The sequence below is a fragment of the Pseudomonas sp. 28 E 9 genome (assembly GCF_900004785.1).
In the GTDB taxonomy this organism is placed as follows: Bacteria; Pseudomonadota; Gammaproteobacteria; order Pseudomonadales; family Pseudomonadaceae; genus Aquipseudomonas; species Aquipseudomonas orientalis_A.
This window is the reverse complement of record NZ_CVTK01000030.1, coordinates 1-111,235: the sequence shown is the minus strand read 5'-3', so window position 1 is coordinate 111,235 and position 111,235 is coordinate 1. Positions and strand designations below refer to the sequence as shown.

Here is a 111,235-nt window from a genome sequence, read left to right as displayed (position 1 = left end):
AACGTCAGTGCTTGGTTTAAAGCCGATCCATAGAAGTAAGTGAGTCTTCCCGCCACTGACGGAGGAAGAGCAGCACTTGCCGTATAGGCGCTGACGCCGCCGAACTGGTTACCTGCCCGTCGCACGAAGGCCGTGGTAGCGAGCTGGTTGGAGTCGTCAAACTGAATTGCCATCGGTGCAGTAGGGGTGCCGGTGAGTGCCGGGTTGGCAAGCGGTGCTTTCAGCGACAGGTAGTAGTTCATGGTCGCGGCGAAGTTGGGGTCGTTCCCCAGCGCTGTGGCCAGCTCGTTCAGTGTATCCAGCGCACCAGGTGCGGCGTTCACCAGCGCGGCCACCGCCGCCGCGACGAAGGCTGTCGTCGCGATTTGAGAGTTGTTCACGGCCAGGGCCGGTGTAGGCGCCGTGGGAACGCCGGTCAACGCTGGCGAGTTCAATGGCGCGCGGCTTGTGTCGGTAGGGTGCCGGTGGTCTTCGCGAGACTTTTTAACCGACACACCTGGTGCCGGTACGCCGTCCATCAATGGCGACAAGCTACCGCGCTCCGCTGCTAACTCCTGCTGAACGAATTCGGCATTGGTGAGCTGGCCGTTAGATGTTCCGACCGGAAGTGTCGGTAGCCCATTCATACGGTGCAGCGCACCGGTTCCCTGGGCAAACCACTCGTAATTACTGACGCAGGTGAATTCCAGCTCACTGCCTGGATACAGCATAAGCGTATCGATCAAGCCGCCGACGCCGCCGATCTGGATGGTGTCGGTCCCGGCCTTCGCCATGGTGATCGGAACGTTGGACACGTTCTGTACGTTGATCGTGGCGCCTACCGGAAGCGCTGCGGCGCTGGGCAAGTTCAGTGTCTGGCCGGCTTCTGTGCCGTAGTAGTAGATCATCTTGCCGGCCTCGGCGGGAACGATGGCGCCACCGGTGTTGCGCGGCGACGTGCCGCTGTAGCCAGTGGTGACATTTTGGAATAGCAGCGGTGTAGTGCCCAATACCAGTGGCGCGTCAGTCACCAGTTTCCAAAGGGTATCCGCCTGTTTTTCACCCAGCTCGACGGTGACGGTCAGCCCTGGGGTGACATCCGCGTTGCTATCGGCGTCCCGCGCTCGCGTCCAGGCGCCGGCGGCGACGAGGTAGATGCCGTTGTCCTTGCCTTGTATCTGGTCTTTGACCAGCACCCGATCACCGACTTGTACCGCTACCCCATCCAGCATTTTTGTACCGGAAAGGGTGATCGGGACGGTGGTTGCAGCACGTACGCTGTTTTTTCCGTCGAGCTTGTCCAGTTCCTCGGCAATGCGGGTGTCGACAAACTCCCGGGTTGCGAGCACTACAGCCGGGTCAATCTTCAACTGAACATTGGCCGTGCTGGTGACGATGATATTCAATCGAACAATTTGGGTTTTGCCGGTGCCTTGGTTCAGCAATGGCTTGAAGCTGGGGGCGCAGTTGGCAACGGCGACCAGATCCCCGTCGACGTCATAAAGGCCAATTTCCCTGATCCACCAGCCGCCGACGTCAGGCGGAATGACCTGCTCTGCTACGATAACGCTGGCGTTTGCCGGGTCCACCTTGACCTGGTTAAGCGGCGCGCGGCGGCGCTCATTGATCAAGCGGGTTTGAGTCCGATTTGGGATCGGCTCGGTGCCGTTGGCGTCGCCCACGCCCATTTGAGCGAATGTCCACGCAACGCCCAGTGCGTCAGCGTTGGCTTGTTTGGCTTCGCCCACGGCCGTGAGGATGGCAAAGAACTGGCTGTTTTGGTCGGTCATGGGTAAACGTCCAGGGTTTCGATTTGATGGTCACGGCCGACATGGCCGAAGGTGCCGGTTACTTCGATGTCGCGAAGGATCGGCGGGTAAATGTCGATTTCGTCGCCTTCGTAAAGGCCTGCTGCAAGGTTCATCACACCAGTGGTGGCAAGCGTGATTGCCAGTCCGGTCAAGTGCCGGGTCACCGGCTTGGCGTCGTCAACCAGCCAAGTGAGTTCCCGATACATCTCTTCGGTAATACCGGTGTCCAACACCCCAACTTTGATGGCGAACGTTCCTGGCACGCCCTCGGGCATGGTTTGCCACCACTCCAGCACCTCGATCAGGTAGCCCAGGGGCTCGACCACCCGACGCAGGGCGCCGATGGTGCCTTTGCGCGAGTGGATGTAGTGGGATGAACGAATGGCTGCGCGTTTCGAAGCCTCTGTCCACTTGCTGTCCCAGCGATCAACCGAGAAAGCCCAGGCCAGATAGGGCAACAGGTCGACGGGGCATTCGTCCGGGTTGCAGAGCTGTCGCAAAGGAATAGGGACGCGCTGGATCTGCGCGAGCGCCTGCGCCGCCTGACGTTCCAGCGGCGTAGCGTTTCCCGGTAGCAGCTGCTGCACACCCATCACTCAACGCCTCGGCCTAATGTGATGCCGGTGCAATAGGGCGCTTGAGCCTTGGTCGCGACGATGTCTACCCAGCCTTCCAGTTCGACTTTTCGCACGCCTTCGACGTGGAGCGCGGCATGCAGAGCCGATTCCGAGACCTCCATGCCCAACCGGCGCCGTTGATGAACGTAGGCCAGCAGCCGCTTTTCTGCAGCAGCCAAGATAGGTTCCGACTCCGGGCCGCTCGACAGCAAATAGAGTTTGGCCTTGACCTGGTAATTCAGGATCTGCGCACCCTGAACGATGAGACGGTCGGCTACCGGCCGGCGGTCATCGTCGCTCAGGTAAGCGTTGACGACGGCAAGCAGCTCGGGTGGCGCCGTGCCATCGCCTAGCAATGACTGAACCGTGACCACGGCGACGGCAGGCGAGGGGCTTTCGGCGGTGGCGTCGGCTACCCGGCCGTCCGCTGCCCTGGCGTGGAAGATGTAGCTGTTGCGCGGGCCTGCGGTACTCAAGCCTTCCCAGGCCATCTGCGCACGTTCGCGCAGGCTGTCATCGCTTTCCATCAACGTAGGGATAGGCGGCACGGCATTGGCTTTGCCTTGCTGAATCACCAGGCGCTTGACGTTGAAGTTGCCGGCCAGCTGTTCCAGGTCAGTGCCTCGCGCGGTGGCGAGCAGGTTGGCAAGCGATGCTTCGTTGACTCGCTGACGCCATACGGTTTCGCGGTAGGTGTTTTCCTGCAGTAGCTTGGTGAGCGGCTCCGACTCTATCTCCAGGCGCGCCGCGATCTGGGCCTGCTCGTCGGCCGGCCAGAGGCTGATCATGTAAGCCTTTCGCTCGGCCAGGATCTGTTCGAAGTCGATCTGCTCGACGATCTGCGGCGGCGGCAGTTGGCTGAGGTCGATGGCGGCGAAACTGTTCATACACTGCCTCCCAGCTGCAGCGGCACGCTGAGGCTCAACGGCTCATTGGTATCCACCACAGTGCCCTCCAGATCGATCGAGGCCTGGCCCTGCATGTTTGCTCCCGCGAACTGCACACGGCTCAGGCTGATGCGGGTTTCCCAGCGCATAAGGGCCATGACCGTGGCTGCATAAACGCGCAAACGGTTGACGTCGTTGAAGGGGTGATCCACCAGCTCGGGCACCAAGCTGCCGTATTCGCGGCGCATTACACGCGTGCCAATGCGGGTGGTCAGAATGTCGGTGATCGCCTGACTGATGTGCTCGCGCTCGCTGATGGCTCCGCCGGTATGTCGGTTCATGATGGGATGGGCACCCCAGATTGATCGCTGCCTTGCTTAACGCCAGAGGTCAGGTGATTTACCAGGCTTACCTTTGCCGCGACGACGTCTTCCGAAACGTCGACTCGGCCGGTGACGGTTTGATTCCCGGTCTGGATGTAGTCGCCTTTGTGTGTGATATCGCCGACCAGGTTGATGCCGCCGGTGCTGATTAGATTGGTGGTGCCACCGTCGGCCAGTGTGGCGTTGAGGTGGTGGGCCACGCTGTCGTACTCGATCACCGTGCCGTCCGCGTAGGTACGACGGTGCAGGCCTTCGCGGTTGCCGTTGGCGGGGATGTGGTCACTGAATACGCCTGTCACGGCTATCCCGTTGGCGAGCTGCCCGGATGGGCTGAGCAGGATCACCTGTTCGCCGATAGTGGGCGGGTCCCATTCACGGTCTGCTCCGGCGCGCCACGCAAGCCAAGGTAGCCAGGCGGTGGTCAGCTTTCCGGTCGTTACCTGCACGCGCGGCGGCTCCATCTGCACGGCGGCGATGACGCCGAAGCGGATGAGGTTTTCGAGCAGGCGGGAGAGGGCGGCGAGATCGTTCATGGCGTCGATGGTGGAACCTCGCGGGCGTGAACGCAGCCTAGATAGCTTGTAAGATGTCCTACTACAAGTGAACAATATTTTTCATGTGCAGAATAAGTAATCACTTCAAGGAGGAATAAGGATGCCTAGTTCGAGATTTTGTGTTTTTTGCGGAAATGTCCCGGAGTCAAAAAATAGAGAGCATGTATTACCTCAATGGCTTCTGGGTTTGACAGGTGATCCTAAGAGAGTCGTGAACTTTGGAGTCGATTATCGAACTGGAAAGACTGTCCGGTTTGCATGGCAGTCTTTGGTTATGCCGGCTTGTGAGGCTTGCAACATTGAGTTTTCGAAACTTGAGTTCAATGTAAAGCCAATTATTGAAAAAATACTTGATAGGGCTGAAGTATCAGTCCCTCAGTATGGTGTTCTTTTAGATTGGCTGGATAAAGTGCGTGTAGGGCTATGGCTGAATTATCATGTTCTTCAGGGTAATCCGATGGATATTGATCCATCTTTTTACATTAAGTCAAGGCTTCGGCAAAAAGATAGATTTTTGGCAGTTTATCCTATAGCTGAAAATAGCAAAGGTCTAAATGCTCACGGGGTTGAGACCTTAGCCTTTCATCGTGAGCCCTCTGCCTTCTGCTTGAGAATTAACAATGTACACATTTTAAATTGCTCTAGTGACTATTTGTTTTCTAGTCGATGCGGGTTTCCTTATCCTACTAATATTAGATTTAATATAGATGGTGAAAATAGAGGAAGAATTCAGCTTGGTGATTTTAAGGCAACTAAGAAAGTTAGGTCTCCTATTTTTCGATTTTCTTTGTTCAAACCCTCGATATATTTGTTTCAACCTATAGTTCAAGTCGGGGTTGATATGGGTGATGGTGCTGGAGAACTGGAATTTGATAGCGGAGTTGTAGAGTATCTTAAAGAAAATACTGATGTAGAAACTGGGTTTAAGGTTGGGAGGATTTTTCGACAGTATCAAGATCGTGTTTTAAAGCTTGATGATGTTAGTGCAGTGGTGGGTTTTGATGAAGTTAAAGGTGCTGATCGCGTTTCTGTAGCACGTATTGTTGCACAAGTTTATGAGCTACAGCTCTACCTACGTACTTTATGTGTGCCAATAGCTGACTCGCAGCAGGAAAGGTCTGATTGGGAGGCTGGTGAAAAATTAATCAGGCTTGAATGCAAGAGAAAAATTAAAAACTGTTTATCGAGTCGCTCCTAACGATTGAGGTTTGAGGCTAGGGATGAGTTATACGGACAAATAGTCGATCAATCCATCGCGGATCAAATCGAGGTCAGCGTCGGTAAAGCCAAGAACCTCTCGCTGATCGTATTGGACCTGAGGTGCGTTACGCTGCGCGCGATCCTTCAACCCGTACTGGTGAACCCTGGCGATGCGGGAGATCCGGCCGGTAAATCCCACCGTCACGGCGTTGCTGGCGCCTCGGGCCTTCATATAGGTCGCGGTACGCAGCTTTTTGAACATCTCAACCTTACGCCGGATACGGCCTTGCTTGCCGCGCAAGTCCCGCTTTTTCCGGGGTGCGAACTTGCTGCCATCCGGGTTTTGCTGCGTCTGCACCCGCTTCTGCTGACTACGTCGCAGGTCTTGAGCGATGGAGCGGGCGAGTTTATTGCGGGCGCCTGGCTGCAGTTGCTCCAGCAGGCCGGACGCCCAGGTCTCAAGCGCTTCCAGCTTATTTGTCATCGGGAAACATCCATTCGCTGGCGTTGCCTTGGGAACCCGGTATCCAATTCGGATCGAGATAACCAGCCACTCGTTGTGGCTCACCCACATGACGGACAATGGTTTTACCTTGCTCATCCGTGCCTACCACCACCCGTTCGGTCAGGCGCAATGTAAGGCCCAGATCCACTTTTTCTTTATCAAGAATGTCGGCTTCGAACTGAATACCGGTCTGCATTTTTTCGTAGTTTTCGAGCAGCTCCGGTTGGTTGATGCTGATCCACCCCAATACGGGCAGCATCACGCTGTCAGGGTGACCCGCGAAGGCGGTCAAGATAATCTGCAGATCGTAGCTGTACTCAAAAGAAAGGGTCGCCGCAGCGGTGCAGCGCACCTTGCCGTTGTCGATGAAGATCAGCAACAGGTCGGGGTTGTGCTTCAAGTCGGCAACGGTGGCCAGCAGGTGAGCGCGCAGGCTTTCGTGCTTGTTCATGGGTGGGCCTGCTGGTGTTTGTAGACCATGTCGACTTGGGCTGCGCACTCGGCCCAGGCGGCTTCGACGCGGTCTTGGTCGGTCAACTGGTTGCCATTAACGAGCGGGCTTGTCGCCGGCAGCTGGCACGGTACCACGGCCGGACAGCCAGTCACGGTAAGCTGCGGCGCCTGTGAGGGCGGGGCGTTCACGCAGCCGGCGAGCAGCGTCAGGGAGAGGCCGAGCAGCCCAGTCGCGTAGTTCGTCGTTTTCACGTTTCAGTTCCTCTATGGTTCGTGCGCGCTTTGCCAGGGCCTGGCGCAGTTGGTCCTGCTGGGCGCGCAGAGCGGACTGGCTTTCGCGTTCCTGCAGCAGGGTGGTGGTGAGAGTGTTGACGGTGGTCAGGTTACGGTTCGCGTCTTCGCGGGCTGTTCTGGCGGCGTCACTTGCCCGCGCGGCTTTGCCCTCGGCGGCGTCTATGCGCTGTTGCTGGCCCCAGATCAGCAGCACCAGGGCACCGAGCAGCGCAATGCCGTACAGAGCCTGGCGCAGGGTGCTCACGCCCGGTACCAGCCGAGTTTGTTCATGGCAGCGGTGTCGAGCTGTTTAATCGGGCCGCGTACGATTACTGCCCTTGCGTTGTTCATCAGCTGGATGCACTCGGCCAGCCGCACCATGTCTTCCTGTTCGGTCGATTCCGGCACCACCAAAAGGTCACCGTCCTGCACCCTGAGTTTTTGAACCGCTTCGAAGTCGATCATGCCGCCACCCCTTTCCCGCACTCGCAGTTGGCGTGCCGCTCGTACGCTCGCTGAAGCTTGGTGTCGTAAAGGTTCCGCAGATAGTCCGGCCCGTTGTAGAGACGGGCGAACTCGGCCCATTTGCGGGCCTTCAGGGCCTTGTGCAGCGTCGGGTCCGTCTCGATGAAGCAGGTGAAGGCGTCGAATTGCTGCGATTCGCCGGCGCTCATTGCTGCCACAAATTCCTTCACGCTGGCGTAGCCAAGACGTTGCCAGTGGTAACCCATGATTTGAAAGGCGCCCCAGGACGCCGATTCCAGTGCGGCCGTGTCGTCGATCTGGCGGGCCATGGCCAGGCGTTGGTGCTCGGCGGTACCGCCGATGTAACCACCGGCCTTCGGGTTGACCAGGGCGGGATTGGTCGCAGCGAGTTCATCGGCGTGACGCTTGATCTGCGCCGGGTCATCACCGTTGTGTCGAACCTTCGCGAGCTGGCGGTACATGACGTGCCGTTCGAACAGGATCACCGGCTTGCCGTTTTCCAGGAAGCCTTTGCCCTTCGATTCCACTTCGTTGACGGCGTAGATAGTCGCCAGCGGCACGCCGAGGCGTTCAGCAGCGGTTATCAGGTCGTGGTTGCGCAGCAGTTGGGCACAGTCGCCGCCTGCCAGGCTGGATTGGGTCTTGGTGCCGGCAACGCCATCGGCTACCAAGCCAACTTTCAACTGGTAGGCGCGTACGGCGATCTCGGTGGCGTCACCGTAGTGGCCGTCCGGCACCAGGTTGGCACCGTACCTGTTGAGGTTCTTTTGCAGAATAAGCACCGCCTGCGAGCGGTCGCCGTGGCGAAGGGTGGTGGTCATGCACTGGGCCTCAACAGGGCGGCGACGTTGCCGCGTGAACGGAAAATCAGGATGCAGAGCAGCACGATGGCTGCGGCCTGGCCGAAGCTCGTCGGCTGACGGTCCAGTAGGATTTCCAGACCGCAGATGCAGAGCACTCCGCCAAACAGGCTTGCCAGCAGGGAGATGCTGCGCCGGTACCGCGCATCCCCTCGGGTGTAACAGGCCAGGCGCAGAGCGCTCAGCAAGTAGGCGATTGCCGCGATCAACTGCACGGCCAGTTCGATGTTCGGCATATCAGGTGCCCCCTCGGATGCGACGCCAGATGTCCCAGATATCCGCCTTTTCCACCCACACCATCAGTTTGATGCTGATCGGGATGACCACCAGGGCACAGAGGAAAGCGCTACCGCCGCTGGTGATGAACGGGATTGCTTGCAAGGCCATGGGGGCGAACAGGTAGCCCACCCCGGCCGATAGGAACAGAGAGCCCAGGCGCTGCCAAACCTTGAGGTCGCGCTTGGTGCTGGTGACCAGCCAAGCGCCGAGGATGGCGCCGAACAGCGCCCCGTCGTCGATGACTGGCGTAACGCTCGCCAGGCCCAAGCCAATGAGCAGGCCGGACACAACGCTGGAAGTCGGATCAGCCATGGTGTGGGTTTCCTTGGTAGCAGTGGGTCAGTCCCATAGGTTCACCATCTGCCGTTGTGGCGCGCTGGTCTGGGCTTCGGGCATGTTGATAACGAGGCCTTGCGGCAGGACGGGACCGTAGTCGGCCAGGCCGGGGTTCGCCTGCAGCACCGCTTCGGTGACGCCTGCGGTTCGGCCGTAATACCGCCAGCACAGGGCGTCGACGGTGTCGTTTTGATTGGCGCGGACGGCGACGGCCATCAGATCAGCTCCACGGTGGTGCGGCTTTTCCTGAGAAAATCACGGATGGCCCAGCGCAGGTCGCGGCGGTAGTCGTCGATGGTGGGGGCGACCTCTTCGGCCTGTTTGTTGCCGGTGTTGGTGGCGCTGTAGTCGCGGTAGCGCTCGCATACTTCGGCACCAGTTGCTGCCTCGATTGCACGACGATAGAGGTGGGCCTGTACTGATACGTCTTTGATGCGATCACCTGGGACCTCTTCCAACGTGGTGTAACCGGCGGCTTGCTGAGCCGTTCGCCAGTCGCTTAACTCGCGGTTGAGGTTGATGGCGGCAGCGATCACGGCGGTTTCCAGACGAGCCGGGGTGACGCTGGAGTCGATGCGCAGGGTGGCGCGCAGGCTATCCAGATCAATCGACGGCCAGAACGGGTCGGTGTTGATGTGGCCGCTGGCGACGGTGCCACTGGCTACAAATGCGCTCATGAGACTGCACTCAAAAATAGGTCGCCGGTGGTCGGGGCTTCACGTTCAGGAGGAGCGGCCTGGCCGATCCGCCCCGAGCCGGCGGGGTGCGTGGGGACGCTCGGTCAGCTGCCAGTGGCAGCGTGTTTTTTCAGGAGGCGTTCGGCGCCGTCCAAATCTTTTTTGCCGCCGCATCCGTCGTGCAACTCGATGGCGCGCTTGAGCAAATCAACGCCCGCCTGGATCTGCCCCGGTTGACCGGGTTCCTCGGCGGTGATGCCATTCAGGGTGGCGCGGCCGGTCGCCAGGAACAGCTTGGCGCGGGCTTGGTCGGGCATGTCCTCGTCTTCGGTCAGCTCTACCGTGCGGTGCAGGATCGCCAAGTCGAAAGAACCATTGGCCTTTTGAGCTTTTAGTGCTGCAGTGGCGATTTCTTCCGCCACCAGGCAACCGGTAGTGCGTTCGAAACGGTCCGGCATGATCAGCTTGTGCTTGAGCACGTAGTCGGCAATGTCCAGGGCGCCTCTGTAGTCCTCGACATCGATGCGCCAGATCATGACGGTAGTCATCACGTCGTCCTGGGCGCCGTTGCCAGCGTGGAGCACACCCTCTACATACGGGATGTACTCAGGCAGCAGTTGCAGTTTGAGTGCGGCCTTGCCTTCGTTGGACTGGATGGCCTTCAAGCGCAAGCGGTCCTGCAGCAGCTGATTCAGTTGGTGCTCGTAGGCGGTGGCACCGGCCATGGATTGCTGTGGTGCCGTTTTAGCTGCCTCCATGGCCGCGCGTGCGCGGCGCTGGTGGGCTTGAGCGATGCTGAGTGCCATGGGGTTAACCCTCGCTGCCGGCTTCTTCGACTGGGGTGATGTTTTCCAGCAGGCAACCAAGGCCGTATTCCTCGACCACATAGGCCTCGTTCGACGATTCGAAGTTGCTGACGCGGTTCCACTCCGGCTCCTCTTTGAGGTAGCGGCGGCGCCCACCGATCTGCCAGTACACCGACAGGTTGGCGAAGGTGGTGATGAGGATGGCGCCTTCCGGCATATACGGCACTTCGTACAGGGGCAGGCCACCGACGCGGCGTTGCGAGATGATCAGATCGCTCGCCAGGGTGTTGGTCGCGTCCTGGTCCTTATTGACCAAGGCCAAGAACTTGTCGTGGACCAGCTCGCGACCAGTCAGCACTACCAGGCCGGGGTTACGGCGATACCAGGGGTCAAGCAGCTGGATGGCGTCGTAGACCAGGGCGTCGATGTTCTTAAAATCACCGGTTTTGCCGATAGTGATCTTGCCGGCGACAGCACCTTCTTTCAGCACTCGGTCAGGCGCGTGAGTGCGGTACTGCTGGAGCCAACCGATGTTGACGTCTTCCAGCAATGGGTGCGCGGTGCGGTCGGTTTGTTCGGCGGCCGAAGTGCCGTAGAAACCGATTTGGATACGGTCGAGCGCCTGACGTTGGGCAATTGCGCTGGCAAGACGAGTTTGGAAGTCAGGGAACTTCGCCCAGGCGTCGAGCTGCTTGTAACTGACGTAGGTGTCAAAGTCGGTCTGCTCAGCCCGGTATTTGTCGCTGGACAGGGTGCCAATGCTGCTGGGCTCACGCTTCTTGACCTTGGTGTTGGTGCGGCTGGCAACGGTGCCGCCGACGCCTAAACCGACCTTCTCGCCTTCCTGTTCGTCGACGCCGATGACGTTGACTTTGGTCAGGAACTCGCTCGATTCCTGAATCTTGGTTTCCAGGCGCTGCTGGATAGTCGGGTCCACGCTGAACGTGGCGGTGGCCGATTCGACGCCGTTGATCTGTGCCACTTGGGCGAGGTAGCCGGTGAAGAGTTTTCGAGTGTCGTTACGCATGGGTGTCTCCGATAGGGGGCTGGGCGGTTGAGGCCGCAGGTCAGAATTCAGCCAGGGCTTGTTTGCCGCCGCCGGTTACCGGTGGGCGCTGGGCTTGGGAGTGGTCTTGTGTGTTGCCGAGGATCGTTTTCAGCTCGACCAGGTCTCTGCTGAGCTGCTCGACCTTGGTGTTCAGTTCACCGGAGAATTTTTTCTCGGCGGCAATTTGATCCGGCAGGTCTTTGACGTGGTCGGCGATCGCTTCGACGGCTTGGCCGATCTGGGCGAACTCTGCATCGTCCTTCGCCTGTTTGCCGCCCAGCAGCGCCTGGACCTTGCTGAAAAGCTGGGCGCTGAGGCTGGGCTTGTCTTCGACTTCCTCAAACCGCAGTTCCGTTTCAACGGCCTCGGTGAACATCGACGTCGCCGAGTAGTGGCGGTCTTTGAATGGGCTGGATTCTGGTTTCTGCGCCGAGAAGGACAGCACGTCGGTGCCCAGACTGGCCGGGGAATCGGTCACAGCCAGGCCGACGATGTACGCCTCGCCCGTATCCGAGAAGCTGTCGTCGATTTCGATGGAGGTGTAAATCTTCTGCTTGGCCTTATTCATAGCGATCAGGTCGGGCGTCGGCTCGACCTGTGCAAACAAGGCCAGCTTCTTTTGACCGTTGATTTCAACTTCTTCGGTCTTGACCGCGAGCACGTCGCCGTAGGCTTTGAACGGGCTGTCTGGCAGCAAACTGCGGAAGTGCTCCAGCCAGATCCGGGCGCCGTAGGTGGATGGGTTGAAGTTTTTCGCCGCTTGTTCCAGCCAACTGCGTTTGATGGTGCGCTTGTCCGAGGTAGCGCCCTCGACGGCGACACGGAACCAATTACTGCGAAATTTCTTCATGCCTGGAATCCTCAATGCGTTGGGCGCTAAGTGCGTTGCAATGAGGGGCATGGTCGTGACGCGCGCGAGTTGCGGCAACGGGACGAGATTGTAGAGGGCGGATCTACAAGGGGCGGCGCTACTGAGTCGCAGGCCAGAGCGGCAGCATCGCGGCCATGACTACGACCGAACTGCTCCCCATCGATCCCAGACGCCAATCCAAGTTCCTCTATTGGATGGGTTGGCGTATCTGCGAGATTGCCGAGGCTACGGGCGAAAAGGAAAAAACGCTACACAGCTGGAAGGCCCGTGACGAGTGGGACCGGGCCGACAACGTTGAGCGGATTGGGGGCGCACTGGAAGCGCGCCTGGTGCAATTGATCCTCAAGGAAGGCAAGAGCGGCGGTGACTTCAAGGAAATTGACCTGCTGCACCGCCAGCTTGAGCGCCAGGCGCGCATTCAGCGTTTTCAGGGCGGCGGTACCGAAACCGAACTCAACCCCAACCTTGCCAAGCGCAACGAAGGGCCGAAGAAAAAGACGCCGAAAAACGACATCAGCGAAGACCAGATCGAGCTGCTGCGCGAAGCGTTCATCGATGGGTGTTTCGACTACCAAAAAGATTGGTACCGGGCGGGAAACCAGCGCACTCGCGTCATCCTCAAAAGCCGGCAGATCGGCGCCACTTACTACTTTGCCCGCGAGGCGTTCATTGACGCGCTGGAGACGGGCCGCAATCAGATCTTCTTATCGGCGTCGAAGAACCAGGCGTACCTGTTTCGCGGGTACATCCAGGCGTTCGCCCGCGAGGTCATTGGTGTCGAGCTGACCGGCGATCCCATTGTTTTGCCCAATGGCGCCGAGCTGTTTTTTCTCGGTACCAATGCGCGCACCGCCCAGGGCTATCACGGCAATTTCTACTTCGACGAATTCTTCTGGACGTTCAAATTCGAAGAGCTGAACAAAGTCGCGTCGGGTATGGCGATGCACAAGAAGTGGCGCAAAACCTACTTCTCGACGCCGTCGACCATGGCTCATGAGGCGTACACGTTCTGGACGGGGGAGCGCTTCAACAAGGGCAAGCCGGCGGCGCAGCACACCAAGGTCGATGTTTCCCATGGCGCGCTCCAGCAAGGGCGATTCTGCGAAGACCGGTTGTGGCGCCAGATCGTCACCATTCTCGACGCGGAGCAGGGCGGTTGCGACCTGTTCGATATTGAGGAGCTGCGCCGCGAGTACAGCCCCGATGCGTTCGCCAACCTGCTGATGTGCGAGTTCGTTGACGACGGTGCGAGCATTTTCCCGCTGACGGTGCTGCAGCCGTGCATGGTCGACAGCTGGGTCGAGTGGGCCGAGGACTACAAGCCCTTTGCCATGCGCCCATTTGGTGATCGCCAGGTTTGGGTGGGCTATGACCCTGCGGAAACCGGCGACTGCTCCGGCCTGGTGGTGGTCGCGCCGCCGCTGGTACCGGGCGGCAAGTTCCGGGTGCTGGAACGTCACCAGTTCCGGGGCATGGACTTCGCGGCCCAGGCCAGCGTAATCAAAGCTGTCTGCGACCGTTACTGGGTGACGTACATCGGGATCGACGTCACCGGGTTGGGCAGCGGCGTGGCGCAGCTGGTGCGCCAGTTCTTCCCCAACGTCACCACCTTCAGCTACTCGCCCGAGGTCAAGACCCGACTGGTGCTGAAGGCTTACGACGTGATTCACCGGGGCCGGCTGGAGTTCGATGCCGGCTGGACCGATATGGCGCAGTCGCTGATGGCGATCCGCAAAACCATCACCGCAGGCGGTCGCCAATTCACCTACACCGCCGGCCGCAACGACAACACCGGCCACGCCGACCTGGCATGGGCGCTCTTTCACGCATTGCACAACGAACCGCTGGAGGGGCAGACCTCTGCCAATACCGGGCGGATGGAGATTTTTTGATGTCGAACCGCCGCAGAAATAACAAGCAATTGGCTCAGGCACCCGGCGTGGTAACACAAGAGTTTATCCCGCGCAGTGACAGCAAGATGGAGGCGTTCAGCTTCGGCGACCCGTCACCCGTACTGAGCGGTCGGGAGGTGTTCGATTATCTGGAGTGCTGGTTTAACGGGCGCTGGTACGAGCCGCCGCTGTCGCTGGACGGTCTGGCACGTTCTGTGGGTTCCAGCGTGCACCTTCACTCGGGGCTGATGTTCAAGCGCAATTTGCTGAGCAAAACCTTCATTCCTCACCGGCTGCTGTCGCGGGCAGCGTTCGAACAGTTCGCCCTGGACTTTCTTTGCCTGGGTAACGGCTATCTGGAAGGGCGACGCTCGATGCTCGGCCCGGTGCGCGAGCTGGTACCGCCGCTGGCGAAGTACATGCGCTCGGGCAAGGACGGCCGGCAGTTCATGGTGCAAGGCTGGAAGGAAGAGCACGAATTTGAACCGGGCACCGTTTTTCATCTGCGGGAGGCGGATCTGCACCAGGAGGTGTACGGCCTGCCCGAATGGATCAGCGCCTTGCAATCAGCCTTACTGAACGAGTCAGCCACGCTGTTTCGTCGCAAGTATTACGAGAACGGCAGCCATGCCGGTTTCATTCTTTATATGACCGACGCCGCGCAGAACGAAGCGGACGTCGACTCCCTACGCAAGGCGCTGAAGGACTCCAAGGGGCCTGGCAACTTCCGCAACCTTTTTGTGTATTCGCCCAACGGCAAAAAAGACGGGCTGCAGATCATCCCTGTCAGCGAAGTGACAGCCAAGGATGAATTCAACTCGATCAAAAATCAGACTCGCGACGACGTGCTGGCCAGCTTGCGTATTCCACCGCAACTGATGGGCATCGTGCCGCAAAACGCGGGTGGGTTTGGATCGATCAGGGAAGCAGCGCAGATCTACGCGGCCAATGAACTGGAGCCGATTCAGGCGCGTATGGCGCAGGTGAATGAATGGCTTGGGGAGGAGGTCGTGCGCTTCAAACCTTATGAAATTCCCGTAGGGGCATAAAAACCCCCTGCGCAGTAAACGAGGCGACGAGCTGGTGCGCTAACACCCGCTCGACGCTGAATCACTCGAACACGCCGAGTGCTCCAACCAAGGCCTCGCCCCACTGCGCAGGGGGTGCGAAGCCTAAGCGAATCCAATTTCCAAAACAAGGATCACTTATGAGCACACCTATTATCCCGTGGATGGGCGGCAAGCGCCGCCTGGCAGATCGTCTGATTCCACTCTTTCCACCCCACGAGTGCTATGTCGAGGTCTTTGCTGGCGGCGCCGCGCTTTACTTCATGCGTCCACAGGCTGCGCCGGTTGAAGTTCTCAACGACATTAACGGCGACCTGGTGACGCTGTACCGTGTCGTGCAGAACCACCTGGAAGAGTTCGTACGCCAGTTCAAGTGGGCGCTCAGCTCAAGGCAGGTGTTCGAATGGCAGAAGATGACCCGGCCGGAAACCCTTACCGATATTCAGCGCGCAGCTCGGTTTTTCTACCTGCAGCACCACGCTTTTGCCGGCAAGGTCAGTGGGCAAACCTTTGGTACCGCAACGACGGGGCCAGCCATCAACCTGCTGAGGATCGAGGAGAACCTGTCTGCAGCTTGGCAGCGCTTGTCCGGTACCTACGTGGAGAATCTCGGGTGGCTTGAATGCGCCGAGCGCTATGACCGGCCACATACCTTCCATTACATGGACCCACCGTATTGGCAGACCGCCGGCTACGGCGTGGACTTCCCCTTCGAAAACTATGAACGGATGGCCGAGTTCATGCGGCGTTGCAAGGGCAAGGTGATGGTGAGCATCAACGATCACCCCGATATCAGGCGGGTGTTTGATGGATTCCACTTCGAAACGGTGGATATTCGATACAGCACGGCCAATCAACGCCAGGCGAAGGCCGAAGTTAGCGGCGAGCTGGTGATCATGAACTGGGAGCCCAACGCCCTCGGCGGACTTTTCTAACTCAAGGGCTGGATCAAACCGGCCTGTTTGTTCTTCACGTTGCCCACAGCGACGTCAACCTTGAACCATTCAAAGGACTCGGACGGCTCGCCCTGGTGCAACACCATCTGTTCGGCACGCTCCTTGGGCGTTGCCGGGTCCAGCCATTCACGGGCCAGGTCCGGGGTCAACACCACGGGCCTTCTGTCGTGAATGTCCACCATGCCGCCGGCACTGTCGGCGGTGATAATCACGAACCCGTCATGCTCGCCTGGCCCCTCATCGGAGTCAGGTAGCTGGCCGATAGATGCACATAGCACCGGCGCGCCGTCCCGTCTACGGATCAGGTAGGGCTGTTTTTTTGGCCCGCCTTCGTCGACCCATTCAAACCAGTTATCTATGGGCGCGATTGCGCGATTCGGCCAGATCGAGCGGAAGAACGGCCCATGAGCGACCTTCTCAACTCGGGCATTGATTGGCGCGGCTCTGTCCTTTGCCCAGTGCGGTCGCCAGCCCCAGCGCACTGGATCGGCGTGCAGCAGATCGCCCTGCAAGTGCAGTAGTGCAACCTGGGTCGTAGGAGCGACGTTATAGCGGTCAAGCGGCATATCCCCTACGGAATTAACCAGCGCGTTAGGCATGCTCAACGCCGCAACGAAGTCGTGGATGCCGCTGTACTGCGAGAGCCTTCCGCACATATTTTTTCCGCCCGTCGGTCCTGGTGAACAGCCGTACCCCGGCCGGTCTCTATCCAATAGACACCTGGGCGGGAGATTCGTCATGACAACCGATATACAGCAGGTTAACGAGATGGAAGCGTGGTTTGCGCTTCTCACTGATGCGGAGTTTGAAGCTGGGTCGCCAGAGTACCGGTATGAAACGCGCCTGGCCTTGGCTGACAGCATGCTTGAGCGCAAGGTGATCGATTGCGGGGAATGGCGGGAGCTGGTCGACGAGGCGGTTTCGGCTTACGCGGATGACGTTGGCTGACCGCCGGATTTAGGGACAAAGCCCTGACCTGAACATTTCAGGCAGTCTTCCCGCAGCCCGAAGTGGTCCAGACAAGCGGTGCACTTGGTGAATTGGGCGCATTGCAGTAGGGGCCTGGCCTTGCGGTAACTTTCAAAATCATGCTCCTCCAAGGCGACCTGGGCGCAATCTACCAGCGCCCGATAGGTGTCCGCGTCGCAGATGATTGGATAAACCTTCCCATTGATAATTTGAGCAGTCTGCACCAAGTCGTACAGCTCACCGGATGGTGCGATCAGCAGCAGCCCCTCTAAAGCCCAGGCTTTATTGCTGTTGCGGAATTCCAGGCGACGGTCACGGTTGGTGGCAACCAGCTTTCCATCAAACCCAGACGCACCTGGGTCAGTTACTGAATAGTACGTGTTGGACATTATCCGCCCAATGCACTCCGATCCGGCTCTGCGCACTACATCGTAGTGTCCACCAAACATGTATTCTTCAGCGTCGGTAGCCAGTTCTTCGACGGCATGCCAATAGGCCGCGTCAGCCAACTCGTCCATTTCCATCTTTTCCATTTGATCAATCACCCCTGCCTCCAGCATGTCGCGGGTTACCCACCGGCACATAGATCTGTGAGCCTCGGGGTTATTCATCCGGCTAAGACCGTCGTCAAGCATCAGACGCCAATTGGCGAGCCAAGCCGTTTTGAGTTCTAAGGGGGTCATGCGATTGACTGCTTATTAATACTGTATGCGCATACAGTAATCGACGTTTGCAACGTACGCGATTTGAGGCGACGAGCTGTAGGCACTGAGGCGGACTGGGGGGAAAAAAGTGAGCGGGGGGAGGATGAAAGTTTGCGCTTCTATGACGTGAAAAAACCCATTCCAACATAGCATTTTGGTGACGGCACGGCAATCGAAAGCAGGGCTTCAACCAGTAAATACGGGGCCTTGACCCGTTGGCCGGCGTGTCGTGGCTCGGCGGCGTCAGGGCACGTCACCGGCCGGATGCGCACGCCCACGGTGCGGGGGTGTGGCGTGCCACAAGTCTGCGGGGGAGTGACGTGCTACACGCGGTCGTTAGGATGGTCTGCACCTGGCGCGCGCCGTCGTCCCCCCACCTCGCCTGCGGGCTAAATGGGTCGTTTTTTCCGCATACCTGCGTACCACTCGCGGCGGCGTAGGCTGGGCGCTTGCTTGGCGTTTCAGAGGGGGCAGAAACCTGCGGAACCCTGCGAAGGTGCGTGTTTTGGCAATGCTTATATGCACGCACACAAAGCTGAATTCAGTAGGTGCCTCGGGAAAAAGGTTAGTTTTTTTTGGGGGGGGGGGTTGTGACTTGGAAGGCCCGTGTTTGTTGGGCTCGAGACCTAACTTCGGTGGGTTAGGTTGGGTTAGGTTAAAGGTTAGTAATTCGTAACTTTTTGTTTTTAAAGGAATTAATATATTTAATATTTAACAGTAATAAAGGTTACGAAATAACCAGATCTAACCAAAAAGCTAACCTTGCCACCCCTTCGAAAACCCGTAATAAACAAGGCCTCCATGAAATCCAGCAAAAAACTAACCTTCCTAACCTCTTTCCCATGGGTCAACATGAAAACGCGAGATGTGCCTTGGGCGAGGCGCTTTTGAAGCTGCTTACTACATTGCGCTGCGCTCACAACTTTTACGTCTACATGCACACGCTTTCACCTACACGGCGTCGAATGGTTGCCATTGGCATTGTTTGTTGGGCTTGAAGCGACATTCACTAACGAAAAGCGCTATAGCGCTACCCAGCGCAGGGGGGCATGACGTTATCGCACAAAGCGTATCCAGGGCGGCGCGCAGGTCGTATAGCGGGAAATGCTCACCGCGCTTGCCGATCAGAAAATGGCGAGCTTATCGGAGTCGAATCTGATTCGACTCAGAACCAAAGCCATCGCACATGTCTCAGATAATTGAACACCCGCGGTGGACTTAAGCAACACAGGAAACCGTTGCCCAGCGGCGCGAGCGATCCTTGGCATAACTCTGGGGGAATGCGGAAATTACCTGGAGGTAGGAGGCAGCTATGGGCAGGTCTTTGAAAAAAATATGCCCGATAAGGCCCATCAGTGCTTGGTAAACGCTTCTAGAGCCTGCTACGCGGAGTCTGAGTTCGGAAGCGTCCACCGAAAAGAGGTCCAAATCTTGATGTTTACTTATTATGCGTGAATATTGCCAATTAATTTAGGCGTGGTCAGCAACAAGCATTCAATCATATTTCTTGTGTTCCTCTTGAGCGAATTGTGGGTACTCAATATAATTGAGGCTATTCATAATTCGGAACACATACCTATCGAGAGAATCTTTCCTGTGGTTGACGCCGTCTTCTAAGAAACTTGTCGCCTTCTGATATAATGGCAAAAATTCAAACAGAATCTTTCGCCTGTAAAACTTCCCTGATGCCTATGTCGACACGTGCGTAAGAATGACCGCGAGTTTTAATAAAGCTTGCTTTGTGACTGCCAGAGCCTTTCTTTACCTCGGGCTTGGGAAGTGCTCTTTCGCAATGTCCTGCTATCGATTCACCTTTGATCTCATCTCCGATATTGACCAAAGAGTTTTTATCTATAGGCAACATTCCTTCCTCAAGCGGCTTGAGAATTGTCACTCTACCAAATATGCTCAGCTTGAACGGATATACAATGCGATTTAGCAAAGCATTCTTTAAGGGGAGAAGTTGATGGTACTTTCGGCATTGAACTTCTATAGATATACCTTCCACAGAAGAACCTATGATCACAGACTTCATTCTTCCTTACCCTCACTCCATAAGCGCATAGCCAAGGAGTCTGCCGCAACGTTCAGTATAGCGCCTTCGATAGCTTCCTCTCCGCAGCCAAACATATTAGCATAATCCATTACAGTATATTCGATACCAGTCAGATTATGTACTCGTTCAATACAGTCTGCTAAATCGCCGGAAGAATAATCAACCTGCGTCTCCGCAAACTCTACCGCGACGCGTTCAAATTCCTCTTCATCAATCTGTTCCATAAGTAGTGCCGCGTAGCTAGAGTTGTAGTCAATGACTTTATGCTGCCAGTTAACGACGCCTTTCAAAACGCTGATGTCTCTAGCTGTATTTAATGCATACTGCGAGAATTTTTGTATTAGTGAGTCTGTTTCAATAATTGAAACTGATGCAAAATTGGACGTCGTGGAACCTTTCACTCTAGCTACAAAGTCGAAGGCGGAATGATCACTTATCGTTGGGTTTACTGTAGTTCTAGTAAGGTCACTCACGTCGAACAATTTAAAATCTTCCATTGTCTTATCCTTAATGAATGTTAGAGTTTAACGTGGTCTTCAAGTCGGGTTGATATGAACTCGTCCAGTGAGCGCATAACTAACTCAACCTCAGTAATGTAAGATTCGTGCGAGCCAAATCGCGGTTTGTTGTTGATGTCAACTTTAAATGAGAATCCAGTTTCTTGCACTTCCAGTTTGCTGAAGTCGATATTTTGAACGTCAACGTGGGTCTTATTAAAGACCCCCCTCCGCATTTCATAAACATCTACTTCGAGGTTTAGATAAAGTTTCTGCTCTGTTTCGAACCCAACTTTAAAGCTGGAGCTTGCCAGGGTGCCATATGCAGGGGTACGCAAAAATTTATCATATATTTTTTTGCTGAGCTCGGTTCTCGGCTCCGTGCGTGGCAAATTAAACGTCACCACTAACCCTAATTCTCCTGTTACCTCTCCAAACTCATAAACTTTTTTTGCTACTTTTAAAACATTTTCTCTAATTACGTCGGTCTGCGTTTTTAGCGGTTTGTCGGCATTCTGAAAACCTAAAACCAGTTGGGCAGAATTTTTACTAATCAGAAATTGTTTGTGAGCGCTTTGAAAAATCAATCTAGGAGCGGATGCATCTAGTTCATCAGGAATATTAGTCTGTTGAGACTGCGACCCAAAGAGCGAGCCAAAAATATTCTCTGCATCTTCTTGCCGGTATCTGACCCGGTCATTGTGCGATGTTGAGGATATAAATATGGCTTGAGATATATAAGCCTTTGTCAGATCAGCCATAACAAACCTTTATAAGAACGAAATATTAGTAGGCCAGGATGTCAAAGCCACAGCCTCAGCAGCTTGGCCCATCCACCTCATTCAACAGATCATTGTACACGACCGCTTCCGCGTCAAACCTAAAATTCCTCACACCCGCGCGGGAAAGGGTGTGCATGTGCCTCATCGGCCAACCCTTCGCATGCTACAGCTGATCCATCATCTGAGTCTTGATGCCAATGCGTAAGGACTTTAGGTTGCCATGTCCTCCCCTTGAAAGGGAATTCTCGCTTGCGGTGCTCTCTGCTTTGCAGACCTACTCTATGGCACCTGTAGTTCGCCGATGTCGAGCGAAGCGGTGAGAATTTTCTCTGATCGCCTCCGACGACTGAGACCGAGACTCGGAGATAAATGGCGGATTGTGGGGGCCAGTGAACCCCCCTAGGGACTTGATGTATCTGACAGGTTCCCGAAGGGCAGTTGCCGCCTGTCTTAAGGGGAGGGCGCGACTGAGTTGAATTAAGGATGGTACAAAAGTGGTACGCAGCGTGTAGATCGGCTCTGTAGAGTAAGGAGTACGTGGCCTACAGGTTTAACTGTTCCAATCCATCATGGGGCGACGGAGAAGCGGCGGGAGAGTGGGGCGGTTTGTAAGGACATGGGAATCTGAGTCAGCGAGGCGAATGGCGCGCAGTTTATCAGGGATGCATCTTGGGTGTTGGGGAGGCGTCATTCGCGACTTTTATTATTTTAGCCGTTTGAAAAGCGCAGGCAAATTATAGAAAACTGGACCTCTTTATCGCTGCGCTTTCAAAAACCGCCCATCGTGATCCGCCACTGGAAGGCGAGCTGAGTCGTACTTCCCAAACAACCTATAACGATTTATCGCGATTTTGTCGTACATCCAATCTCGCAGTGCTGTTGGGATGATTCGCGCAGCCGTTAACCAGCGCCACTGAGCACTCAGGCGCGCCAGAATCTCGAACATCGCCTCGGAACGCACGGACACTCTGCCATTGGAAATGAGCACAATGGTGTTGAATTGGTCCTGCGGCAGCCCCGCCCACTTTAATAGTGTTTGACCTTCCGGTGATTGAACCGCTGCGAGCTGAATTCGATGAGCATGGTCATGGTGAATAATGAACCGTGCCCACCCGTTGCAAAGCTTGCAGGTGCCGTCGAAAAGCACAGCTGTGTCGTCCGGTAGTAGGAGAGGGGCAGGGGATTCGGGTTGGATGGTCATTGGTCTAGCAGTACCTCGAAGATAAAGCATTGCTGGAGGATGTCATTTTGCCATCGCCTTTATAACTTAATGATCTTTAAAATCTCATTGCCTCTGCAACTGTTCAACTAATCTGGTTCAGGGTTGGCAGGATATGACAGGGAACGTTGCCGGGGCACCCCCGTGTCGTTGGCGTTCGCTCTACCTCATAAAGTTGTTCAATTCTCATAATGAAATGAAGCAGGCCCGCACCGGGCATCCTCAATGACGAGGTGAATATGAACGGACTTTTAAGAAATAACGCCCTGGCAACATTGGCATGCGTAGCGCTCCTGTCCATGTCTGGCATTGCACCGGCACAATCCGGTTCCATAGCGTCCAAGGATGCGGCAATCGCGGCTATACCGGGTGGATGTCCAAGGTTTGCCGAAGGCGCGCAAGTGGTGACGCCTCCCGCGCTATACAGTCAGAACGGTGCGCTCGCGGTGAGCTTCTCCTACCAGCAGAGTGTTGATGCGCAGGGGCGTACGCTTTACTGCTTTATGACGCCCAATGGCTTGCAAAATCCTACGTTGCACGTACTGCCCGGTGACAAGCTGACAGTGGTGGTTACCAACAATACGCCTCAAGGCGTTAACCCGATGACGCTCAATCCGCCTAACTGCGGCGCGAAATTCATGAACAGCACATCGGTGAACCTGCACTATCACGGAACCAATACCGCTCCGACGTGCGGCGGGGATGAGGTGATCAAGACCATCATCAATTCCGGTGAAACCTTTACCTACACGCTGGATTTTCCCACCGACGAACCGCCGGGGATGTACTGGTATCACCCTCACGTGCACGGGATTTCCGAGCCGGTGGTTATGGGCGGGGCGACCGGCGCACTGATTGTGGATGGGATCGAGCGTTTTTTTCCGGGAATCGGAGCACTACCGCAACAGATCCTGGTACTGCGTGATCAGCGCCAGCTCAACGACCTCAAAGAGGGTGAGGGGAACTGTGGGGTCGCCGTGCCGTTCCACGACGTCACGGTGAATAATGTGCCGGTCAATTCATACGCAGATAAAAACGGGGTTTCTTTTATCCCTGCCGTACTGCCGGTCTCGGCCGAGCAGGCGCAATTTTGGCGAGTCGCCAATATTTCTGCCGATTCAATACTTGATCTGAGCCTTGTCTACGACAATGTCCCACAGACGCTGAACCTGATCGCCATCGATGGCGTTCCAATCAACTCGCAAGATGGTACTGGCGCAGCCGGTCAGAGCATTGCGGTTAACCATTTCCGTTTGCCGCCCGCGTCGCGCGTTGAGTTTGTGGCAGTTATGCCCGCGGCCACTGTGCAACAAGCCAGGCTGATGACCGCTAACATCAATACGGGCGCCGATGGCGATTGCAATCCGACTCGTCCGTTGATCACGCTTAACACCGTACCCAGCGTTGAGGCAAAAGTCGCCAGCGTGCCTGCGCGGCAGATTTCCGACGCGGCGGGACGCCGCTTCGCTGGGCTGGCGCAAGCCGCTATCGCGGCGCAGCGCAATTTGTATTTTTCCGAAAACGCCGACCAGAGCGAGTTCTACATGACGGTTGACGGTCAGGCGCCCCATGTTTTCAACCCGGACGAGCCGCCGAGCATTACCACCACGCAGGGTTCGGTCGAACAATGGTCCGTGGAGAACCGCAGCACCGAAAACCACGTGTTCCACATCCATCAAATTCATTTTTATGTGCAAGGGCAGAATAACTTCGGCAAAGAGCCGCAGGCGCCGGGGATTGTGGGGCAATACCTGGACACTATCGAGGTGCCGGCCTGGTCTGGGAAAAAGCAGGATCCGTATCCGAGCGTGTCGCTGTTAATGGATTTTCGTGGCGAGGTGGTGGGGGACTTTGTCTTTCACTGCCATCTGCTGGGGCACGAGGATCTGGGGATGATGAGCATCATTCGGGTGAATCCTGCGTCGGGGAAAGTGGCGCAGGTGGGCGGGGCATTGTTGCAGGGAGTGGGAGGTGCGCATCATATGGCGCATTGATGGGTTTAAAGGGGTTAGGCGTAAGCTTGGTTAGGCTTTCGACGCGCACATTGGGTTGAAGATTTAATTTTGGCTATGATAATCGCATGCAGATTACCTATGGCCCCGCCAAAGACACTCGCAACGTTGAAGAACGTGGACTCCTGTTTGCGTTGGCGCGGGACTTGAATGGTCTACGGCCTTGATCTTGGAAGATGATCGATTCGACTGCGGCGCGTGTCGTTATAGAGCGATGGGATACATAGGTGATCGGCTACATGTCGTAGTGTTCACCCCACGGGGGGACGCGGTTCACGTCATCAGCTTTCGTAAAACCAACAAACGGGAGGTCAAAAATTATGACCAAAAACTCCGTCCTGAGAAGGTCGATACAGCGAACTCGGAATGGTCGGCTGAAGACTTTGCTAAGGCCCAAGCCAGCCAGCGAGGTGCCTGTGGGGTTGTTCGGCAAAGCTCAGGCGAAGGAAATGCTCAAACCCAAGCGTGGGCGGCCAAAGTCGATAGCCACTAAAGAGCACGTTAATGTTCGTTTTGATGCTGACGTGCTGGAGCGATTCAGGGCTTCCGGGCCGGGCTGGCAAATGCGAATGAATGCTGCTTTGGCTGACTGGCTTAAGACGCACACGTCAGATGAACTGAAGGCCTAAGGTAATAAGCCGCTGATGAGGCTGCTTTTTTGCTATTTTTTTGGTGTTGTTCAATAGGAATATCGTGAGTTGGAGCTACGCGGTACGAGGTTGGCCGGCGCAATCAATCTACGATGATCAAGGAGCGAGTTGTGAGTAGTTCGGGAGTTCCTGTTATCGATAAAGAACAGTTGATCAGGCTTAGAGATAGGCTCTATAGAGCAATTGATAACAACCGCTCAGACAGGTGGTGTCTTACACTTTGGAGTCGGTTTATCAGAGCTAGAGATGCTCATCAGTGTGTCGTCTGTAATTCTGACGATCGGGTCCAAGCGCATCATGTTTTTAGAAGGACATTGCTTTCGCAGGCGCGATATGAACTAGGCAACGGAATTACGCTGTGTTACGAGTGCCACAAGGTTGCACACGAAGGATTTAACGGCCGGCCGGATATGACGCTGCCGATAGGTGCTCAAGGGGGAGACGACCAAGACGAAATCGCCTTCTACTATCGAAAGCTGCTTGAGTCCTCAGAAGCTTTAGATTTAGAGCACGGTGAGTTTTTTACGTTGAGCGATGAAATGCTTAGATTTTTCGTCCGAGTCCAGGGCTACGAATACCTCCATAAGGCAGTCTTTGCGAATCAAATTACTGGGTTGGTGATGGCCTATGAAATTTGGGTTCGTAGTCCAGAGCAGATGACTTTAGCCATTTTAACGGCAAACCTTCCGGGATATTTTTGACCTCAAGTCTGTTCCATTCTCTATCCACTGCTGTCACTGCCCTCTCTTTGCCGGTCCCTTTTTCGCGGTAGTACGCGATGATCCCAGTGAGCTCCCCCAAATATTAAATGGGTCTATCACTTTTTTCTTTCTTTCGGTTAATGTTTTCCAAATTTGTAGCAAATGAAATTGAGGCTATCCAGACACGCATGCAACAGCTAAACCAGTGAGTTGAGAAAGAAATAATTAAGTTTAAAGGATGTAAGATAATATGTAGGGTGTGAAAAATAAGTAATAAACTCTACTGCCAGAGCTTTATACGGCGAGTGCATATTTTTCATTTTTTAAATAATCTGTTACGTTGTTGACGTATTCTTCTAAAAACGAAAGAACTTTGATCATAGCCTCCTTTAGCTCAGAAGGAGTAGAGTCTTTTCCAACCTCAGAAAATGACTTGTTCCCATGGGCCAACCAGTTTCTGTTATCTTTTACCTTTTTTAGGTCGCGACCATCAGCGATGGTATCAATTCCGTATTTCCTGCATACGGATCTGATACCTTCGGCATCTAAGTTTCCAGACACACCAGCTATAAAGTCTTGGAATGCGGGGCTGGTTTCTGTCCGGCAAAGACAGTAGACCTCATAAACCTTTCTAATCAGAGTATCTCTAGGGGTCGCTGAAATTGACTCTTGGTGAGCGTGCCACCAAATTTCTTGTAGTTTCTCATTGAGATCTAAGAAGGATAGGCCATCATCAGTTATCTTATTGTAAATACTTCTTATGCCCTCGCGGACAGTTGCTTCAACTATGTTGTAAAGAACTAAGTAGAACGACGCTTTTAAAGTGGTTGACTCAAGTGGTGTTATTTTTTGTGTCTCATTGTCATCATTGCTTATGAGCACGTTATCGCCGCTGATGAATGATACGAGCTTAAGGTAGGACTCGATTTCTAATTTTCGTTTGCTGTATTCTTCCATGAAGTGCTTCATTGTACGTCACAGCTCAGTAAGAAATTTTTAACAAAGTCTATTCGGGCGCGAAGCCTCGGTCCTGAGTTGCTTCCGTGTGAAGTTGTAAGTTTTTGAAATTCTTTATCTTCGGTTAATTTTTCGCCGTTAATATATTTAAGCGTTGGGTTTGCCATGAGCGCGAGGTTTGAGCCGATAGCTAGTGCTTCGAAGCGAACCCGAGGAGTCGATGTTGCAGAGCGTGTTTTGGCAAAGCCTCCTTCGAATGAATTTTCTACATATGTCAGCATGCGCTTAAAATTATCCCATAAAACATCTTCATTGTAGTCGCGTTTATTCATTTCAATCAGGTAGTCATTTAGAAAACCTTTCACGCTATGTTTGAATTCTTGGTATTTTTCACTGTATGCAAAATATCTTACGACGAGTTCTTCCCTTTCTCTGCGTGATTTGGAGTTTTCAGACATAGGGCATAGTCTATTGAAGTCATCGTCAGTTGCACATCGCTCTAAGAAGGTCGAAAACTTTCCTGAGTAAGCGCCGCGTCGAATTTCGGACGCTTTCAATTCCTGGCTGCCTGTGTTTATTCTTTCGAACATGTCTAGCCGTACGCTTAGACTTACGGAGGACGGAAGTACTACCATTCTCATGGGGCGGTCTAGAAACTTATTTTGTTGAGCAGCGGGTAAATCCTTAAAGCTGTAGCCCTCTAATAAGTCAAGGCGCTCTAAATTTTTTAGACGATGATCATTGTCGCAAAATTGCTTTAGTGTCTGGATTCTCTGGGCTCCATCAAGTATTTCTACCGTGCCATCTTCGCACTGGACTCCAAACATGAACGGGATGGGAAGTCCCATAAGCACCGACTCAATGAATTTAGACTTTTTCTGATCGGGCCAAGTAAAGTTTCGTTGATATGAGGGAACGAATAGCTTTTTTTCATTGAATCTTTTTACGATAACTTCTACGACATATTCCTTTGTGTCGTAAGCAATCGTCGACTGAAAACTTGAGATTTGGTCGTCGACCATTTCTAAGCTTATTACTGTGGAGTCAAATAGGTCCATTTTATCGTCCCAAAGCGCTTAATATAAAACGTTTAGATAGCGCAGGAGGTACTGCGTTTCCTATCATTTTTTGCAGGCTACTTCTTAAGGTTATACCAGAGTAATCTAGCCAGTCAGGTAGGCCCTGAATTCTTGCAGCCTCATGCGGAGTAATGACTCTCTGCTTCAATGGATGAAGATATCTTCCTTGTCCCATTGAGCCGAAGCCGCTCGTAATGGTTTGAGCAACGCTATCCCAGCTTAGTCGGCCGTACATGGATTTGTAAGAGTGCACTCCTTGATGGCATGGAGGTCGAAGCGAGTTAGGTAAGTCATAACTGTTTGTATCGAAGAGGTATTTAGCTCTATCGATGTTTGCTTTTGTCATCTTGGATGGTGTGTTAAATATGCCGGTTTCTGGTGTGTCCACTATGTCATAGAGTACATCTGAAAGTGTATTTTTTTCATCTGTATATATACCGCTTATGACGCGGTCTAAGTTCTTGTTAAGGCTTCCAAATATTACATGGCGCTTCCTGCTTTGCGGAATGCCGAGGCGCATAAAGTCAATAATTACTTCTCGGGTAGAGTAACCGAACCCTTCCAGCAGGCGCATAGACTGTTTTACGATGCTTTCTTGCGCATGGACTACTGCAGGGACATTCTCAATTAAAAAATATTGTGGTTTGATGATCTGAATAAATCTAATAGTTTTGAGGTATAGGTAGTTTCTAGGGTCGTTTCTACGGCTATGATTGTTTAAATTTGAATGACCCTGGCAAGGTGGTCCGGCAAATAAAAAGTCAATATTCCTGTTATTGGTTGCTAGTTTTTTTTCAAGCTTCGTAGGTTCGTTAGTGAAGTTGTCACTGAGTACATCTGAGATATCACCCGTATGAAAGCTTTCGATATTTTGAGAGAAGTTCTTTATGTAAAAAGAGGAGGCGTCTTTGTCGATATCGCATGCGAAGTTGATCTTTATAGCACTATTGATTTCTTGAGTTGCTTCGATAGCCCCAATGGTCAAACCGCCCATGCCACAGAATAAATCAGCGATGTTGATAGTGCTTCTTACTTTCAAGAAAAATACTCACTTCATTCAAAATAGGGGGGGTATCGCACAGGATGACTTACAGAGTAATTTTTCCATATTGGGCTCTCATACATCCCTCCTACCCCACGCGGGTTAGACTCGTCCTCTAACCACTGTCCTTCACCGAAGATCCCTCAGGCTTCACCTGTGATTCAAGCGTGAAAGCTGAGTGATGTGTAGCTTAGAGGAGGCAAAAGGATACCAATTTACTTTGCATGGAACCCAAATTTATTCCATCTGAATAGCGACCTTTTGGCGTTGTTCGGCAGTTGTAAGGTAAGGGCTTGAGATTGTGATTGTCTATGAAGGCACTGCGGTTTCTGAGCTTGACCTTACGCACCGAAAATGGGCAATGACCGGAGGGGCGTGCTTCACGCTTAGCGGGCGCCGTCGTCCCCCACCTAGCCTGCAGGCTAAACGGGTCGCTTTATCTGCGTCCCTGCGCAACTACCCTCGGCGGCTCAGGCTGGGCGCTTGCTTGGCGTTTTGGAGGGGCAGAAGCCTGGGAAGCCTCCTACACTTTTCTCAGCTTGCCCCTCAGACCACCCCTAGCTAACCTCCTCAAGCCGCTGCCAATCCAGCGGCCGGATGTGGAAGTCCGACCAAGCTGAAGGCGCTCAATCGCCCATAAACACCTACCGGCGTTTTTTTACGTCTGTATGATTGCTTATGGCGGCTGTGCGCGGGGCACTTCGGTGCGCCGGGTCCTTTAGCCCTGGTCTTCCACGCCTGCGTACAGCTGCCACCCCTCATGTGGAAGTGAGATAGGCAGTTCCTTAAACGCTAAAGGAGCTTCGCCATGTACAAGTTCACACCTAATCCGCCTAATGCTTCAAACGCTGCATCCTCTGACCCCAAGCTCCAAGCCGCAGCCCAGAGAGCAATCCATCATCACTTGCCTCCATCCGACGACGCTGCACCCGCCGACCACCCAAGCAAAAACCTATTTCTCGTAAACCCAACCCTCGACCCCGAAACCCTCCTGGCCAACGCCGCCGAAAACCTTGCATCCGCCAACGAAATGGCCGCCACCCTGGCGTTCGACCTCGACGACTCCCAACGTGCCATCGCCCTGGGCATTCAGCAGTTGATCGAGTTGAGTTCGCTGCTCGTTGACCGAGCCCAGGAGCAAGTTGCGCCTGTTAGCAAACCAGTCAAAGCCTGACAACCAACCCCGCCGCCTTACCAAAGGCGGCAACCTGAACCCATCCTGTCCTCCAGCAAAGTTTCATAATTCCTTGCTCCTTTGAGGTCTACGATTCCCCGCAAGAGAGGACCCCAGCGCCTCCAGCCCATAGGGAACTGAAACCATGATCTCGAACCTCGTCAAAGTTGTGATGATCACCGGCACGTTGATGTTGAGTGCTTGTTCATCTTCACCAGCTGTGAGCAGTGACCCGTGCTTTTCAGGTGGATGCCAGGCATTCGGCGACCACAGCCCCAACAAAGCCGCCAAGATGAATTTCGGTGGCAGCGGGCTGGGGAGTAGTTATGGGGAGTATGGGTCGGGGTTGTTGCGTGATGATTGATGTCGCGCTGGGCCGTTGTGCAGCCCGCTTGAGTGATGACGTGTAGGAGCGAGCTTGCTCGCGAAAAACTTGAGGGCGCGGTGTTGAATCAGGATGCCCGCGTTATCGTTGGCGATTTTCGCGAGCAAGCTCGCTCCTACAGAAAACCTAGTTGCCGCCTTTCATGCGCCGGGCGATCAGGTAGAGGCCCAGGCCGACCAGGGCTGTCGCGGCGCCGATGTAGCCGGTGCTGGTCCAGCCCAGGCCTGCCGTAATCGCCATCCCGCCGAACCACGGCCCCAGCGCATTCGCCAGGTTGAACGCCGCATGGTTGGACGCCGCCGCCAGGCTCGGGGCTTCGTGGGCGATGTCCATCAGGCGGATCTGCAACGGCGCCGCCAATGCGACCATGGTCCCAACCAACCCCATGCTCAGCAGTACGCCCCACAGCGACGAGGCGGCGAAGGGGAAGAACAGCAGCACGGCTATCGACCACACCAATATCAAGCCCACGGCCCGAAATTGCAGGCGATCAAACAGCTTGCCCCCGGCAATGTTGCCGATGATGCCGCCCACGCCAAATGCTGCCAGGCCAAACGGAATCCACTGCGGCGACACTTTGGTCACTTCCAGCATGGTCGGCGCCAGGTAGCTGAATACGCAGAACATCCCGGCAAAGCCGATCGCGCCGATGGACAGGGCCATCCAGACTTGAGGTTTGGTGAAGGCGCGCAGTTCCTTGCGCGGGTCGCTGCGTTCTTCGTCGTGGCGGTGGGGCACGAATTGCCAGACCAGGGCGATGGTGAGCAGGGCGATCACGCTGACCAGGGCGAACGCCGAGCGCCAGCCCAGGTGTTGGCCGAGGAAGGTGGCGATGGGGTTGCCCAGCAGCATGGCCAGGGTCAGGCCCATCATTACCCGGGCCACGGCGCCGGCGCGTTTGTCGGTGGGCACCATGCTGGAGGCGACCACGGCGGCGATGCCGAAGTAGGCGCCGTGGGGCAGGCCGCTGATAAAGCGGAAGGCCACCAGCGAGCCGAAGGTGGGGGTGAAGGCGGTGGCGAAGTTGCCCAGGGCGTAGAGGCCCATCAGCAACAGCAGCATGTGTTTGCGCAGCAGCTTGGCGCCGAGGATGGCCAGCAGCGGGGCGCCGACCATCACGCCGAGGGCGTAGGCGCTGATGGCGTGGCCGACTTGCGGTTCGCTCAAGCCCAGGTTCTGGGCGATGTCGGGCATCAGGCCCATGATGGCGAATTCGCCGGTGCCGATGGCGAACGCGCCCACGGCCATCGCGGCTTCCATTTTGGCGGCGCTGCGCGCGGGCAGCAGGTGCCCGGGTGTTTGCTGGATAGACATGGATCGCTCTGTTTGGATGAGGTGCACGAAAGGCAATCGCCGATGCTACGCAGGCGACTGTGAAGGTGTCTAGAACAGCCTCGAGCGCGAGAGTTCCGGGCCTGTGACCCCAGGTCGCGGCTGGCAGTCTTGACACTGGCGCAATAAAAGCCGCGATTTAGCGGTGTCAATCGGCTAAACGGCGCATAAACGCTGTTTGGCGTGATATTCTGCGCGCCGTCTTGAGCTAGGCTTTCCTTGGTGCGTACACCCGTATACGTCCCAGCGGTTGGCTCTCGCCCAGGTAGCTGAAGCCAATAATGATAAGAAGTCAGCGCAGAAGGGACATAACAGTGAGGTCGATCCATCGGCCTTGTGTGCCCACCCTGCAGCCTTGAACAATCAGGGGCGGTAGGGCGGATGGCGTTTTATCATAGGTGCTACTGATGTTTAAAAAAGTAAACACTGCCCTGCTGGGGCTGGCTTTGTCGATGGGGATCACGTCCGTTCACGCGGAAGAGGCAAAGAAAGTCGATGTGCTGCTGATCGGCGGCGGCATCATGAGTGCGACCCTGGGTGTCTGGCTCAATGAGCTGGAACCGGACTGGTCGATGGAGATGGTCGAGCGCCTCGATGGCGTGGCCGAAGAAAGCTCCAACGGCTGGAACAACGCCGGTACCGGTCACTCGGCCCTGGCCGAGCTGAACTACACCCCGGAAGACAAGAACGGCAACGTTGAGATCCCTAAAGCGGTCGAGATCAACGAAGCGTTCCAGATCTCCCGTCAGTTCTGGTCCTGGCAGGTCCAGCAGGGCGTGTTGAAGAACCCGCGTTCGTTCATCAACTCCACACCGCACATGAGCTTTGTGTGGGGCGATGACAACATCAAGTTCCTGAAAAAACGTTACGAAGCGCTGAAGGCGAGCCCGCTGTTCGCCGGCATGCAGTACTCCGAAGACCCGGCGCAGATCGCCAAGTGGGTCCCGCTGATGATGGAAGGGCGTGACCCCAACCAGAAAGTCGCGGCCACCTGGAGCCCGATCGGCACCGACGTGAACTTCGGCGAAATCACCCGCCAGTTCGTTGCCCACCTGCAAACCACCCCCAAGTTCGACCTGAAACTGTCGAGCGAAGTGCAGGACATCACCCGCAACGACGACGGTTCGTGGCGTGTGAGCTACAAAAACCTGAAAGACGGCACCAAGACTGAAACCGACGCCAAGTTCGTGTTCATCGGCGCCGGCGGCGGTGCCCTGCACCTGCTGCAAAAGTCGGGCATTCCTGAAGCCAAGGAATACGCCGGCTTTCCGGTTGGCGGCTCGTTCCTGGTGACCGATAACCCAACCGTCGCCGAGCAGCACCTGGCCAAGGCCTACGGCAAGGCTTCGGTAGGTTCGCCACCGATGTCGGTTCCGCACCTGGACACCCGCGTGCTGGACGGCAAGCGCGTGATCCTGTTTGGCCCATTCGCCACCTTCTCGACCAAGTTCCTCAAGGAAGGCTCGTACCTGGACCTGCTGACCAGCACCACCACCCACAACATCTGGCCGATGACCAAGGTCGGTATTCGTGAATACCCACTGGTCGAGTACCTCGCCGGCCAACTGATGCTGTCCGATGACGACCGCTTCAAGGCGCTGCAGGAATACTTCCCGAACGCCAAGCAATCGGACTGGCGCCTGTGGCAAGCCGGTCAGCGTGTGCAGATCATCAAGCGTGACGAAGAGCAGGGCGGCGTGCTGAAACTCGGTACCGAAGTGGTCAGCTCCGCCGACAACTCCATTGCCGGCCTGTTGGGTGCCTCGCCAGGCGCGTCGACCGCAGCTCCGATCATGCTGACCGTGCTGCAAAAAGTCTTCAAGGACAAGGTAGCAAGCCCGGCCTGGCAGGAAAAACTGCACCAGATCGTGCCAAGCTACGGCACCAAGCTGAACGAAAGCCCTGAAGCGGTCGCCAAGGAATGGGCCTACACGGCCGGTGTGCTGCAACTGACGCCACCGCCAGCGATCCCGCAACTGGCTGCTCCACAGGCCACCGAGGCTGCCAAGCCTGCGGCTGAGCCGAGCAAGCCGGCGTCTGATCTGGCGCTGTAAGCAACGCTAAAGCAAAAGCCCGCTGAACCGGTGACGGTCAGCGGGCTTTTTTGTGTGCGGCGTTCAGACCCTGAAGTGCCTGACTTGCTCGTACAGATGCAGCGCCAGTGCATTAGCGGTGTCGCACAGCAGATACAGATGCTGGGCGGGGAGGGCCGGCAGTTGCGTGATGTGTCTCAGCCCTTCGCTCATACGGCTTTCCTCCATCAGGCCCACGGCCACGCCGCTGCGCACGCAAGCCTCTACCGCCGATGAGTTGGGGCTTTCCAGCAGTACGCGATGGTAAACCCCGTGATCTTTCAGCGCCTGTAACGCCGCCGCTCGATACGGGCAACCAGCGATGGGCACGGTGATGGGCAGCGGCACGTTTGGCGGAGAACTGAACTGCTCGGCTGCCACCCATAGCGGTTGCACCGAGCCCAGGCGCTCACCCTGTGCCAGCGGCCGTGCGCTGACGGTGATGGCCAGGTCCAGTTGGTTTGCCGTGAACAGACTCAGCAGTTCGCCACTGGTGCGCGCTTCGATTTCCAGCTCCAGCAGCGGATTGTCGGCGATCAGTCGTGGCACAAATGCCTGGATGAAGGCGGGCGCGTAAGTGTCGGGCACACCCAGGCGGATCTTCCCCTGCATGCGCTGGGGCATGAGGGCGATCAGAAGGCGGTCGTGGCTTTTGAGAAATTCGCTGGTTTCGTCCAGCAGTTTTCTGCCGTACAGCGTCAGGTCCACGCCCTGGTTGCTGCGGCTGAACAGGCGCTGGCCGACCTGGTCTTCCAGTTTCTGAATCTGCGTGGTTACGGTGGAAGCGCTGCGGTGCACATGTTCGGCCGCTTCGTTGAAGCGACCAAAGCGCGCGACGGCATGAAAGGTACGCAGTAGATCGATATTCAGCTGTTTGGCCATGGTTCGACTTTTACGGATTGATGGTGCAGATTATTCAAATATACAGAAGAGTCTCCTGTCCCTAGCCTTGAAGTCAATCGACTAAGGCTGGAGGGCCGCATGAAGCGATCAACCCTGGGATTACTGCTGTTGCAAGGGGCGTTTGTCCTGTCATGGAGTTCGGGCTATATCGGCGCCAAGCTCGGCACTCAGGAAGGCGGTGCGTTCAACCTGCTGTTCTGGCGATTCCTGTTGGTATCGCTGTGCCTGGGACTGTTCCTGAACGTCAGGTTGTTGAAGGTTTCATGGGCGCAGATCCGCCACTACGCGGTGATCGGTTGCCTGTCGCAGTTTCTGTACCTGAGCTGCCTCTACGTGGCGATCCAGAACGGTTTGCCGCCAGGCATTGCGGCAATCATCGCGGCGATGCAGCCGTTGATGACCGCAGCATTGTCGACGGGCAGCGCCACCGAACGCAGCGGCGGTTGGCAATGGGTGGGGCTCGTGATCAGCTTTGCCGGGGTGGCAATTGTGATCGCCGGGCAGTACAGCAATAGCGCAACCGAGGTAGGCCTGGCCATGTACGGGTTGCCACTGGTCTCGGCGCTGGGGCTGACCCTGGCGACGCTGTACGAACGTCGTTCGGTGCAGAGCGAGAATGTCGGTTTGCTCATACCGTTGTTTATCCAATCGCTGCTGAGCCTGATCGGTTTCACCGGCGCTGTGCTGTACACCGATACCTTGAGTATTCCCCATGACACCGACGTACTGGTTTCGATTGCGTGGTTGACGGTGTTTTCCACCTTTGCCGCTTACTTGAGCCTGTGGCAACTGCTGCGTGTGATGACGGCCACCCAGGTTGCCGCGTTGGTCTACCTGGAGCCTCCGGTCACCCTCGTATGGGCGGCGTTGATGTTCGGCGACAGGATTCATGCCTCCACCTACGCCGGCATCGCCGTGGTCATTGCCGGGCTGGTTTTATTGCGCCTGAAGCGACCGACCGTCGAGTGCACGTCTTGAGGCCGGTGGGTTCAGCAATCTGACAGACATCTCCTGTTAAAAATAAATCATGCCCAAGCAGGAGGCCTGGTTGCAACAAAGGGGGATTTCTTACTGATACAGGTGCGGGGCGATTAGGCCCGAGGGTTTTGTATGTTGCTACGTTATGCGGCAATGGCGGCGGTAGTCGTCGCAGCATCCGGGTGTGTGCAAGAGCGTGTCGTGCATGAGCGCAGACCGGTACAACATGAGTATGTAGAAGTTGTTGCACCGCAGCCGCCGCCCGTACAGGTGATCGAAGTCGAACCACCGGTACGCGAAGGTTATATCTGGTCACGCGGTTACTGGCGCTGGCAAGGCGGTCGATATGTGGCGGTGCACGGCCACTGGGAGCCGGTGCGCGAGGGTTATCGCTATGTGCATCCGCATTGGGTACAGCGCAATGACGGGTATCACTGGCAGGTCGGTGGCTGGGTCCGCTGACCGAGCGTCCTCTCCTGCTGTAGGAGCGAGCTTGCTCGCGAAAAAGCCACAGGCGCCGCGTGCTACCTGAATGTTCGCGTAATCGTTGGCGATTTTCGCGAGCAAGCTCGCTCCTGCAAAAGACGACTTAGCCGATACGTTTCATGCCCGTCACCTTGATCGCATTCAGGTCGAAGGTGGCGGTGTATTCGCAACCCGCTGCATGGGCGCAGCGTTCGATCAGGCAGTCGGCAAAGTCTGCCGTGTTCGCCACAAACTTGCGCAGGGCTTGCCAGATGATATCGGCGCGCTCAACCGTGAGCTCGCGAGTGTGCAGCAGGGTTTCCAGCACCATCACCACATCGCTTTTGGCCGACGCGTAGCAGGACTGCAGAACCCACACCAACTCCACTACGGTCACCAGGCTGACAAAACCTGGTGACGTAGTGGTGAGTGATTCGATCAGTCTGGACGCCTTGGCTGACTGCATGGGCTCGTCCTGGGTGACGTAGCGCACCAGCACGTTGGTATCCAGGCCGATCATCCGGCGTTTGCTCCCCGGGCCGCGATGGCCTGGTTCATGTCCTCGATGGACACGGCAGTGGCAGGCTTGCGAATCAGACCCTTGAGGTCGGTGACGGTTTTACTCGCGGCAATCATGGAAAACTTGCCGTCTTCCATTTCGACGAATTCCACCCGGTCGCCTGTTTCCAGGCCGAGGGCTGTCCTCACTTGGACGGGGATGGTGATTTGCCCTTTTGAAGTCAGTGTGGCGGTCGCCATAGTGAAGCTCTCCATCGTGATATTCCTTACCTTAGGGTAAGGAATGATGGAGGACAATATCCGTTGGTCCATAGGTGGCTCGCAGGTGTGGTGAGTCGTACTCAAACCCTAGCTCGGACTCTCAATCCCCACACCTTTGGCCATGGGCCAAACCGATACAAACTATGACCGACCGCGCCCGCTCACTGCACCACGCGATAGCACGGCACATACGCCGCGCCGCCCGGCAGCTTCATGCGGTGCTGGGCGACAAACGCTTTGAGCAGCTCGTCCAGCGGTTTCATGATCGCCGGGTCGCCGTGAATCTCGTACGGGCCGTTTTCTTCGATCAGGCGAATGCCTTTGTCCTTCACGTTACCTGCCACGATCCCCGAGAACGCGCGACGCAGGTTGGCCGCCAGCTCATGGGGCGGCAGCGCATGGCTCAGTTGCAGGCTGGCCATGTTTTCGTGGGTCGGGTCGAAGGGGCGCTGGAAACCTTCGTCGATCTTCAACAGCCAGTTGAAGTGGAACGCGTCGTTGCGCTCGCGTCGGAACTGCTTCACGGCCTTGAGGCCCAGCGTCATCTGGCGCGCGACTTCGGCCGGATCGTCGATGATGATCTGGTAATGCTTCTGCGCCGCTTCGCCGAGGGTAGCCCCGACGAACGCGTGCAGTTGTTCCAGGTAAGGGGCCGCATGCTTGGGCCCGGTCAGAACCACCGGGAACGGCAGGTCGCGGTTGTCCGGGTGCATCAGGATGCCCAGCAGGTAGAGGAATTCCTCAGCGGTGCCGGCGCCGCCGGGGAAGATAATGACGCCGTGGCCGACACGCACAAAGGCTTCCAGGCGTTTCTCGATGTCCGGCAGGATCACCAGCTCGTTGACGATCGGGTTGGGCGCTTCGGCAGCGATGATGCCCGGCTCGGTCAGGCCCAGGTAGCGGCCACCGGTGATGCGTTGTTTGGCGTGGGAAATGGTCGCGCCTTTCATCGGCCCTTTCATCACGCCGGGGCCGCAGCCGGTGCACACGTCGAGGCTGCGCAAGCCCAGCTCGTGCCCGACTTTCTTGGTGTATTTGTATTCTTCGGTGTTGATCGAGTGGCCGCCCCAGCACACCACGATCTTGGGCTCGACACCCGCGCGCAGCGTACGGGCGTTGCGCAGCAGGTGAAACACGTAGTCAGTGATGCCCTGGGAGTTGCTCAGGTCGATGCGCTGGCTGTCCAGCTCATTCTCGGTGTAGACGATGTCACGCAAGGCGCTGAACAGCATTTCGCGCGTGCTGGCGATCATCTCGCCATCGACGAAGGCGTCGGCGGGCGCGTTGAGCAGTTCCAGGCGTACGCCCCGGTCTTGCTGGTGGATGCGCACTTCAAAGTCTTTGTAGGCATCGAGGATGGTCTTGGCGTTATCGATATGCGCGCCGGTGTTGAGGATCGCCAGGGCGCACTGGCGAAACAGGGCGTAGACGCTGCCGCTGCCGGCTTCACTCAGTTGCTGGACTTCACGTTGTGACAGGGTTTCGAGGCTGCCCTTGGGGCTGACGGCGGCGTTGATGACTTGACGTTGGGGCATTCTGATTCCTTGAAAGCACAGCCACCGCATCCACGACAGGCGCGGTGGCTTGAGAATGATGGGCGCCGTATACGGTCGCACGAGACGGTTATTTACCTCAGGCGCAAGGCCGAGCGCAAATACCGTCCAGCACCATCATGCCGCAGAACTTACTGGATCAGCTTCCAGTTTTTGTAGAAAACTCGACGCAGGGTAAATACCAGGCCGGCAAAACCGGCGATCACGGCGTTAAGCACGGAGGGCACCCGGGTCGGCCGCACGATATCAATGAACAGGCAGTAACGTTTTGCATCGTTCTTGTTGAAAGACGCATGCATCAGCGTGTCATCGAAGATAAACAATGGGTCGTCGTGCCAATAGTGCTTGTGCTTGCCCACCTGGATATACACGCCTTCATGGTGCGGCGCCGGCGCCATGTTGTAGAGCACGCGGAACATCATGCGCAGGGGGCCGAAGTGGAACGATGTCGAGCGGTTCTCGTTGAACACCGACACGCCGATGGTCTTCACGAATGGCAGTTTCTTGCGCAGTTGCGGGATGTCCAGGGCGGTTTCGATGGGGCGACCGTACCACTGGAAAAACAGCATGCCGCGTTTCTTCTCGGCCATGCGTGCGTCCAGGTAACCGATGATTTCTTCCTTGCGGGCCATGGCGTCGTTAATGACCTGTTGCAGGTCTTCGCGCCAGGCCGGCGGCAGGTCTTGCATCGTGTAGACATGCCGGTTGCGCTTGCTCAACAGGTCGAGCAGGGTGTTGAACGGTGCCAGCACCCAGGTATTGCGGCCGTTTCCGACGAAATATTTCTTGATGGTGCCGCGGTCGTAGAGGCCGTTGCGCAAAAAATCATAAACACCGCAGAACACCACCAGCAGCAGAAACACCAGGCAGGTACGCGGGAAACAGTAGATCAGCAGCAGAACGCCGACGACCCAGGCGAGGGACACCAGCTTTTTGCCGACAGCATTTTTGCTCATGAAACCTGGCTCCAAACTTGAAACATAATGAAACAATATCGTCATGATAGGGGTTTCTGCCGTGCTTGGGCGTTTTAAATAGTTCGAAAAGTGTTAACGCGGTGCACCGTTTGTAACGGTCGCCAGGGCGGGTGGATTGAATTTTGAGAACGGAAGATTTGCGTCTATCGTGACGCTTCGGTTTTTCAGGCGTCATAGACCGGTACGATTGAAGTTGAATGGCCACCATTGGCCTTCGGCACCTTGGAAGAGGCAGAATTTTTATGATCATCAAACCGCGGGTTCGTGGCTTTATCTGTGTGACCGCTCACCCTGTTGGCTGTGAAGCGAACGTCAAGGAGCAGATCGAGTACGTCACCCAAAACGGCGTAATCGAAGGCGGCCCCAAGAAGGTGCTGGTCCTCGGTGCTTCCACCGGCTACGGCCTGGCCGCGCGCATCAGTGCTGCGTTTGGCTGCGGCGCCGACACCCTGGGCGTGTTTTTTGAGAAAGAAGGCGAAGAAGGCAAGCTGAGCTCCGCCGGCTGGTACAACAGCGCGGCGTTCGAGAAGTTTGCCGTGCAAAAGGGCCTGTACGCCAAGAGCATCAACGGCGACGCGTTCTCCGACGAGATCAAGCGCCTGACCATCGACACCATCAAGAAAGACCTGGGCAAGATCGACCTGGTGGTCTACAGCCTGGCCGCGCCACGCCGTACCGACCCGCAAGGCGTGGTGCACACCTCCACCCTCAAGCCGATCGGCAAGGCTGTGACCCTGCGTGGGATCAACACCGACAAGGGCGTGGTGGTCGACACGACGCTGGAGCCGGCAACCCAGGAAGAAATCGACGGCACTGTGAAAGTGATGGGCGGCGAAGACTGGCAGCTGTGGATCGACGCCCTGCGCGACGCCGATGTACTGGCCGAAGGCGCCAAGACCACCGCGTTCACTTACCTCGGCGAAAAGCTGACCCAGGACATCTACTGGAACGGTTCCATCGGCGAAGCCAAGAAGGACCTGGACAAGAAAGTCCTGACCCTGCGCGAAAACCTCGCTGCACTCAAGGGCGACGCCCGTGTGTCGGTGCTCAAGGCTGTGGTCACCCAGGCAAGTTCGGCAATCCCGATCATGCCGCTGTACCTGTCGCTGCTGTTCAAGGTCATGAAAGAGCAGGGCACTCACGAGGGTTGCATCGAGCAGGTCTACGGCCTGTTCAAGGACAGCCTCTACGGCAGCGAGCCAAAGCTGGATGCCGACGGTCGCCTGCGTGCCGACCTGGCCGAGTTGGAGCCAAAGGTCCAGGACGCCGTGGCGGCGCTGTGGAACCAGGTTACCGACGACAACGTCAACGAGATCAGCGATTTTGCCGGCTACAAGGCTGAGTTCCTGCGCTTGTTCGGTTTTGAAGTCGATGGCGTGGACTACGACGCGGACGTGAACCCGACCGTCAAGATCAACGGTCTGGTCCAGGCGTAAATGATGTGATTGGCAGCGGCCTGGATCACAAAGTGATCAGGCTGCTGTTTGCCCGAGTTTGAGTTGAATAAGGTTTTGCGCGCGGATGAAGTCAGGCCGTCGCACCTCGACCACTTCTTTCTCCCAGAGTGGATTCAACGGCAAATGATAGCCGCTGTCCTTGGCGGTTTTAATGAAATCGGCCATTTCTCTGGCGTCGCGGATGATGCTGATTTCGTCGAATCTACCCAGTTTCGCCGGCAGGAAAAATGTTGCCGGGTAGTTCGCGGTTACCTCCGTTGCCGGGCTGCCTGAATCCGCATTGTGGTGAACCACTCGCTCTGCGTCACCGACCAGTTTCTGGTTGATGATGCCTATCATCTGCTTCAGTCGTGACGTGGCATTGCCGAGATGGGGATCCTCTTTCTGGTAGAAATTGGCCGCGCTTGCAAAGTCTGCGAGCAGTTTCTGCGGAACCTGTTTGTATCGATTGAGTCGTTCCTTGAACACGCTGTGCGCGACATCCGGTACGGGGAGCTTATCCTGGGGCCCGAAGTCACTCAGGTGCGGCGCGACCATATGCAGATCGTAATCGGCGGTCAAAGGCTTGCCCTCTGCCTGCTTGGCCAGCACTTCAAGCGGCTTGTCCTGGTGGGTGATCAGATAGGTGTCGGCGGCGGGCGAAGCGCAACGGGCTTGAAACGTATAGCGTTGCCCGCTCGGCCCTTGGGCGCTGAGGTGCAGCGTACCGTTGGCGTCTTTTGCAGACAGCTCAGTGATAGCGCCCAGCTTCACCAATTCGTTAAGGCGGCCGCGCGAGAGTTTCAGCGGGATCGGGACTGCATGGCCTTGCTCGACACAATCCAGGATCTGCGCGTTGGCCTTTGCGACTTTCTCCGGCGCGCTCTCCAGCTTGCTGAGTGCCTGGTCGGAACAGATCAGACCGGCCTGCGGCCCCCAGTTGGCACTTTTGCCCTTGATGTGAAAATCCTTGGTGGGGTGTCCGGCTTCTATCAGTCCGGTAGCCACGGACTCGACTGGGCGTATGCCGATGATGGAATTGGTGGTCGCCGCGATCTGTTGCAAGGGTTCAAGGTGGCTTGAAACTATTCCTGTTTGCTCTTTTACCCGCTCGATCAGGGGGGTGTGCAGGCTGTCGAATTCCCCGGCACCTGCGTTTTTCTGAAGGGACTGTTTGCGGTGCAAGGCTTCCATGCTGAGTGCGGAGGGTGATGTAACACTGAGACTCCTGGTTTTCATCGGAATACCTCTACGTCACGTCTAGCGGCAATGTTGGATGATTCCGTTCAGTTACAGTTCTCCTTGACAGGGCTGACAGTAAAAGAGATTGGCCCCTTACGCAGAGGTGTGGTGAATTTTCAGAACAATCCTACGCGTGCTTGCCTTCTGTTGCGGGTCCTGGGCATGCCAGACTGCCTCACTCATTGTGCAAACGAGAGCAAACCCATGACGATCCGTTCGGTAGTGTTTGATTTCGGTGGCGTGTTGTTTGACTGGAGCCCGCAGCATCTGTATCGCAAGTTGATTGCCGACGAGCAGGAACGGCAATGGTTTCTCGAGAATATCTGCACCCAGGCCTGGAACACCGAGCAGGATGCCGGCCGAACCCTGGCTGAAGGCACCCGCAGCCTGATTGCCCAACATCCTGAACACCGGGCCTTGATCGAGGCTTATTACGCGCGCTGGCACGAAATGTTGCGTGGTGCGTTGCCGGAAGGGGTTGCGATTCTCACCGCGTTGCATCAGGCCAATATGCCCTTGTTCGGGCTGACCAACTGGTCGGCGCAAACCTTTCCCTATGCCCTTGAACGCTACCCGTTCCTGCAATTGTTCCGCGATATCGTCGTCTCCGGCCAATTGAAACTGATCAAGCCGGACCCGGCGATCTACCAGGCCAGTCTTGCGCGGATCCGTGCCCATCTGCCGGACATCCAGCCCAATGAGGTGGTGTTCATTGATGATGTTGTCGGCAATGTCGACGCGGCCATCGCCCTTGGCTGGCAGGGCATCCACCATGTGTCGGCCGAGCGCACCGCCGCGCATCTGCGTGAACGGGGCGTGGCGTTCTAGCGCGCCCATTTCTCCATGACAAAATCGACGAAGGCCCGCAGCTTGGGCAGGCGATAACGGTCCTGGCGATACAGCAGGTGCATGGGCCGGCTGGGCAGTTTGTAGCCGGTCAGCAAGGCGACCAGCTTGCCGCTCTCCAGGTCCGGTTGCACCAGGGCATCCGCCAGCATGATGATGCCCATGCCGTTTACCGCCGCCTGGCGCAAGCCCTGGGAGCTGTTGATGGTCAATGCGCCGGCCACCGGCACCTCTACCTCGCCCGCGTCCCCGGTCATGCGCCACAGTTTGTCGGTGTCGCGCCAGTTGTCGGTCGCAGGGTAGGCGAAGGCCAGGCAGTCGTGTTGCTGCAGGTCAGCCGGAGTCTGCGGCGTGCCACGCCGCACCAGGTACGCAGGGGACGCGCAGAGGGTGAGGGTGTAGGCCTGCAGGGGCCTGGCGATCACGCTGGAGGCTTCCAGTTCGCCGAGACGGATCGCCACGTCGAAGCCGCTGTCGACCAGGTCCATCCGCTCATTGCTCAGCACCACGTACAGGTCGATCAGCGGGTAGCGCTGGGAAAACTCGCTCAAGGCCGGCACGAGACGTTCGGTGCCGAACACAGGCGGCGCGGTGATACGCAGGGTGCCTTTGGGGGCTTCGCTGTGAATCTGCTCCGCCAGTAGCTCGGAGTCTGCCACCAGCCCCAGCACTTCCAGACAGCGCTGATAATACTGCCCGCCAAATTCGGTAAGGTTCTGTTTGCGGGTGGTGCGTTTGAGCAAACTGACGCCCAGTCGTTGCTCAAGCGCCCGCAGATGGTTGCCGACCATGGTGGTCGACATCCCGCACTCGTGCGCAGCGGCGGTCATGCTGCCGGTCTCGACGACTTTCACGTACACCGACATGGCCTGGAACAGATCCATTATCAAGTCCTGGTTTAAAGTAATTGCAGTAATTCGCAGTTTATCCAGCTGTGGTGGCTAACGATACTTAAACACCACAACGATGCACTGGAGCCCGCCCCATGACTGCCGCCTGCCTGATGAGCACCTATCAACCCTTGGCCTTGAGTTTCACCCGTGGTTTGGGCACGCGTCTGTGGGATCAGCACGGCCGCGAATACCTTGACGCGGTTGCGGGCGTGGCCGTGACCAATGTCGGCCATTCCCATCCGCGGCTGGTAACGGCCATCAGCGAGCAGGCCGGCCTGCTGTTGCACACCTCCAACCTCTATAGCATTGACTGGCAACAGCGTCTGGCCCGGCGCCTGACCCAGCTGTCCGGGCTGGACCGCGCGTTCTTCAACAATTCAGGCGCTGAAGCCAATGAAGCAGCGCTGAAACTGGCACGGCTGCATGGCTGGAAAAAAGGCATTGAGCAACCCTTGGTAGTGGTGATGGAGAACGCTTTCCACGGGCGCACGCTCGGCACCATGGCAGCCAGTGACGGGCCGTCGGTACGCCTTGGGTTTCAACGTTTGCCGGGGGATTTTCTGAGGGTGGGTTTTGGCGATCTGGACGCACTGGAACGTATCACCCAACACTGTGGCGCGCGTATCGCCGCCGTGCTGTTGGAGCCGATCCAGGGTGAAAGCGGTGTATTACCGGCACCGCCCGGCTATCTGAAAGCGCTGCGCGATCACTGCACGCGCCACGGCTGGCTGATGATGCTCGACGAAATACAAACCGGCATTGGCCGTACGGGTGCCTGGTTCGCCTTTCAGCACGAGGGCATTGTCCCCGACGTAATGACCCTGGCCAAAGGCCTCGGCAACGGCATACCGATCGGCGCCTGCCTGGCCCGCGCCGGCGTCGCCGAATTGTTCACGCCGGGCAGCCATGGCAGCACCTTTGGCGGCAACCCGCTGGCGTGCCGTGTCGGTTGCACCGTGCTGGATATTATTCATGAGCAAGGCTTGTTGCAGAACGCTGCACGCCAGGGCGAACACTTGCTGGATCGCTTGCGCATCGAGCTGGATGGGCACCCGCAAGTGCGGGCGATTCGTGGCAAAGGCCTGATGATCGGGATTGAACTGGCCAGCCCTTATCGCGACCTTGCACACCGTGCCGCCCAGGAGCACGGGCTATTGATCAACGTCACGCGGGGCAAGATCATTCGCCTGTTGCCGCCGCTGACCCTTGATGCCAGGGAAGTCGAGATGATCGTTCGAGCCATCACCCGACTGCTGGACTGAAAGGCAATCAAAATGTGGGAATGCCGTCTGTAGGAGCGAGCTTGCTCGCGAAAAACGTCAACGATAACGCGTGCTTTCTGAATGAACGCGGTGTCGGTGAGTCTCTCGCGAGCAACAGCTAGGCGCCCCCCTCCCACAGAATTCTGTGCTGCTTTTCAGATTCCATTCAACCACTCCTGATTCAGGGTCTCGGTATCCCCCAGGTACTCCAGCAACCACGCCATGGCCGGCGACAGTTTGTTCTGCGCCCAGGCCACGCAGGATGGGCTGGCCGGGAAGGGGCGGTGCAGCTGCAGCGCCACCAACTCGCCGCGCTCGATCCACGGCAGCACCTGATGCGCCGGGGCCATGCCGACGCACAAACCGTCGCGCAGGCAATCGAGCGCCGAGGACCAGTTGGGCACCACCAGGCGGCGCTGGTTATCCAGGGTCCAGGTGTCCCGCTTGGGCAGGTTGCGCGAGGTGTCGGTCATGCACAGTGAGGCAAAGGGGCGCAGTTGATCGTCACTGAGCAGGCCGCTGACTGCTGCCAGGGGATGTCTGGCGCTGACCACGCACAACCAGTTCAACAAGCCCATGTCACGAAAGCTGAAGTGGCTGGCCACCGGCACCGCGCTGGTGGCGCCGATCACAATGTCGGTGCGCTCGTCCGCCAGCGCATCCCACACACCGTTGTACACCTCGTACTCCAGCAGCAATTCCACGTCGGGAAACTGCCGATAGAAGTCCAGCACCAGTTGCCGACAGCGTTGCGGCTTGACGATGGAATCCACCGCCACCTTCAATTGGCCGCTCCAGCCATTGGCCACTTGCTGGCACAGGCGCCGGGTGCCGAGCATTTTTTTCATCACCCCGCGGGCTTCGTCGATAAACAGGCGGCCGGCGGGCGTCAGCTCCACGTCACGGTGGCGCCGTACAAACAGCGGCACGGCCAGCCACTCTTCGAGCTGACGCACCGTGTAGCTGATGGCCGACGGCACGCGATGCAGTTCCTGGGCGGCGGCACTGAAGCTGCCGTGGCGTGCGACGGCATCGACCACATCCAGGGAGTATTCGGACCACATGGCGTTTGCCTTCAAAATTATTGATAAGACTGTCCAATTATTATCGCTTCACAGGAAAACTGCCAGCTTCATAATGGGCGCCAGTCAGCAAATAGTTTGATGGCAGGATCGACAAGGCTTCAATGAAAAATTCTTTTGGTTTCACGTGGTATCTGGCGGGGCTGAGCATGCTCGGTTATCTCGCCATGGACATGTATTTGCCGGCGTTTGGCGCCATGGGCGAGCAGTTGCAGATTGGCGCCGGGGCCGTGGGCGCCAGCTTGAGCATTTTCCTTGCCGGTTTTGCGCTGGGGCAGTTGCTGTGGGGGCCACTGTCCGACCGGCTCGGGCGCAAGCCGGTCCTGCTCATGGGGCTGAGCCTGTTTGTGCTGGGGTGCCTGGGTATGTTCTGGGTGCAGACCGCGCCGCAGCTCTGGGCATTGCGCTTTATGCAGGCGATCGGTGTGTGCTCTGCTGCCGTGAGTTGGCAGGCCCTGGTGATTGATCGCTACCCGGCGGACAAGGCCCACCGCGTGTTCGCCAGCATCATGCCGCTGATGTCGCTGTCGCCGGCGTTGGCGCCGTTGTTGGGCGCGATGGTGTTGAATCATTTTGGCTGGCAGGCGATTTTTGGCGTGTTGCTGGGTGTGTCGCTGCTTCTGCTGTTGCCGACGGTGTTGCTGCGCGCCGCGCCGAAGCGTCAAACGCGCCACCCCGTGCGCCTGGGCTATGCACAGCTGCTCACTTCGCGGGTATTTACCGGCAACGTCATGATATTTGCCGCCTGCTCCGCCAGTTTCTTTGCCTGGCTGACTGCTTCGCCCTTCATCCTCGGTGGCATGGGCTACACCCCGAGTGACATCGGCCTCAGTTACGTGCTGCCCACCCTGGCCTTTCTCGTCGGCGGCTACAGTTGCCGCAGCGCCTTGCAGCGCTTGCCGGGTAAAACCTTGTTGCCGTGGCTGCTCGCCTTCTATTGCCTGAGCATGGTGGCGTTGTACCTGGTTGCAACGTTGACAGTGCCGACCCTCACCACCTTGCTGATTCCGTTCTGCCTGATGGCGCTGTGCAACGGGGCGAGCTACCCGATCGTGGTGGCGAATGCGCTGATGCCGTTTTCGGAAAATTCCGGCAAGGCGGCCGCTCTGCAAAACACCCTGCAATTGGGCTTGTGCTTTCTCGCCAGTCTGTTGGTGTCATCAATGATCGAGCAGGCGCTGTTGATCACGGTGATTGTGATGCTGGCGACCGCGCCGTTGGCGGTGCTGGGTTACTGGCTGGCGCGGCCGAAGGCGCAGTGCCCTGAGCTGGCAACTGATCTGAAGTGAAAATGTGGGAGGGGGCTAGCCCCCTCCCACATTTGGATTGAGTTTCTTCAGCTGGAACGCGTTCTGGCTCATGACGGCCGGATTGTTTTTGCAACGCCTCGGCAGACTATCTTGTCTGAATGATTGTATACAACTCTATGGACATACAGTCTTAACATTGCATACAGTGAGCGCACAACAAAAACAGAGATGCGCTCACCATGACTATCCCGAAGGCGTCACCGCAGCGGCCCGAAGATGAAAATCTGGGGGGCGCCGCCAACATGGCCTACGGCCTGCAGCATGTGCTCACCATGTATGGCGGCATCGTTGCCGTACCATTGATCGTCGGCCAGGCGGCCGGGTTGTCGCCGGCGGATATCGGCCTGTTGATCGCCGCGTCGTTGTTTGCCGGTGGTCTGGCCACGTTGCTGCAAACCCTTGGCCTGCCATTCTTTGGCTGCCAGTTGCCGCTGGTGCAGGGCGTGTCGTTCGCCGGTGTGGCGACCATGGTGGCGATCGTTGGCAGCGACGGGGCAGGGGGCGTGCCGGCGATTCTCGGCGCGGTGATGGCCGCGTCGTTGATTGGGTTGTTGATCACCCCGGTGTTCTCGCGCATTACCCGGTTTTTCCCGCCGCTGGTGACCGGTATCGTCATTACCACCATCGGCCTGACCCTGATGCCCGTGGCGGCGCGCTGGGCCATGGGCGGCAACAGTCGCGCGGCGGATTTCGGCAGCATGTCGAATATCGGCCTGGCTGCGCTGACATTGGTGCTGGTGTTGCTGCTGAGCAAAATCGGCAGCGCGGCGATCTCGCGTCTGTCGATTCTGCTGGCGATGGTGATCGGCACGGTGATCGCGGTGTTCCTGGGCATGGCCGACTTCTCCGGCGTGACCCAGGGGCCCATGTTCGGCTTTCCTACGCCGTTCCATTTCGGCATGCCGACCTTTCATGTGGCGGCGATCATTTCCATGTGCATTGTGGTGATGGTGACGCTGGTGGAAACCTCGGCGGACATTCTGGCGGTGGGCGAGATCATCGACACCAAGGTCGACTCCAAACGCCTGGGCAACGGCCTGCGCGCCGACATGCTGTCGAGCCTGTTCGCGCCGATCTTCGGTTCATTCACGCAGAGTGCGTTCGCCCAGAACGTCGGCCTGGTGGCGGTGACCGGGGTGAAAAGCCGGTTTGTGGTGGCAACCGGCGGGATGTTCCTGGTGGTGCTTGGCCTGCTGCCGTTCATGGGCCGGGTGATTGCCGCCGTGCCTACCTCGGTGCTTGGCGGTGCCGGCATTGTGTTGTTCGGCACCGTGGCGGCCAGCGGTATTCGCACCTTGTCCAAGGTGGATTACCGCAACAACATGAACCTGATCATCGTCGCCACGAGTATCGGTTTCGGCATGATTCCCATCGCCGCGCCCAGCTTCTACGACCAGTTTCCCAGCTGGTTCGCGACCATTTTCCATTCGGGCATCAGCTCGTCGGCGATCATGGCGATCTTGCTCAACCTGACGTTCAACCACTTCACCGCCGGTAACTCCGACCAGCAGTCGGTGTTCGTGGCGGGGACTGAGCGCAGTTTGTGCTTTCGCGACGTGGCGGCATTGCGCGACGGCGATTACTACCGGGGCGGCAAGCTGTTCGATGCCGAGGGCAAGGAGATTCCTTTGGTGGCGGATACCTTGAGGAAAACCGCCAAACCTGAAACCACTGAGGTCTGAATGTGGGAGGGGGCAAGCCCTGATGCCAGTCTGTAGGAGCGAGCTTGCTCGCGAAAAACGTCAACGATAACGCGTGCTTCCTGAATGAACGCAGTGCCTGTGAGTTTTTCGCGAGCAAGAGCTAGGCGCCCCCCTCGCTCCTACAAAAAGCCTTAAGGCAAGCCCCCTCCCACATTGGAATTAGCCAGCCTTGAGGGCTTTGTGCGGCATTGAACACACCTCATCCAGAAACTTCACCACGGTCCCCATGCACGCCTGGCGTTCCTCCACATGGGGCATGTGGCTGGAATCTTCGAACAGCGCCCAGCGCACGTCCGGGATTTCATCCAGGAACGGCTTGACCACTAACGGCGTGGCTTCGTCATGACGGCCGGAGATCACCAGTGTCGGCACCTGGATGGCCGACAGGCGACCAATCACGTTCCAGTCCTTCAAGCTGCCGATCACATGGAACTCCGTCGGGCCGCTCATGGCGTGATACACCGTCGGGTCGGCATCGACCTGGGCGAAGGTGCGCGCGACTTCTTCCGGCCACGGGTTGACCCGGCACACGTGCTGGTCGTAGAAAACCCGCGAGGCGGCCTGGTATTCCGGGTCCTGGTAGGTACCGGCGGCTTCATGCTTGAGCAGGGTTTCATGCACACCTTCGGGCAACAGCTTGCGCAGTCGATTGGCTTCGCTGACCCAGGTGCGCATGCACGTCGGTGAGTTGGCCGGGATAAAGGCGCGCAGGCCCTTGGGCTGCAGAATCGCATGTTCGCTGCCGAGCATGCCGCCCCAGGATTGCCCGAGGATCGCGTAGTTGTCGCTTATGTGCAGGTGGTCGAGCAGGTTGTTCAATTCGTCGAGGAATAGCTCGACGGTCCAGAACGAAGCCGGTTTTTCCGGCAAGTGCGTCGAGCGACCATTGCCCAACTGGTCGTAGTGAATCACCGCGTGGCCGCTGGCGGCGACATCCTTGAACGCGTCGACGTAATCGTGGGTGCAGCCGGGGCCGCCATGGATGATCACCAGTGGTGTGCGGCCGGTAGACAGCTCGCCCGTGATGCGATACCACGTCTGATAGGCGCCGAAGGGGGCGTAGCCTTCGCGGACTTTGTCGATGAATTCCATTTCGTACCCTGCTCTGAAAAAAGGATCATGGCTACGATAGTCTGCACGCGACGTTTAGGTAACTAGCAAAACAGCTAGGTTTTAGATAACGATCAATCGTCCAGCAACCGGTAGTGCGTGGCGCGCACCACCGCCTGCACGCGGTTCTTGGCGCCCAACTTGTGCATGGCAGACGCCAGGTGCAGGGTCACCACCGCCAGCGAACGGGTCAATTGCGTGGCGATCTCGGCCGCAGTCAAGCCTTCGGCGGCCCATTTCAGGCACTCGCGCTCGCGTTTGGTCAGATGGATATGCGGGTAGGTGCGCACTGCTTTGTTGAACAAAGGATAAGCCGCTTCCTGTAACGCGTGGCCGATCACGCTGAAGTCCGACAAGGTCTGCTGCGCATCTTTCAATACCGCACTCGCCTTACCGGTGCGCAGCCCGGTCAATGAGGCGAAGCCACCACGGGGCAGGTGGATCGGCACGCTGACGCGGCAGGTCAACTGTTGTTCGTGCAGGTAGGAACAAACGGGTGCATGGCAGGGGTCGATGATCGTTTGCAGTGCAGTCTCGGCTTTTGCCTCATACGACCAGACAAACGGCGATACGCTGCGCAAGGCCAGGTGTTGCACCGGATCAATCTGGTAGAACCCTTCGCTGCACCACAAGGCGTGCCAGTCGGTCGGCGTGTTGCGCAGTTGCAGCACCGAGGGCGTGATCAGCACCCCGTTGAGGTCGATGGGCACCGGCGTGTAGTCGTACACCAGCGCATCGAAACCCAGCTGTTGGGCGAGGATAAACGTATTGTCTATCTGCTCGTCCAGGCTCCTGCCCGGCATCAGGCGATTATTGAAGGCAGTTAGCCTGGCCAGCATCCGTTCTGCTCCCGAATTCATTTGAATCTCGACTTGCTGCAAGTAGAATGCCACGCCCCGGCGAAGGACTGCCAGGCCAAACCTATAAGAAACGCTAGGTTATGGACGCGCGGCATCCTCGGTAGTGTTGACGTACAAACGGCCACTACCTGCCAGGCCGATACAACACAAGGAATGTATGCATGTGGCGTGAAATTGCCCCCGACCAGCAGTACAACGTGCAAGTCGACGGCCATAATCTCGTGGTCTACAGCTTTGGCGAAGGCGATGAGGTGCTGCTGTGCCTCAACGGCGGGCCGGGCCTGCCGTGTGACTATTTGCGCGACGCCCATGGCTGGCTCAAAGACCATAACCTGCGAGTGGTTGCATTCGACCAGCTTGGCACGGGCGCATCAGCCAGACCGACCGACGTTTCCCTGTGGGAAATCCGCCGTTATGTCGAAGAAGTCGAGACCGTGCGCCAGGCACTGGGCCTGGGCCCAGTGCATCTGCTCGGACATTCCTGGGGCGGTTGGCTGGGTATCGAGTACGCCATTCATTACCCCGATGCGCTGAAAAGCCTGATTCTCGAAAACACGGTCGGCGATATTCCCCACCTGTCACGGGAACTTGAACGCCTGCGCGGCGCCCTTGGCAGCGAAACCGTGGCCATGATGCAGCGCCATGAAGCCATGGGCACGCTCGATCACCCGCAGTATCAAGCCGCCATCACCTTGCTCAACTATCGCCACGTGTGCCGCCTGGACGAATGGCCGGAGCCGGTCAAACGCTCCCTCGGCGACTGGAACATGGGGCCTTACGAAACCATGCAGGGGCCCAACGAATTCCTTTATATCGGCAACCTCAAGGACTGGAACCGCATTCCTGAAATGGCCACGTTCAAGATGCCGATATTGATCACCACCGGCCAGCACGACGAACTCACGCCGGCCTGTGCCCTGCGCATGAAAATGGCGGCCCGGCACGCCGAACTGCACGTATTTCCCAACAGCAGCCATATGCCGTTCTACGAAGAACCCGAGGCGTATTTTCCGGTGCTGCTGAACTTTCTCGCCCGCCACCGAGGCTGACGAATGAACCTCGCGCGTTACCGCTTTGTACTGTCCCGGCCCCTGCAATTGTTGCCGGTGCTATTGGGCATCAGTCTGATCACCTTTGTGCTGGTGCGTTCGATTCCGGGCGATCCGGCGCGCGCGCTGCTGGGTTCGCGCAGCACGCCCGACGCGTTGCTGAAAATCCGCGCCCAGTACGGCCTCGATGAACCGTTGTGGCTGCAATATTTCTACTTCCTGAAGAACCTGCTCAAGGGCGATCTCGGCCAATCGCTGCTGTACAAGGTCGACGCCCTGAAGCTGATCGTCACGCGTATTGAACCGACGCTGGTGCTGGTGCTCGGCAGTGTGCTGCTGGCGCTGTTGATCGCGGTACCGCTGGCGACAGTGGCGGCGCGCAATAAAGGCGGCTGGCCAGACAACCTGATTCGCGTATTCACCACGGTCGGCCTGGGCATGCCGGCGTTCTGGCTGGGCCTGATGCTGATCCTGTTGCTGAGTGTGCAGTGGGGCTTGTTTCCGGTGTCCGGTTACGGTCGCACCTGGCTGGACAAGGCCCATCATATGGTCCTGCCGTGTCTGACCATTGCCCTGGCGCTGTCGGCAGTGCTGGTGCGCAATTTGCGCGCGAGCATGTTGGTGGAACTGCAGGCCGATCATGTCACCGCAGCGCGGGCGCGGGGGCTGTCGGAAGCCGCCGTGTTCCGCCGCCATGTCGTGCCCAACTCCCTGGTGCCGGCCGTCAACCTGCTGGCTGTGAACATCGGCTGGCTGATCAGCGGCACGGTGGTCATCGAAAGCCTGTTCGCCATTCCCGGCATCGGCCAGTTGCTGGTGCGCGGTATTTTTACCCGCGACTACATGGTGGTACAGGGCGTGGCAATGGTGCTGGCCTGTGCGACGGTGGTGGTCAACTTCATCGCCGACGTGGTCACGGTGGCCCTTGACCCACGGGTGAAAATGCAATGAACAGCCGCCCATTGACAGCGCCCTGGCGTTTGCGCCTGCGCCTGGGTTTTCGCAACGGCCGGCTGACCGCCGCGTGGGGCCTGTTGATACTGCTCGCATGGCTGACCCTGGCGCTGTTCGCGCCGTGGATCGCGCCCTACGACCCGATTGTGCAGAACACCGATATGAGCCTGCTGGCGCCCGGTGCTGCGCACCTGTTCGGCACCGATAACTACGGCCGCGACGTGCTGTCGCGGGTGATCTGGGGCGCGCGCATCGACTTGCAACTGGCGATTGTCGGGGTGATCTTTCCGTTCATGATCGGCACCTTCATCGGTGCGATCTCCGGTTATATCGGCGGGCGCCTGGACAGCGTGTGCATGCGCGTGATCGATGTGGTGCTGGCGTTCCCGTTTCTGGTGTTGATGCTGGCGATCATGGCCATTCTCGGGCCTGGACTGCAGAGCTTTTACATCGCCATGGCGCTGGTGGGCTGGGTCTCGTATGCGCGGTTGATCCGCTCGCAGATCCTGGTACTCAAGGAGAGCGACTTTGCCCTGGCCGCCAGGAGCCTGGGGTTTGGTCATGGGCGCATTCTGTTCCGGCATTTGCTGCCCAATGCCATGTTTGGCTCGATCGTGTTTTCCATGTCCGACGCGGTGCTGGTGCTGCTCAACGGCGCTGCGGTGAGCTACCTGGGCCTGGGCGTGCAGCCACCGACCGCCGAATGGGGCACGATGGTCGCCGAGGGCCAGGCCTTTATCACCACCGCCTGGTGGATCTGCACCTTCCCGGGCGTGGCCATCGTCACCCTGGCCATGGGCTTCAGCCTGCTGGCCGATGGTGTGGCGCAAGTCCTGGGGGATCGTTCATGAGCCTGCTGCAAGTGCGCGACCTCAGCGTGATCGCCGATAACGCCGGGCATGCGCTGACCCTGGTCGACCGCGTGTCCTTTGACCTCGCCGAGGGTGAAATCCTCGGGTTGGTCGGTGAAAGCGGTTCGGGCAAGACCCTGGCCTGTCGCGGCCTGATGCGCCTGCTGCCATCGCCCAACCTGCGCGTGCAGGGCGGCACGGTGCACCTGGCCGGCCAGGACCTGCTGCGCCTGGATGAAGCCGGCATGCGCGCCGTCCGTGGCGGGCAGTTGGGCATGATCTTCCAGAACCCCAGCAGCCATCTGGACCCGTTGATGCGTATCGGCGAGCAGATCGCCGAAGGCATCCGCCTGCATCAAGGCGCCTCGAAGAAAGACGCGCGCCGGCAGGCCATCGACGTGCTGCGCCAAGTGGGCATTCCCGACCCGCAGGCCCGTGTCGACAACTATCCCCATGAGTTTTCCGGCGGCATGCGCCAGCGCGCGATGATTGCCGTAGCCCTGGGGTGCAACCCGAAGGTGCTGATCGCCGACGAACCCACCACGGCCCTGGATGTGACGGTGCAGGCGCAAATCCTGCGGTTGTTGCTCGACCTTCGCGACAGGCGTGGCCTGTCGATCATCATGATCACCCACGACCTCGGCGTGGTCGCGCAAAGCTGCGACTCCATCGCGGTGATGTACGCCGGGCGCCTGTGCGAACACGGCAGCAAATACGAACTGTTGGCTCAGCCACGGCATCCGTACACCGCCGGCCTGATCGATTGCCAGCCGGCCCACAGCAGCGGCCATGCGTTGTTGCGCACCATCCCTGGCCAGCCGCCGCTGCTCGACGCATTGCCGGGCGGTTGCCGCTTCAACCCGCGCTGCCCGCAGGTCGGCGCCCTGTGTACCGAACTGTTGCCGGAAGGCGCGCGAGTTGCCTGTCACTATCCCCTCGGAGGGCGCCCATGAGCCTGTTGCAGATCAAGGACCTGGAGGTCCGCTTTGCCGCATCCGGCAGTGGCCTGTTCGGGTTGAGCAAGCAGTGGGTGAGGGCGGTGAACGGGGTGTCGCTGAATCTGGCTGCCGGTGAGACCCTCGGGCTGGTGGGCGAGTCCGGCAGCGGTAAAAGCACGTTGGGCCGGGCAATTTTGCACCTCAACCCGATCAGCGCCGGGCAGGTGCTGTTCGACGGTGTCGACATGGCCCGGGGCAGCGCTATCGATATTGCGCGCTTGCGCCGGGAAACCGCGATGATCTTCCAGGACCCCTACGCCGCCCTGAACCCGCGTCACAGCATCGGTGAAACCCTCGCCGAAGTGTTGCGGGTGCAGCGCAAGGTCGCGCCGCAAAACATCCGCGCCCGTGTCGATGAACTGCTCGAGCTGGTTGGCCTGCGCCCTGAACTGGCCTCGCGCAAACCCGGCTCCCTCAGTGGCGGCCAGTGCCAGCGCGTGGGGATCGCCCGGGCGCTGGCGGTGGAACCACGCTTGATCGTCGCCGACGAATGCGTGGCGGCGCTGGATGTGTCGATCCAGGGCCAGATCATCAATCTGCTGCTGGAACTGCAACAGCGCATGAACCTGGCGATCCTGTTTATCGCCCATGACCTGGCCATCGTGCGGCGCCTGTGCGACCGCGTGGCGGTGATGTACCTGGGCAAGATCGTCGAGGAGGGGCCGGTGGAAGCGGTGTTCACTGCGCCGCGCCATCCCTATACGGCGGCGTTGATCGAGGCGATTCCGCAGATTGACCCCCATCGTCCGTTGCCTGCGCAGCCATTGCCCGGCGAGCCACCCAGCCCGCTGAATTTGCCCACAGGCTGCGCGTTTCACCCGCGTTGCCGCTATGCCCAGGCCATGTGTTCCGTGGTGTTGCCGCCCACCCATTCAGTGCATGAGCATCGGTACAGTTGCGTGCTTGAACACCCTTTGCCCCTTCCTGCCCATCATGAACAAGGAGTTATGACATGCAATCGCGCCATTTGAAATTACTCGCCGCCGCCACGCTGACCGCCTGGTCCCTCACTGCCGGCCTGGCCCAGGCTGCTGGCGTACTGACCATCGGTTGCCGTGAAGACAGCACCACCTTTGACCCGATCAAAAGCGCGCAGAACCGCGATACCTGGGTATTTGCCAACGTCTACGACACCCTGGTGCGAGTGGACAACTTGGGCACCAAAATGGAACCGGGCCTGGCGCAAAGCTGGGAGATTTCCAAGGACGGCCTGACCTACACCTTCACACTGCGCGACGCCAAGTTCTCCGACGGCTCGCCGATCACCGCCAGCGACGCAGCGTTCAGCCTGTTGCGCATCCGCGATAACAAGGCGTCGCTGTGGAGCGACCCGTTCAGCCTGATCGACACCGCCAAGGCCCGCGATGGGAAAACCCTGGTGGTGACCCTGAAAACGCCGGCGGTGGCGTTTCTCTCGCAATTGGCGTCGCCAACGGTGTCGATCCTGTCGGAAAAAGCCATGACGACAATGGGCGAAGACGCCTACTCGGAAAACCCGGTGACCTCCGGCGCCTTCACCGTGGACGAATGGCGCAAGGGCGACCGCGTGATCCTGAAGAAGAACCCGAACTTCTGGCAGGCCGGCAACGTCAGCCTGGACGGGGTGGAGTGGGTGTCGGTCACGGACGACAACACACGCATGCGCATGGTGCAGAACAACGAGCTGGACACGGCGATCTTCGTACCCTTCTCCCGCGTTGAAGAGCTGAAGAAAGACCCGAACGTGGTGATCCATGCCGACCCGTCCACCCGCGAAGATCACCTGCTGATCAACCACGCTCATGGCCTGCTGGCCAAGCCAGAAGTGCGTGAAGCGCTGGACATGGCCATCGATAAACAATCGCTGGTGAAGACCGCCACTTACGGACAAGGCACCGTGGCCTATTCCTACATCCCGAAAGGCTCGCTCTATCACTACGCCAATAACCTGCAACGCCCGTATGACCCGACTGCGGCGAAAAAGCTGCTGGCCGATGCAGGCGCCAAGGACCTGAAGCTCAACTACGTGGTCAACGCCGGCAACGAAGCGGACGAGCAGATTGCGGTGATCATCAAGGATCAACTGGCCAAGGTCGGCGTCACCGCCAACCTGCAAAAGGTCGACCCGACCCAGAGCTGGCAGATGCTGGTGGACGGTGAGTACGATATTTCGGTGATGTACTGGACCAACGACATCCTCGACCCGGACCAGAAGACCACTTTCGTGCTGGGCCATGACACCAACCAGAACTACATGACCCGTTACCAGAACGACAAGGTCAAGGCCCTGGTGGCGCAGGCGCGCATCGAGGCCGACCCGGCCAAGCGTGAACAGATGTACGTGGAGTTGCAGAAACTGGCGAAACAGGACGTGAACTGGATCGATCTGTACTACAGCCCGTACATCAATATCTCACGCAAGAATGTGAGCAACTTCCTGCAGAACCCGCTGGGCCGCTTCACGCTTGAGGAAGTGGTGAAAAACTGACGAGCGCTGCAATACCAATGTGGGAGGGGGCTTGCCCCCGATAGCGGTGTCTCAGCCAACAGATTCATGGGCTGATCCACCGCAATCGGGGGCAAGCCCCCTCCCACATTTTGCTTCAGGTTGTGTCAGGGATTACTGGGCGTCGAACGCCTGCCCATTGATCCCTGCACTGTCCGGCCCCATCAGGTACAGGTACACCGGCATGATTTCTTCCGGCGCCGGCCGTTCCATCGGGTTTTCCCCAGGGTAGGCCTGGGCTCGCATGCTGGTGCGCGTACCGCCCGGGTTGATGCTGTTGGCGCGCACGGCGGCGACGTCTTCCAGCTCGTCGGCCAGGGTCTGCATCAAGCCTTCAGTGGCAAACTTCGACACACCGTAAGCGCCCCAATACGCGCGGCCCTTGCGCCCGACGCTGCTGGAAGTGAACACCACCGACGCATCCGTGGACAGCTTGAGCAGCGGCAGCAGGGTGCTGGTCAGCATGAACATCGCGTTGACGTTGACGTGCATCACCCGCATGAAGTGCTCGCCGGACAACTGTTCGATGGGCGTGCGCGGTCCGATGATCGAGGCGTTGTGCAGCAGGCCGTCGAGGCGGCCGAATGCCTTTTCGATCATCGCTGCCAGCTCATCGTATTGATGGGGCAGGGCGGTCTCCAGGTTGAACGGGATCACCACCGGTTGCGGCTGGCCGGCGGCTTCGATTTCGTCATACACCTGGGCCAGGTTGGCCTCGGTCTTGCCCAGCAGCAACACGGTGGCACCGTGGGCGGCGTAGGTTTTCGCCGCAGCCGCGCCGATCCCGCGGCCGGCACCGGTGACCAGGATCACCCGGCCTTTGAGCAGTTCTGGAGGGGCAGAATAATCAAACATACATAACCTCACATTCGAAAACGCCGAAGATCCAATGTGGGAGGGGGCAAGCCCCCTCCCACATTGGATCTTCATCGATCAGTTAAATCAGCAACTGCACACCGCGCTATCCAGCACCTTGCGCAGCTCCAATGGGTGGTCCACCACCACATCCGCCCCCCAGTGACGCGGGTTGTCGTCCGGATGGATATAACCGTAGGTAACTGCCGCCGTACGGGTGCCGGCATCGCGACCGGATTCGATATCACGCAAATCGTCGCCCACGAACAACACGCTGGCCGGGTCGAGGTCGAGCATCTTGCACGCCAGGATCATCGGCTCCGGGTCCGGCTTGCTGTTCTTTACGTGGTCCGGACAGATCAGCACGGCCGAGCGTTCGGCCAGGCCCAGTTGCTGCATGATCGGCTCGGCAAAGCGCAGCGGCTTGTTGGTGACCACGCCCCAGACCAGCTTGGCCTTCTCGATGTCTTCCAGCAGCTCGGCCATACCGTCGAACAATTTGCTGTGCACCGCGCAGTCCTTGAGGTATCGCTCGAGGAATTCCTGGCGCAGCGCTTCGAAACCTGGCGACTCCGGGTCCATCGAGAAAGTCACGGCGACCATCGCCTTCGCGCCACCGGAGATTTCATCGCGGATGTGCTGGTCGTTGACCGGCGGCAGGCCACGGTCGGCGCGCATGGCCTGGCAGATGGCGATAAAGTCCGGCGCGGTGTCCAGCAGGGTACCGTCCATGTCGAAGAGAACCGCTCGCAACTTCACAGGCTTACTCCTCGCGCAGGGTCTGGATCATGTAGTTGACGTCAACGTCGTTGGCCAGCTTGTAGTGCTTGGTCAGCGGGTTGTAGGTCAGGCCGATGATGTCCTTGACGGTCAGCCCGGCCTGGCGGCTCCACGCGCCCAGCTCGGAGGGGCGGATGAATTTCTTGAAGTCATGGGTGCCGCGCGGCAGCAGCTTCATGATGTATTCGGCGCCGATGATCGCGAACAGATAAGCCTTGGGGTTGCGGTTGATGGTGGAGAAGAACACCTGGCCGCCGGGCTTGACCATGCGGAAACAGGCGCGGATCACCGAAGACGGGTCCGGCACGTGTTCGAGCATTTCAAGGCAGGTGACCACGTCGAACTGTTCGGGCATTTCCTCGGCCAGGGCTTCGGCGGTGATCTGGCGGTATTCCACGCTTACGCCGGATTCCAGCTGGTGCAGCTGGGCCACGGCCAGCGGTGCCTCGCCCATGTCGATGCCCATGACGGTGGCGCCGCGCTGGGCCATGGCTTCACTGAGGATGCCACCGCCGCAACCGACGTCCAGCACCTTTTTGCCGGCCAGGTTGACGCGTTCGTCAATCCAGTTGACCCGCAGTGGGTTGATGTCATGCAGCGGCTTGAACTCGCTCTCACGGTCCCACCAGCGGTGGGCCAGGGCTTCGAATTTGGCGATTTCGGCGTGGTCGACGTTGCTCATGGTGAATCCTCTGAATCTGATAAATCGGTTTATTCGCTGTGCCCGCTGATGCGTTGGCCCCAGGCAATGGCCGTGGCGGTCAACTGTGCTTCATCCATGCGGGTCAATCGTCGGTCGTCGAGCAACTGCTTGCCGGCGACCCAAAGGTGTTTCACGCAGTCACGTCCGGTGGCGTAGATAAGCTGTGAGACCGGATCGTAGATCGGTTGTTGCGCCAGCCCCGAAAGGTCGAAGGCGACGATATCCGCAGCCTTGCCGACTTCCAGCGAGCCGATCTGGCTGTCCAGGCCCATCGCCCGCGCGCCATTGAGGGTGGCCATGCGCAGCGCGCGATGGGCGTCCAGCGCAGTGGCCGAACCGGCGACGGCCTTGGCCAGCATCGCGGCGGTGCGGGTTTCGCCCAACAGGTCGAGGTCGTTGTTGCTGGCGGCGCCGTCAGTGCCTATAGCCACATTGACGCCAGCCTGCCACAGGCGTTCAACCGGACAGAAGCCGCTGGCCAGTTTCAGATTCGATTCCGGGCAATGGATCACGCTGGTGTTGCTTTCTACCAGCAAAGCCAGGTCATCCTCGCTGATTTGGGTCATGTGAACGGCCTGGAAGCGCGGGCCCAGCAGGCCAAGGCGACCGAGGCGGGCCAGTGGCCGCTCGCCCGTCTGTTCCACGGCCTGCTGCACCTCGAAGGCGGTTTCGTGCACGTGCATATGGATCGCGGCGTCCAGTTCCTCGGCGATGATCCGGATCTTTTCCAGGTTGTCATCGTTGACGGTATAGGGCGCATGGGGGCCGAACGTGATCTTGATGCGTGGATGATGCTTGAGGTCGCCGAACAGCTCGATGCCTTGGCGAATCGCCTCATCGGCGTTGCTGGCGCCCGGGATCGGGAAGTCCAGGATCGGAATGGCGATCTGCGCGCGCATGCCGCTGTTGTGCACGCAATCGCTGGCGACCTTGGGGTAGAAATACATATCGGAGAAGCAGGTGATGCCGCCCTTGAGCTGCTCGGCGATGGCCAGATCGGTGCCATCGCGCACGAAGGCTTCATCGACCCACTTGGCCTCGGCAGGCCAGATGTGTTTTTCCAGCCAGGTCATCAATGGCAGGTCATCGGCCAGGCCGCGAAACAGGCTCATCGCCGCATGCCCGTGGGCGTTGATCAGGCCGGGGCTGAGCAGCATGCCCGGCAGTTCGCGCACTTCGCTCGCCTCAAGCTTCAATGCCGCCGCCCGCGGCCCGATAAACACGATGCAACCGTCGCGGATACCCAGGCCATGCTCCTTGAGCACTACGCCGGCGGGTTCGACGGGTACCAGCCAGGTCGGCAGCAGTAATAAGTCGAGCGGGGCGGCAGTGGGCGTCATCGCAGGCTTCTTCCTGGGCAGCTATAAAAGAAGGGCGAAGTATACCCGAGCGTCCCGGCGGGCGGATCGCTATAATCGGCGGCTTTTGTTCATGAGTACGGGGTTAAGGGATGCGCGACCGACTGTTGGCGGCGGAGAAGGTGAAGGCCATCGAGTGGCGTGATGGCGTGCTGCACCTGCTCGATCAGCGTGCATTGCCGGCCCGGGAAAGCTGGGTGACGTGCTCGACCGTCGACGAGGTGGCCGCCGCCATTCGCGCGAGGGTGGTGCGCGGCGCGTCGGCCATCGGTATCAGTGCGGCCTACGGCCTGGTCCTGGCTGCGCGCCAACGCATTGCCGAAGGCGATGACTGGCAGGCGGCATGGGAAGAAGACTACGCATTGCTGGCCGATACCCGCCCCACCGCATCCAACCTGTTCTGGGCGTTGAAGTGCATGCGCGAGCGCCTTGACCGCCTCAAGCAACACGCCGACCCGTTGGCGGTGCTGGAAGCCGAAGCCATTGCGATTCATGAGAGCGATCGCGAAGCCAATGTGGTCATGGCCCAATTGGGCCTCGAGCGCATTCGCAAGCATCAGGGCAACGCCCAGGCGATCCTGACCCATGGCAACGCCGGCGCCCTGGCCTCCGGCGGTGTCGGCACGGCCCTCGGGGTGATCCGCGCGGCATTCCTGGAAGGCCTGGTCGAGCAGGTTTATGCCAATGAAACCCGGCCGTGGCTGCAAGGCTCGCGATTGACCGCCTGGGAGTTGGCCGGCGCCGGTGTTCCGGTCACGGTAAACGCCGACGCCGCCGGGGCGCATATCCTCAAGACCAAAGGCGTCACCTGGGTGGTGGTCGGCGCGGACTGCATCGCGGCCAATGGCGATGTGATCGGCACGATCGGTACCTATCAACTGGCCGTTTGCGCCATGCACCATGGCGTACGCTTCATGGTGGTGGCGCCGAGCTCGACCGTCGATCTGATGATGGCTACCGGCGATGATGTGACCCTGGAAGAGCGTGATGTCGGTGAGTTGCTGGAGGTGAATGGCCAGCGGTTGGAGGCGCAGGCATTTAATCCGGCGTTCGATGTGACGCCGGCGGATCTGATTGATGTGATCGTCACCGAAAAAGGTGTGGTGGAGCGGCCGGATACTGCCAAGCTGGCCAGGTTGATGTGTCGTAAGCGGCTGCATTGAGGGCTGTGGTATCTGTGCCATTGCTATCGGGGGCTTGCCCCCGATTGGCCCTAAAAGTCAATAAAAGTCCCGGATCCAGCCTCAAAAAACAGCACCACCCCACCTCTGAGCCTCTCTCGTCCCCCTCAAGCCTGTCATTCATCAAATTACTAGCCTCCATGCGCATCAGGGGGATAGGTGCGTGGCGGCGATTGTGATAACATCCGGCGGTTTCCAGGGCTGCCCCGAGGGGTGGTCCATAACGTGCAGATCCGTGTCATAACTCGTTGATTTGTCGTAAGTCGTTGTCAGGCACCGTGCCGGCAGCGGCGAGCTTTGTTCGTCCCGAATGGATGTAACGAAGTTTCACCCGAAAAAGGAATCAGGCTTCTCATGGGCGAACTGGCCAAAGAAATCCTCCCGGTCAATATCGAAGACGAGCTGAAACAGTCCTACCTCGACTACGCGATGAGCGTCATTGTCGGTCGGGCACTGCCTGATGCGCGCGACGGCTTGAAGCCCGTGCACCGGCGTGTGCTGTTCGCGATGAGCGAGCTGGGTAACGACTGGAACAAGCCGTACAAGAAATCTGCCCGTGTTGTCGGTGACGTGATCGGTAAGTATCACCCCCACGGCGACACTGCGGTGTACGACACCATCGTTCGGATGGCCCAGCCGTTTTCCCTGCGCTACCTGCTGGTAGACGGCCAGGGTAACTTCGGTTCGGTCGACGGCGACAACGCCGCGGCCATGCGATACACCGAAGTGCGCATGACCAAGCTGGCGCACGAACTGCTGGCCGATCTGCATAAGGAAACCGTGGACTGGGTGCCGAACTACGACGGCACCGAAATGATCCCGGCCGTCATGCCCACCCGTATTCCCAACCTGCTGGTCAACGGTTCCAGCGGTATCGCCGTGGGCATGGCCACCAACATCCCGCCGCACAACCTCGGTGAAGTCATCGACGGTTGCCTGGCCCTCATCGACAACCCCGAGCTGACCGTCGATGAGCTGATGCAATACATCCCCGGCCCGGACTTCCCGACCGCCGCGATCATCAACGGTCGCGCCGGCATCATCGAAGCCTACCGCACCGGTCGCGGCCGCATCTACATGCGCGCCCGCTCGATGATCGAAGACATCGACAAGGTCGGTGGCCGCCAGCAGATCGTCATCACCGAACTGCCGTACCAGCTCAACAAGGCGCGTCTGATCGAGAAGATCGCCGAGTTGGTTAAAGAGAAGAAGCTCGAAGGCATCACCGAACTGCGCGACGAGTCCGACAAGGACGGTATGCGCGTAGTCATCGAGCTGCGTCGTGGCGAAGTGCCCGAGGTGATCCTCAACAACCTCTACGCCCAGACCCAGCTGCAAAGCGTGTTTGGCATCAACGTGGTTGCCCTGATCGATGGCCGCCCACGCATCCTGAACCTCAAGGATCTGCTGGAAGCCTTCGTCCGTCACCGCCGTGAAGTGGTCACCCGTCGTACCGTGTTCGAACTGCGCAAGGCCCGCGAGCGCGGCCACATCCTGGAAGGCCAGGCGGTTGCGCTGTCGAACATCGACCCGGTAATCGCCCTGATCAAGGCTTCGCCGACGCCGTCGGAAGCCAAGGAAGCCCTGATCAAGATGCCGTGGGAATCCAGCGCCGTGGTGGCCATGGTTGAACGCGCCGGCGCTGATTCCTGCCGGCCCGAGACCCTGGACCCGCAATACGGCCTGCGTGACGGCAAGTATTTCCTGTCGCCGGAACAGGCCCAGGCCATCCTGGAACTGCGTTTGCACCGCCTGACCGGGCTGGAGCACGAGAAGCTGCTGGCCGAGTACCAGGAGATTCTCAACCAGATCGGCGAGCTGATCCGCATCCTCAACAGCGCCGTGCGCCTGATGGAAGTGATCCGCGAAGAACTCGAAGTGATCCGCGCCGAATACGGCGACGTGCGCCGCACCGAAATCCTCGATGCGCGCCTCGACCTGACCCTGGGTGACATGATCCCGGAAGAAGAGCGTGTGGTGACCATCTCCCACGGTGGCTACGCCAAGACCCAGCCGCTGGCGGCGTACCAGGCCCAGCGCCGTGGTGGTAAAGGTAAATCGGCTACCGGCGTCAAGGATGAGGACTACATCGCTCACCTGCTGGTCGCCAACAGCCACACCACGCTGCTGCTGTTCTCCAGCAAGGGCAAGGTGTACTGGCTGAAAACCTACGAAATCCCGGAAGCCTCCCGTGCCGCCCGTGGGCGCCCGCTGGTCAACCTGCTGCCGCTGGACAGTGATGAATACATCACCACCATGCTGCCGGTCGAGGAATACACCGAAGGTCACTTCATCTTCATGGCCACCGCCATGGGCACCGTGAAGAAGACTCCGCTGGAATCCTTCAGCCGTCAACGCAGCGTGGGCCTGATCGCCCTGGAGCTGGATGAAGGCGACGTGCTGATCTCAGCCGCGATCACCGATGGCGAGCGCGAAGTCATGCTGTTCTCCGACGGCGGCAAGGTCACGCGCTTCAAGGAATCCGACGTTCGCGCCATGGGCCGTACCGCCCGCGGCGTGCGCGGCATGCGCCTGCCGGAAGGGCAGAAGCTCATCTCCATGTTGATTCCGGAAGAGGGCAGCCAGATCCTTACCGCTTCCGAGCGTGGCTACGGCAAGCGCACCGCCATCAGCGAGTTCCCGGAGTACAAGCGTGGCGGCCAGGGCGTGATCGCCATGGTCAGCAACGACCGCAACGGCCGTCTGGTCGGCGCGGTGCAGGTACTCGACGGCGAGGAAATCATGTTGATTTCCGACCAGGGCACCCTGGTACGTACCCGCGTGGCGGAAGTATCGAGCCTGGGCCGTAACACCCAGGGCGTGACCCTGATCAAGCTGGCCAAGGACGAAAAACTGGTCGGCCTCGAGCGTGTGCAGGAGCCTTCGGAAGTTGAGGGCGAAGAACTCGAAGGTGAGGAATTCGATGGCGAGGTGATTGCAGCCGGCGATGACAACGTCGACGAGCCAACCCTCGATGCTGCCGCAGACGAAGAAGAACCGCAGGAATAAGCGGACACACAGGGGGCGGATGAAGATTCGCCCCCTTGTTGTTTGTCCCCTTTGAAATATAACGCCGCCCCCTGTAGGAGCGAGCTTGCTCGCGAAAATCGCCAACGATGACGCGGGCTGCCTGATACGCCTTGCGCTCTCGGGTTTTTCGCGAGCAAGCTCGCTCCTGCAGTGTTTGATTTCAGTCCCACCAGATCAGAGAGATTGGATGTGAGCAAGAGAGCCTATAACTTCTGTGCCGGTCCCGCGGCGCTTCCTGAAGCAGTCCTGCAGCGCGCGCAGGCTGAACTCCTCGACTGGCATGGAAAAGGCCTCTCCGTGATGGAAATGAGCCATCGCAGCGATGAGTTCGTGTCCATCGCCACCAAGGCCGAGCAGGATCTGCGCGACTTGCTGGACATCCCCTCCCACTACAAAGTGCTGTTCCTGCAGGGCGGCGCGAGTCAGCAGTTCGCCCAGATCCCGCTGAACCTGCTGCCCGAAGGCGGCACGGCCGACTATATCGACACCGGTATCTGGGGTCAGAAGGCCATTGAAGAAGCCTCCCGCTACGGTCATGTCAATGTGGCAGGCACCGCCAAGCCTTATGACTACTTCGCCATTCCTGGTCAGAACGAATGGAAGCTGTCCAAGGATGCGGCCTACGTGCACTACGTCGCCAATGAAACCATCGGCGGCCTGCAATTCGACTGGGTGCCGCAAGTGGGCGATGTCCCGCTGGTGTGCGACATGTCCTCGGACATCCTCTCGCGTCCGATCGACGTGTCCCGGTACGGCATGATCTACGCCGGCGCGCAGAAAAACATCGGCCCGAGCGGCATCCTGGTCAACATCATCCGCGAAGACCTGCTCGGCCGCGCGCGCTCGGTGTGCCCGACCATGCTCAACTACAAGGTCGCGGCCGATAATGGCTCGATGTACAACACCCCGCCGGCATTCGCCTGGTACCTGTCCGGCCTGGTGTTCGAATGGCTCAAGGAGCAGGGCGGCGTGGCTGCCATGGGCAAGCTCAACGAAGTGAAGAAGCGCACCCTGTACGACTTCATCGACGCCAGCGGCCTGTACAGCAACCCGATCAACCTCGCCAATCGCTCATGGATGAACGTGCCATTCCGCCTGGCTGACGACCGCCTGGACAAGCCGTTCCTGGCCGGTGCCGACGAGCGCGGCCTGCTGAACCTCAAGGGTCACCGTTCGGTCGGTGGCATGCGCGCCTCCATCTACAACGCCGTCGACATCCACGCCATCAACGCGCTGGTTGCCTACATGGCAGAGTTCGAAAAGGAACACGGCTAATGTCTGAGCAAGAACTCAAGGCCCTGCGGGTACGCATCGACAGCCTGGACGAAAAAGTCCTCGAGCTGATCAGCGAGCGCGCACGCTGCGCCCAGGAAGTGGCCCGGGTGAAAATGGCGTCCCTGGCGGAAGGCGAGGTGCCGGTGTTCTACCGGCCCGAGCGCGAGGCTCAGGTGCTCAAGCGCGTGATGGAGCGCAACAAGGGGCCGCTGGGCAACGAAGAGATGGCGCGGTTGTTCCGTGAAATCATGTCCTCGTGCCTGGCGCTGGAGCAGCCGCTGAAAGTGGCGTACCTCGGCCCGGAAGGCACCTTCACCCAAGCGGCGGCCATGAAGCATTTCGGCCATGCCGTGATCAGCAAGCCAATGGCGGCGATCGACGAAGTGTTCCGCGAAGTGGCGGCCGGTGCGGTGAATTTTGGCGTGGTGCCGGTGGAAAACTCCACCGAAGGCGCGGTCAACCACACGCTGGACAGCTTCCTGGAACACGACATGGTGATCTGCGGCGAAGTCGAACTGCGTATCCATCACCATCTGCTGGTGGGCGAGAGCACCAAGACCGACAGCATCAGCCGTATCTATTCCCACGCCCAGTCCCTGGCCCAGTGCCGCAAGTGGCTGGACGCCCATTACCCGAACGTCGAGCGCGTGGCGGTCTCCAGCAATGCCGAGGCGGCCAAGCGGGTCAAGGGCGAGTGGAACTCGGCGGCGATTGCCGGCGATATGGCGGCGGGCCTGTACGGGCTCACGCGCCTGGCCGAGAAAATCGAGGACCGTCCGGACAACTCCACGCGTTTCCTGATGATCGGCAGCCAGGAAGTGCCGCCCACCGGCGACGACAAGACCTCCATCATCGTCTCCATGAGCAACAAGCCCGGCGCGTTGCATGAGCTGCTGGTGCCGTTCCACGACAACGGGATTGACCTGACGCGCATCGAGACGCGTCCTTCGCGCAGCGGTAAATGGACCTACGTGTTCTTTATCGACTTCATCGGGCATCACCGTGACCCACTGGTCAAAGGTGTGCTGGAGAAAATCAGCCAGGAGGCCGTGGCACTCAAGGTGCTGGGCTCTTACCCGAAAGCGGTTTTGTGAGGCTTTGACATGAGTGGCAACTTCCTCGCCCTGGCGCAGCCGGGCGTGCAACAACTCTCGCCTTACGTTCCGGGCAAGCCTGTGGACGAGTTGGCGCGTGAGTTGAATCTGGACACGTCCAAAATCGTCAAGCTGGCGAGTAACGAAAACCCGCTGGGCCCGAGCCCCAAAGTGTTGGCGGCGATTCGGGAAGAGTTGGCGGAGCTGACCCGTTATCCCGACGGCAACGGCTTTGCCCTCAAGTCGTTGCTGGCGCAAAAGTGTCGGGTCGAGCTGAACCAGGTGACCCTGGGCAATGGCTCCAACGACATCCTCGAGCTGGTCGGCCGGGCCTACCTGGCACCGGGCCTGAACGCGGTGTTCAGTGAGCATGCATTCGCGGTCTACCCGATCGTCACCCAGGCCGTAGGCGCCAATGCACGGGTGATTCCGGCAAAGGACTGGGGCCACGATCTGCCGGCGATGCTGGCCGCAATCGATGCGCAAACCCGCGTGGTGTTTATCGCCAACCCGAATAACCCGACGGGCACCTGGTTCGATCAGCAGGCCTTGAACGAATTCCTGCAGGACGTGCCCGAGCACGTCCTCGTGGTGCTGGACGAGGCTTATATCGAGTACGCCGAAGGCAGCGACCTGCCGGATGGCCTGGCCTTCCTGGCGGCCTATCCGAACCTGCTGGTGTCGCGCACCTTCTCCAAGGCCTACGGCCTGGCGTCGCTGCGGGTTGGCTATGGCTTGTCCAGCGCGGTAGTCGCCGATGTGCTGAACCGTGTGCGCCAACCGTTCAACGTTAACAGTCTGGCCCTGGCGGCGGCCTGCGCGGCGTTGAACGATGCCGATTACCTCGAGGAAAGCCGTCGCCTCAACGAGCGCGGCATGCAGCAATTGCAGGACGGTTTTCGCGAGTTGGGCCTGGGCTGGATTGCGTCCAGGGGCAACTTTATCTGCGTCGACCTCGGTCAGGTAGCCGCCCCGGTCTTCCAGGGTTTGCTGCGCGAAGGCGTGATCGTGCGCCCGGTGGCCAATTACGGCATGCCCAATCACCTGCGCGTCACCATCGGTTTGCCGGCTGAGAACAGCCGCTTCCTGGAGGCGTTGGCCAAGGTTCTGGCCCGTGGTTGATTTCACTGCACTGCAACCTGCTGTGCCTATGATCGGTCGCCTGGTGGTGGTTGGTCTTGGGTTGATCGGTGGATCCTTCGCCAAAGGCCTGCGCGAGAGCGGCTTTTGCGGCGAAGTGGTCGGCGTGGACCTGGACCCGCAATCGCGCAAGCTGGCGGTGGAGCTGGGGGTGGTGGATCGCTGCGAGGCGGACCTGGCCATCGCGTGCCAGGGTGCTGACGTGATCCAGCTGGCCGTGCCGATCCTGGCCATGGAAAAGCTGTTGGCGATTTTGGCCGGCCTGGATTTGGGCGGCGCGATCCTCACGGATGTCGGCAGCGCCAAGGGCAACGTGGTGCGCGCGGCGCAACTGGCGTTTGGTGAAATGCCGCCGCGTTTCGTGCCCGGCCATCCGATTGCCGGCTCCGAGCAGAGTGGGGTGGAAGCCTCCAACGCCCAGCTGTTTCGTCGGCACAAAGTGATCCTGACCCCACTTGCGCAGACCGATCCTGCGGCCTTGGCCGTGGTGGACCGGTTGTGGCGCGAGTTGGGGGCGGATGTGGAGCATATGCAGGTCGAGCGTCACGACGAAGTGCTGGCGGCGACCAGCCATCTGCCCCATCTGTTGGCATTCGGCCTGGTGGATTCATTGGCCAAGCGCAACGAGAACCTGGAGATTTTCCGCTATGCCGCCGGCGGCTTCCGCGACTTCACGCGGATTGCCGGCAGCGACCCGGTGATGTGGCACGACATCTTCCTCGCCAATCGTGAAGCGGTGTTGCGTACCCTCGATACCTTCCGCAGCGACCTCGACGCCTTGCGCGACGCCGTGGATGCGGGCGATGGCCATCAACTCTTGGGTGTGTTCACCCGTGCGCGGGTGGCGCGTGAACACTTCAGCAAGATCCTGGCGCGGCGCGCCTATATGGAAACCGCAGTGGATGCCGACGAACTGACCTTCATCGCCCGTCCAGGTGGCCGCTTGAGCGGGCGCATTCGGGTGCCGGGTGACAAGTCGATCTCCCATCGCTCGATCATGCTGGGCTCATTGGCTGATGGCGTGACCGAAGTGGAAGGCTTCCTTGAAGGTGAGGACGCCCTGGCGACCTTGCAGGCATTTCGCGACATGGGCGTGGTGATTGAAGGGCCGCACCACGGGCGCGTGACGATTCATGGCGTGGGCTTGCATGGCTTGAAACCGGCGCCGGGGCCGATCTACCTGGGCAATTCCGGCACGTCCATGCGCCTGCTGTCCGGGTTGCTGGCGGCGCAGCGCTTCGACAGCGTACTGACGGGCGATGCGTCGCTGTCCAGGCGCCCGATGAGCCGCGTGGCCAAGCCGTTGCGGGACATGGGTGCACTGATCGAGACCGGGCCGCAAGGGTGCCCGCCGCTGACCATACGCGGTGGCCAGGCACTCAAAGGCATCAATTATGTACTGCCGATGGCCAGTGCCCAGGTGAAATCCTGTGTGTTGCTGGCCGGACTGTATGCCGAAGGCAAAACCGCAGTGACCGAGCCTGCACCGACCCGCGACCACACCGAGCGCATGTTGCGCGGTTTTGGTTACCCGGTGACCGTGGAGGGCGCGACGGCGTCGGTCGAGTCCGGGCATACGTTGACCGCTACCCATATAGAAGTGCCGGGGGATATTTCCTCCTCGGCATTTTTCCTGGTGGCGGCCACGATTGCCGAGGGTTCCGAGTTGTTGCTCGAACATGTCGGTATCAATCCGACCCGCACCGGGGTGATCGATATTCTGCGCCTGATGGGCGCGGACATTACCCTGGAAAACCCGCGTGAAGTGGGTGGCGAGCCGGTGGCCGACTTGCGTGTACGCGCCGCTGTGCTCAAAGGCATCGAGATTCCCGAAGCGCTGGTGCCGCTGGCGATCGATGAATTTCCCGTGCTGTTCGTCGCCGCCGCCTGCGCCGAGGGGCGCACCGTGTTGCGCGGTGCCGAGGAGTTGCGGGTGAAGGAATCCGATCGCATCCAGGTCATGGCCGACGGTCTGTTGGCGCTGGGTGTGAAGTGTGAACCGACATCTGATGGGATTATCATTGATGGCGGCCCGATAGGCGGCGGCGACGTGCATGCCCATGGCGATCACCGCATCGCCATGGCATTGAGCGTGGCGTCGTTGCGAGCGGCGGCGCCGATTCGTATCCGTGACTGCGCTAACGTCGCTACATCTTTTCCGAACTTTCTTACACTGTGTGCCCATGTCGGCATGCGTGTAGCCCAAGAGGCTCAATTGTGAATATCAAAGCACCGGTGATTACCATCGATGGGCCAAGCGGCTCGGGCAAAGGCACGATCGCCGGCATTCTGGCCAAGCGTCTCGGCTGGTGCCTGCTCGATTCCGGCGCGCTGTATCGCCTGCTGGCCTTCGCTGCGCGCAACCATGGCGTCGACCTGACCAACGAAGAATCCCTGAAGCTGCTGGCGGCGCACCTTGACGTCCAGTTCGTCGGCGCGACGGAAGGTCATCCCCAGCGGATCATCCTCGAAGGCGACGATGTGACTGACGACCTGCGTAACGAGCAAGTCGGTTCCTGGGCCTCCCAAGTTGCCGCGTTGCCCGCCGTGCGTGACGCATTGCTCCAGCGCCAGCGCGCGTTTCAGGAGCCGCCGGGCCTGGTCGCCGACGGCCGTGACATGGGCACGGTGGTGTTTCCAGAGGCACCGCTGAAGATTTTCCTGACCGCCAGCGCCGAGGAACGTGCTCGCCGCCGTTACTTGCAGTTGAAGGGCAAAGTCGATGGTGTTAGTCTGTCGAGTCTGCTAGATGAGATCCGTGCACGCGATGAGCGTGATACCCAGCGTGCGGTAGCCCCGCTCAAGCCGGCGGCTGACGCCATACAGCTGGATTCCACGGAGTTGTCCATCGAGCAGGTGCTGGAACGCATCATGAGTGAGATCGCCATTCGCGATATCGCCGGGTGACCAAGAAGGCTGCAGGGGACCAGTCATAGTCCTGCGGTGCTTCTTCTAATTGAAACTGACCCATACCGTCTGGGGTGTGGAGATGGGCGTATTCTTCGCCCTTATCAACAGGAATTAAAATGAGCGAAAGCTTTGCGGAACTCTTTGAAGAAAGCCTAAAAACCCTGAACCTTCAGGCAGGCTCCATCATCACCGGTGTTATCGTTGATATCGATTACCAAGCTCGCTGGGTAACCGTTCACGCTGGTCTGAAGTCTGAAGCTCTGATCCCGCTGGAACAGTTCTACAACGATGCTGGTGATCTGACAATCAATGTCGGTGACGAAGTTCACGTTGCTCTGGACTCGGTTGAAGACGGTTTCGGTGAAACCAAGCTGTCCCGTGAAAAAGCCAAGCGCGCTGAATGCTGGATTGTTCTCGAAGCAGCCTTCGCAGCTGAAGAAGTGGTCAAGGGCGTTATCAACGGTAAGGTTAAAGGCGGCTTCACTGTCGACGTTAACGGCATCCGTGCGTTCCTGCCAGGTTCTTTGGTCGACGTTCGTCCTGTGCGCGACACCACGCACCTGGAAGGCAAGGAACTCGAATTCAAGGTCATCAAGCTCGACCAGAAACGCAACAACGTTGTTGTTTCCCGTCGCAGCGTCCTGGAAGCAGAGAACTCCGCCGAGCGTGAAGCTCTGCTGGAATCCCTGCAGGAAGGCCAACAAGTCAAAGGTATCGTCAAGAACCTCACCGATTACGGCGCATTCGTCGATCTGGGTGGCGTCGATGGCCTGCTGCACATTACCGACATGGCTTGGAAGCGTATCAAGCATCCATCGGAAATCGTCAACGTTGGCGACGAGATCGATGTCAAGGTTCTGAAATACGATCGCGAACGCAACCGTGTTTCCCTGGGCCTGAAGCAACTGGGTGAAGATCCATGGGTCGCTATCAAAGCCCGTTACCCAGAAAGCACCCGCGTGACCGCGCGTGTTACCAACCTGACCGATTACGGCTGCTTCGCTGAGCTGGAAGAAGGCGTGGAAGGCCTGGTACACGTTTCCGAAATGGACTGGACCAACAAGAACATCCACCCTTCGAAAGTCGTACAAGTCGGCGACGAAGTGGAAGTTATGGTTCTGGACATCGACGAAGAGCGTCGTCGTATCTCCCTGGGCATCAAGCAGTGCAAATCTAACCCATGGGAAGATTTCTCTGGCCAGTTCAACAAGGGCGATAAAATCTCCGGCACCATCAAGTCGATCACCGATTTCGGTATCTTCATTGGTCTGGACGGCGGCATCGACGGCCTGGTTCACCTGTCCGACATCTCCTGGAACGAAGTTGGCGAAGAAGCTGTTCGTCGTTTCAAGAAGGGCGACGAGCTGGACACCGTTATCCTGTCGGTTGACCCAGAGCGCGAGCGCATCTCCCTGGGCATCAAGCAACTGGAAAGCGATCCGTTCTCCGAGTACGTACAAGAGAACGACAAAGGCGCCATCGTTAAAGGTACAGTGAAAGAAGTTGACGCCAAAGGCGCCATCATCACTCTGGCCGACGATATCGAAGCGACTCTGAAAGCCTCCGAAATCAGCCGTGACCGCGTTGAAGACGCGCGCAACGTTCTGAAAGAAGGCCAGGAAGTTGAAGCCAAGATCATCAGCGTTGACCGCAAGAGCCGCGTAATCCAACTCTCCATCAAGTCGAAAGACGAAGTGGAAGAGAAAGAAGCTATCCAGAGTCTGAAAGAAACTCCGGCAGCTGCAACTGGCGAGACCACCATGGCCTCCCTGCTGCGCGAAGCAATGGCTAAGCAGAACTAAGTTCTGTAAGGCTGTAGAAAAAGGGCGACTTCGGTCGCCCTTTTTTGTGCCTGTTGGTTCAGTCTGATGAGGCTTGAAGTTTGTAATCCAGTAGCACTTCAGTGAATAGCGCTGGCACGCTTGCTTGAAAGATAGATTTATTCGCGAACCGATTGTTCACGAAAGACAAAGTACTTGCATGTAAAAAAACCAAAAAATGCGACAACTATGATTGCAAAAATCTGAACAAGTTGATGAGGGTAAAGTAACTTATCGACAAGTAGATACAGAAGTATAAAGTTTATGAGGTACCCGGTTAAATGCATCTGTATGTATCGAATCAAGGCGCCTCGATTCTTTCGCTGGGAAAACGTCCATCTGTAATTGAACGTATAACTGGTGAGAACACCTATTATATAAATCAGCGTCATCGCCAGCTTTTCACCACTTCCGCAATACACGAGCAATAAGTAGCCCAGATAAAGAAGGGCGTTATTGGTCAGGCCAACAATGCCATAGCGTATCAACTGTGAAAAAGCGGGTGAGGCAAAAAAGCTCATTTTGGCCTTCATTCTTTTTCGAGGCTTGATGTAGATCGAGATGTTTGTGTGTGTGCGCCAAATGTGTCTTCAGATAAATCGTATGTTTTTCGTCCTACAATATACAAGGGGCGATTTTTTGTCTGGTCAAAGGTTTTACCGACATATATGCCAACAATGCCCTGGATGGAAATGACAATGCCACCAATAAAGAATGTAGAAACCATGAGGCTGGTCCAGCCCTGTACAACGGCTCCGTGTAGCATTGTGGTGAAAATGAGGTATGCCCCATAGATAAATGCCAATGCCGCCATGGCGAAGCCTAGCTTTACTGCAAGCCGAAGCGGTTTGTCCGAGTAGGCAATTATTGTCTCCATTGCCAGGTTCCAGAGCTTTGAAAATGTATAGGTACTTTTCCCGTCCAAGCGTTCTGCATGCAAGACTTCGATCCCGGTGCTGGAAAAGCCTGTCCAATGAACCAGTGCGCCAAAAAATCGAAGTTGCTCACGCATCTGGCAGAGGTTATCGACTACCTTTCGCGACATGATACGAAAGTTTCCGCTATCGCCATTATATTCAAAGTCAGCCAGATAGCTGAACGTTTTGTAGAACAGCCAAGAGGTGAATCTCTTAAGAAGCGGATCACTTCGTTTGCCTCTCAAGGCCAAAACAATATCGTAACCTTCTTGCGCCTTGTCATAGAGACGAGGAATTTCTTCAGGGCGATCCTGAAGGTCGCAATCCATCACAACGACCCATTTGCCTCGGCAAGCATCCAGGCCTGCCGTGATTCCATAGTGCTGGCCAAAATTTCGACTCAACTGGATGCCACGTACTCTTGGGTCTGCCTCGGCGAGGCGCTCTATCATTTGCCATGAGCGATCACCCCCGCAGTCTTCTATCAATACGATTTCGAAATCGAATGAGATTTCCTCGAGGGCGGACTTTAGGCGCAAGTAAAGTTCGTCAAGTGAGTTTTCGGCTTTGTAAACGGGAACGATCACCGAGATATGAGGTAGCGTCAATTTTGCGGGCATAATATTTTGGTCTTGTTGGTGTGTGGGGTAGGCAAGCAGTTACCAAAATTTCGCATTGAAAAAAAGCTCTTGCTTGTAAAAAAATATTCCAAAAAGTGCATGCAAGAAAAACAGCATGAGGCTGAGTGAGTACTTTACTTTGTCTACGTTGCGAATCGTCAGATGTTGCCTGTTTTTAAATAAAAAGGCGACAGAGAAGAGGAATACCAGATAGAGCCCTATTTGCCCACTCCACCAGAAGTTTCCATCGTACATTCTCGACCCGCTTTCTGCGAAGAGATAGGTCAGCACCAAACCCATCAACAAGCAGCAGCAGGAAAAAACGACCGCTTTGTCTTGTATGAAAGCTCTTGGGTAGAATAAAAAAGTCAGCAGCGGAAACGCTATCGATAAAATCAGCTTCGGAAATAGGAAGTCTGAATAGTGAGCCATGGTTTCGAAGGGTAGAACAACAATATGGCTTTCAGGAGTTCCGGTGCCTTGGGAGAGATCCTGGAAGAAAAACGTTTGAAAAAACTGCAGGCCTAGCAAACCGACGATGGGAAGAAAAAACGCGAAATAGATATACTTGCTCATAAGTGCTGACTTGAGTTGGCGGGTGATCAGCAGAAAAAGTACAAAGGCGGGGAGTACGATCATCAAGAAACTTGGCTTTGAAATCCCACTGAGAAACAAGGCTAAAGCAAGTGCGAGCCCGTTGGTTAGCGTGTTGTGTTGCGGGTTGTCTACAGACTTGAGTGTATAACAGAATGCCAGGAGCGATAGAGGCTTGAGCAGCAGCATGGTAGGGCTGTGATAAATGCTTATTCCTATGTAGCCAAAGTAAAGATGTTGATCAATAGCGAAGAAAAGTTGTAAAGGCGTAATGATGAGCAGGCAGATCGAGAAAAATATTGCGGTCAACGTGGACGTATATGTTTTCAAGATGTTGTAATTTAAAACAGCAAGGAAAAATATTGAAAGTACTATGACCAGTGTGGACGACTGAGGGTAGCTGATGGCAAATGTTTTCTTGGTGAAGATGGCCAGCAGATGATAGAGCGGGTGAGGCAGTATCAGTTTTTGACCATTCTCCATGTCGGCTGCCCACTTCAAATGGGTCACATAGTCGTACGCGTTGGCAGACAGAGTGCTGATAAGAGGCTCAAATAATAGAATGCAAATTCCCAAGAGTATTGCATAAGCCACTAATTGAGTGGGGTACTTTGAATGGGGCGCGTCGGATATGGTTTTATCGTTTACCCTGCTATTTTTTTTAATTGGTTTAGCAGGTTTAAATAACGTCATTGCTGCTGCATCCCTTTGGCGTTCGTTGTGAAAATGCGGACCGGATTAGCTTGAATTATACCTTCTGAGCGATGCAGGTGCGCTTTTTGCTGGCTTCTCATCGTAAGGGCTTGCTACCCGATGGCGTTAGCGGCGCTGCTGCGCTGATCTTCCGAAGGTTACGGGATGTCCGTGCATGCATAGGCGATGTCGATTCGCATGTAACGCGGCTTACGACTGTCTATAGTCATCCTGTGTGTGGTGGATTTGTCGCGCACGAATCGGGATGCGCGCGCCGTCGAGACGCGGGGTCGGAGAGGGCGCATGATATAGAGACCGGGGCAATGACCGACCAGGCGCTTTCTGTCAGTTCTGAAATCAAGTGAATCAAATACCTAGAACTAACGCGTACGTCTCAAGGTCACAACTGGCTATAGTCTTTAACTGTTCCACATTGCCGATTCAATAAGGGGTTGAATGAACAGGTTTATTGTAGTGCTGGCAGTGCTGACGCTTACAGGCTGCTCCGCTACCAGCGCCAAGACTCATGCGATGCGGGGCGGCAGCGGTATTGAGATCGACTGCTCGGGTCTGGGAAATAAATGGGAAAAGTGCGATGCGCGTGCGATGCGTGAGTGCAAAGCGCGGGGTTACAAGGTCATCGCCCGGTCCAGTGAAGCCAAGGATGACGCCGAAGACTATCCGTTCGGTTGGAACCCGGCTGGCGCGCTTACGCGCACTATGTTGGTGATCTGTAATTGACGATTTGGGCGTTTACGGCCGTCCTGGAGTAGACAGGCAGATAAGTTAATACATGGGCTGTTCAAAATCCTCAGGTCATGCTAAAACCTTCGAAGCGATTTTCCTAGCTGCTTGAAAAAGAAGGGAAAAATATGACGAAGTCGGAGTTGATCGAACGAATTGTCACCCATCAAGGGCTGCTCTCATCCAAGGATGTCGAGTTGGCTATCAAGACTATGCTTGAGCAAATGTCCCAATGCCTGGCCACTGGGGATCGTATAGAAATCCGCGGCTTCGGTAGCTTTTCGCTGCATTACCGTGCACCGCGAGTAGGGCGTAACCCCAAGACTGGCCAGTCCGTCAGTCTTGACGGGAAGTTCGTTCCTCATTTCAAACCCGGTAAAGAGTTGCGCGACCGGGTAAATGAAGATGAGGAAGAGGGCATCTGATTGTTTGCCAGGAGTATGTTATGCGTCAGTTCAAGCGTATTTTCACTGTCATCATTGCTTCGATCGTTGCTCTCGCAATCGTAGGCTTTGTGCTTGAAAACCAACAGTCAGCTTCGCTTTCGTTCTTGGGGTGGTCCTCCGCCACGCTGCCTGTTTCAGTATTCGTTACGCTGGCACTGATACTCGGAATGTTACTGGGCCCAGTGCTGTTCCTCCTTTTCAAGCCTAGGCAGAGCCGAAGAAAGATGCCGGCGGCGTGACCTGGATCTGCTCCGTTCAGAGAGACAAGATGACCCGTAACGGGAACGGTTTGCCGTTTGTCGGATCAACTTGGTCGTTTTTCACATGGAAAGCGCTGATGTACACCCTATAAATGAATATCAGAATTCAAAGCGGCAGCTTTTTTGGTAGCGACTGCGGGTCGAATCCATTTTTCGATTAATGATAATGACAGTATTGAAGGGGAGCGGTTGCGCGCTGCTAGCTCTGCGGAAATATCCTACGCGCAGGCCGGAAGCGTCTCATTGACTTGTCAAGTCTTGCAATGTAGCGAAGAGATGGCAAAATGCAACATATTCTCGAGAACAGTCATTTTGTGCGCTCAAGGCCAGGCAGCGAAGCTGGGTCTCGTTGGGCGGTTGATGGAAAAATCACGCAAGATAGTCTGCATAACGAGCCCGCAGTTTCTCATTGAAGGCAGGTTTTTGTTGTGAGTAGTAGCTTCCGCGCCCCCCCTGTGCCCTCGACTGGTGAAGTCGACCTCTTTGCGCTATCTCAAATCGTCTGGCGACAGAAAAAAACAGTCCTGATAACCACTGCAGGCGTGGCGCTGCTCGCAGCGGCGTACGCATTCCTGGCGACTCCTGAATATCAGGTGAGCAGTGTTCTGAGGCCTGCCGCAATCAATGAACTGGATGCGTTAAATCGCTCAGAAGTTTACAAGCTGCCACCGAGTGAAGCGCTTTTAAAAGTTGGGGCTTCCCTTGAGTCTTATGAAACTCGCTTGAATTTTTTCAGAGCTAATCAGCAACTCTTTAGCGAGTTTGAGCGTCCAGGACGTACCCTTGAGCAGAGCTTTGAAGAGTTCAACCGTAATTCGATCAATTTGATCGTGCCGGACTTGAAAAAAGCTGAGTCGCTGAGCGCATACATCAAGCTTGAAATGAATTATCCGCAAGGCGTCGATGGTGTAAAAATTCTGAACGACTTCGTTCAGTATGCAATTGCCAGCGAGCGTAAGCAAATAGCCGCCGATATGGATGTCATTGTAAAAAACCGGCTTAACGAAATCACCGGTAAGTTTAACGCTGCACGAGCCAGTTATGAAACCGACAAGGAAGCAAAGATAGCTTCATTGCTTGAAGCCGATAATCTGAAGCGCGCACAACTGTTGGATGAATTGAAGGCCTTACGTGCCCAGTTGAAGACATTGCGTACCGATCGCATGTCGCAACTGTCTGAGGCAATCGGTATCGCCAAATCACTGGGCATTAACAAACCGACGACGCCTTCTTCGTTGGGAGACGCTGAGCGCGCAAGCTCGAACAGCGTGATGCGCACTGAAGTGAACAACCAGCAGATACCTCTTTATTTCATGGGGGTAGAGGCGCTCGAGGCAGAAAAGCGGGCACTCAATCAACGAAACTCCGATGACTTCGCTGAGGCGCGTATCGCCCAAATCGCCAAAGAACTCCAGCTGCTTCAGACCAATCGGCAAGTTGAAGTACTCAATCGCCGCGAAAACGAAGATATTTTCCTGGCCGGGGTTGAACCGCTGAGAGCGGAAATGGCGCGTTTGCGTAATTTGAATATCGATATGAGTCGCATAAAGTTAGTGGCTATCGACCGAGCCGCTATGGAGCCGTTGAGCGCAATAAAGCCCAAGAAGTCGCTCGTTATTATAGGTGGCATTATTGCAGGTTTGGTTCTCGGTATTGCCCTCGTGTTGTTCTCCAGTGTTTTTCGCTCCAAGAGGCTTGCGTAGAGGTGACTCCTGGAGCACACCTTGCTAGGCGGGCCAGCAAGCACCTGCAAAAATGCGGCCCTCAGTTGCGGTGGGTGATGGCTAATCGCTCTCTATCTGTAACGGGCCTGAGATTCGGCTGATTTGTTTGGTCGCCATAGGCGATTATGCTATTGCGCCAGGAAAAACAAGTTTAAAATTGCCTATACATTTTGAAGCGCCTGTCAGCAGCGTCCAGCTGCGGAATCGTGCGTAAGGTTGCTGACAGTATTGGCGAGGTGTGGAGAGGTTATGGCTTATCAAACAAGCAGCTGGCTCAGGCAGGCTTCAAGAAGCTTGGTAAAAATGTGAAATCAGCGGCCGATCCAGCATTTATAACGCTGATAAATGGGATAGGCGATTTTTCGCGAAATACGTGTTTTTGTCATTTCAGGCAACGTTAATAAAGAATTTATGGTGAGTTCGATGAAAGTTCCATTCAATAAGCCGCCTTATACCGGTAATGAGGATCAATATGTCACTCGCGCTATGCGCAGCGCGAAGATGTCAGGGGATGGAGACTTCACGATAAGTTGCCAGCGCTGGTTCGAAGAAACTTTTTCTTGCAAAAAGGCATTATTGACGCCCTCTTGCACCCAAGCCCTTGAAATGGCGGCAATACTGGTCGATATACAGCCGGGTGATGAAGTGATCATGCCCAGCTACACATTTGTAAGTACCGCTAATGCCTTCGTGTTGCGCGGGGCAAAAATTGTATTTGTCGATATTCGTCCCGATACTATGAATATTGATGAAACATTGATTGAAGCGGCCATTACGAAAAAAACCAAGGTCATCGTGCCAGTTCATTACGCAGGCGTGGCTTGTGAAATGGACACCATCATGGACATAGCAGATCGACATGAATTGTTTGTTGTCGAGGATGCGGCGCAGGGCATGATGTCCACCTATAAAGGGCGCAAGTTGGGCACTATTGGTCATCTGGCTGCTTATAGTTTTCATGAGACAAAAAACTATACCAGCGGTGGCGAGGGTGGCTTGCTACTTATCAACGACGAGCGCTTTATCGGGCGCGCTGAAATTATCCGTGAAAAGGGCACTAACCGTAGCCAGTTTTTCAGAGGGATGATCGATAAGTATACGTGGGTGGATATTGGCAGCAGTTACCTGCCTGGTGAACTTCAAGCGGCCTATCTATTCGGTCAATTGGAACGGGCGGACGCAATCAACGAGTTCCGATGCAATGTGTGGAATCGCTACAATGCTGCTTTTAAAGATCTAGTCGATGCCGAACTAATCGAAACGCCGTCAGTTCCTGAGAACTGTGTGGCTAACGCGCACATGTTTTACATCAAGGTCAAGGACATCGTCGCTCGTACAGCAGTACTTAAGCACCTGAACGCCTCCGGCGTAGGAGGGGTTTTTCATTATGTGCCTCTGCACAGCGCACCGGCGGGTATTCTGTTGGGACGTTTTAATGGTGAAGATCGTTTTACCACTAAGGAAAGTGAGCGCCTCCTTCGCCTGCCGATCTGGTACGGGATGTCAGACGTTGAAATTCAGCACGTCATTGATTCTGTTATAGGTGCAGTTAATGCCGCCGGTCGGTAAATTATACGAGAAAAGGGCGGGACTGCTGGCGGGCGCTTTTTTTACGAGCGCCGCTCAAGCATCAAAAATCCTGGTAGGTTTCTGCGTTCTTAAGCTGATTGCCTTGTATTTGGGTGCAGATGGCCTCGGGAAATTAGGGCACTTTATGAGCCTGGTCTCCATCGCGGTCTTGTTGGCGGGGGGGGGATTAGGGCACGGTGTCATCAAATATGTAGCCGAGTTCAAGGACAGCAAGTTCAAACTGAACAGGCTGTTTTCTACCTCGGTATTCTATGCCCTGGGGGCCTCCATACTTGTCTTGGTGGCCTTGTTTTCATTTGCCGAGAAGATATCGGTCCTGGTGTTTGGAGAGGCTCGCTTCTACTGGGTGATCCTGTGCCTTGCAATCGCGCAGGTTGCATTCGCGTTCAATATTCTATTTTCCGGTTTCTTCAATGGGCTTGGTAAACTGAATGTGAATGCGCTGGTGCAGGTTGTTTCAAACATCCTGGCACTTCCATTGATATGGTTTTTGATTTCAAGCTATAAAATGCCAGGTGCGGCGATTGCAATGCTTGCGATTTTTGTCATGCCGATCACTGTGTCTTTATTTTTTGTCAAGGGCATGCCGCTGCTCAGAATGCTCAAGTGGCGAAAGTTTGATGTTGAAATAGGAAAAGGGTTTACCAGGTTCGGGTTGATGCTGCTGGTGAGTGCGGTCATGTTTCCCGTTGTGGAAATTGTTATCAGGGAATCGCTGATCACGGACGTGGGCTACAGAGAGGCAGGGATATGGCAAGGAAGTATAAAGCTCTCAAGTGCTTATATTGGTTTTTTTAGCGTCTTCTTGGCGTCCTACTACATGCCCCTTATTTCGGCGACGCGAGAAAAGAAGGCGATAACACGTCAAGTTATAAAGTTTATGTCGCTGGTAATGGGCGGCTTCCTTATCGGTGGGAGTGTGCTTTATTTTGGTCGGCATTTCTTCATCCCACTGCTGCTGTCCTCCGAGTTTCATGAGTTGGAAAGTTATATAATTTATCAATTGGTGGGCGATTTTTTCAAGGTTTCAGCATACGTGATCGGTTTCGTGGCAGTGGCCAAGGCAGCGACCAAGTTATATATATTGTCTGAAGTTGTTCAGGCGCTGCTTTTTGTCGGACTCACATTTTCGCTTGGAAAAAACATCGGTGGTATTTACGGCGTAATGTACGCCTATATGATGGCTTACATCATATTTTTTGTCGTTTCTATCATCGGCTTTGCCTGCTGGGCGCGAAGATAATGGAATTTGAATTTACTCTCCCGTTGTACTTGGCCTATGGCTTTTTAGTGCTCGTGGCGGCATTTGATACGTTAAGTGATAGAAAACTACCGGCGATAGTAATTTCTGTGCTGATGGCCATCCCGCTTGTTTTTTTGGCTACGTTCAGAGCAGTTGGCGTTGGCAGCGATGATGCCGCGTATCTTGAGATGCTCTATCAGATACCGTCGGTATTGGATTGCCAGAACGTATATTGCGATTATAGCTACGGGACGTTTAATGTCGAGTTCGGCTTTTTTATGTTCCTGTCAGTATTGGCGGCACTCGGTAAAAACTCAGCTGTACTATTCGGTTTCAGCTCGTTAATTGCGGTTACGTTAAACGTTCGCAGTATCAGGTATTTTTCTCCTTATTTTGCGCTGGCAGTGCTGGTTTACTTCACGCATTTTTACCTGGCCAAGGAACTCAATGCAATACGACTGGGTCTGGCATCTGGTTTGCTATTCCTGGCAGCAACTTATCTGGATCAACGAAAGTACAAAGTGATGACGATGCTGATCGTTGTCGCGACGTTAGTTCATGTGTCGTCGGTGCTTTTCATTGTGCCAGTGGGGCTGTATTTTTTTCGACCGAAACGCAGTTTATATCTTTTAGTCAGTGCTGTTCTGCTGGCGATCGCTGCGGCCATTGACCTTAAAGCTGTGCTGCGTCAGATGGCACTCTTCGGTTTTGTAGGCGATAAAATCGAACTGTACCTCAATGCCGATATGTACAGCTACTCATTGCCGCTTTTTGACATGGTGAACATTAAGAACTTGCTGGTTGTCATCGCAGGCCTTGTATTTTGGAAAAAGTTGGAAAATCGATATCAGAGTTTCAATCTGATTTTCTGTGTTTTTTATTGTGCGGCCTTTTTACGTATTGTGTTGGGCGATTTCGCGATCCTCGCCGGTCGGGGCTACGCAAGTATTTCGATGTTTGAGTACGTGCTGATCCCCATGATCGCTGTGCAGGTGTGCGGCAAAAAAATAGGCTTTTTGCTAGTGGCGGCTTACACCTTTGCTACTTTGTACCTGAACCTCAATAGCAATTCAGGGTGGTCAGGTGGGTCCGAAGTGTTCTTCGATTTCTTATAGATTATGGTTGAGGGTGTATGAAAAGTATATTGTTTGTAATGGGAGGGCTCGCTATGGGCGGGGTTGAGACGTACGTGGTCAGATTGGCCAAGTATCTCAAGCTGTCCGGGCACTCCATTAGCGTGACTTTGCTGTCCGATAAGTATGATAAGGGCCTGTTCGACGAACTTTCCCAACACGCGACAATTAATATTGTAGAGCATGTTCCGTTTTTGTCTGCGTCCAGTTGGATCAACGCGTTGATGCCGGCAAAAACAGATGCAACTGTTTACGATATTGTTCATGCGGTAGATCTGCTGACGTTGGCGTATGTTTATTTAAACAAAGATCAGTTGAATTTTAAATCGGTCAGTGTCGGCATTTATCACTCAAAGGAGATAAGTTGGTGGCGCGGTCGCAATATCTATTTCAGGAAAAAAATGTTGGAGTTGTATGATCGCAACGTCCACCTCACATTATTTCCTAACGAAAGAACGGCTGAAATGGCTGCGGAATTCAGTGGTTCCGATGTGTCGAGCCTCGATATTCTACCGTTGGGTATTTCTTTTGAAAGCTACAGTGCTCGCCAGCCGCTCCAATCATCCTTGCGTATAGTTTCCGTTGGTCGTTTGGTTGACTTCAAGATCTACAATCGCCATGTCATCTCGCAGCTGGCTGAGCTTCGCAAACTCGCCGATTTTGAGTACTTCATATATGGCGATGGCCCTGAGCGCAGCGCGCTGGTTGCCTTGGCTCAGTCGCACGGCGTTGAGGCCCACGTGCATTTTTGTGGTGAGGTAGATTACGCCGAACTGCCTTCTATCCTGGATGGGGCGTTTTGCTTTGTAGGGTCGGGGACGACGATCATCGAAGCCTCGGCGGCTGGTATTCCCTCTGTCGTCGGCATTGAGTCGATTGAGAAACCGCTCACGTGTGGTCTGTTTTCGGACGTTGTGGGATATTCCTATAACGAAGAGTCCGCGACCACCAACCGCGTGGGGATTTTTGATACCATTGCAGCGCTGCACGCGATGAGTCCTTCCGAGTACATGCAGGTTTCCGAGCGTCACCGTACGAAGGCCAAGCTTTTTGACATACTGGAAACCTCTGCTCAGTTTGTAGAGAAATCCAATCGCGCCCCTCGTTTCGATATTAAAATTAACCGGTGGGTTGCGATGGTTTCATTCATTAAATCTGTGATTTTTTTGGGGCCTAAAGCGCTCAAATCCAGATTCGATAGTGTGAACTGACATGTCTCTAACTATAGCAATCGTTACTCAGTATTTTTATCCTGAGAGCTTTATCATCAATGATATTGTTGAAGAGCTGGCGTCGCTTGGCCATACCGTAGAAGTATTTACGGGACAACCTAATTATCCGGACGGTAATACCTACGAAGGCTATGAGAGCGATTCGTGCAGCGAGCACCTTTATAAAGACTCGATAAAGGTCCATCGTGCACCGTTAAGGCCACGTCGTGCAGGCGGTGCCAAGAATCTGATCCTTAACTACCTGTCATTTGTAGTTAATGGCATCAAGCATTTTCCAAAGCAAAATGCGGGAAAAAAATTCGACGCTATCATTGTGTTCGCCGTGTCTCCCATCACTGCTGCGATCCCCGCAATCGTATTGAAACGCTCTACGAATGCGCACCTGATGATCTGGGTGCAGGATTTGTGGCCCGAAACGCTGAAAGCAACCGGGTTTATAAAGAACCACTGGGCGCTGAAAGCGGTGGGTGTGCTGGTTCGGTTCATATATGCCAAGGCAGATACCGTATTGGTACAGTCTGAAGCCTTTATATCGTCTGCCGAAAAGTATGTGGACAGAAGCAAGCTTGTTTATTATCCCAACTCCTATCGGCTATCACCCGCGCCGCCAGCAGGCGCCGTCAGTGTTTTACCTGATGAAATCAATCGGCTGCTAACCTCCAATTTTTGCATCGTGTTTGCTGGCAATCTCGGATTTGCGCAATCTTTGGAAACTATCGTCGATGCGGCGAAAGCCCTGACTCACCTTGGTTGCAAGATCGTGGTGGTTGGCAGTGGTAGCCGTCTTGAATGGATGAATGAGCAAAAGCGTCTGCATGCGCTGCATAACCTGGAGTTGGTGGGGCGTTTGCCATCTGAATCAATGCCGGAATTATTCTCCAAGAGTGAAGTCCTGTTGGTGACGCTCAAAAAGGACGAAATATTCACCCTGACCATTCCCAGCAAAGTCCAGGCCTATATGGCAGCAGGCAAGCCCATCTTGGCCGCCCTTGACGGCGAGGGTGCGAGAGTCGTGCAGTTGGCGGGCGCCGGCCTTTGCTCTCCCGCAGGTGACGCGGCTGCGCTGGCGAGTAACATCGAAGAAATTTATCGCAGCGAGCCCGAAAAAAGAAGCGCCTACGGGGCCGCAGGGTATCGCTTTTTCTGTGATAATTACGAAATGAAAAGCCAATGCCACCGGTTGGTCGAAATTATTCAAGATCGAATTAAAAATACCTAGAGATCCAATATGAAAATTTTAGTGCTGGGTGTGACAGGGATGCTCGGAAGTGCTGTTTTCAAGTACATCGCCAGCCATACCTCACATAGTGTGTTTGGCACCATGCGTGGTAGAGGGGGGCGTAAGTACTTCGATGAGAAGTACGCAGAAAACTTCTATTCCGATGTTGATGTCCTGGACTACGAAGCCTTGGTCGGTGTCTTCGAGCAGGCACGTCCGGATGTCGTTATCAACTGCGTGGGCTTGATCAAGCAGTTAGCCCAGGCCAAGGACCCGCTGTCGACGTTGCCGCTCAACTCGATGCTGCCGCATCGCCTGTCGAAGTTGTGCGCGCTTATTGGCGCCCGGCTTGTCCATGTCAGTACCGACTGCGTCTTCACAGGCGAGAAGGGAATGTATTTGGAGTCTGATATTTCAGACGCGGTCGACTTGTACGGAAAGTCCAAGTTTATTGGTGAAATTCAAGACCAACCTCACGCCATCACCTTGCGCACCTCAATCATTGGCCATGAGCTGGCAAGCAGTGCTTCGCTGGTTGACTGGTTCCTTTCCCAGGAAGGTGCCGTAAAAGGTTTTACGAAAGCCATATTCTCGGGTGTGCCGACCTCAGAACTCGCTCGCATCATTACCGATTTCGTGATTCCCAATCCGCAGCTGTTCGGTCTCTATCATGTTTCCGCTGAGCCTATCGATAAATTCACGTTGCTGAATGAAATCGCGAAGATTTATGAAAAGAAAATCGACATTGTGCCGGATGACCATCTAGCTATTGATCGGTCTCTGGACTCTACGCGATTCCGCCAGGCTGTGGGCTACGTTCCGCCTGCTTGGCCAGACCTTATTCAATTTATGCGCGCTCAGCGATAATTAGGAGATTTTACAGATGTTCGATAATAAAGTTTTGATGATTACCGGCGGTACCGGTTCGTTTGGTAACACCGTGCTGAAGCGATTTCTCGATACCGATGTTAAAGAAATCCGTGTGTTCAGCCGTGACGAAAAGAAACAGGAAGACATGCGCATTGCGCTGGGTAACGACAAGGTAAAGTTTTACATCGGTGATGTGCGTGACTATGCCAGTATTTCCCAGGCGATGGTCGGGGTCAATTACATCTTTCACGCCGCTGCGCTCAAGCAAGTTCCCTCCTGCGAGTTCTATCCGATGGAAGCGGTCAAAACCAACGTGATGGGCACGGAAAACGTGCTGAACGCGGCGATCGCCAACAATGTAGAACGCGTAGTGGTTCTAAGCACGGATAAAGCCGTCTACCCAATCAATGCGATGGGTATTTCCAAAGCCATGGCGGAAAAGCTGGTCGTTGCCAAGTCCCGGATGATTCCGCAAAACGGTCCTGTCATTTGTTCCACGCGCTATGGCAACGTTATGGCTTCCCGAGGTTCGGTGATCCCCCTGTTCATCAATCAGTTGAAGCAGGGCGGCGAACTGACGGTAACTGACCCCAACATGACCCGTTTCCTCATGTCCCTGGAAGATTCGGTTGATTTGGTTTTGCATGCTTTTGAATATGCCGAACAAGGCGATATTTTCGTACAAAAGGCGCCTGCATCGACCGTCGAAGATTTGGCTCAAGCGCTCAAAGAGCTGTTCAAGTGCATGAATTCGATCAAGGTGATCGGCACGCGTCACGGCGAGAAGCTTTACGAGTCGTTGATTTCTCGCGAAGAAATGGCCAAGGCAGAAGACATGGGCCGTTACTACCGGATCCCTGCGGACAATCGCGACCTGAACTATGAGAAATATTTCGTAGAGGGTGAAACGCATATTTCGGAGTTGGACGACTACACATCACACAATACTGAACGCCTGGACGTTGAGGGTGTTAAAGCGCTGCTGATGAAGTTGGAGTTTGTTCGGGAGCAACTCAATGCTTAAAGTCATGACCCTGGTGGGCACTCGGCCGGAACTCATCAAAATGAGCCGCGTGATCGCAGAACTGGACAAACAGACCCACCATATTTTGGTGCATTCCGGTCAGAACTACGATTATGAGCTTAACCAGGTATTTTTTGATGACCTGGATATTCGCAAGCCCGACCATTTCCTGGGTGCTGTAGGTGATACTGCGGCCCAGACGATCGCTCAGGTTATTGCTAAATCGGATGAGTTGTTCGAGTCGGAAAAGCCGGATGCACTCCTGCTCTACGGGGATACCAATACCTGTCTGGCTGTCATTTCTGCCAAGCGCAGAAAAATCCCGGTTTTCCATATGGAAGCGGGTAACCGTTGCTTCGACCAGCGCGTGCCCGAGGAGCTGAATCGCAAGGTTCTCGACCACCTCAGCGATATAAACATGGTGCTGACCGAACACGCCCGCCGCTATCTTCTGGATGAGGGCGTGCGCCCGGAAACGATCATCAAGACCGGGTCGCACATGGCAGAAGTCCTCGACTTCTACATGCCCAAGATCCAAGCCTCCGATGTACTGGCTCGCGAAGGGTTGACCTCCGGTGGCTTCTTTATTGTCAGCACGCATCGTGAAGAGAACGTAGATACCCCGGATAATCTTCGGGATCTGATTGGTTCGCTGAAGGCACTGGCCGACGAGTACAAGCTGCCTATTATTGTTTCCACACACCCAAGGACGCGTAAGCGCCTTGAAGCATTGGGTGAGTCGCTTGACCATCCACTGATTCGCTTCGTTAAGCCGTTCGGTCTGCTCGACTACATCAAGTTGCAGATGGAAGCGTTTTGCATTCTGTCCGACAGCGGCACCATCACTGAAGAAGCGTCTTTGCTGAACCTGCCGGCGGTGACGATTCGCAACGCTCACGAGCGGCCAGAAGGCATGGATGAAGGCACGCTTATCATGTGTGGCCTGACGACTGATCGCGTGCTCAACGCTGTCAGGGTCGTGACCAGCCAGCATGTACGTGGCGAACGAGTGATGTCGGTGGTAGGCGATTATTTGGGGGGCGCCGTCTCCAAAAAAGTCGTGCGCATTGTGCACAGCTATACCGATTATATTAATCGCACCGTTTGGTCTAAATCCTAAACAAGGAGTTTGGTGTGCGCATATTTGTGACTGGGGCATCTGGATTTGTTGGTAGCCGGTTGGTCCAAGTGTTATCCGCTCGTACAGATGTTCAGGTCACGGTTGCCGTCAGAGACCCCGGTTTTTCCTGTCCTGGCGCCGATCAAGTGGTTCAATTCGACGACCTGTCGAGCGCTGATTTTTCGGGCGTTCTGACCGGGGTTGAGGCGGTTGTTCATTGCGCGGCCCGCGTTCATGTGATGAACGATGCCGAGGCCGATCCGCTTGAAGCCTTTCGCCGCGTCAATGTCCAGGGCACCCTGGCCCTGGCGCATCAGGCGGCGCAGGCTGGTGTGCGACGCTTTGTGTTCCTCAGTTCAATCAAGGTCAACGGTGAAGGCACGGTCTTGGGCGCGCCTTATACCGCCGATCAGCCGCCGGCACCGTCGGACCCTTACGGCATATCGAAGATGGAGGCCGAACAGGGTCTCCTGGAATTGGCTGCAACGACAGGGATGGAAGTGGTGATCATCCGTCCGGTGCTGGTTTATGGTCCGGGTGTAAAAGCCAACTTCCTGAGCATGATGCGTTGGCTGCACAAAGGTGTGCCATTGCCTTTCGGCGCCATTCATAACGCGCGCAGTCTGGTCGCGCTGGATAACCTGGTTGATCTTTCGATTACCTGCATCACTCATCCAGCCGCCGCCAACCAGATATTCATGGTCAGTGATGGCGAGGATCTTTCAACCACTGTTTTATTACGCAAAATGGCGTCCGCGCTGGGCAAACCCGCGCGTCTTCTTCCCGTTCCTGCCTCGTTGCTGAGTGCGGCCGCAATTACCCTGGGCAAACGCAGTCTGTCCCAACGGTTGTGCGGTTCCTTGCAGGTCGATATTGGGAAGACGCGTGCCCTTTTAGGCTGGACGCCTCCGCTGTCGGTTGACGAGGCGCTCAAGGTCACGGCGTCTGCTTATATGGAAAGTCAAAACACATGAGTTATTGGTGGATCGTTCCGGTTGTTGCGTTTGTCTCGTTTGTCATGACCGCTGTGCTTAGGCGCTACGCGTTATCTCGAAGCATCATTGATATACCGAACGCACGGAGTTCACATTCTGTTCCTACGCCAAGGGGCGGCGGGGTAGCCATTGTATTGGCCTTTCTTGCGGTACTCCCGCTGGTCGGGTGGCTGGACCTGGTCCCGTGGCCTTCGCTCGTCGCAGCAGGCGGCGCCGGCGTGGTAATAGCCGTCCTGGGCTTTATGGATGACCATGGGCACATTGCAGCTCGCTGGCGTTTGGCAGGGCATTTTGCAGCGGCGGCATGGGCGTTGTTCTGGATCAACGGACTGGCTCCGCTGAACATATTCGGATGGGCCCTGGATCTGGGGCTTGTGGGTACTGTGCTGGCGGCTGTCTATATCGTCTGGATGCTCAATCTCTACAATTTCATGGATGGAATTGACGGTATCGCCAGCGTGGAAGCGATTTGCGCCTGCCTGGGCGCCTGTTTGCTTTACGTATTGGGCGGTCACCCGCAGATGATCTGGCTGCCGTTATTGCTGGCGGCGGCAGTGGGGGCATTTCTGGTTTGGAACTTTCCACCGGCCAAAATTTTCATGGGGGATGCCGGTAGCGGTTTCCTGGGGATTACCTTGGCGTTCTTCTCACTGCAGGCAGCCTGGGTCAAATCGGATTTTTTCTGGGCATGGTTGATTTTACTCGGCGTATTCGTCGTCGACGCGACCTGCACGCTTGTTCGTCGATTGGTAAGGGGTGATAAGGTTTACGAAGCGCATCGCAGTCATGCTTATCAATTTGCCTCGCGCAAATATGGCAAGCACTTGCCAGTGACCATGGCCGTTGCTGCCATCAACGTTCTTTGGCTTTTGCCTATTGCGGCGGGTGTAGTCTTGAGCGGATGGGATGGTACGTGGGCGCTGGTTGTCGCCTACTTGCCGTTGGTCGCGCTGGCGATAAAGTTTCATGCCGGCGAGCTCGAGATGACGGTCGCGCAGAAGTAAAGGTTATCGTAGTCGATCGGCGAGTCCTGAAAAGCCCGTGGATGGCTTTGCAGTATTAGGCATTGGAATGTACAGAGGTGTTCGAAGGGGTTATGGATAAGTTACGGGCGTTCTTAGTCGGTTTGCCTCGACGCAAAAAGCGGCTGATTCAGGTCAGTACCGATGTAATGGTGGTCTGGGCTGCATTGTGGCTTGCTTTCGTCGTACGTCTGGGCGTCGATGAAATGGCTAATCCAATCATCGCTCACCTTTGGCTGTTTATTGCCGCACCGGTCGTGGCGATACCCCTGTTCATTCGTTTCGGTATGTACCGAGCGGTGATGCGGTATTTCGGTAACGATGCGCTGATTGCGATTATCAAGGCGGTCAGTCTTTCATCGCTGATTCTCGGCGTGGTCGTATATTGGTACAGCAATCACCAGAATGTGGTCCCGCGCTCGATCATTTTCAACTATTGGTGGCTCAGCCTGATCATGGTGGGCGGCCTGCGTCTGGCGATGCGCCAATACTTCCTGGGTGACTGGTTTACGGCGGCTCAGCACGTTCCGTTCACTAGCCGGGAAGATGGTCTGCCGCGCGTTGCTATTTATGGCGCGGGCGCAGCCGGCAACCAATTGGTCGCGGCGTTGAGGATGGGCAGGGTGATGCGCCCTGTTGCGTTTATCGACGACGATGAAAGCATCACTGATCGCGTCATTTCGGGTCTGCAGGTGTACAAGGCCAAACATATCCAGCGAATGATCGATACCACTGGCGCCCAGGAAATACTGTTGGCCATCCCTTCCTCCAACCGTGGGCGTCGCCGTGAAATCCTCGGTTTCCTCGAAGGCTTCCCGCTCCACGTACGAAGCGTTCCGGGTTTCATGGACCTGGCCAGCGGTCGCGTCAAGGTCGATGACATCCAGGAAGTCGACATCGCCGACTTGCTGGGTCGCGACACGGTGCCTGCACAGGACGAGCTCCTGGAACACTGCATCAAGGGCCAGACTGTTCTGGTCACTGGCGCAGGCGGTTCGATCGGTTCCGAGTTGTGCCGGCAGATTCTGGCGTTGCGTCCGACGACGCTGCTGTTGTTCGAACACAGTGAGTTCAATCTCTACAGCATCCTGTCGGAACTTGAGCAGCGCGTGGTCCGTGAGTCGTTGCCCGTCAAGTTATTGCCCATCCTTGGTTCTGTGCGTAACCAGTCCAAACTGCTGGATGTGATGAAAACCTGGCGCGTGGATACGGTTTATCATGCCGCAGCGTACAAGCATGTACCGATGGTTGAGCACAACATCGCAGAAGGTGTGCTGAACAACGTCATCGGGACGTTGAATACTGCCCAGGCCGCACTTCAAGTTGGTGTTTCCAACTTTGTTCTGATCTCTACGGACAAAGCCGTACGCCCGACCAATGTCATGGGCAGTACCAAGCGTTTGGCCGAACTGACCCTGCAGGCGCTCAGTCGTGAACTGGCTCCCGTATTGTTCGGTGACAAGTCGAATGTCTCACGCGTCAACAAGACCCGTTTCACGATGGTTCGTTTCGGCAATGTACTGGGTTCTTCGGGCTCGGTGATTCCGCTCTTTCACAAGCAGATCAAGTCTGGCGGCCCATTGACGGTCACCCATCCGAAGATCACGCGTTACTTCATGACGATCCCTGAAGCGGCGCAGTTGGTGATTCAGGCAGGCTCCATGGGCCTGGGCGGTGATGTGTTTGTGCTGGACATGGGCGAGCCGGTGAAGATTGTCGAGCTGGCCGAAAAAATGATTCATCTGTCCGGCCTGAGCGTGCGTTCCGAAAAGAATCCCCATGGCGATATTGCCATCGAATTCTCCGGCCTGCGTCCCGGCGAAAAGCTTTACGAAGAATTGCTGATTGGCGACAACGTCGTCGCGACCCAGCACCCGATGATCATGAGTGCCAACGAAGATTATCTGTCATGGGAAGTCCTCAAGGGCAAGCTCACTGAGTTGCTTGCAGCGGTGGATGAAGACGATTACACCCGCGTCCGCCAGCTTCTGCGCGACACGGTCAGCGGCTATGCGCCCGACGGCGAAATCGTTGACTGGATCTATCAGCAACGTCGCCTGGAGCCGTGAGTTAACACCCTGTTACTCAACCGCTTTTGACACCCTCCAACCATCGCCTAAGTTAGAAAAGCAGCTTCGGAAAAGCTGCTTTTCTCTTACCGATGTCATGGAGCGTCACCGATGCAAAACACCTACGTTTCCTCCCTTGTCTTTGCCTTCCTCGCCAGCCTCTCTGTCGCCACCACCGCAGCCCCATCCGTCAAACCTGAAGCCCCAATCCCCATCTCCGCGCAAATGATCAAAGCCGAGCAATCCGCCAAGGTCAACCTCAACGCGGCCGATGCTGAAACCCTGCGACGCGATTTGTTCGGTATCGGCGCCGCCAAGGCGAAAGCGATCGTAGCTTTTCGCGAAAGCAATGGCCCGTTCACTGCGGTGGATGAGTTGCTGGAGGTAAAGGGTATTGGCAAGGCCCTGCTGGAGAAGAATCGCGACAGGTTGGTTATCAACTGAAGGACGTAGCCAGGAAGGCCGATCATTGATCGGCCTTTTAGCCTGTGTGTTTCCAGCCCAGTCCTGGCATGAAATGTGGTTACCTCAAGATTATCGATTGTTCGACAGTCACCCTTGATGGAGGATCGCCCCATGTACAAAGACTATCCGGCCGCCTACCAAGTCAGCAAAGGCCCGGCATTACAGGTGGATACGGCGTTCTACGAGCGCATCCGGGATCGCCGGGACCAGCGCACGCTGATCGAACAGTTCGAGGTTCCTATCCGCACGGGCAGGGCATGGAAAGTCCCTGCCGGGCATGTCTTCCGCGTGACCACTCCGGTGGGCCCGCAAGTGGGGGATTTCAACGTGTGGAACGCCAATGATCCGCGCGAGCGCTTATGGGCAGCTCGCACCCGGCAACTTCAAGGTGCCCATGTCAGCACTCACGACCGCTTGTGGTCGAACCTTCCATTCCTGCGGCCACTGGTCACCATTACCGATGACAGCCTGGCAGGCTACGGCATCGATGAACATGGCGGGCGCCTGCATGATTTGCTTGGCACGCGCTGCGATCCTTATGTGAACCGTATGCTCACCGGTGAGGACTTTCATCATCATTGCCATTCGAACCTGACTCGCGCGGTATTGCCCCACGGTCTGACGGAATTCGATGTGCACGACGTGCTGAATATTTTCCAGTGCACCGGACTCAATCACGATGACATGTACTTTATGAAAGCCTGTCCGGCACAGAAGGGCGATTACCTGGAGTTTTTCGCCGAGATTGATTTGCTGTGTGCGCTGTCGACGTGTCCGGGTGGGGATTTGTCACTGCCGATGTGGGGGCCGGACGCGCAGGACCCGTTGACGGTATGTCGTCCGTTGGGGGTCGAGATCTACCAATTGGAGGAGGGGTTGCTTGAAGGCTGGAGTCAGCCCGAGCGTGCTGCCTATAAAGGGCAGCACGGGTTGCAGGTCGCCAAGGCGGCTTGGGAGTAACCCAGGGCTCAACGATCCTGGGCATCCTTGGCATCCGCCTGCGCATTGCGCTCGGCCACGCGTTTGCGTTGTTCGTCGGTGAGTTCCACTTTGTTGGCGCTGTCGCGCAGCATCATCAATCCACCGACGATCGATCCGATCGCAACTACCATAATCAACCACGCATACCACGGCATAAGGCTCTCCTTGAGGCAGGTTGCCGGGGGAGAATTTTCCCACGGTAATAACTGCTTTGAGTTACGGGCGTTCTGAGTAGTTCAGTGTAGGCCCGTTCTGCCTCACGAGCCTTACAGCCCGGTCAACATCGCATCTGCCGGCGCATCGGCGCGGTCTTGGGCGGTCAGTTGGAAGTAGATGAAGCCCACGGCCATGAAGCCAAGGAAGATCAGCCCGATCAGTGTATTGAACCAGGCCATCGCCACCAGGCACACCACGGCCAGTACCAGCGCGATGCCCGGTACGATGGGGTAGCCCGGTGCGCGGAAAGTCCGCTCCAGCAGGGGTTCGGTTTTGCGCAATTTGAACAGGCCGAGCATGCTCATGATGTACATGACGATGGCGCCGAACACCGCCATGGTGATCATCGCGGCGGTCAGGGTCATGCCGCCCAGGTTGATCAGGCCGTCGCTGTAGATGGCCGCGATGCCGACCACGCCGCCGGCGATGATGGCGCGGTGAGGTGTCTGAAATCGCGACAGTTTGGCCAGGAAAGGCGGCAGGTAACCGGCGCGCGCCAGGGCGAAGAACTGGCGCGAGTAGCCGAGGATGATGCCGTGGAAACTTGCCACCAGGCCGAACAGGCCGATCCAAACGAGCATGTGCAACCAGCCGGAGCTTTCGCCCACCACGGTTTTCATGGCCTGGGGCAGCGGGTCGTTGATGTTTGACAGGGTGCGCCAGTCGCCCACGCCGCCCGCGAAGAACATCACGCCCATGGCCAGGATTACCAGGGTGAGGATGCCGCTGATGTAGGCTTTTGGAATGGTGCGCTTGGGATCTTTCGCTTCTTCGGCAGCCATGGCCGCGCCTTCGATGGCGAGGAAGAACCAGATGGCGAAGGGGATCGCGGCGAACATGCCGGCAATCGCCGGGGCACCGAAGGTGTCGGCGCCGGCCCAGCCGTTCAGGGCGAAGTTGCTGAAGCTGAACGCCGGTGCAACGACGCCCATGAACACCAGCAGCTCGGCGACGGCGAGCACGCAGACCACCAGTTCGAAGGTGGCGGCGAGTTTCACGCCGAGGATGTTCAGGCCCATGAACACGATGTAGGCCCCGACGGCGGCGTGTTTCGGGTCCAGTGCTGGAAACTGCACGTTGAGGTAGGCGCCGATGGCCAGGGCGATGGCGGGTGGCGCGAAGACAAACTCGATCAGGGTTGCCAGGCCGGCGATCAAGCCGCCTTTCTCACCGAAGGCGCGGCGGCTGTAGGCAAAGGGGCCGCCGGCGTGGGGAATCGCCGTGGTCAGTTCGGTGAAGCTGAAGATGAAGCAGGTGTACATCGCGGCGACCATCAATGAGGTCACCAGAAATCCCAGTGTGCCGGCCACACCCCAGCCATAGCTCCAGCCGAAGTACTCGCCGGAAATCACCAGCCCGACAGCGATGCCCCATAGATGCAGGGTGCCCAAGGTGGGTTTGAGTTGTGTGTTCATTGTGAGGAGTTCCCTGAACGGTTGGAATGATTCAGGGTGTTGCAGTGGCTATGCCAGGCTACGCAAACCTGTCGCAAAGCGGCGCCTATGTCGCCTGCGAGACGGTTTAGCGTTTGAATGCGGCCTGGCGCGCACCAGATAAGGGCGGTATTGCCTGGACTGCCGCCATCGCGGGCAAGCCCGGCTCCCACAGTGGACCGCGTCGGGCCTGAAAAAAACGCGATCAAAAGGTGGGAGGGGGCTTGCCCCCGATGAGGCCCGGCCGGCCACCGCCAATTCCCCCGTAAACCGCGCATAAAGCCATTCTTTACGCCATCTTTACGCCCCGCGCCCCGCCTCGCTCTCGTTCCTTTACACCCCTCCTGCGGACAATTGCCCCACACGCGGCACTCGCCGTTAAACGGAGAAACTTCCATGAGCGTTCTGGACGGGGTGTCACTGCTATTGGCCGTGGCGCTGTTCATTTATCTGCTGGTTGCGCTGTTACGCGCGGATCGGAACTAGGAGCGGGCTATGCACAGTTATGACTATTGGCTGATCATCGCCTTCTTCGCCGTGGTACTGGTGCCGGCACCGTTTCTGGGGCGGTTCTATTACAAGGTGATGGAAGGCCAGCGCACGTGGCTGACGCCGGTGCTGGGGCCAGTCGAGAAAGCCTGTTACCGGCTTTCGGGTGTGGACGATCAACAAGAGCAAAGCTGGCAGAAGTACATGCTGGCCTTGCTTGCATTCAACCTTGCGGGCTTCCTGCTGTTGTTCGCCATCCTGTTGTTTCAGGACTATCTCCCACTCAACCCGCAGAAATTGCCGGGCCAGGAATGGACGCTGGCGTTCAACACCGCGGTCAGTTTCATGACCAATACCAACTGGCAGAACTACAGCGGCGAAGCCTCCCTGAGCTACCTCAGTCAGATGGTCGGCCTCACCGTGCAGAACTTCGTCAGCGCCGCCACCGGCCTGGCAGTCCTGGTCGCGCTTTGCCGTGGGATCGGTCGCAAATCCACCGCGACCCTGGGGAATTTCTGGGTCGACATGACCCGCGCCACGCTCTACGGTTTGCTGCCGCTGTGCCTGGTGCTGGCGCTGTTCCTGGTATGGCAGGGGGTGCCGCAGACGTTCGCCCATTACGTTGATGCCGTGACGATGCAGGGTGTGGATCAAGTCATCCCGCTGGGCCCGGCAGCCAGCCAGATTGCGATCAAGCAACTGGGCACCAATGGCGGCGGCTTCTTTGGGGTGAACTCGGCGCATCCGTTCGAAGACCCGACGGCCTGGGCCAACCTCTTCGAAGTGGCGTCGATCATCCTGATCCCGGTCGCCCTGGTGTTCACCTTCGGTCACTACGTCAAAGACCTGCGTCAGAGCCGCGCGATTCTCGCGTGCATGCTGGCCCTGTTCCTGATTGGCGGCGCGACGTCGCTGTGGTCCGAGTACCAGCCCAATCCGACCCTGAACAACCCGGCCGTGGAGCAGACCGCGCCGTTGGAAGGCAAGGAGACGCGCTTCGGCACTACGGGCACCGTGCTGTGGTCGGTGACCACCACCGCGGCGTCCAACGGTTCGGTCAACGGCATGCAGGACAGCCTCAACCCTCTGAGCGGCATGGTGGCGCTGGTCAACATGATGGTCGGCGAAGTGATTTTCGGCGGCGTCGGTGCCGGTCTGTACGGCATGTTGCTCAACGTGTTGATCGCGGTGTTCCTCGCCGGCCTGATGATCGGCCGCACCCCGGAATACCTGGGCAAGAAGCTTCAGGCCAAGGAAGTGCAATTGCTCGTAGTGACCCTGCTCGTAATGCCGGTGGGTGTGCTCGTGCTGGGTGCCATCGCCGCCAGCCTGCCGGGCCCGGCCGGTGCCATCAGCAACCCTGGTCCCCACGGATTCAGCCAGTTGCTTTACGCCTACACCTCGGCCAGCGCCAACAACGGTTCGGCGTTCGGCGGTTTCAGCGGCAACACCGCGTTTCACAACCTGATGCTCGGGCTGGGCATGTTGATCGGCCGGTTCGGTTACATCCTCCCGGTCCTGGCCCTCGCCGGTAGCCTGGCGATGAAGAAGACCGCACCGATTGGCCAGAACAGTTTTCCGACCCACGGCCCGTTGTTCGTGACGCTGTTGACCGTGACCATCTTGCTGGTGGGCGGCCTGACGTTTCTGCCGACACTGGCGCTGGGCCCGATTGCTGAACACCTGAGCATGGGCTTCTAAGTCAAGGGGATATGAGAATGAACATGTCTGTAAAAAATGCTGCCCCCGCGCACACTCAGGAGCCCGCCAAAACCGCGATCTCTGCATTGTGGCGCCCGGCGCTGGTCCAGGCGTTCGTCAAGCTGGATCCCCGTCAATTGCAACGCTCGCCGGTCATGCTGGTAGTCGAGCTGACCGCCATTCTGACCACCGTGCTGTGCTTTGTGCCCGATACCAGCGTGCCGACTTTCGTGGCCGTGCAAATCGCGGTGTGGTTGTGGTTCACCGTGCTGTTCGCCAACTTCGCTGAAGCCTTGGCCGAAGGCCGTGGCAAGGCCCGCGCCGACAGCCTCAAGGCCGGCAGTGAGGGCCTGAGCGCGCGCCGCAAGGAGGCCGACGGCAGCTTCAAGGTGGTACCGGCCACCAGCCTGCGCAAAGGTGATGTGGTGCGCGTCGCGGCAGGTGAAATGATTCCCGGCGACGGCGAAGTGATCGAAGGCATCGCCGCGGTCAACGAAGCGGCGATTACCGGCGAGTCCGCCCCGGTGATCCGCGAGTCCGGCGGCGACCGCTCGGCCGTCACCGGTAACACTCGACTGGTATCGGACTGGCTGCTGGTCCGCATCACCGCCAACCCCGGCGAGTCGACCCTGGATCGCATGATCGCGCTGGTGGAAGGCGCCAAACGCCAGAAAACCCCCAACGAAGTTGCACTGGATATCCTGCTGATCGGCCTGACCCTGATCTTCCTGCTGGTGGTGGTCACCCTGCAGCCGTTCGCTCACTTCGCCAATGGCAGCCTGCCCCTGGTGTTCCTCGTCGCACTGCTGGTGACGCTGATTCCCACGACCATTGGCGGCTTGCTCTCGGCCATCGGCATTGCCGGCATGGACCGTCTGGTGCGGTTGAACGTGATCGCCAAGTCCGGTCGTGCGGTGGAAGCGGCGGGGGATGTGCACGTGTTGCTGCTGGACAAGACCGGCACCATCACCTTCGGCAACCGTCGTTGCACCGCCGTGGTTGCGGCGCCCGGTGTCAGTGGTCGGGAAGTGGCTGAAGGCGCGTTGTTCGCCTCCCTGGCCGATGACACGGCGGAAGGCAAGTCCATCGTCGAATACCTGCGCGCCTTGCACCCCCAGGCCGAGCCGACGCCGGACCAACTGACCGCCGTACCCTTCAGCGCCGAAACCCGCTTATCCGGTGTCGATTACCAGGGCCGCGTCTTTCGCAAGGGCGCGGTGGATTCGCTGCTGGCGTTTATCGGCCAGCAACGCAGCGACCTGTTACCTGCGCTGTCGCGGGAAATCGACAAGATCGCGCAGAGTGGCGGCACGCCGTTGCTGGTGTGCGCCGATGGCAAGTTACTCGGTGCGATCCATCTCAAAGACGTGGTCAAGCCCGGGATCCGCGAGCGTTTCGCCGAGCTGCGCAAGTTGGGCATTCGTACCGTGATGGTCACCGGCGACAACCCGCTGACCGCCGCCGCGATTGCCGCTGAAGCCGGCGTGGATGATGTACTGGCTGAAGCCACGCCTGAGAAGAAACTGGCGCGTATCCGCCATGAACAGAACGACGGCCGTCTGGTCGCTATGTGCGGCGACGGCGCCAATGACGCCCCGGCACTGGCCCAGGCCGATGTCGGCATGGCGATGAACGACGGTACCCAGGCTGCGCGGGAAGCCGCGAACATGGTCGACCTCGACAGCGATCCGACCAAGCTGCTGGACGTGGTGCAGATCGGCAAGGAGTTGCTGGTGACCCGGGGCGCGCTGACCACCTTTTCCATCGCCAACGATGTGGCCAAGTACTTCGCGATCCTGCCGGCGCTGTTTGCCTCGATCTATCCGCAACTGGGCGTGCTCAATGTCATGCACTTGCAGAGCCCGCAGAGCGCGATCCTGTCGGCCATCGTGTTCAACGCGCTGATTATCGTGGTGCTGATTCCCCTGGCCCTGCGCGGTGTGCGCGTGCAAGCCGCGAGCGCGGCCGCGCTGTTGCGCCGCAACCTGCTGATCTACGGCCTGGGTGGGCTGCTGGTGCCGTTTGTGGGCATCAAGGCGATCGACATGCTGCTGACGGCGCTGCACCTGGTTTGAGCCTGATCATTCCCACGCTCAGCGTGGGAATGCTGCCCCGGACGCTCCGCGTCCCACCGCATCACTGCACCGAGGAGTCTGAAATGTCCAACATCATCCGCCCAGCCCTGAGCCTGCTGGTACTCATGACCCTGATCACCGGCGTCGCCTACCCGCTGGTGGTGACCGGCGTCGCGCAAGTAGCCTTTGCGGACCAGGCCAATGGCAGCCTGGTGCGCGATGCCAGCGGCAAGGTGCGCGGCTCCAGCCTGATCGCCCAGGATTTCAGCGGCGACGGCTGGTTCCACCCACGCCCTTCGGCCGGCGCGTTCGCGACGGTTTCCAGCAGTGCCAGCAACCTTGGCCCGAGCAACCCCGCGCTGGCCGCGCGTATCTTTGACGACGCGACTAAACAACAGGTGCCAGGGCAGGGGCCGGTACCGTTGGCCTCGCTGACGACCTCCGGCAGCGGGCTCGATCCACACTTGCCACCCGAGGCAATTGCCTATCAACTGGCGCGAGTGGCGGCCGCACGGAATGTACCGGTGTCGACCTTGCAACAGCTGTTGGATGAACACATCGAAAGCCCGTTGGTAGGCCCGCCCGTAGTCAACGTGCTGGCCCTGAACATGGCCCTGGAAAAACTCTGAACCCCTGTAGGAGCGAGCTCGCTCGCGAAGGTCGTTAAACGATGACGCGGGCCTCCAGAGTCAGCGTGGCGCTCTGGGGTTTTTTGCGAGCAAGCTCGCTCCTGCATCGACATTTTTGAAGGACCACCCCATGAGCGACTCCGGCCGCGCCGATGCCCTGCTAGCCGATCTGCCCCGCAACGGCCGTGGCCGGCTCAAAGTTTTCCTCGGCGCCGCGCCCGGTGTAGGCAAGACCTACGCCATGCTCCAGGCTGCCCATACTCAGCTGCGCCAGGGCGTGAGTCTGATCGCCGGGGTGGTCGAGACCCACGGCCGCGCCGAGACCGAAGCCTTGCTCAGCGGTTTGCCGCAACAGCCGTTGTTGCGCAGCGAATACCGGGGCGTAATGCTTGAAGAAATGGACCTCGACGGCCTGCTCGCGGCCCGGCCCAAGCTGGTGCTGGTCGATGAATTGGCCCATAGCAACGCTCCCGGCAGCCGTCATGAAAAGCGCTGGCAGGACATCCAGGAACTGCTCGCGGCCGGCATCAACGTATTCACCACGGTCAACGTCCAGCACCTGGAAAGTCTCAACGACCAGGTGCGTGGCATCACCGGCGTGCAGGTGCGTGAAACCCTGCCGGACTGGGTGCTGCAGGAGGCCGACGAACTGCTGCTGATCGATCTGCCGTCCCGCGAACTGCTCGAGCGCCTGCGCGACGGCAAGGTGTATGTGCCGGAACAGGCGCGTGCGGCCATCGATGCGTTTTTCACCCAGACCAACTTGATGGCCCTGCGCGAGCTGGCCATGCAGACCGCTGCCGCCCATGTCGACGACGATCTGGCCCAGGGATATCGCCAGCTCGGCCAAGCGGCGCCGGCGGTGCGGGGTCGCCTGCTGGTGGGGGTCGATGGCGATGCGCAAGCCGAACGCCTGGTGCGCCATGCCAGCCGTGTCGCCCAGCGGCGACATTTGCCGTGGAGCCTGGTGCATGTCGACAACGGCCGCGCGCGGGATGAACAGTCCCGGCTGCGCCTGCAGAATGCCCAGCAACTGGCTGAACGCCTGGGCGGTGAGGTGGTGCTGCTGCGGGCCGGCGAAGTGGCCAGGACGTTGATCCAGCATGCCGCCGAGCGCCGCGCCAGTCTGGTGCTGGTGGGGCAGTCGCGTATGCGCTGGCGCCGACGGCTGTTCGGCGGCGGCCTTGCCGCACGCTTGCTGCGCAATGCGCGGGGCCTGGAAATCAACGTACTCGACAGCGACGATATACCTGAAGCGCCGCGCTTGCCGGATGTGCGTGGGCTGCGCTGGTTCGACTATGCCCTGGCCGTGGTGGCCACCCTGGTTGCGGCCGGCCTGGCGTGGGGCGTGTCCAGCCTCTTGCCGTTACCGAATATCTCGCTGGTGTTCCTCGCTGCGGTGCTGCTGGTGGCGGTGCGCAGCAGCCTGGGGCCTTCGCTGGTGTGTGCGGCGTTGTCGTTCATGACCTACGACTTTCTGTTTATCCCGCCGAATTTCTCCTTTTCCATCCAGCGTGAAGAGGACGTCCTGACGCTGTTGTTTTTCCTGTTGATGGCGGCGCTCACCGGCAACCTGGCCGCACGCCAGCGTCGGCAATTACAGGCGCTGCGCGATACCCAGGAAGAAACCAGCGAGCTGCTCGATCTGTCACGCAAGCTCACCGCCGCCACGGACCGCCAAGCGGTCATCAGTGCAGCGGCTCATCACCTGCAAGGCTGGAATGAGTTGGATCTGTGCCTGGTCAATCGCGACGGCCAGGGCGGTTGGACGATCGAGACCGGTGGCCCGCTGACCCTCACCGAGGCCGAGCGTGCCGCCGCCGACTGGGCCTGGCAGCACGACCAACCGGCAGGCATGGGCACCGGCACCTTGCCGTTTGGACGCTGGTGGTGGTGGCCGTTGTCGGGTGAAGAGGGCCCTCTGGGCTTGCTGGGCGTCAGCGCGAAAGCCGGCATGGAGTTGAGTGGCCAACGCCGTCGCCTGCTCACGGCCTTGAGTCAGCCGTTGGCCCAGGCGTTGGCGCGTGCGCAGTTGGCGCAGGAATTGGAGTCCGCGCGTTTGCACGGTGAGACCGAACAACTGCGCAGCGCCTTGCTCGCCTCCGTCTCCCATGACTTGCGTACGCCGCTGACCTCCATGCGCGGCAGTATCGACAGCCTGCTGGCGCTGGGTGAGGCGATCCCCTTGGAGGACCGTCGCGAATTGCTCGAAGGGACCCGTGATGAAGCCGAGCGCCTCGACCGCTATATCCAGAACCTGCTGGACATGACCCGCCTGGGCCACGGTGCGCTGAAGCTGGCGCGCGATTGGGTGTCGCCCGGGGATATCGTCGGCAGTGCCCTTGGCCGCCTTCGCGCCGTGCTGGCGCCTTTGCAGGTCGACACCGATGTGCCGCCGGACTTGCCCTTGCTCTATGTGCATGCGGCGTTGATCGAGCAGGCCCTGGTCAATGTCATGGAAAACGCCGCGCGCTTTTCGCCGCCCCAGGGCCGCTTGCAGTTGAGCGCCGGCGTGTCGGACGGCCAGGTGTTTTTTGCCGTAGCCGATGAGGGGCCGGGAATTCCGGAGGACGAACGGGCAAAAATCTTCGATATGTTCTACACCGCTGCGCGCGGTGATCGCGGCGGGCAGGGCACCGGCCTGGGGTTGGCGATCTGCCAGGGCATGGTCGGCGCGCACGGTGGGCACATCAGTGTGGCCGACGGTATTGAAGGGCGGGGCACCTGTATTACCTTGTTCCTGCCATTGCCGACACAACCTGCCTTGGAGCAAAACCTGTAGGAGCGAGCTTGCTCGCGAAGGTCGTTAACGATAAAGATGGCTTCCTGAATGTACGCGGCGCCTAGACGTTTTTCGCGAGCAAGCTCGCTCCTGCATGGGTTGGTTTTTTAATTGATTTTAACTGAGACACCATGAGCCAGACCGCGACGATTCTCGTCATTGATGACGAACCGCAGATCCGCAAATTCCTGCGCATCAGCCTGGCCTCCCAAGGCTATAAGGTGATCGAAGCCGGTAGCGGCAACGAAGGCCTCGCTCAGGCGGCGTTGAGCAAACCGGACTTGCTCGTCCTTGACCTGGGCTTGCCCGATATGGACGGCCAGCAGGTGCTGCGCGAGTTTCGCGAGTGGTCGACGGTGCCGGTATTGGTGCTCTCGGTGCGGGCCAGCGAAGCGCAGAAGGTCGAAGCCCTTGACGGTGGCGCCAATGACTATGTGACCAAGCCGTTCGGTATCCAAGAGTTTCTCGCCCGTGTGCGCGCATTATTGCGCCAGGCGCCAGCGGGGGAGGCGCAGGAGGCCGCATTGAGTTTCGGCCCGCTGACCGTGGACCTGGCCTACCGCCGCGTCCTGCTTGACGGCGTCGAAGTGGCACTGACCCGCAAGGAGTACGCGGTGCTGGCGCAACTGGCGCGGCATGCGGGGCGGGTGATTACCCAGCAGCAATTGCTCAAGGATATCTGGGGGCCGACCCATACCGAAGACAGCCACTACCTGCGCATTGTGGTGGGGCATTTGCGCCAGAAGCTGGCGGATGACCCGATGCAGCCGAGGTTTATCGTGACTGAGGTGGGGGTGGGGTATCGGTTGCTGGGGGCTTGAGTTTGCCGGGGCCTGAAGCGGCCTCACACACTTTGAATGTATTCACAGATCAAAATGTGGGAGGGGCGGTGCGACGATTCGACTTGCCCCCGATGGCGGCCTCAGGGCCGACCAGGATGCTGGATCAGACCGAGTACATATCCATTATTTAGGTAACGGCCACTTAGGGTTCCGCCCTGACGGCGGCTCACTTTGGAAAAGCCCCAAAGTAAGCAAAGGGCTCTTGCCCCACCACTCGGCACCTCGCCTAGGCTCGGTGTGCCCGAACGAAGGCTTGAATCCGTGGGCCGCCGCCACGCGCCATCCATGGCGCGGGGCGGCTAACCCGGCGTCCTGCCGGGTTGCCCACGGATTCAAGCCTGCGTTCGGCCAGCGTGGTTTAACGGGGCGCCTGAGATCAAAAGCAGATCAAGATCAAGAGCGACTCGCTTCGCATCGTGGTTAGTGTTGGCGGCTGTAGGCTGCGAAGTAGTGTCGATGGCTATGTCCCGATGAGGGCTAACAGCCAGAGTTTCAGGCCTGCTCACTCTCATACCGATCCAGCGTATCACTGGCAATTTCCCGCCCCAGCGCGATCAACTCCGGCGCCTTGTAGAACTCGAAAAAACGGCACACTCGCTTTGGCACGTTGATCAGCACATCCGGCGGGTAACCGGCGATTTTGTATTGTGCCAATGACGTTTGCATCACTTCGAAACTCTGGTTGATCAGGTCCAGCAGTGAGGCGGGTCCGACATTGTCGATGATGAACGAGCCCGTGGCCGACTTCGGCGCACCGGCTTTTTCCGGCGCGGCAGCGGGTTGCTGGGATTCGGGCTCGGCCGAGTCCAGCCATGGGTTGATCTCGGCGGCCTGGGCCTGCAAGGCTTCCTGCTCGAGCTTCATCAACTGCTCGGCCTGTTTACGCCGAAACGGCAGGTGCGAGCCCAATGATTTGGCCAGGCTGTTGAAGCGGCTTTTGAATGCCGGCGGGCGCTGGATCACCGGCAGGTGATAGTGCTTCTGGTTGGTGGCGTTGAGGTTGACCGCAATGATCAGGTCGCAATGGCTCGACACCACCGGCACGATAGGCAACGGGTTGAGCAAACCACCGTCCACCAGCATGCGGTTACCTTGCATCACCGGCGTGAACAGGCTGGGGATCGCTGCCGAGGCGCGCATGGCCTGGTGCAGGCAACCCTCCTGGAACCAGATTTCCTGCTGGTTGGTGAGGTCGGTGGCCACGGCGGTGTAGGGGATGCGCAGGTCTTCGATATTGATTTCGCCGACGATCTTGCGGATCTGCCCGAACACCTTTTCACCGCGAATCGCGCCCAGGCGAAAGCTCACATCCACCAGGCGCAATACGTCGAGGTAATCCAGGCTTTCGATCCAGTTTCGATACTCGTCCAGCTTGCCGGCGGCATAGATTCCGCCGACCACGGCGCCCATCGAGCAGCCGGCAATACAGGCGATGTCGTAGCCGCGTCGTTCGATTTCTTCGATCACGCCGATATGGGCGTAGCCCCTGGCCCCGCCGGAGCCCAACACCAAGGCAACACGTTTTTTCATGACCAGACCCTTCGCAAAACAGGTGCCCACAATGCACCTATCCAGGGGGCCGCTTCAATCCTTGGTGAGCCCTGAGAATATTTTTCCAGAATCGCTACGAGGCTCGGGTATGCTCTGGCAATAGGTACTACTGATTTCAGGCTAGGGACAAGGCACTTTTCCCTGTAGGCAACGTCTACAGGCTACGACAGATTTTGTATATTTTGAGGTGTCATCAATGAAAGCCTGGATGTGTGTACCTGTGATCCTGCTGGCCTTGGCGGGCTGTGCCGGGAAGACCGCGTATCGCGACAGCTGCGGGTCGCAGTTGGATGCCGCCTGGAAAGAACTGGACCTGGCCAAGGCCGAGGGCTTCGCCGGCACCGTCAGCTACTCCAAGGCGTTGTCGCTGTTGACGGGGGCCAAGACCCAGCAGCAATTCGAAGCGTTCGAAGGCTGCTCCAACAAGGCCGAGAAGGCGCGCTTCTATATTCGTGAGTCACGCGCCGGGCGTTGATCAGCCACGCATAGAGTTTTTCATCACAAAGGGAGGGCAGGATAGGATGTCAGCGCTGGTCAATCAGTTAGTTGCTCAGGTCATTGGCCTGGAAGTAGGGTTGCTGAGCTGCCAGGCTCGTCTTGCTGCCGTCACCGACGATGAAGCCTTGCATGATCTGCGTACCACGGTGCGCCGTTTGCGCAGCCTGTTGCGGCCCTTGCGCGGTTTACCGGGTGTTGAACAGCTTGAATCCGCCGCCCGCACGGTCGGCCATTTGACCACCCCATTGCGTGACCGCGAAGTGCTGGCGGCGTACTTGCAACAGCACGGGCACCAGCAGGCGGCTGAGCGTCGTCTGCGCCTGCAACCTGAGGCCTATCGCCAGGTCGCGCAAAGCCCGGAACTGGCCCACCTGCTGCAAATCCTCGATGCGTTTCCACGGTTTATCCGTGCCTCCCAACACCAGAAATTGCTCGGGGGCCTGCGCTCGCGCATCCAGAAGCGCCTGGCCAAGCAATGGAAAACACTCGATCACGCGCTCAAGGATCCAGAGCATGATCGCCACCGTTTGCGCTTGCTGATCAAGCGCGTGCGTTACGCGGCCGAAGCCTACCCCGATTTGGACAAGTTGCCGGCCAGAGCCCTGGCAGGTTTGAAAAAAGCCCAGGGTGCCCTGGGTGATTGGCATGATTGCTGGCAATGGCTGCTCCAGGCCGAGCACCAGGCGGACTTGCACCCCTGCATTGCGACCTGGCGTGCCGGCATGGTCAAGGCCGAGGCACGGGCGGATCGTGTGCTGGACAAGCTCAGCACCCATTGTTTCTGAACCGGTCCGGCTTTTGGCCGGAATAGGCGCTGTACCTGGCGGGGTGGATGGTTAAGATCCCCTCATCATTTGCTTGATGTGAGGTCGCCATGCGCTTTAGTGATTTGCTCGACGCTGCTCGCAGCCATCCGCTGGATGTCACCATTCCCGCCGAATGGGCCCAGGGCCGCGCCACCTTTGGTGGTCTGGTCGCCGCCTTGCAGTACGAGGCCTTGCGGGCGCAGGTGCCGGCCGACCGACCGCTGCGCTCACTGGCGATCACCTTCGTCGGCCCGGTAGCGCCGGATGTGCCGGCCAGCTATGAAGTTGAAGTATTGCGCGAGGGCAAGGCCGTCAGCCAACTGCTGGGCCGTGTGGTGCAGAACGGTGAAGTGGCGACCCTGGTCCAGGCCAGTTTCGGTGCATCCCGCCAGTCGGAAATCGACGTGGCGAGCGAGCCGCCACCGGTGTTCAAACATTGGAATGAATGCCAGGAGCTGCCCTATATCAGCGGCGTCACGCCGGAATTCATGCGACACCTGGCCATGCGCTGGAGCGTCGGCGGCCTGCCGTTTACCGGCAATAAATCCCGTGAAATGGGCGGTTGGGTGCGTTTGCGTGGGGATGTGAAGGAAGAGCCGCTGACCGAGGCGCATATCCTCGCACTGGTCGATGCCTGGCCCCCGGCGTTGCTCCCGCATTTGAACAAACCGGCACCGGGCAGCACCTTGACCTGGACCATCGAGTTCATCCAGCCACTGCAGAACCTGACCACCCTTGACTGGTGCCAATACCACGTCAACATCGAACACGCCCGCGACGGCTACGGCCACGCCGCCGCCGCGCTCTGGAGCCCGACCGGCGAATTGATCGCCCTCAGCCGCCAGACCGTAGTGGTCTTCGCCTGACGCTCAACGCGGGTGGCGCAGCCGCCAGGCGCGCCACCAGCCACCGCTGAGCACAAAGCGCGGGAACGTCACGAACTGCTCGACCACCAGGCGTTGCACCGCGTCCTTACGGTCGCTGAACGGCTCACTGGCCTGGGCTTCCAGGCTATGGCCGTGACGCTGCAACGCCAGGCCCGCCACGATCCCGATCACGCCGATGGCGACACTGACCAGGCTCAGGCTGAACACACCGGAGACGATCAACAAGAAACCGATGATGAACAGCGGCACGGCAATCAGGTGCAAGGCCAGGTTGGCCGGGTGCTGATGGTTTTGTGGGTAATGACGCCATTGCCAGGCGGGGAGATTGGGGTGACGTTTGCCCATGATGGTGAATCCTCTGTCCGTTGAAACAACTTGGAGGGAGTTTAGATTGAGATGGGCAAGGGTACGAATTAAGGCTAACTATGGAGCTCATAGGGGCGCATGCAGAATTTTCAAGATCTAGAAAAAATAATCATCTGGTCCATTTATGTATACATTCGGATCGCAAATTGAAATGGATTTGGCCTTGAAATCAATTAAAGAGCTTTTGTTGGTCGCTTTAAAGTGGAAATGATTATTTTCTTTAGTGATAACGACAAAGAATACTTCTCTAACGGGAATGTTGTGTATTTTTAATTCATGAATGCCATGACAATCAATACCCATTCTGCAGGTGTTGTAGCCTTTTCCTTCCCATTTTTTTGGCAAAATATCTGGAAACTCGGGTATGTCGAATCCTAACCCCACAGAAGGTCGATCATTTTCTATTTGCAAAGAAAAAAGAGCGATTTTTCCAATTTCTATGGGCATGCTAAAAATCTTTTCAAAAAAAATATTTTGATCTAATTCATTCCAATACTTCATCAGTTTTTCCTAAAGTTGTAATGATCCCTGCCGCCGTCTACGGTTCCGTTTCGAGGCTTTGCGATAGGTCGCAAATTGAAGTGCGCTTTTTGGTCTCCTATACCGTCCGCCCTGCCAAATTTATGCCCGGCAGAATGGTCCTGAATAAGAACCTTAGAACCGTCTGCTCTCGTGAATTGATACACCCTTGAGTATATGGGTCTACCACTCTCATCTAATATGTGTTCATCATTCAAATCAGTCATTTTTTCTATTTTGTACTGTTTCGTCCTTCCTGACTTCGGATTTTTCATCACGTCAGGATTTTGGGTCATCGGTATATTGGCGTCCCTTTTTGCTTGCCTAAACGCACCTTTGCGAGAGTGATCAGGTATATCCGGTTCAGCAGGCAAAGAGCAGGTCGGTTTTTTCTTGCCTAGGCCGGGACAATTCGCGTTCAGTCCCAGGGGATCAATCCATCCTGTAGGACTGGGCACATACTGGTACCCATTGATCCCACCCGCCAGCTTCACCGGATCGGGCGTCAGGTAGCGGCCAATATCTGGATTGTAGTAGCGATGCCGGTTGTAGTGCAGGCCGCTTTCCTGGTCGTAGTACTGGCCTTGGAAACGTAGCGGGTTGTCGATTTTGCCGACGTCGAGGCGGCTGATTTCGCCGTAGGCGCGGTAGTGGGCGGACCAGACGATGTCGCCGTCGGGGTTGGTGAGTTCCTGCGGTGTGCCGAGGTGGTCGAGTTGGTAGTGGTAGGGCTTGGTCTCTTCTGGGCCGAAGCCTTCCAGCAGTGCCAGCGGACGGAAGCTGTCGGGTTCGTAGAGGTAGCTGCGATGACGTTCCGCATGGTGTTCGGCGATCAGCTTGTCGCCTTGCCAGAAGAACTCTGTGGTTTTCTCTTCTATGGTTTTGCTGATACGTCGACCAAACGGGTCATAGCGATAGTTTGCGGCTTGGCCGTTGGGCTTGGTGACGCCGATCAGCCGGTGCTGGCAGTCGTAGCGGTATTCGGTGACGAGTGAATGACCTTTGCCGCGCCGTTCTCTTATTAGATTTCCAAAAGCGTCATAGTCGTAATGGTGATCGCCTTGGATCATCAGGCGATTGCCCGCCAAGATGTCCGGCCCCGGCCTGTCTTGCATAAGCAAATTGCCGGCGGGGTTGTGGCCGAAACGCTCCTGTACGTCTTGCGAGTGATCGGCGCGGGTCAGGCGGTTTAGCGGGTCGTAGCGGTAGTCATGCTGGCCTTTGCGGGTGTCGATCAGGCGGGCGAGGTTGCCGGCTTTGTCGTAGTCGTATTGGCGTTGGTAAAGGTGGTTTCCTTGCTGGGTAACGGCGTGGGCGTGCAGGCGGTTTTGGTCGTCGTAGTGGTAGTGGCTGAGCAGTTGGCCTTGTTGGCGTTGGTGTTCGCGACCGGCGTTGAATAGATGCGAGGTGAGCACGTCACCGTTGAGTTCGACGGTGGCGAGGTGGCCGCCCTTGTCGTGGTTGAAGGTGACGCGGTTATTGTCCGGCAGGCGCAGATTTTTCAGCTGACCGCAGGCATCGTAGCCATAGCGCAAGGTGCCCCAGCCCTGATGTTCAGCAGTGAGACGGTTTTGTTTGTCGTACTCGTAGGCCAGCGCCCATTGGCCGTCTTCGACGCTGAGGAGGTTGCCTTGGCGGTCGTAGATGTAGTCGACCGTGTTGCCATCGGGCAAGGTTTTTCTTACAAGACGACCGGCATGATCGCGCTCGTAACGGGTAACAAGCTGACTGCCATCGTCGCCGTGTTCTGTCTTTTCCAGCAGGTTGCCGTTGAGGTCGTAGGCGTAGGCGGTGCGTTGGCCGTCGAAGCCGGTTTCCTGTCGGATCAGGCCGTTGGGGTGGTAGTCCAGTTGATAGGTTTCGCCAACTTCGTTTTCGATTTCAGTTAGCAAAAGGCGGGCATTGTCGTAGCGGTACTTGACCTGAGTACCGTCGGCGTTGATGCGGCGGCTGATCAGGTGCAGGCCGTCGGCGTATTCGTAGCGGGTGACGTGGCCGAGTTCATCGCGTTCGGCGATGATTTTTC

110 protein-coding genes (1 of these 110 cut by a window edge) are annotated in these 111,235 nt (G+C 57.3%); 59 read left to right on the top strand and 51 right to left on the bottom strand.

The window, feature by feature from the left end; all coding sequences use genetic code 11:
• The 5 genes in view from BFQ00_RS29935 to BFQ00_RS06975 are tightly spaced (each overlapping or abutting the next) and all read right to left on the bottom strand, a layout consistent with a single transcriptional unit that may run on beyond the window.
• Positions 1-1,769, bottom strand: partial view of a phage tail protein gene (locus BFQ00_RS29935; RefSeq protein ID WP_256535306.1) — the 5' portion only. 523 nt of this gene lie to the left of the window's left edge; the window shows 1,769 of its 2,292 coding nt (coding positions 1-1,769); it begins with the start codon at positions 1,767-1,769; its stop codon lies beyond the left edge, outside the window.
• Entirely contained in the window at positions 1,766-2,383 is a 618-nt protein-coding gene (locus BFQ00_RS06990; RefSeq protein ID WP_065932291.1) for a phage tail protein I, read from the bottom strand. The genes BFQ00_RS29935 and BFQ00_RS06990 overlap by 4 nt, the downstream gene beginning before the upstream one ends.
• Positions 2,383-3,294, bottom strand: a complete 912-nt coding sequence (locus BFQ00_RS06985; protein ID WP_065932290.1) for a baseplate assembly protein — start codon at positions 3,292-3,294, stop codon at positions 2,383-2,385. The genes BFQ00_RS06990 and BFQ00_RS06985 overlap by 1 nt, the downstream gene beginning before the upstream one ends.
• A complete protein-coding gene (locus BFQ00_RS06980; RefSeq protein ID WP_014717558.1) occupies positions 3,291-3,635 on the bottom strand; it encodes a GPW/gp25 family protein in 345 nt (114 codons plus the stop codon). Before BFQ00_RS06980 ends, BFQ00_RS06985 begins: the two co-directional genes overlap by 4 nt.
• Positions 3,632-4,210: a phage baseplate assembly protein V gene (locus BFQ00_RS06975; RefSeq protein ID WP_065932289.1), complete on the bottom strand. Its 579-nt coding sequence runs from the start codon at positions 4,208-4,210 to the stop codon at positions 3,632-3,634. Before BFQ00_RS06975 ends, BFQ00_RS06980 begins: the two co-directional genes overlap by 4 nt.
• A 121-nt stretch (positions 4,211-4,331) precedes the next feature.
• Here BFQ00_RS06975 and BFQ00_RS28980 point away from each other — a divergent pair, with 121 nt between their 5' ends.
• Complete coding sequence (locus BFQ00_RS28980) at positions 4,332-5,429, top strand: hypothetical protein (protein ID WP_139114956.1); 1,098 nt, start codon at positions 4,332-4,334, stop codon at positions 5,427-5,429.
• 27 nt (positions 5,430-5,456) lie between these two features.
• On the opposite strand, the gene BFQ00_RS06970 is transcribed toward BFQ00_RS28980, so the two are convergent.
• The 13 genes from BFQ00_RS06970 to BFQ00_RS06915 form a co-directional block, all read right to left on the bottom strand.
• Positions 5,457-5,915, bottom strand: coding sequence for a phage virion morphogenesis protein (locus tag BFQ00_RS06970; protein WP_065932288.1), 459 nt, complete (start codon positions 5,913-5,915; stop codon positions 5,457-5,459).
• On the bottom strand, positions 5,905-6,387 hold the full coding sequence (locus BFQ00_RS06965; RefSeq protein ID WP_065932287.1) for a phage tail protein: 483 nt from the start codon (positions 6,385-6,387) through the stop codon (positions 5,905-5,907). The genes BFQ00_RS06970 and BFQ00_RS06965 overlap by 11 nt, the downstream gene beginning before the upstream one ends.
• The gene (gene lysC / locus BFQ00_RS29795) at positions 6,384-6,578 is read right to left on the bottom strand and encodes an Rz1-like lysis system protein LysC (protein ID WP_256535305.1); all 195 of its coding nucleotides are present in this window, start codon (positions 6,576-6,578) and stop codon (positions 6,384-6,386) included. The genes BFQ00_RS06965 and lysC overlap by 4 nt, the downstream gene beginning before the upstream one ends.
• Positions 6,484-6,927 (bottom strand): Rz-like lysis system protein LysB, encoded by a 444-nt coding sequence (lysB, locus tag BFQ00_RS29930; protein WP_065932286.1) that lies wholly within the window; start codon positions 6,925-6,927, stop codon positions 6,484-6,486. Before lysB ends, lysC begins: the two co-directional genes overlap by 95 nt.
• On the bottom strand, positions 6,924-7,127 hold the full coding sequence (locus BFQ00_RS06955; RefSeq protein WP_057704552.1) for a hypothetical protein: 204 nt from the start codon (positions 7,125-7,127) through the stop codon (positions 6,924-6,926). Before BFQ00_RS06955 ends, lysB begins: the two co-directional genes overlap by 4 nt.
• The gene (locus BFQ00_RS06950; protein WP_065932285.1) at positions 7,124-7,969 is read right to left on the bottom strand and encodes an N-acetylmuramidase domain-containing protein; all 846 of its coding nucleotides are present in this window, start codon (positions 7,967-7,969) and stop codon (positions 7,124-7,126) included. The genes BFQ00_RS06955 and BFQ00_RS06950 overlap by 4 nt, the downstream gene beginning before the upstream one ends.
• Positions 7,966-8,244 carry a phage holin family protein gene (locus BFQ00_RS06945; RefSeq protein WP_065932284.1) on the bottom strand — a complete coding sequence of 93 codons (279 nt, stop codon included), beginning with the start codon at positions 8,242-8,244 and terminating at the stop codon, positions 7,966-7,968. Before BFQ00_RS06945 ends, BFQ00_RS06950 begins: the two co-directional genes overlap by 4 nt.
• A 1-nt stretch (position 8,245) precedes the next feature.
• Positions 8,246-8,599, bottom strand: a complete 354-nt coding sequence (locus tag BFQ00_RS06940) for a putative holin (RefSeq protein ID WP_019818195.1) — start codon at positions 8,597-8,599, stop codon at positions 8,246-8,248.
• 27 nt (positions 8,600-8,626) lie between these two features.
• Positions 8,627-8,839: a tail protein X gene (locus BFQ00_RS06935; RefSeq protein ID WP_065932283.1), complete on the bottom strand. Its 213-nt coding sequence runs from the start codon at positions 8,837-8,839 to the stop codon at positions 8,627-8,629.
• A complete protein-coding gene (locus BFQ00_RS06930; protein ID WP_065932282.1) occupies positions 8,839-9,300 on the bottom strand; it encodes a head completion/stabilization protein in 462 nt (153 codons plus the stop codon). Before BFQ00_RS06930 ends, BFQ00_RS06935 begins: the two co-directional genes overlap by 1 nt.
• A gap of 104 nt (positions 9,301-9,404) precedes the next feature.
• A complete protein-coding gene (locus tag BFQ00_RS06925; RefSeq protein ID WP_065932281.1) occupies positions 9,405-10,106 on the bottom strand; it encodes a phage terminase small subunit in 702 nt (233 codons plus the stop codon).
• Between the two features lie 4 nt (positions 10,107-10,110).
• Positions 10,111-11,133, bottom strand: coding sequence for a phage major capsid protein, P2 family (locus tag BFQ00_RS06920; RefSeq protein WP_057704545.1), 1,023 nt, complete (start codon positions 11,131-11,133; stop codon positions 10,111-10,113).
• Between the two features lie 40 nt (positions 11,134-11,173).
• Entirely contained in the window at positions 11,174-12,004 is an 831-nt protein-coding gene (locus BFQ00_RS06915) for a GPO family capsid scaffolding protein (protein WP_065932280.1), read from the bottom strand.
• A gap of 155 nt (positions 12,005-12,159) precedes the next feature.
• Between BFQ00_RS06915 and BFQ00_RS06910 the strand changes: the two genes are divergently transcribed.
• The 3 genes from BFQ00_RS06910 to BFQ00_RS06900 all read left to right on the top strand — a co-directional run bounded on the left by BFQ00_RS06910 (position 12,160) and on the right by BFQ00_RS06900 (position 15,919).
• Positions 12,160-13,917, top strand: coding sequence for a terminase ATPase subunit family protein (locus BFQ00_RS06910; protein WP_065932279.1), 1,758 nt, complete (start codon positions 12,160-12,162; stop codon positions 13,915-13,917).
• A complete protein-coding gene (locus BFQ00_RS06905) occupies positions 13,917-14,966 on the top strand; it encodes a phage portal protein (RefSeq protein ID WP_065932278.1) in 1,050 nt (349 codons plus the stop codon). The genes BFQ00_RS06910 and BFQ00_RS06905 overlap by 1 nt, the downstream gene beginning before the upstream one ends.
• A gap of 158 nt (positions 14,967-15,124) precedes the next feature.
• Positions 15,125-15,919 (top strand): DNA adenine methylase, encoded by a 795-nt coding sequence (locus BFQ00_RS06900; protein WP_065932277.1) that lies wholly within the window; start codon positions 15,125-15,127, stop codon positions 15,917-15,919.
• On the opposite strand, the gene BFQ00_RS06895 is transcribed toward BFQ00_RS06900, so the two are convergent.
• The gene (locus BFQ00_RS06895) at positions 15,916-16,596 is read right to left on the bottom strand and encodes an SOS response-associated peptidase family protein (protein ID WP_065932276.1); all 681 of its coding nucleotides are present in this window, start codon (positions 16,594-16,596) and stop codon (positions 15,916-15,918) included. The genes BFQ00_RS06900 and BFQ00_RS06895 overlap by 4 nt on opposite strands.
• Positions 16,597-16,678: 82 nt before the next feature.
• Between BFQ00_RS06895 and BFQ00_RS06890 the strand changes: the two genes are divergently transcribed.
• A complete protein-coding gene (locus BFQ00_RS06890; RefSeq protein WP_005786229.1) occupies positions 16,679-16,888 on the top strand; it encodes a hypothetical protein in 210 nt (69 codons plus the stop codon).
• On the opposite strand, the gene BFQ00_RS06885 is transcribed toward BFQ00_RS06890, so the two are convergent.
• The 5 genes from BFQ00_RS06885 to BFQ00_RS06870 form a co-directional block, all read right to left on the bottom strand.
• Complete coding sequence (locus tag BFQ00_RS06885; RefSeq protein WP_065932275.1) at positions 16,867-17,592, bottom strand: hypothetical protein; 726 nt, start codon at positions 17,590-17,592, stop codon at positions 16,867-16,869. The genes BFQ00_RS06890 and BFQ00_RS06885 overlap by 22 nt on opposite strands.
• Before the next feature lie 1,672 nt (positions 17,593-19,264).
• Positions 19,265-19,648, bottom strand: coding sequence for a hypothetical protein (locus tag BFQ00_RS28975; RefSeq protein WP_139114955.1), 384 nt, complete (start codon positions 19,646-19,648; stop codon positions 19,265-19,267).
• Complete coding sequence (locus tag BFQ00_RS06880; protein ID WP_065932274.1) at positions 19,645-20,166, bottom strand: hypothetical protein; 522 nt, start codon at positions 20,164-20,166, stop codon at positions 19,645-19,647. Before BFQ00_RS06880 ends, BFQ00_RS28975 begins: the two co-directional genes overlap by 4 nt.
• 20 nt (positions 20,167-20,186) lie before the next feature.
• Entirely contained in the window at positions 20,187-20,927 is a 741-nt protein-coding gene (locus tag BFQ00_RS06875; RefSeq protein WP_065932273.1) for a hypothetical protein, read from the bottom strand.
• 775 nt (positions 20,928-21,702) lie between these two features.
• On the bottom strand, positions 21,703-22,149 hold the full coding sequence (locus BFQ00_RS06870) for a thiol-disulfide oxidoreductase DCC family protein (RefSeq protein ID WP_065933028.1): 447 nt from the start codon (positions 22,147-22,149) through the stop codon (positions 21,703-21,705).
• 257 nt (positions 22,150-22,406) lie between these two features.
• On the opposite strand from BFQ00_RS06870, the gene BFQ00_RS06865 reads away from it, so the two are divergent.
• The 4 genes from BFQ00_RS06865 (at position 22,407) to BFQ00_RS28970 (ending at position 25,530) form a co-directional block, all read left to right on the top strand.
• Positions 22,407-24,161, top strand: coding sequence for a multicopper oxidase family protein (locus tag BFQ00_RS06865; protein ID WP_083227309.1), 1,755 nt, complete (start codon positions 22,407-22,409; stop codon positions 24,159-24,161).
• Positions 24,162-24,342: 181 nt separating this feature from the next.
• Positions 24,343-24,672: a BrnT family toxin gene (locus tag BFQ00_RS30355; protein WP_207223914.1), complete on the top strand. Its 330-nt coding sequence runs from the start codon at positions 24,343-24,345 to the stop codon at positions 24,670-24,672.
• Positions 24,629-24,808: a BrnA antitoxin family protein gene (locus BFQ00_RS29585; RefSeq protein WP_170827537.1), complete on the top strand. Its 180-nt coding sequence runs from the start codon at positions 24,629-24,631 to the stop codon at positions 24,806-24,808. The genes BFQ00_RS30355 and BFQ00_RS29585 overlap by 44 nt, the downstream gene beginning before the upstream one ends.
• 131 nt (positions 24,809-24,939) lie before the next feature.
• Positions 24,940-25,530, top strand: coding sequence for an HNH endonuclease (locus BFQ00_RS28970; RefSeq protein WP_130184070.1), 591 nt, complete (start codon positions 24,940-24,942; stop codon positions 25,528-25,530).
• Between the two features lie 294 nt (positions 25,531-25,824).
• Here the strand turns inward: BFQ00_RS28970 and BFQ00_RS06850 are convergent, their stop codons facing one another.
• The 3 genes from BFQ00_RS06850 to BFQ00_RS27735 are packed head-to-tail and all read right to left on the bottom strand — an operon-like array spanning position 25,825 to position 28,605.
• Complete coding sequence (locus tag BFQ00_RS06850; protein ID WP_130184069.1) at positions 25,825-26,487, bottom strand: MAE_28990/MAE_18760 family HEPN-like nuclease; 663 nt, start codon at positions 26,485-26,487, stop codon at positions 25,825-25,827.
• Between the two features lie 8 nt (positions 26,488-26,495).
• Positions 26,496-27,545 carry a DUF262 domain-containing protein gene (locus BFQ00_RS06845; RefSeq protein WP_065933024.1) on the bottom strand — a complete coding sequence of 350 codons (1,050 nt, stop codon included), beginning with the start codon at positions 27,543-27,545 and terminating at the stop codon, positions 26,496-26,498.
• Position 27,546: 1 nt separating this feature from the next.
• Complete coding sequence (locus BFQ00_RS27735) at positions 27,547-28,605, bottom strand: DNA cytosine methyltransferase (RefSeq protein WP_139114973.1); 1,059 nt, start codon at positions 28,603-28,605, stop codon at positions 27,547-27,549.
• An 811-nt stretch (positions 28,606-29,416) separates the two neighbouring features.
• Here BFQ00_RS27735 and BFQ00_RS06840 point away from each other — a divergent pair.
• Together BFQ00_RS06840 and BFQ00_RS27730 are read left to right on the top strand one after the other, a co-directional pair.
• Complete coding sequence (locus tag BFQ00_RS06840) at positions 29,417-29,782, top strand: DUF6124 family protein (RefSeq protein WP_065933023.1); 366 nt, start codon at positions 29,417-29,419, stop codon at positions 29,780-29,782.
• A 145-nt stretch (positions 29,783-29,927) separates the two neighbouring features.
• The gene (locus BFQ00_RS27730) at positions 29,928-30,146 is read left to right on the top strand and encodes a hypothetical protein (protein ID WP_083227307.1); all 219 of its coding nucleotides are present in this window, start codon (positions 29,928-29,930) and stop codon (positions 30,144-30,146) included.
• Between the two features lie 147 nt (positions 30,147-30,293).
• Here the strand turns inward: BFQ00_RS27730 and BFQ00_RS06835 are convergent, their stop codons facing one another.
• Complete coding sequence (locus tag BFQ00_RS06835; protein ID WP_065886371.1) at positions 30,294-31,481, bottom strand: MFS transporter; 1,188 nt, start codon at positions 31,479-31,481, stop codon at positions 30,294-30,296.
• A gap of 425 nt (positions 31,482-31,906) precedes the next feature.
• Between BFQ00_RS06835 and mqo the strand changes: the two genes are divergently transcribed.
• Positions 31,907-33,553, top strand: a complete 1,647-nt coding sequence (mqo, locus tag BFQ00_RS06830) for a malate dehydrogenase (quinone) (RefSeq protein ID WP_065933022.1) — start codon at positions 31,907-31,909, stop codon at positions 33,551-33,553.
• A 63-nt stretch (positions 33,554-33,616) separates the two neighbouring features.
• Here the strand turns inward: mqo and BFQ00_RS06825 are convergent, their stop codons facing one another.
• A complete protein-coding gene (locus BFQ00_RS06825; protein ID WP_065933021.1) occupies positions 33,617-34,453 on the bottom strand; it encodes a LysR family transcriptional regulator in 837 nt (278 codons plus the stop codon).
• 99 nt (positions 34,454-34,552) lie between these two features.
• On the opposite strand from BFQ00_RS06825, the gene BFQ00_RS06820 reads away from it, so the two are divergent.
• Together BFQ00_RS06820 and BFQ00_RS06815 are read left to right on the top strand one after the other, a co-directional pair.
• Complete coding sequence (locus BFQ00_RS06820) at positions 34,553-35,452, top strand: DMT family transporter (RefSeq protein ID WP_065933020.1); 900 nt, start codon at positions 34,553-34,555, stop codon at positions 35,450-35,452.
• Positions 35,453-35,584: 132 nt separating this feature from the next.
• Positions 35,585-35,914, top strand: coding sequence for a YXWGXW repeat-containing protein (locus BFQ00_RS06815; RefSeq protein WP_065933019.1), 330 nt, complete (start codon positions 35,585-35,587; stop codon positions 35,912-35,914).
• 127 nt (positions 35,915-36,041) lie between these two features.
• Here BFQ00_RS06815 and BFQ00_RS06810 read toward each other — a convergent pair whose 3' ends face one another.
• From BFQ00_RS06810 to BFQ00_RS06795, 4 genes are all read right to left on the bottom strand, one after another.
• Positions 36,042-36,437, bottom strand: coding sequence for a PIN domain-containing protein (locus BFQ00_RS06810; protein WP_065933018.1), 396 nt, complete (start codon positions 36,435-36,437; stop codon positions 36,042-36,044).
• Entirely contained in the window at positions 36,434-36,691 is a 258-nt protein-coding gene (locus BFQ00_RS06805; RefSeq protein WP_065886384.1) for an AbrB/MazE/SpoVT family DNA-binding domain-containing protein, read from the bottom strand. Before BFQ00_RS06805 ends, BFQ00_RS06810 begins: the two co-directional genes overlap by 4 nt.
• Positions 36,692-36,858: 167 nt before the next feature.
• On the bottom strand, positions 36,859-38,232 hold the full coding sequence (ppnN, locus tag BFQ00_RS06800; protein ID WP_065893559.1) for a nucleotide 5'-monophosphate nucleosidase PpnN: 1,374 nt from the start codon (positions 38,230-38,232) through the stop codon (positions 36,859-36,861).
• Between the two features lie 149 nt (positions 38,233-38,381).
• On the bottom strand, positions 38,382-39,206 hold the full coding sequence (locus tag BFQ00_RS06795) for an aspartyl/asparaginyl beta-hydroxylase domain-containing protein (RefSeq protein ID WP_065933017.1): 825 nt from the start codon (positions 39,204-39,206) through the stop codon (positions 38,382-38,384).
• A 263-nt stretch (positions 39,207-39,469) separates the two neighbouring features.
• Here BFQ00_RS06795 and fabV point away from each other — a divergent pair, with 263 nt between their 5' ends.
• A complete protein-coding gene (gene fabV, locus BFQ00_RS06790) occupies positions 39,470-40,663 on the top strand; it encodes an enoyl-ACP reductase FabV (RefSeq protein WP_065886389.1) in 1,194 nt (397 codons plus the stop codon).
• A 36-nt stretch (positions 40,664-40,699) separates the two neighbouring features.
• Here fabV and BFQ00_RS06785 read toward each other — a convergent pair whose 3' ends face one another.
• Positions 40,700-41,857, bottom strand: coding sequence for a CyaA/EF/ExoY family adenylyl cyclase toxin (locus BFQ00_RS06785; protein ID WP_242527078.1), 1,158 nt, complete (start codon positions 41,855-41,857; stop codon positions 40,700-40,702).
• A gap of 252 nt (positions 41,858-42,109) precedes the next feature.
• On the opposite strand from BFQ00_RS06785, the gene BFQ00_RS06780 reads away from it, so the two are divergent.
• Positions 42,110-42,733, top strand: a complete 624-nt coding sequence (locus tag BFQ00_RS06780; RefSeq protein WP_065933016.1) for an HAD family hydrolase — start codon at positions 42,110-42,112, stop codon at positions 42,731-42,733.
• Here the strand turns inward: BFQ00_RS06780 and BFQ00_RS06775 are convergent.
• Positions 42,730-43,635 carry a LysR family transcriptional regulator gene (locus tag BFQ00_RS06775; protein WP_065933015.1) on the bottom strand — a complete coding sequence of 302 codons (906 nt, stop codon included), beginning with the start codon at positions 43,633-43,635 and terminating at the stop codon, positions 42,730-42,732. The two genes, BFQ00_RS06780 and BFQ00_RS06775, sit on opposite strands and share 4 nt — an antisense overlap.
• 101 nt (positions 43,636-43,736) lie before the next feature.
• Here BFQ00_RS06775 and BFQ00_RS06770 point away from each other — a divergent pair, with 101 nt between their 5' ends.
• Positions 43,737-44,906: an aspartate aminotransferase family protein gene (locus BFQ00_RS06770; protein ID WP_065933014.1), complete on the top strand. Its 1,170-nt coding sequence runs from the start codon at positions 43,737-43,739 to the stop codon at positions 44,904-44,906.
• A 155-nt stretch (positions 44,907-45,061) separates the two neighbouring features.
• On the opposite strand, the gene punR is transcribed toward BFQ00_RS06770, so the two are convergent.
• Entirely contained in the window at positions 45,062-45,970 is a 909-nt protein-coding gene (gene punR / locus BFQ00_RS06765) for a DNA-binding transcriptional activator PunR (RefSeq protein ID WP_065886393.1), read from the bottom strand.
• A 122-nt stretch (positions 45,971-46,092) separates the two neighbouring features.
• Here punR and punC point away from each other — a divergent pair, with 122 nt between their 5' ends.
• Positions 46,093-47,277, top strand: a complete 1,185-nt coding sequence (punC, locus tag BFQ00_RS06760; protein WP_065933013.1) for a purine nucleoside transporter PunC — start codon at positions 46,093-46,095, stop codon at positions 47,275-47,277.
• A 200-nt stretch (positions 47,278-47,477) separates the two neighbouring features.
• The gene (locus tag BFQ00_RS06755) at positions 47,478-48,980 is read left to right on the top strand and encodes a nucleobase:cation symporter-2 family protein (protein ID WP_065933012.1); all 1,503 of its coding nucleotides are present in this window, start codon (positions 47,478-47,480) and stop codon (positions 48,978-48,980) included.
• Between the two features lie 180 nt (positions 48,981-49,160).
• Here the strand turns inward: BFQ00_RS06755 and BFQ00_RS06750 are convergent, their stop codons facing one another.
• Entirely contained in the window at positions 49,161-50,093 is a 933-nt protein-coding gene (locus BFQ00_RS06750) for a proline iminopeptidase-family hydrolase (RefSeq protein WP_065933011.1), read from the bottom strand.
• A gap of 92 nt (positions 50,094-50,185) precedes the next feature.
• Positions 50,186-50,950: a LuxR family transcriptional regulator gene (locus tag BFQ00_RS06745; protein ID WP_065933010.1), complete on the bottom strand. Its 765-nt coding sequence runs from the start codon at positions 50,948-50,950 to the stop codon at positions 50,186-50,188.
• A gap of 182 nt (positions 50,951-51,132) precedes the next feature.
• Here BFQ00_RS06745 and BFQ00_RS06740 point away from each other — a divergent pair, with 182 nt between their 5' ends.
• The 6 genes from BFQ00_RS06740 to BFQ00_RS06715 are packed head-to-tail and all read left to right on the top strand — an operon-like array spanning position 51,133 to position 57,290.
• On the top strand, positions 51,133-52,020 hold the full coding sequence (locus BFQ00_RS06740; RefSeq protein WP_065933009.1) for a proline iminopeptidase-family hydrolase: 888 nt from the start codon (positions 51,133-51,135) through the stop codon (positions 52,018-52,020).
• Positions 52,021-52,023: 3 nt separating this feature from the next.
• Positions 52,024-52,971, top strand: coding sequence for an ABC transporter permease (locus BFQ00_RS06735; protein WP_065886399.1), 948 nt, complete (start codon positions 52,024-52,026; stop codon positions 52,969-52,971).
• The gene (locus BFQ00_RS06730) at positions 52,968-53,825 is read left to right on the top strand and encodes an ABC transporter permease (protein ID WP_065933008.1); all 858 of its coding nucleotides are present in this window, start codon (positions 52,968-52,970) and stop codon (positions 53,823-53,825) included. Before BFQ00_RS06735 ends, BFQ00_RS06730 begins: the two co-directional genes overlap by 4 nt.
• On the top strand, positions 53,822-54,778 hold the full coding sequence (locus tag BFQ00_RS06725) for an ABC transporter ATP-binding protein (RefSeq protein WP_065886401.1): 957 nt from the start codon (positions 53,822-53,824) through the stop codon (positions 54,776-54,778). The genes BFQ00_RS06730 and BFQ00_RS06725 overlap by 4 nt, the downstream gene beginning before the upstream one ends.
• Positions 54,775-55,794 carry an ABC transporter ATP-binding protein gene (locus BFQ00_RS06720; protein WP_065886402.1) on the top strand — a complete coding sequence of 340 codons (1,020 nt, stop codon included), beginning with the start codon at positions 54,775-54,777 and terminating at the stop codon, positions 55,792-55,794. Before BFQ00_RS06725 ends, BFQ00_RS06720 begins: the two co-directional genes overlap by 4 nt.
• Complete coding sequence (locus BFQ00_RS06715; protein ID WP_065886403.1) at positions 55,776-57,290, top strand: ABC transporter substrate-binding protein; 1,515 nt, start codon at positions 55,776-55,778, stop codon at positions 57,288-57,290. Before BFQ00_RS06720 ends, BFQ00_RS06715 begins: the two co-directional genes overlap by 19 nt.
• A 132-nt stretch (positions 57,291-57,422) precedes the next feature.
• On the opposite strand, the gene BFQ00_RS06710 is transcribed toward BFQ00_RS06715, so the two are convergent.
• From BFQ00_RS06710 to BFQ00_RS06695, 4 genes are all read right to left on the bottom strand, one after another.
• On the bottom strand, positions 57,423-58,163 hold the full coding sequence (locus BFQ00_RS06710; protein WP_065886404.1) for a YciK family oxidoreductase: 741 nt from the start codon (positions 58,161-58,163) through the stop codon (positions 57,423-57,425).
• Positions 58,164-58,250: 87 nt separating this feature from the next.
• On the bottom strand, positions 58,251-58,922 hold the full coding sequence (mupP, locus tag BFQ00_RS06705; RefSeq protein WP_065886405.1) for an N-acetylmuramic acid 6-phosphate phosphatase MupP: 672 nt from the start codon (positions 58,920-58,922) through the stop codon (positions 58,251-58,253).
• A 4-nt stretch (positions 58,923-58,926) separates the two neighbouring features.
• The gene (gene ubiG / locus BFQ00_RS06700; RefSeq protein WP_003189760.1) at positions 58,927-59,625 is read right to left on the bottom strand and encodes a bifunctional 2-polyprenyl-6-hydroxyphenol methylase/3-demethylubiquinol 3-O-methyltransferase UbiG; all 699 of its coding nucleotides are present in this window, start codon (positions 59,623-59,625) and stop codon (positions 58,927-58,929) included.
• A 29-nt stretch (positions 59,626-59,654) separates the two neighbouring features.
• Positions 59,655-60,986, bottom strand: coding sequence for a TRZ/ATZ family hydrolase (locus tag BFQ00_RS06695; RefSeq protein ID WP_065933007.1), 1,332 nt, complete (start codon positions 60,984-60,986; stop codon positions 59,655-59,657).
• A gap of 110 nt (positions 60,987-61,096) precedes the next feature.
• On the opposite strand from BFQ00_RS06695, the gene mtnA reads away from it, so the two are divergent.
• From mtnA to rpsA, 8 genes are all read left to right on the top strand, one after another.
• Complete coding sequence (gene mtnA / locus BFQ00_RS06690) at positions 61,097-62,167, top strand: S-methyl-5-thioribose-1-phosphate isomerase (RefSeq protein ID WP_065933006.1); 1,071 nt, start codon at positions 61,097-61,099, stop codon at positions 62,165-62,167.
• Positions 62,168-62,539: 372 nt separating this feature from the next.
• Complete coding sequence (gene gyrA / locus BFQ00_RS06685) at positions 62,540-65,194, top strand: DNA gyrase subunit A (protein WP_065933005.1); 2,655 nt, start codon at positions 62,540-62,542, stop codon at positions 65,192-65,194.
• Between the two features lie 210 nt (positions 65,195-65,404).
• Positions 65,405-66,490, top strand: coding sequence for a 3-phosphoserine/phosphohydroxythreonine transaminase (serC, locus tag BFQ00_RS06680; RefSeq protein ID WP_065886409.1), 1,086 nt, complete (start codon positions 65,405-65,407; stop codon positions 66,488-66,490).
• Positions 66,490-67,584, top strand: a complete 1,095-nt coding sequence (gene pheA, locus BFQ00_RS06675) for a prephenate dehydratase (RefSeq protein WP_053132458.1) — start codon at positions 66,490-66,492, stop codon at positions 67,582-67,584. The genes serC and pheA overlap by 1 nt, the downstream gene beginning before the upstream one ends.
• 9 nt (positions 67,585-67,593) lie before the next feature.
• Positions 67,594-68,706, top strand: coding sequence for a histidinol-phosphate transaminase (gene hisC, locus BFQ00_RS06670; RefSeq protein WP_065933004.1), 1,113 nt, complete (start codon positions 67,594-67,596; stop codon positions 68,704-68,706).
• 28 nt (positions 68,707-68,734) lie between these two features.
• Positions 68,735-70,945: a bifunctional prephenate dehydrogenase/3-phosphoshikimate 1-carboxyvinyltransferase gene (locus BFQ00_RS06665; RefSeq protein ID WP_065933029.1), complete on the top strand. Its 2,211-nt coding sequence runs from the start codon at positions 68,735-68,737 to the stop codon at positions 70,943-70,945.
• Positions 70,942-71,631: a (d)CMP kinase gene (gene cmk / locus BFQ00_RS06660; RefSeq protein WP_012722932.1), complete on the top strand. Its 690-nt coding sequence runs from the start codon at positions 70,942-70,944 to the stop codon at positions 71,629-71,631. Before BFQ00_RS06665 ends, cmk begins: the two co-directional genes overlap by 4 nt.
• A gap of 119 nt (positions 71,632-71,750) precedes the next feature.
• The gene (rpsA, locus tag BFQ00_RS06655; RefSeq protein WP_065886412.1) at positions 71,751-73,436 is read left to right on the top strand and encodes a 30S ribosomal protein S1; all 1,686 of its coding nucleotides are present in this window, start codon (positions 71,751-71,753) and stop codon (positions 73,434-73,436) included.
• Positions 73,437-73,573: 137 nt separating this feature from the next.
• Here the strand turns inward: rpsA and BFQ00_RS30350 are convergent, their stop codons facing one another.
• Genes BFQ00_RS30350 through BFQ00_RS06640 form a run of 3 tightly spaced genes read right to left on the bottom strand, consistent with a single transcriptional unit; the run spans position 73,574 to position 76,278 of the window.
• Positions 73,574-73,975: a GtrA family protein gene (locus BFQ00_RS30350; RefSeq protein ID WP_065886413.1), complete on the bottom strand. Its 402-nt coding sequence runs from the start codon at positions 73,973-73,975 to the stop codon at positions 73,574-73,576.
• An 8-nt stretch (positions 73,976-73,983) separates the two neighbouring features.
• Complete coding sequence (locus tag BFQ00_RS06645) at positions 73,984-74,991, bottom strand: glycosyltransferase family 2 protein (RefSeq protein WP_083227305.1); 1,008 nt, start codon at positions 74,989-74,991, stop codon at positions 73,984-73,986.
• Between the two features lie 39 nt (positions 74,992-75,030).
• Positions 75,031-76,278, bottom strand: coding sequence for a hypothetical protein (locus tag BFQ00_RS06640; RefSeq protein ID WP_065933003.1), 1,248 nt, complete (start codon positions 76,276-76,278; stop codon positions 75,031-75,033).
• A gap of 456 nt (positions 76,279-76,734) precedes the next feature.
• Here BFQ00_RS06640 and BFQ00_RS06635 point away from each other — a divergent pair, with 456 nt between their 5' ends.
• The 17 genes from BFQ00_RS06635 to BFQ00_RS06555 all read left to right on the top strand — a co-directional run bounded on the left by BFQ00_RS06635 (position 76,735) and on the right by BFQ00_RS06555 (position 94,394).
• Positions 76,735-77,019 (top strand): hypothetical protein, encoded by a 285-nt coding sequence (locus tag BFQ00_RS06635; RefSeq protein WP_065933002.1) that lies wholly within the window; start codon positions 76,735-76,737, stop codon positions 77,017-77,019.
• A gap of 131 nt (positions 77,020-77,150) precedes the next feature.
• Positions 77,151-77,447 (top strand): integration host factor subunit beta, encoded by a 297-nt coding sequence (gene ihfB / locus BFQ00_RS06630; RefSeq protein ID WP_065886416.1) that lies wholly within the window; start codon positions 77,151-77,153, stop codon positions 77,445-77,447.
• Between the two features lie 20 nt (positions 77,448-77,467).
• Positions 77,468-77,707 (top strand): lipopolysaccharide assembly protein LapA domain-containing protein, encoded by a 240-nt coding sequence (locus BFQ00_RS06625; RefSeq protein WP_065933001.1) that lies wholly within the window; start codon positions 77,468-77,470, stop codon positions 77,705-77,707.
• A 449-nt stretch (positions 77,708-78,156) separates the two neighbouring features.
• On the top strand, positions 78,157-79,431 hold the full coding sequence (locus BFQ00_RS06620; protein WP_065933000.1) for a Wzz/FepE/Etk N-terminal domain-containing protein: 1,275 nt from the start codon (positions 78,157-78,159) through the stop codon (positions 79,429-79,431).
• Between the two features lie 444 nt (positions 79,432-79,875).
• Positions 79,876-81,021, top strand: coding sequence for a dTDP-4-amino-4,6-dideoxygalactose transaminase (gene rffA, locus BFQ00_RS06615; protein ID WP_065932999.1), 1,146 nt, complete (start codon positions 79,876-79,878; stop codon positions 81,019-81,021).
• Entirely contained in the window at positions 81,005-82,285 is a 1,281-nt protein-coding gene (locus tag BFQ00_RS06610; protein WP_065932998.1) for an O-antigen translocase, read from the top strand. The genes rffA and BFQ00_RS06610 overlap by 17 nt, the downstream gene beginning before the upstream one ends.
• Entirely contained in the window at positions 82,285-83,400 is a 1,116-nt protein-coding gene (locus tag BFQ00_RS06605) for an EpsG family protein (protein WP_065932997.1), read from the top strand. The genes BFQ00_RS06610 and BFQ00_RS06605 overlap by 1 nt, the downstream gene beginning before the upstream one ends.
• A 17-nt stretch (positions 83,401-83,417) precedes the next feature.
• Positions 83,418-84,629 (top strand): glycosyltransferase family 4 protein, encoded by a 1,212-nt coding sequence (locus tag BFQ00_RS06600; protein ID WP_065932996.1) that lies wholly within the window; start codon positions 83,418-83,420, stop codon positions 84,627-84,629.
• A 1-nt stretch (position 84,630) separates the two neighbouring features.
• Complete coding sequence (locus BFQ00_RS06595) at positions 84,631-85,869, top strand: glycosyltransferase family 4 protein (RefSeq protein ID WP_065932995.1); 1,239 nt, start codon at positions 84,631-84,633, stop codon at positions 85,867-85,869.
• A gap of 9 nt (positions 85,870-85,878) precedes the next feature.
• Positions 85,879-86,736, top strand: coding sequence for a dTDP-4-dehydrorhamnose reductase family protein (locus BFQ00_RS06590; RefSeq protein WP_065932994.1), 858 nt, complete (start codon positions 85,879-85,881; stop codon positions 86,734-86,736).
• 16 nt (positions 86,737-86,752) lie between these two features.
• Positions 86,753-87,763: a polysaccharide biosynthesis protein gene (locus tag BFQ00_RS06585; protein ID WP_065886424.1), complete on the top strand. Its 1,011-nt coding sequence runs from the start codon at positions 86,753-86,755 to the stop codon at positions 87,761-87,763.
• Positions 87,756-88,883 (top strand): non-hydrolyzing UDP-N-acetylglucosamine 2-epimerase, encoded by a 1,128-nt coding sequence (gene wecB, locus BFQ00_RS06580; protein ID WP_057722891.1) that lies wholly within the window; start codon positions 87,756-87,758, stop codon positions 88,881-88,883. Before BFQ00_RS06585 ends, wecB begins: the two co-directional genes overlap by 8 nt.
• A gap of 14 nt (positions 88,884-88,897) precedes the next feature.
• Positions 88,898-89,857: a UDP-glucose 4-epimerase family protein gene (locus tag BFQ00_RS06575; RefSeq protein WP_083227304.1), complete on the top strand. Its 960-nt coding sequence runs from the start codon at positions 88,898-88,900 to the stop codon at positions 89,855-89,857.
• Positions 89,854-90,882 (top strand): MraY family glycosyltransferase, encoded by a 1,029-nt coding sequence (locus tag BFQ00_RS06570; protein ID WP_065932992.1) that lies wholly within the window; start codon positions 89,854-89,856, stop codon positions 90,880-90,882. The genes BFQ00_RS06575 and BFQ00_RS06570 overlap by 4 nt, the downstream gene beginning before the upstream one ends.
• A gap of 92 nt (positions 90,883-90,974) precedes the next feature.
• Positions 90,975-92,969 (top strand): polysaccharide biosynthesis protein, encoded by a 1,995-nt coding sequence (locus BFQ00_RS06565; protein WP_065886427.1) that lies wholly within the window; start codon positions 90,975-90,977, stop codon positions 92,967-92,969.
• A gap of 111 nt (positions 92,970-93,080) precedes the next feature.
• A complete protein-coding gene (locus tag BFQ00_RS06560; RefSeq protein ID WP_065932991.1) occupies positions 93,081-93,413 on the top strand; it encodes a ComEA family DNA-binding protein in 333 nt (110 codons plus the stop codon).
• Positions 93,414-93,545: 132 nt separating this feature from the next.
• Positions 93,546-94,394, top strand: a complete 849-nt coding sequence (locus tag BFQ00_RS06555) for an urea carboxylase-associated family protein (protein WP_065932990.1) — start codon at positions 93,546-93,548, stop codon at positions 94,392-94,394.
• Positions 94,395-94,402: 8 nt separating this feature from the next.
• Here BFQ00_RS06555 and BFQ00_RS06550 read toward each other — a convergent pair whose 3' ends face one another.
• Both BFQ00_RS06550 and eat read right to left on the bottom strand, forming a co-directional pair.
• Positions 94,403-94,570 carry a DUF2897 family protein gene (locus BFQ00_RS06550; RefSeq protein ID WP_003172675.1) on the bottom strand — a complete coding sequence of 56 codons (168 nt, stop codon included), beginning with the start codon at positions 94,568-94,570 and terminating at the stop codon, positions 94,403-94,405.
• A 111-nt stretch (positions 94,571-94,681) separates the two neighbouring features.
• Positions 94,682-96,046 carry an ethanolamine permease gene (eat, locus tag BFQ00_RS06545; protein WP_065932989.1) on the bottom strand — a complete coding sequence of 455 codons (1,365 nt, stop codon included), beginning with the start codon at positions 96,044-96,046 and terminating at the stop codon, positions 94,682-94,684.
• 414 nt (positions 96,047-96,460) lie between these two features.
• On the opposite strand from eat, the gene kdpF reads away from it, so the two are divergent.
• The 6 genes from kdpF (at position 96,461) to BFQ00_RS06515 (ending at position 104,561) form a co-directional block, all read left to right on the top strand.
• On the top strand, positions 96,461-96,550 hold the full coding sequence (gene kdpF, locus BFQ00_RS06540; protein WP_003218754.1) for a K(+)-transporting ATPase subunit F: 90 nt from the start codon (positions 96,461-96,463) through the stop codon (positions 96,548-96,550).
• A 9-nt stretch (positions 96,551-96,559) separates the two neighbouring features.
• Entirely contained in the window at positions 96,560-98,254 is a 1,695-nt protein-coding gene (kdpA, locus tag BFQ00_RS06535; RefSeq protein ID WP_065932988.1) for a potassium-transporting ATPase subunit KdpA, read from the top strand.
• 11 nt (positions 98,255-98,265) lie between these two features.
• Complete coding sequence (gene kdpB, locus BFQ00_RS06530; RefSeq protein WP_371914186.1) at positions 98,266-100,329, top strand: potassium-transporting ATPase subunit KdpB; 2,064 nt, start codon at positions 98,266-98,268, stop codon at positions 100,327-100,329.
• Positions 100,330-100,412: 83 nt separating this feature from the next.
• A complete protein-coding gene (kdpC, locus tag BFQ00_RS06525; RefSeq protein ID WP_065932986.1) occupies positions 100,413-100,958 on the top strand; it encodes a potassium-transporting ATPase subunit KdpC in 546 nt (181 codons plus the stop codon).
• 130 nt (positions 100,959-101,088) lie between these two features.
• Positions 101,089-103,740 carry a sensor histidine kinase gene (locus tag BFQ00_RS06520; protein ID WP_065932985.1) on the top strand — a complete coding sequence of 884 codons (2,652 nt, stop codon included), beginning with the start codon at positions 101,089-101,091 and terminating at the stop codon, positions 103,738-103,740.
• A 131-nt stretch (positions 103,741-103,871) separates the two neighbouring features.
• Positions 103,872-104,561 carry a response regulator gene (locus BFQ00_RS06515; RefSeq protein WP_065886435.1) on the top strand — a complete coding sequence of 230 codons (690 nt, stop codon included), beginning with the start codon at positions 103,872-103,874 and terminating at the stop codon, positions 104,559-104,561.
• Positions 104,562-105,074: 513 nt separating this feature from the next.
• Here the strand turns inward: BFQ00_RS06515 and BFQ00_RS06510 are convergent.
• Complete coding sequence (locus BFQ00_RS06510) at positions 105,075-106,112, bottom strand: patatin-like phospholipase family protein (protein WP_065886464.1); 1,038 nt, start codon at positions 106,110-106,112, stop codon at positions 105,075-105,077.
• Positions 106,113-106,329: 217 nt separating this feature from the next.
• On the opposite strand from BFQ00_RS06510, the gene BFQ00_RS06505 reads away from it, so the two are divergent.
• The 3 genes from BFQ00_RS06505 (at position 106,330) to BFQ00_RS06495 (ending at position 108,303) form a co-directional block, all read left to right on the top strand.
• Positions 106,330-106,608, top strand: a complete 279-nt coding sequence (locus tag BFQ00_RS06505) for a hypothetical protein (protein ID WP_003238638.1) — start codon at positions 106,330-106,332, stop codon at positions 106,606-106,608.
• Positions 106,609-106,654: 46 nt separating this feature from the next.
• Positions 106,655-107,416, top strand: coding sequence for a CHAD domain-containing protein (locus BFQ00_RS06500; protein WP_065932984.1), 762 nt, complete (start codon positions 106,655-106,657; stop codon positions 107,414-107,416).
• Between the two features lie 89 nt (positions 107,417-107,505).
• The gene (locus tag BFQ00_RS06495; RefSeq protein ID WP_065932983.1) at positions 107,506-108,303 is read left to right on the top strand and encodes an acyl-CoA thioesterase; all 798 of its coding nucleotides are present in this window, start codon (positions 107,506-107,508) and stop codon (positions 108,301-108,303) included.
• A gap of 3 nt (positions 108,304-108,306) precedes the next feature.
• Here BFQ00_RS06495 and BFQ00_RS06490 read toward each other — a convergent pair whose 3' ends face one another.
• From BFQ00_RS06490 to BFQ00_RS06480, 3 genes are all read right to left on the bottom strand, one after another.
• Entirely contained in the window at positions 108,307-108,669 is a 363-nt protein-coding gene (locus BFQ00_RS06490) for an Mpo1-like protein (RefSeq protein ID WP_065897476.1), read from the bottom strand.
• A gap of 117 nt (positions 108,670-108,786) precedes the next feature.
• On the bottom strand, positions 108,787-109,191 hold the full coding sequence (locus BFQ00_RS06485; RefSeq protein WP_065932982.1) for an Imm50 family immunity protein: 405 nt from the start codon (positions 109,189-109,191) through the stop codon (positions 108,787-108,789).
• Positions 109,191-111,235, bottom strand: a 2,045-nt coding sequence (locus BFQ00_RS06480) for an RHS repeat-associated core domain-containing protein (protein ID WP_177343724.1), incomplete at its 5' end; no start/stop codon positions are given. The genes BFQ00_RS06485 and BFQ00_RS06480, both read right to left, overlap by 1 nt.

What these genes read in the sequence shown, in the direction of transcription:
- BFQ00_RS06920 (WP_057704545.1), bottom strand. Translation starts at nt 11,133, where the DNA reads ATGCGTAACGACACTCGAAAACTCTTCACCGGCTACCTCGCCCAAGTG.
- BFQ00_RS06665 (WP_065933029.1), top strand. Translation starts at nt 68,735, where the DNA reads ATGATCGGTCGCCTGGTGGTGGTTGGTCTTGGGTTGATCGGTGGATCC.
- BFQ00_RS06900 (WP_065932277.1), top strand. Translation starts at nt 15,125, where the DNA reads ATGAGCACACCTATTATCCCGTGGATGGGCGGCAAGCGCCGCCTGGCA.
- BFQ00_RS06950 (WP_065932285.1), bottom strand. Translation starts at nt 7,969, where the DNA reads ATGACCACCACCCTTCGCCACGGCGACCGCTCGCAGGCGGTGCTTATT.
- BFQ00_RS06595 (WP_065932995.1), top strand. Translation starts at nt 84,631, where the DNA reads ATGTCTCTAACTATAGCAATCGTTACTCAGTATTTTTATCCTGAGAGC.
- BFQ00_RS06495 (WP_065932983.1), top strand. Translation starts at nt 107,506, where the DNA reads ATGCGCTTTAGTGATTTGCTCGACGCTGCTCGCAGCCATCCGCTGGAT.
- BFQ00_RS06805 (WP_065886384.1), bottom strand. Translation starts at nt 36,691, where the DNA reads ATGGAGAGCTTCACTATGGCGACCGCCACACTGACTTCAAAAGGGCAA.
- rpsA (WP_065886412.1), top strand. Translation starts at nt 71,751, where the DNA reads ATGAGCGAAAGCTTTGCGGAACTCTTTGAAGAAAGCCTAAAAACCCTG.
- BFQ00_RS06715 (WP_065886403.1), top strand. Translation starts at nt 55,776, where the DNA reads ATGCAATCGCGCCATTTGAAATTACTCGCCGCCGCCACGCTGACCGCC.
- BFQ00_RS06925 (WP_065932281.1), bottom strand. Translation starts at nt 10,106, where the DNA reads ATGGCACTCAGCATCGCTCAAGCCCACCAGCGCCGCGCACGCGCGGCC.
- BFQ00_RS06625 (WP_065933001.1), top strand. Translation starts at nt 77,468, where the DNA reads ATGCGTCAGTTCAAGCGTATTTTCACTGTCATCATTGCTTCGATCGTT.
- BFQ00_RS06835 (WP_065886371.1), bottom strand. Translation starts at nt 31,481, where the DNA reads ATGTCTATCCAGCAAACACCCGGGCACCTGCTGCCCGCGCGCAGCGCC.
- BFQ00_RS06955 (WP_057704552.1), bottom strand. Translation starts at nt 7,127, where the DNA reads ATGATCGACTTCGAAGCGGTTCAAAAACTCAGGGTGCAGGACGGTGAC.
- BFQ00_RS06555 (WP_065932990.1), top strand. Translation starts at nt 93,546, where the DNA reads ATGTACAAAGACTATCCGGCCGCCTACCAAGTCAGCAAAGGCCCGGCA.
- ubiG (WP_003189760.1), bottom strand. Translation starts at nt 59,625, where the DNA reads ATGAGCAACGTCGACCACGCCGAAATCGCCAAATTCGAAGCCCTGGCC.
- BFQ00_RS06550 (WP_003172675.1), bottom strand. Translation starts at nt 94,570, where the DNA reads ATGCCGTGGTATGCGTGGTTGATTATGGTAGTTGCGATCGGATCGATC.
- BFQ00_RS06850 (WP_130184069.1), bottom strand. Translation starts at nt 26,487, where the DNA reads ATGGAAGAATACAGCAAACGAAAATTAGAAATCGAGTCCTACCTTAAG.
- BFQ00_RS06820 (WP_065933020.1), top strand. Translation starts at nt 34,553, where the DNA reads ATGAAGCGATCAACCCTGGGATTACTGCTGTTGCAAGGGGCGTTTGTC.
- BFQ00_RS06780 (WP_065933016.1), top strand. Translation starts at nt 42,110, where the DNA reads ATGACGATCCGTTCGGTAGTGTTTGATTTCGGTGGCGTGTTGTTTGAC.
- BFQ00_RS06895 (WP_065932276.1), bottom strand. Translation starts at nt 16,596, where the DNA reads ATGTGCGGAAGGCTCTCGCAGTACAGCGGCATCCACGACTTCGTTGCG.
- BFQ00_RS06585 (WP_065886424.1), top strand. Translation starts at nt 86,753, where the DNA reads ATGTTCGATAATAAAGTTTTGATGATTACCGGCGGTACCGGTTCGTTT.
- ppnN (WP_065893559.1), bottom strand. Translation starts at nt 38,232, where the DNA reads ATGCCCCAACGTCAAGTCATCAACGCCGCCGTCAGCCCCAAGGGCAGC.
- BFQ00_RS06635 (WP_065933002.1), top strand. Translation starts at nt 76,735, where the DNA reads ATGAACAGGTTTATTGTAGTGCTGGCAGTGCTGACGCTTACAGGCTGC.
- BFQ00_RS06885 (WP_065932275.1), bottom strand. Translation starts at nt 17,592, where the DNA reads ATGACCCCCTTAGAACTCAAAACGGCTTGGCTCGCCAATTGGCGTCTG.
- BFQ00_RS06490 (WP_065897476.1), bottom strand. Translation starts at nt 108,669, where the DNA reads ATGGGCAAACGTCACCCCAATCTCCCCGCCTGGCAATGGCGTCATTAC.
- BFQ00_RS06755 (WP_065933012.1), top strand. Translation starts at nt 47,478, where the DNA reads ATGACTATCCCGAAGGCGTCACCGCAGCGGCCCGAAGATGAAAATCTG.
- pheA (WP_053132458.1), top strand. Translation starts at nt 66,490, where the DNA reads ATGTCTGAGCAAGAACTCAAGGCCCTGCGGGTACGCATCGACAGCCTG.
- BFQ00_RS06565 (WP_065886427.1), top strand. Translation starts at nt 90,975, where the DNA reads ATGGATAAGTTACGGGCGTTCTTAGTCGGTTTGCCTCGACGCAAAAAG.
- BFQ00_RS06890 (WP_005786229.1), top strand. Translation starts at nt 16,679, where the DNA reads ATGACAACCGATATACAGCAGGTTAACGAGATGGAAGCGTGGTTTGCG.
- BFQ00_RS30350 (WP_065886413.1), bottom strand. Translation starts at nt 73,975, where the DNA reads ATGAGCTTTTTTGCCTCACCCGCTTTTTCACAGTTGATACGCTATGGC.
- punC (WP_065933013.1), top strand. Translation starts at nt 46,093, where the DNA reads ATGAAAAATTCTTTTGGTTTCACGTGGTATCTGGCGGGGCTGAGCATG.
- BFQ00_RS06980 (WP_014717558.1), bottom strand. Translation starts at nt 3,635, where the DNA reads ATGAACCGACATACCGGCGGAGCCATCAGCGAGCGCGAGCACATCAGT.
- BFQ00_RS06560 (WP_065932991.1), top strand. Translation starts at nt 93,081, where the DNA reads ATGCAAAACACCTACGTTTCCTCCCTTGTCTTTGCCTTCCTCGCCAGC.
- mtnA (WP_065933006.1), top strand. Translation starts at nt 61,097, where the DNA reads ATGCGCGACCGACTGTTGGCGGCGGAGAAGGTGAAGGCCATCGAGTGG.
- BFQ00_RS06745 (WP_065933010.1), bottom strand. Translation starts at nt 50,950, where the DNA reads ATGCTGGCCAGGCTAACTGCCTTCAATAATCGCCTGATGCCGGGCAGG.
- fabV (WP_065886389.1), top strand. Translation starts at nt 39,470, where the DNA reads ATGATCATCAAACCGCGGGTTCGTGGCTTTATCTGTGTGACCGCTCAC.
- eat (WP_065932989.1), bottom strand. Translation starts at nt 96,046, where the DNA reads ATGAACACACAACTCAAACCCACCTTGGGCACCCTGCATCTATGGGGC.
- BFQ00_RS06875 (WP_065932273.1), bottom strand. Translation starts at nt 20,927, where the DNA reads ATGGCTGATCTGACAAAGGCTTATATATCTCAAGCCATATTTATATCC.
- BFQ00_RS06500 (WP_065932984.1), top strand. Translation starts at nt 106,655, where the DNA reads ATGTCAGCGCTGGTCAATCAGTTAGTTGCTCAGGTCATTGGCCTGGAA.
- BFQ00_RS06510 (WP_065886464.1), bottom strand. Translation starts at nt 106,112, where the DNA reads ATGAAAAAACGTGTTGCCTTGGTGTTGGGCTCCGGCGGGGCCAGGGGC.
- BFQ00_RS06985 (WP_065932290.1), bottom strand. Translation starts at nt 3,294, where the DNA reads ATGAACAGTTTCGCCGCCATCGACCTCAGCCAACTGCCGCCGCCGCAG.
- BFQ00_RS06720 (WP_065886402.1), top strand. Translation starts at nt 54,775, where the DNA reads ATGAGCCTGTTGCAGATCAAGGACCTGGAGGTCCGCTTTGCCGCATCC.
- BFQ00_RS06750 (WP_065933011.1), bottom strand. Translation starts at nt 50,093, where the DNA reads ATGGAATTCATCGACAAAGTCCGCGAAGGCTACGCCCCCTTCGGCGCC.
- BFQ00_RS06940 (WP_019818195.1), bottom strand. Translation starts at nt 8,599, where the DNA reads ATGGCTGATCCGACTTCCAGCGTTGTGTCCGGCCTGCTCATTGGCTTG.
- BFQ00_RS06605 (WP_065932997.1), top strand. Translation starts at nt 82,285, where the DNA reads ATGGAATTTGAATTTACTCTCCCGTTGTACTTGGCCTATGGCTTTTTA.
- BFQ00_RS06570 (WP_065932992.1), top strand. Translation starts at nt 89,854, where the DNA reads ATGAGTTATTGGTGGATCGTTCCGGTTGTTGCGTTTGTCTCGTTTGTC.
- kdpF (WP_003218754.1), top strand. Translation starts at nt 96,461, where the DNA reads ATGAGCGTTCTGGACGGGGTGTCACTGCTATTGGCCGTGGCGCTGTTC.
- ihfB (WP_065886416.1), top strand. Translation starts at nt 77,151, where the DNA reads ATGACGAAGTCGGAGTTGATCGAACGAATTGTCACCCATCAAGGGCTG.
- punR (WP_065886393.1), bottom strand. Translation starts at nt 45,970, where the DNA reads ATGTGGTCCGAATACTCCCTGGATGTGGTCGATGCCGTCGCACGCCAC.
- gyrA (WP_065933005.1), top strand. Translation starts at nt 62,540, where the DNA reads ATGGGCGAACTGGCCAAAGAAATCCTCCCGGTCAATATCGAAGACGAG.
- BFQ00_RS06610 (WP_065932998.1), top strand. Translation starts at nt 81,005, where the DNA reads ATGCCGCCGGTCGGTAAATTATACGAGAAAAGGGCGGGACTGCTGGCG.
- BFQ00_RS06725 (WP_065886401.1), top strand. Translation starts at nt 53,822, where the DNA reads ATGAGCCTGCTGCAAGTGCGCGACCTCAGCGTGATCGCCGATAACGCC.
- BFQ00_RS06695 (WP_065933007.1), bottom strand. Translation starts at nt 60,986, where the DNA reads ATGACGCCCACTGCCGCCCCGCTCGACTTATTACTGCTGCCGACCTGG.
- BFQ00_RS06775 (WP_065933015.1), bottom strand. Translation starts at nt 43,635, where the DNA reads ATGGATCTGTTCCAGGCCATGTCGGTGTACGTGAAAGTCGTCGAGACC.
- BFQ00_RS06645 (WP_083227305.1), bottom strand. Translation starts at nt 74,991, where the DNA reads ATGCCCGCAAAATTGACGCTACCTCATATCTCGGTGATCGTTCCCGTT.
- BFQ00_RS28980 (WP_139114956.1), top strand. Translation starts at nt 4,332, where the DNA reads ATGCCTAGTTCGAGATTTTGTGTTTTTTGCGGAAATGTCCCGGAGTCA.
- BFQ00_RS06910 (WP_065932279.1), top strand. Translation starts at nt 12,160, where the DNA reads ATGACTACGACCGAACTGCTCCCCATCGATCCCAGACGCCAATCCAAG.
- BFQ00_RS06870 (WP_065933028.1), bottom strand. Translation starts at nt 22,149, where the DNA reads ATGACCATCCAACCCGAATCCCCTGCCCCTCTCCTACTACCGGACGAC.
- BFQ00_RS06905 (WP_065932278.1), top strand. Translation starts at nt 13,917, where the DNA reads ATGTCGAACCGCCGCAGAAATAACAAGCAATTGGCTCAGGCACCCGGC.
- hisC (WP_065933004.1), top strand. Translation starts at nt 67,594, where the DNA reads ATGAGTGGCAACTTCCTCGCCCTGGCGCAGCCGGGCGTGCAACAACTC.
- BFQ00_RS06865 (WP_083227309.1), top strand. Translation starts at nt 22,407, where the DNA reads ATGAACGGACTTTTAAGAAATAACGCCCTGGCAACATTGGCATGCGTA.
- BFQ00_RS06975 (WP_065932289.1), bottom strand. Translation starts at nt 4,210, where the DNA reads ATGAACGATCTCGCCGCCCTCTCCCGCCTGCTCGAAAACCTCATCCGC.
- BFQ00_RS06970 (WP_065932288.1), bottom strand. Translation starts at nt 5,915, where the DNA reads ATGACAAATAAGCTGGAAGCGCTTGAGACCTGGGCGTCCGGCCTGCTG.
- BFQ00_RS06590 (WP_065932994.1), top strand. Translation starts at nt 85,879, where the DNA reads ATGAAAATTTTAGTGCTGGGTGTGACAGGGATGCTCGGAAGTGCTGTT.
- kdpC (WP_065932986.1), top strand. Translation starts at nt 100,413, where the DNA reads ATGTCCAACATCATCCGCCCAGCCCTGAGCCTGCTGGTACTCATGACC.
- kdpA (WP_065932988.1), top strand. Translation starts at nt 96,560, where the DNA reads ATGCACAGTTATGACTATTGGCTGATCATCGCCTTCTTCGCCGTGGTA.
- BFQ00_RS06945 (WP_065932284.1), bottom strand. Translation starts at nt 8,244, where the DNA reads ATGCCGAACATCGAACTGGCCGTGCAGTTGATCGCGGCAATCGCCTAC.
- BFQ00_RS06730 (WP_065933008.1), top strand. Translation starts at nt 52,968, where the DNA reads ATGAACAGCCGCCCATTGACAGCGCCCTGGCGTTTGCGCCTGCGCCTG.
- BFQ00_RS06505 (WP_003238638.1), top strand. Translation starts at nt 106,330, where the DNA reads ATGAAAGCCTGGATGTGTGTACCTGTGATCCTGCTGGCCTTGGCGGGC.
- BFQ00_RS06515 (WP_065886435.1), top strand. Translation starts at nt 103,872, where the DNA reads ATGAGCCAGACCGCGACGATTCTCGTCATTGATGACGAACCGCAGATC.
- BFQ00_RS06640 (WP_065933003.1), bottom strand. Translation starts at nt 76,278, where the DNA reads ATGACGTTATTTAAACCTGCTAAACCAATTAAAAAAAATAGCAGGGTA.
- BFQ00_RS06935 (WP_065932283.1), bottom strand. Translation starts at nt 8,839, where the DNA reads ATGGCCGTCGCCGTCCGCGCCAATCAAAACGACACCGTCGACGCCCTG.
- kdpB (WP_371914186.1), top strand. Translation starts at nt 98,266, where the DNA reads ATGAGAATGAACATGTCTGTAAAAAATGCTGCCCCCGCGCACACTCAG.
- BFQ00_RS28975 (WP_139114955.1), bottom strand. Translation starts at nt 19,648, where the DNA reads ATGAAGTCTGTGATCATAGGTTCTTCTGTGGAAGGTATATCTATAGAA.
- BFQ00_RS06815 (WP_065933019.1), top strand. Translation starts at nt 35,585, where the DNA reads ATGTTGCTACGTTATGCGGCAATGGCGGCGGTAGTCGTCGCAGCATCC.
- wecB (WP_057722891.1), top strand. Translation starts at nt 87,756, where the DNA reads ATGCTTAAAGTCATGACCCTGGTGGGCACTCGGCCGGAACTCATCAAA.
- BFQ00_RS06810 (WP_065933018.1), bottom strand. Translation starts at nt 36,437, where the DNA reads ATGATCGGCCTGGATACCAACGTGCTGGTGCGCTACGTCACCCAGGAC.
- BFQ00_RS06485 (WP_065932982.1), bottom strand. Translation starts at nt 109,191, where the DNA reads ATGAAGTATTGGAATGAATTAGATCAAAATATTTTTTTTGAAAAGATT.
- BFQ00_RS06735 (WP_065886399.1), top strand. Translation starts at nt 52,024, where the DNA reads ATGAACCTCGCGCGTTACCGCTTTGTACTGTCCCGGCCCCTGCAATTG.
- rffA (WP_065932999.1), top strand. Translation starts at nt 79,876, where the DNA reads ATGAAAGTTCCATTCAATAAGCCGCCTTATACCGGTAATGAGGATCAA.
- BFQ00_RS06990 (WP_065932291.1), bottom strand. Translation starts at nt 2,383, where the DNA reads ATGGGTGTGCAGCAGCTGCTACCGGGAAACGCTACGCCGCTGGAACGT.
- BFQ00_RS06880 (WP_065932274.1), bottom strand. Translation starts at nt 20,166, where the DNA reads ATGGAAGATTTTAAATTGTTCGACGTGAGTGACCTTACTAGAACTACA.
- BFQ00_RS27730 (WP_083227307.1), top strand. Translation starts at nt 29,928, where the DNA reads ATGATCTCGAACCTCGTCAAAGTTGTGATGATCACCGGCACGTTGATG.
- BFQ00_RS06825 (WP_065933021.1), bottom strand. Translation starts at nt 34,453, where the DNA reads ATGGCCAAACAGCTGAATATCGATCTACTGCGTACCTTTCATGCCGTC.
- mqo (WP_065933022.1), top strand. Translation starts at nt 31,907, where the DNA reads ATGTTTAAAAAAGTAAACACTGCCCTGCTGGGGCTGGCTTTGTCGATG.
- BFQ00_RS06840 (WP_065933023.1), top strand. Translation starts at nt 29,417, where the DNA reads ATGTACAAGTTCACACCTAATCCGCCTAATGCTTCAAACGCTGCATCC.
- BFQ00_RS06770 (WP_065933014.1), top strand. Translation starts at nt 43,737, where the DNA reads ATGACTGCCGCCTGCCTGATGAGCACCTATCAACCCTTGGCCTTGAGT.
- BFQ00_RS06795 (WP_065933017.1), bottom strand. Translation starts at nt 39,206, where the DNA reads ATGAGCAAAAATGCTGTCGGCAAAAAGCTGGTGTCCCTCGCCTGGGTC.
- BFQ00_RS29585 (WP_170827537.1), top strand. Translation starts at nt 24,629, where the DNA reads ATGCTCAAACCCAAGCGTGGGCGGCCAAAGTCGATAGCCACTAAAGAG.
- BFQ00_RS06710 (WP_065886404.1), bottom strand. Translation starts at nt 58,163, where the DNA reads ATGTTTGATTATTCTGCCCCTCCAGAACTGCTCAAAGGCCGGGTGATC.
- BFQ00_RS06930 (WP_065932282.1), bottom strand. Translation starts at nt 9,300, where the DNA reads ATGAGCGCATTTGTAGCCAGTGGCACCGTCGCCAGCGGCCACATCAAC.
- BFQ00_RS06740 (WP_065933009.1), top strand. Translation starts at nt 51,133, where the DNA reads ATGTGGCGTGAAATTGCCCCCGACCAGCAGTACAACGTGCAAGTCGAC.
- BFQ00_RS06845 (WP_065933024.1), bottom strand. Translation starts at nt 27,545, where the DNA reads ATGGACCTATTTGACTCCACAGTAATAAGCTTAGAAATGGTCGACGAC.
- BFQ00_RS06965 (WP_065932287.1), bottom strand. Translation starts at nt 6,387, where the DNA reads ATGAACAAGCACGAAAGCCTGCGCGCTCACCTGCTGGCCACCGTTGCC.
- BFQ00_RS06785 (WP_242527078.1), bottom strand. Translation starts at nt 41,857, where the DNA reads ATGGAAGCCTTGCACCGCAAACAGTCCCTTCAGAAAAACGCAGGTGCC.
- BFQ00_RS06520 (WP_065932985.1), top strand. Translation starts at nt 101,089, where the DNA reads ATGAGCGACTCCGGCCGCGCCGATGCCCTGCTAGCCGATCTGCCCCGC.
- BFQ00_RS06600 (WP_065932996.1), top strand. Translation starts at nt 83,418, where the DNA reads ATGAAAAGTATATTGTTTGTAATGGGAGGGCTCGCTATGGGCGGGGTT.
- BFQ00_RS06915 (WP_065932280.1), bottom strand. Translation starts at nt 12,004, where the DNA reads ATGAAGAAATTTCGCAGTAATTGGTTCCGTGTCGCCGTCGAGGGCGCT.